At 25.8% G+C, this 115,343-nt stretch carries 114 protein-coding genes, 1 tRNA gene and 1 pseudogene (1 of these 116 running past the window's edge); 53 read left to right on the forward strand and 63 right to left on the reverse strand.

The window, feature by feature from the left end; genetic code table 11:
- From glyA to CP965_RS12540, 12 genes and pseudogenes are all read left to right on the forward strand, one after another.
- Window positions 1–131 (forward strand): annotated as a pseudogene (gene glyA, locus CP965_RS12485) (serine hydroxymethyltransferase); the annotation flags it as partial.
- Window positions 132–162: 31 nt separating this feature from the next.
- Window positions 163–1,110, forward strand: coding sequence for an SPOR domain-containing protein (locus CP965_RS12490; protein ID WP_129062453.1), 948 nt, complete (start codon window positions 163–165; stop codon window positions 1,108–1,110).
- Between the two features lie 16 nt (window positions 1,111–1,126).
- Window positions 1,127–2,539 (forward strand): anthranilate synthase component I family protein, encoded by a 1,413-nt coding sequence (locus CP965_RS12495; protein ID WP_129062454.1) that lies wholly within the window; start codon window positions 1,127–1,129, stop codon window positions 2,537–2,539.
- Window positions 2,540–2,553: 14 nt separating this feature from the next.
- Window positions 2,554–3,330, forward strand: a complete 777-nt coding sequence (locus CP965_RS12500; protein WP_129062455.1) for a pyridoxine 5'-phosphate synthase — start codon at window positions 2,554–2,556, stop codon at window positions 3,328–3,330.
- Window positions 3,327–4,268 (forward strand): 4-hydroxythreonine-4-phosphate dehydrogenase, encoded by a 942-nt coding sequence (gene pdxA / locus CP965_RS12505; RefSeq protein ID WP_129062456.1) that lies wholly within the window; start codon window positions 3,327–3,329, stop codon window positions 4,266–4,268. The genes CP965_RS12500 and pdxA overlap by 4 nt, the downstream gene beginning before the upstream one ends.
- A complete protein-coding gene (locus CP965_RS12510; RefSeq protein ID WP_129062457.1) occupies window positions 4,265–5,332 on the forward strand; it encodes an AAA family ATPase in 1,068 nt (355 codons plus the stop codon). The genes pdxA and CP965_RS12510 overlap by 4 nt, the downstream gene beginning before the upstream one ends.
- A 59-nt stretch (window positions 5,333–5,391) precedes the next feature.
- Window positions 5,392–6,099 carry a UMP kinase gene (gene pyrH / locus CP965_RS12515; protein ID WP_129062458.1) on the forward strand — a complete coding sequence of 236 codons (708 nt, stop codon included), beginning with the start codon at window positions 5,392–5,394 and terminating at the stop codon, window positions 6,097–6,099.
- A gap of 9 nt (window positions 6,100–6,108) precedes the next feature.
- Window positions 6,109–6,324, forward strand: coding sequence for a DNA-directed RNA polymerase subunit omega (locus CP965_RS12520; protein WP_129062459.1), 216 nt, complete (start codon window positions 6,109–6,111; stop codon window positions 6,322–6,324).
- A 39-nt stretch (window positions 6,325–6,363) separates the two neighbouring features.
- A complete protein-coding gene (locus CP965_RS12525; protein WP_129062460.1) occupies window positions 6,364–8,502 on the forward strand; it encodes a RelA/SpoT family protein in 2,139 nt (712 codons plus the stop codon).
- An 18-nt stretch (window positions 8,503–8,520) separates the two neighbouring features.
- Window positions 8,521–9,729: a tyrosine--tRNA ligase gene (gene tyrS, locus CP965_RS12530; RefSeq protein ID WP_129062461.1), complete on the forward strand. Its 1,209-nt coding sequence runs from the start codon at window positions 8,521–8,523 to the stop codon at window positions 9,727–9,729.
- A 13-nt stretch (window positions 9,730–9,742) separates the two neighbouring features.
- Window positions 9,743–10,816 (forward strand): nitronate monooxygenase, encoded by a 1,074-nt coding sequence (locus tag CP965_RS12535; protein ID WP_129062462.1) that lies wholly within the window; start codon window positions 9,743–9,745, stop codon window positions 10,814–10,816.
- Between the two features lie 101 nt (window positions 10,817–10,917).
- Complete coding sequence (locus CP965_RS12540; RefSeq protein WP_129062463.1) at window positions 10,918–12,195, forward strand: N-acetylmuramoyl-L-alanine amidase family protein; 1,278 nt, start codon at window positions 10,918–10,920, stop codon at window positions 12,193–12,195.
- Here the strand turns inward: CP965_RS12540 and CP965_RS12545 are convergent.
- From CP965_RS12545 to CP965_RS12565, 5 genes are all read right to left on the reverse strand, one after another.
- Window positions 12,158–12,601: an NUDIX domain-containing protein gene (locus tag CP965_RS12545; protein ID WP_129062464.1), complete on the reverse strand. Its 444-nt coding sequence runs from the start codon at window positions 12,599–12,601 to the stop codon at window positions 12,158–12,160. The two genes, CP965_RS12540 and CP965_RS12545, sit on opposite strands and share 38 nt — an antisense overlap.
- Window positions 12,594–13,664 (reverse strand): LptF/LptG family permease, encoded by a 1,071-nt coding sequence (locus CP965_RS12550; RefSeq protein ID WP_129062465.1) that lies wholly within the window; start codon window positions 13,662–13,664, stop codon window positions 12,594–12,596. The genes CP965_RS12545 and CP965_RS12550 overlap by 8 nt, the downstream gene beginning before the upstream one ends.
- A gap of 4 nt (window positions 13,665–13,668) precedes the next feature.
- Window positions 13,669–14,220, reverse strand: coding sequence for an aminoacyl-tRNA hydrolase (gene pth / locus CP965_RS12555; RefSeq protein ID WP_129062466.1), 552 nt, complete (start codon window positions 14,218–14,220; stop codon window positions 13,669–13,671).
- A 12-nt stretch (window positions 14,221–14,232) separates the two neighbouring features.
- A complete protein-coding gene (locus tag CP965_RS12560) occupies window positions 14,233–14,769 on the reverse strand; it encodes a 50S ribosomal protein L25/general stress protein Ctc (RefSeq protein ID WP_129062467.1) in 537 nt (178 codons plus the stop codon).
- Between the two features lie 65 nt (window positions 14,770–14,834).
- Entirely contained in the window at window positions 14,835–15,146 is a 312-nt protein-coding gene (locus tag CP965_RS12565) for a c-type cytochrome (RefSeq protein WP_129062468.1), read from the reverse strand.
- A gap of 136 nt (window positions 15,147–15,282) precedes the next feature.
- Between CP965_RS12565 and folD the strand changes: the two genes are divergently transcribed.
- From folD to rpiB, 3 genes are read left to right on the forward strand one after another with little or no spacing between them, the layout of a single operon-like run.
- Window positions 15,283–16,143, forward strand: a complete 861-nt coding sequence (folD, locus tag CP965_RS12570; RefSeq protein ID WP_129062469.1) for a bifunctional methylenetetrahydrofolate dehydrogenase/methenyltetrahydrofolate cyclohydrolase FolD — start codon at window positions 15,283–15,285, stop codon at window positions 16,141–16,143.
- Window positions 16,143–16,928, forward strand: coding sequence for a signal peptidase I (gene lepB / locus CP965_RS12575; protein WP_129062470.1), 786 nt, complete (start codon window positions 16,143–16,145; stop codon window positions 16,926–16,928). The genes folD and lepB overlap by 1 nt, the downstream gene beginning before the upstream one ends.
- Window positions 16,928–17,377: a ribose 5-phosphate isomerase B gene (rpiB, locus tag CP965_RS12580; protein WP_129062471.1), complete on the forward strand. Its 450-nt coding sequence runs from the start codon at window positions 16,928–16,930 to the stop codon at window positions 17,375–17,377. Before lepB ends, rpiB begins: the two co-directional genes overlap by 1 nt.
- A 10-nt stretch (window positions 17,378–17,387) precedes the next feature.
- Here the strand turns inward: rpiB and CP965_RS12585 are convergent, their stop codons facing one another.
- Together CP965_RS12585 and CP965_RS12590 are read right to left on the reverse strand one after the other, a co-directional pair.
- Entirely contained in the window at window positions 17,388–17,810 is a 423-nt protein-coding gene (locus CP965_RS12585; RefSeq protein WP_129062472.1) for a GNAT family N-acetyltransferase, read from the reverse strand.
- On the reverse strand, window positions 17,807–18,787 hold the full coding sequence (locus CP965_RS12590; protein WP_129062473.1) for a DUF2156 domain-containing protein: 981 nt from the start codon (window positions 18,785–18,787) through the stop codon (window positions 17,807–17,809). Before CP965_RS12590 ends, CP965_RS12585 begins: the two co-directional genes overlap by 4 nt.
- Window positions 18,788–19,036: 249 nt before the next feature.
- Between CP965_RS12590 and CP965_RS12595 the strand changes: the two genes are divergently transcribed.
- Together CP965_RS12595 and CP965_RS12600 are read left to right on the forward strand one after the other, a co-directional pair.
- A complete protein-coding gene (locus CP965_RS12595; RefSeq protein WP_129062474.1) occupies window positions 19,037–20,263 on the forward strand; it encodes an HD domain-containing protein in 1,227 nt (408 codons plus the stop codon).
- Window positions 20,264–20,285: 22 nt separating this feature from the next.
- Window positions 20,286–22,193, forward strand: a complete 1,908-nt coding sequence (locus tag CP965_RS12600) for a sensor domain-containing diguanylate cyclase (protein ID WP_129062475.1) — start codon at window positions 20,286–20,288, stop codon at window positions 22,191–22,193.
- Here the strand turns inward: CP965_RS12600 and CP965_RS12605 are convergent.
- Window positions 22,183–22,893: a glutamine amidotransferase gene (locus CP965_RS12605; RefSeq protein WP_129062476.1), complete on the reverse strand. Its 711-nt coding sequence runs from the start codon at window positions 22,891–22,893 to the stop codon at window positions 22,183–22,185. The two genes, CP965_RS12600 and CP965_RS12605, sit on opposite strands and share 11 nt — an antisense overlap.
- 134 nt (window positions 22,894–23,027) lie before the next feature.
- Window positions 23,028–24,965, reverse strand: coding sequence for a TonB-dependent receptor (locus CP965_RS12610; protein WP_129062477.1), 1,938 nt, complete (start codon window positions 24,963–24,965; stop codon window positions 23,028–23,030).
- Window positions 24,966–25,094: 129 nt separating this feature from the next.
- On the opposite strand from CP965_RS12610, the gene CP965_RS12615 reads away from it, so the two are divergent.
- From CP965_RS12615 to CP965_RS12625, 3 genes are all read left to right on the forward strand, one after another.
- Window positions 25,095–25,316, forward strand: a complete 222-nt coding sequence (locus CP965_RS12615; protein WP_129062478.1) for a hypothetical protein — start codon at window positions 25,095–25,097, stop codon at window positions 25,314–25,316.
- Window positions 25,317–25,404: 88 nt separating this feature from the next.
- On the forward strand, window positions 25,405–25,728 hold the full coding sequence (locus tag CP965_RS12620; protein WP_164971027.1) for a hypothetical protein: 324 nt from the start codon (window positions 25,405–25,407) through the stop codon (window positions 25,726–25,728).
- Window positions 25,729–25,732: 4 nt separating this feature from the next.
- Window positions 25,733–26,704, forward strand: a complete 972-nt coding sequence (locus CP965_RS12625) for a hypothetical protein (RefSeq protein WP_129062480.1) — start codon at window positions 25,733–25,735, stop codon at window positions 26,702–26,704.
- Between the two features lie 4 nt (window positions 26,705–26,708).
- Here CP965_RS12625 and CP965_RS12630 read toward each other — a convergent pair whose 3' ends face one another.
- From CP965_RS12630 to greA, 12 genes are all read right to left on the reverse strand, one after another.
- Complete coding sequence (locus tag CP965_RS12630; RefSeq protein WP_129062481.1) at window positions 26,709–26,987, reverse strand: hypothetical protein; 279 nt, start codon at window positions 26,985–26,987, stop codon at window positions 26,709–26,711.
- A 94-nt stretch (window positions 26,988–27,081) separates the two neighbouring features.
- On the reverse strand, window positions 27,082–27,735 hold the full coding sequence (nth, locus tag CP965_RS12635) for an endonuclease III (RefSeq protein ID WP_129062482.1): 654 nt from the start codon (window positions 27,733–27,735) through the stop codon (window positions 27,082–27,084).
- 12 nt (window positions 27,736–27,747) lie between these two features.
- Entirely contained in the window at window positions 27,748–29,019 is a 1,272-nt protein-coding gene (locus tag CP965_RS12640; protein ID WP_129062483.1) for a Fic family protein, read from the reverse strand.
- A 31-nt stretch (window positions 29,020–29,050) separates the two neighbouring features.
- The gene (gene uvrB / locus CP965_RS12645; RefSeq protein ID WP_129062484.1) at window positions 29,051–31,024 is read right to left on the reverse strand and encodes an excinuclease ABC subunit UvrB; all 1,974 of its coding nucleotides are present in this window, start codon (window positions 31,022–31,024) and stop codon (window positions 29,051–29,053) included.
- 66 nt (window positions 31,025–31,090) lie between these two features.
- A complete protein-coding gene (locus CP965_RS12650) occupies window positions 31,091–32,635 on the reverse strand; it encodes a methyl-accepting chemotaxis protein (protein WP_129062485.1) in 1,545 nt (514 codons plus the stop codon).
- Between the two features lie 79 nt (window positions 32,636–32,714).
- Window positions 32,715–33,608: a polyphosphate kinase 2 gene (gene ppk2, locus CP965_RS12655; protein WP_129062486.1), complete on the reverse strand. Its 894-nt coding sequence runs from the start codon at window positions 33,606–33,608 to the stop codon at window positions 32,715–32,717.
- A 41-nt stretch (window positions 33,609–33,649) separates the two neighbouring features.
- Window positions 33,650–34,108 (reverse strand): hypothetical protein, encoded by a 459-nt coding sequence (locus CP965_RS12660; RefSeq protein WP_129062487.1) that lies wholly within the window; start codon window positions 34,106–34,108, stop codon window positions 33,650–33,652.
- Window positions 34,105–34,347: a hypothetical protein gene (locus CP965_RS12665; RefSeq protein ID WP_129062488.1), complete on the reverse strand. Its 243-nt coding sequence runs from the start codon at window positions 34,345–34,347 to the stop codon at window positions 34,105–34,107. The genes CP965_RS12660 and CP965_RS12665 overlap by 4 nt, the downstream gene beginning before the upstream one ends.
- A gap of 9 nt (window positions 34,348–34,356) precedes the next feature.
- A complete protein-coding gene (locus CP965_RS12670; RefSeq protein ID WP_129062489.1) occupies window positions 34,357–35,505 on the reverse strand; it encodes a Na/Pi symporter in 1,149 nt (382 codons plus the stop codon).
- Between the two features lie 85 nt (window positions 35,506–35,590).
- Window positions 35,591–36,157: a hypothetical protein gene (locus CP965_RS12675; protein ID WP_129062490.1), complete on the reverse strand. Its 567-nt coding sequence runs from the start codon at window positions 36,155–36,157 to the stop codon at window positions 35,591–35,593.
- A complete protein-coding gene (locus tag CP965_RS12680) occupies window positions 36,154–36,852 on the reverse strand; it encodes a UDP-2,3-diacylglucosamine diphosphatase (RefSeq protein ID WP_129062491.1) in 699 nt (232 codons plus the stop codon). Before CP965_RS12680 ends, CP965_RS12675 begins: the two co-directional genes overlap by 4 nt.
- Window positions 36,853–36,889: 37 nt before the next feature.
- Window positions 36,890–37,375, reverse strand: a complete 486-nt coding sequence (gene greA / locus CP965_RS12685; RefSeq protein ID WP_129062492.1) for a transcription elongation factor GreA — start codon at window positions 37,373–37,375, stop codon at window positions 36,890–36,892.
- 80 nt (window positions 37,376–37,455) lie between these two features.
- Here greA and CP965_RS12690 point away from each other — a divergent pair, with 80 nt between their 5' ends.
- Entirely contained in the window at window positions 37,456–38,106 is a 651-nt protein-coding gene (locus tag CP965_RS12690; protein ID WP_129062493.1) for a tRNA threonylcarbamoyladenosine dehydratase, read from the forward strand.
- Between the two features lie 83 nt (window positions 38,107–38,189).
- Complete coding sequence (locus tag CP965_RS12695) at window positions 38,190–39,092, forward strand: chemotaxis protein CheV (RefSeq protein ID WP_129062494.1); 903 nt, start codon at window positions 38,190–38,192, stop codon at window positions 39,090–39,092.
- A gap of 29 nt (window positions 39,093–39,121) precedes the next feature.
- On the opposite strand, the gene argH is transcribed toward CP965_RS12695, so the two are convergent.
- Window positions 39,122–40,513, reverse strand: a complete 1,392-nt coding sequence (argH, locus tag CP965_RS12700; protein ID WP_129062495.1) for an argininosuccinate lyase — start codon at window positions 40,511–40,513, stop codon at window positions 39,122–39,124.
- Between the two features lie 74 nt (window positions 40,514–40,587).
- Between argH and CP965_RS12705 the strand changes: the two genes are divergently transcribed.
- Complete coding sequence (locus CP965_RS12705) at window positions 40,588–40,863, forward strand: hypothetical protein (protein ID WP_129062496.1); 276 nt, start codon at window positions 40,588–40,590, stop codon at window positions 40,861–40,863.
- Window positions 40,864–40,880: 17 nt separating this feature from the next.
- Here the strand turns inward: CP965_RS12705 and CP965_RS12710 are convergent, their stop codons facing one another.
- On the reverse strand, window positions 40,881–41,861 hold the full coding sequence (locus CP965_RS12710) for an iron-sulfur cluster assembly scaffold protein (protein WP_129062497.1): 981 nt from the start codon (window positions 41,859–41,861) through the stop codon (window positions 40,881–40,883).
- Window positions 41,862–41,879: 18 nt separating this feature from the next.
- Window positions 41,880–43,076 carry a NifS family cysteine desulfurase gene (locus CP965_RS12715; RefSeq protein WP_129062498.1) on the reverse strand — a complete coding sequence of 399 codons (1,197 nt, stop codon included), beginning with the start codon at window positions 43,074–43,076 and terminating at the stop codon, window positions 41,880–41,882.
- A gap of 194 nt (window positions 43,077–43,270) precedes the next feature.
- Here CP965_RS12715 and CP965_RS12720 point away from each other — a divergent pair, with 194 nt between their 5' ends.
- Window positions 43,271–44,080 (forward strand): transporter substrate-binding domain-containing protein, encoded by an 810-nt coding sequence (locus tag CP965_RS12720; protein ID WP_129062499.1) that lies wholly within the window; start codon window positions 43,271–43,273, stop codon window positions 44,078–44,080.
- Window positions 44,081–44,212: 132 nt separating this feature from the next.
- Window positions 44,213–44,881 (forward strand): amino acid ABC transporter permease, encoded by a 669-nt coding sequence (locus CP965_RS12725; RefSeq protein WP_228712729.1) that lies wholly within the window; start codon window positions 44,213–44,215, stop codon window positions 44,879–44,881.
- On the opposite strand, the gene CP965_RS12730 is transcribed toward CP965_RS12725, so the two are convergent.
- The gene (locus tag CP965_RS12730; RefSeq protein ID WP_129062501.1) at window positions 44,871–45,389 is read right to left on the reverse strand and encodes a GNAT family N-acetyltransferase; all 519 of its coding nucleotides are present in this window, start codon (window positions 45,387–45,389) and stop codon (window positions 44,871–44,873) included. The two genes, CP965_RS12725 and CP965_RS12730, sit on opposite strands and share 11 nt — an antisense overlap.
- Before the next feature lie 180 nt (window positions 45,390–45,569).
- On the opposite strand from CP965_RS12730, the gene sufB reads away from it, so the two are divergent.
- From sufB to CP965_RS12760, 6 genes are read left to right on the forward strand one after another with little or no spacing between them, the layout of a single operon-like run.
- Window positions 45,570–47,006: a Fe-S cluster assembly protein SufB gene (sufB, locus tag CP965_RS12735; RefSeq protein WP_129062502.1), complete on the forward strand. Its 1,437-nt coding sequence runs from the start codon at window positions 45,570–45,572 to the stop codon at window positions 47,004–47,006.
- Between the two features lie 34 nt (window positions 47,007–47,040).
- Window positions 47,041–47,781 (forward strand): Fe-S cluster assembly ATPase SufC, encoded by a 741-nt coding sequence (gene sufC / locus CP965_RS12740; RefSeq protein ID WP_129062503.1) that lies wholly within the window; start codon window positions 47,041–47,043, stop codon window positions 47,779–47,781.
- Window positions 47,782–47,783: 2 nt separating this feature from the next.
- A complete protein-coding gene (locus CP965_RS12745) occupies window positions 47,784–48,815 on the forward strand; it encodes a SufD family Fe-S cluster assembly protein (protein ID WP_129062504.1) in 1,032 nt (343 codons plus the stop codon).
- Window positions 48,808–49,989 (forward strand): aminotransferase class V-fold PLP-dependent enzyme, encoded by a 1,182-nt coding sequence (locus CP965_RS12750; protein ID WP_129062505.1) that lies wholly within the window; start codon window positions 48,808–48,810, stop codon window positions 49,987–49,989. The genes CP965_RS12745 and CP965_RS12750 overlap by 8 nt, the downstream gene beginning before the upstream one ends.
- An 8-nt stretch (window positions 49,990–49,997) precedes the next feature.
- Entirely contained in the window at window positions 49,998–50,408 is a 411-nt protein-coding gene (locus CP965_RS12755; protein WP_129062506.1) for a SufE family protein, read from the forward strand.
- An 11-nt stretch (window positions 50,409–50,419) separates the two neighbouring features.
- On the forward strand, window positions 50,420–50,764 hold the full coding sequence (locus CP965_RS12760; RefSeq protein WP_129062507.1) for a metal-sulfur cluster assembly factor: 345 nt from the start codon (window positions 50,420–50,422) through the stop codon (window positions 50,762–50,764).
- Window positions 50,765–50,766: 2 nt separating this feature from the next.
- Here CP965_RS12760 and CP965_RS12765 read toward each other — a convergent pair whose 3' ends face one another.
- Complete coding sequence (locus CP965_RS12765; RefSeq protein WP_129062508.1) at window positions 50,767–53,034, reverse strand: EAL domain-containing protein; 2,268 nt, start codon at window positions 53,032–53,034, stop codon at window positions 50,767–50,769.
- A gap of 132 nt (window positions 53,035–53,166) precedes the next feature.
- Between CP965_RS12765 and CP965_RS12770 the strand changes: the two genes are divergently transcribed.
- Together CP965_RS12770 and CP965_RS14160 are read left to right on the forward strand one after the other, a co-directional pair.
- A complete protein-coding gene (locus tag CP965_RS12770; RefSeq protein WP_129062509.1) occupies window positions 53,167–53,469 on the forward strand; it encodes a hypothetical protein in 303 nt (100 codons plus the stop codon).
- An 8-nt stretch (window positions 53,470–53,477) separates the two neighbouring features.
- The gene (locus CP965_RS14160) at window positions 53,478–53,642 is read left to right on the forward strand and encodes a hypothetical protein (RefSeq protein WP_164971028.1); all 165 of its coding nucleotides are present in this window, start codon (window positions 53,478–53,480) and stop codon (window positions 53,640–53,642) included.
- Between the two features lie 8 nt (window positions 53,643–53,650).
- On the opposite strand, the gene CP965_RS12775 is transcribed toward CP965_RS14160, so the two are convergent.
- Genes CP965_RS12775 through CP965_RS12795 form a run of 5 tightly spaced genes read right to left on the reverse strand, consistent with a single transcriptional unit; the run spans window position 53,651 to window position 59,914 of the window.
- Window positions 53,651–54,895, reverse strand: coding sequence for a TolC family protein (locus CP965_RS12775; RefSeq protein ID WP_129062510.1), 1,245 nt, complete (start codon window positions 54,893–54,895; stop codon window positions 53,651–53,653).
- A 9-nt stretch (window positions 54,896–54,904) separates the two neighbouring features.
- The gene (locus tag CP965_RS12780; protein ID WP_129062511.1) at window positions 54,905–58,036 is read right to left on the reverse strand and encodes an efflux RND transporter permease subunit; all 3,132 of its coding nucleotides are present in this window, start codon (window positions 58,034–58,036) and stop codon (window positions 54,905–54,907) included.
- 9 nt (window positions 58,037–58,045) lie between these two features.
- Complete coding sequence (locus tag CP965_RS12785; RefSeq protein ID WP_129062512.1) at window positions 58,046–59,086, reverse strand: efflux RND transporter periplasmic adaptor subunit; 1,041 nt, start codon at window positions 59,084–59,086, stop codon at window positions 58,046–58,048.
- Entirely contained in the window at window positions 59,086–59,319 is a 234-nt protein-coding gene (locus CP965_RS12790) for a DUF2798 domain-containing protein (protein ID WP_129062513.1), read from the reverse strand. Before CP965_RS12790 ends, CP965_RS12785 begins: the two co-directional genes overlap by 1 nt.
- Window positions 59,312–59,914 carry a TetR/AcrR family transcriptional regulator gene (locus CP965_RS12795; protein ID WP_129062514.1) on the reverse strand — a complete coding sequence of 201 codons (603 nt, stop codon included), beginning with the start codon at window positions 59,912–59,914 and terminating at the stop codon, window positions 59,312–59,314. The genes CP965_RS12790 and CP965_RS12795 overlap by 8 nt, the downstream gene beginning before the upstream one ends.
- Before the next feature lie 220 nt (window positions 59,915–60,134).
- Between CP965_RS12795 and CP965_RS12800 the strand changes: the two genes are divergently transcribed.
- The gene (locus CP965_RS12800; RefSeq protein ID WP_129062515.1) at window positions 60,135–60,431 is read left to right on the forward strand and encodes a YtxH domain-containing protein; all 297 of its coding nucleotides are present in this window, start codon (window positions 60,135–60,137) and stop codon (window positions 60,429–60,431) included.
- 11 nt (window positions 60,432–60,442) lie between these two features.
- Here CP965_RS12800 and CP965_RS12805 read toward each other — a convergent pair whose 3' ends face one another.
- The gene (locus CP965_RS12805; RefSeq protein WP_129062516.1) at window positions 60,443–61,894 is read right to left on the reverse strand and encodes a protein adenylyltransferase SelO; all 1,452 of its coding nucleotides are present in this window, start codon (window positions 61,892–61,894) and stop codon (window positions 60,443–60,445) included.
- A gap of 200 nt (window positions 61,895–62,094) precedes the next feature.
- Between CP965_RS12805 and CP965_RS12810 the strand changes: the two genes are divergently transcribed.
- The 3 genes from CP965_RS12810 to CP965_RS12820 all read left to right on the forward strand — a co-directional run bounded on the left by CP965_RS12810 (window position 62,095) and on the right by CP965_RS12820 (window position 66,665).
- Complete coding sequence (locus tag CP965_RS12810; protein WP_129062517.1) at window positions 62,095–63,249, forward strand: trans-sulfuration enzyme family protein; 1,155 nt, start codon at window positions 62,095–62,097, stop codon at window positions 63,247–63,249.
- Complete coding sequence (locus CP965_RS12815) at window positions 63,250–64,743, forward strand: PLP-dependent transferase (protein WP_129062518.1); 1,494 nt, start codon at window positions 63,250–63,252, stop codon at window positions 64,741–64,743.
- 95 nt (window positions 64,744–64,838) lie between these two features.
- Entirely contained in the window at window positions 64,839–66,665 is a 1,827-nt protein-coding gene (locus CP965_RS12820; protein ID WP_129062519.1) for a methyl-accepting chemotaxis protein, read from the forward strand.
- Window positions 66,666–66,675: 10 nt separating this feature from the next.
- Here CP965_RS12820 and CP965_RS12825 read toward each other — a convergent pair whose 3' ends face one another.
- Window positions 66,676–68,154 carry a HoxN/HupN/NixA family nickel/cobalt transporter gene (locus tag CP965_RS12825; protein WP_129062520.1) on the reverse strand — a complete coding sequence of 493 codons (1,479 nt, stop codon included), beginning with the start codon at window positions 68,152–68,154 and terminating at the stop codon, window positions 66,676–66,678.
- Between the two features lie 139 nt (window positions 68,155–68,293).
- Between CP965_RS12825 and CP965_RS12830 the strand changes: the two genes are divergently transcribed.
- From CP965_RS12830 to CP965_RS12855, 6 genes are all read left to right on the forward strand, one after another.
- Window positions 68,294–68,668 carry a Fur family transcriptional regulator gene (locus CP965_RS12830; protein ID WP_129062521.1) on the forward strand — a complete coding sequence of 125 codons (375 nt, stop codon included), beginning with the start codon at window positions 68,294–68,296 and terminating at the stop codon, window positions 68,666–68,668.
- 3 nt (window positions 68,669–68,671) lie between these two features.
- Window positions 68,672–69,958, forward strand: a complete 1,287-nt coding sequence (nhaA, locus tag CP965_RS12835; RefSeq protein WP_129062522.1) for a Na+/H+ antiporter NhaA — start codon at window positions 68,672–68,674, stop codon at window positions 69,956–69,958.
- 40 nt (window positions 69,959–69,998) lie between these two features.
- Window positions 69,999–70,457 (forward strand): copper chaperone PCu(A)C, encoded by a 459-nt coding sequence (locus CP965_RS12840; RefSeq protein ID WP_129062523.1) that lies wholly within the window; start codon window positions 69,999–70,001, stop codon window positions 70,455–70,457.
- Between the two features lie 2 nt (window positions 70,458–70,459).
- Window positions 70,460–70,948, forward strand: coding sequence for a hypothetical protein (locus CP965_RS12845; RefSeq protein WP_129062524.1), 489 nt, complete (start codon window positions 70,460–70,462; stop codon window positions 70,946–70,948).
- Window positions 70,949–70,950: 2 nt separating this feature from the next.
- The gene (locus CP965_RS12850; RefSeq protein ID WP_129062525.1) at window positions 70,951–71,523 is read left to right on the forward strand and encodes an SCO family protein; all 573 of its coding nucleotides are present in this window, start codon (window positions 70,951–70,953) and stop codon (window positions 71,521–71,523) included.
- 122 nt (window positions 71,524–71,645) lie between these two features.
- Window positions 71,646–72,536, forward strand: coding sequence for a DMT family transporter (locus tag CP965_RS12855; RefSeq protein ID WP_129062526.1), 891 nt, complete (start codon window positions 71,646–71,648; stop codon window positions 72,534–72,536).
- Between the two features lie 2 nt (window positions 72,537–72,538).
- Here CP965_RS12855 and CP965_RS12860 read toward each other — a convergent pair whose 3' ends face one another.
- The 5 genes from CP965_RS12860 to CP965_RS12880 are packed head-to-tail and all read right to left on the reverse strand — an operon-like array spanning window position 72,539 to window position 80,388.
- Window positions 72,539–73,855 (reverse strand): patatin-like phospholipase family protein, encoded by a 1,317-nt coding sequence (locus CP965_RS12860; RefSeq protein WP_164971029.1) that lies wholly within the window; start codon window positions 73,853–73,855, stop codon window positions 72,539–72,541.
- 1 nt (window position 73,856) lies between these two features.
- Window positions 73,857–76,907 carry an efflux RND transporter permease subunit gene (locus CP965_RS12865; protein WP_164971030.1) on the reverse strand — a complete coding sequence of 1,017 codons (3,051 nt, stop codon included), beginning with the start codon at window positions 76,905–76,907 and terminating at the stop codon, window positions 73,857–73,859.
- Window position 76,908: 1 nt separating this feature from the next.
- Window positions 76,909–78,012: an efflux RND transporter periplasmic adaptor subunit gene (locus CP965_RS12870; RefSeq protein WP_129062529.1), complete on the reverse strand. Its 1,104-nt coding sequence runs from the start codon at window positions 78,010–78,012 to the stop codon at window positions 76,909–76,911.
- On the reverse strand, window positions 78,002–79,756 hold the full coding sequence (locus CP965_RS12875) for a TolC family protein (RefSeq protein ID WP_129062530.1): 1,755 nt from the start codon (window positions 79,754–79,756) through the stop codon (window positions 78,002–78,004). The genes CP965_RS12870 and CP965_RS12875 overlap by 11 nt, the downstream gene beginning before the upstream one ends.
- Entirely contained in the window at window positions 79,753–80,388 is a 636-nt protein-coding gene (locus CP965_RS12880; protein ID WP_129062531.1) for a TetR/AcrR family transcriptional regulator, read from the reverse strand. Before CP965_RS12880 ends, CP965_RS12875 begins: the two co-directional genes overlap by 4 nt.
- A gap of 132 nt (window positions 80,389–80,520) precedes the next feature.
- On the opposite strand from CP965_RS12880, the gene CP965_RS12885 reads away from it, so the two are divergent.
- Window positions 80,521–81,225 carry a rhodanese-like domain-containing protein gene (locus CP965_RS12885; protein ID WP_129062532.1) on the forward strand — a complete coding sequence of 235 codons (705 nt, stop codon included), beginning with the start codon at window positions 80,521–80,523 and terminating at the stop codon, window positions 81,223–81,225.
- Between the two features lie 2 nt (window positions 81,226–81,227).
- Here the strand turns inward: CP965_RS12885 and CP965_RS12890 are convergent, their stop codons facing one another.
- On the reverse strand, window positions 81,228–81,923 hold the full coding sequence (locus CP965_RS12890) for an SDR family oxidoreductase (protein ID WP_228712730.1): 696 nt from the start codon (window positions 81,921–81,923) through the stop codon (window positions 81,228–81,230).
- A gap of 13 nt (window positions 81,924–81,936) precedes the next feature.
- A complete protein-coding gene (locus CP965_RS12895) occupies window positions 81,937–84,054 on the reverse strand; it encodes a translocation/assembly module TamB domain-containing protein (protein ID WP_129062533.1) in 2,118 nt (705 codons plus the stop codon).
- A gap of 213 nt (window positions 84,055–84,267) precedes the next feature.
- Between CP965_RS12895 and CP965_RS12900 the strand changes: the two genes are divergently transcribed.
- Window positions 84,268–84,582 carry a F0F1 ATP synthase subunit C gene (locus CP965_RS12900; protein WP_129062534.1) on the forward strand — a complete coding sequence of 105 codons (315 nt, stop codon included), beginning with the start codon at window positions 84,268–84,270 and terminating at the stop codon, window positions 84,580–84,582.
- A 71-nt stretch (window positions 84,583–84,653) separates the two neighbouring features.
- Here CP965_RS12900 and CP965_RS12905 read toward each other — a convergent pair whose 3' ends face one another.
- The 4 genes from CP965_RS12905 to CP965_RS12920 all read right to left on the reverse strand — a co-directional run bounded on the left by CP965_RS12905 (window position 84,654) and on the right by CP965_RS12920 (window position 86,914).
- Complete coding sequence (locus CP965_RS12905) at window positions 84,654–84,998, reverse strand: nitrous oxide-stimulated promoter family protein (protein ID WP_129062535.1); 345 nt, start codon at window positions 84,996–84,998, stop codon at window positions 84,654–84,656.
- Window positions 84,985–85,587 carry an FmdE family protein gene (locus CP965_RS12910; RefSeq protein ID WP_129062536.1) on the reverse strand — a complete coding sequence of 201 codons (603 nt, stop codon included), beginning with the start codon at window positions 85,585–85,587 and terminating at the stop codon, window positions 84,985–84,987. The genes CP965_RS12905 and CP965_RS12910 overlap by 14 nt, the downstream gene beginning before the upstream one ends.
- A 180-nt stretch (window positions 85,588–85,767) precedes the next feature.
- Complete coding sequence (locus tag CP965_RS12915; RefSeq protein ID WP_129062537.1) at window positions 85,768–86,475, reverse strand: SDR family NAD(P)-dependent oxidoreductase; 708 nt, start codon at window positions 86,473–86,475, stop codon at window positions 85,768–85,770.
- Window positions 86,468–86,914, reverse strand: coding sequence for a MarR family winged helix-turn-helix transcriptional regulator (locus tag CP965_RS12920; RefSeq protein WP_129062538.1), 447 nt, complete (start codon window positions 86,912–86,914; stop codon window positions 86,468–86,470). Before CP965_RS12920 ends, CP965_RS12915 begins: the two co-directional genes overlap by 8 nt.
- Before the next feature lie 230 nt (window positions 86,915–87,144).
- Here CP965_RS12920 and CP965_RS12925 point away from each other — a divergent pair.
- Window positions 87,145–87,230 (forward strand) — tRNA-Leu (locus CP965_RS12925).
- A gap of 263 nt (window positions 87,231–87,493) precedes the next feature.
- Here the strand turns inward: CP965_RS12925 and CP965_RS12930 are convergent.
- From CP965_RS12930 to CP965_RS12990, 14 genes are all read right to left on the reverse strand, one after another.
- A complete protein-coding gene (locus CP965_RS12930; protein WP_118897362.1) occupies window positions 87,494–88,927 on the reverse strand; it encodes a ligand-binding sensor domain-containing protein in 1,434 nt (477 codons plus the stop codon).
- 15 nt (window positions 88,928–88,942) lie between these two features.
- Complete coding sequence (locus CP965_RS12935; RefSeq protein WP_206732305.1) at window positions 88,943–90,691, reverse strand: hypothetical protein; 1,749 nt, start codon at window positions 90,689–90,691, stop codon at window positions 88,943–88,945.
- Entirely contained in the window at window positions 90,691–91,305 is a 615-nt protein-coding gene (locus CP965_RS12940) for a hypothetical protein (protein ID WP_099312694.1), read from the reverse strand. The genes CP965_RS12935 and CP965_RS12940 overlap by 1 nt, the downstream gene beginning before the upstream one ends.
- Window positions 91,306–91,364: 59 nt before the next feature.
- Window positions 91,365–92,852 (reverse strand): DNA cytosine methyltransferase, encoded by a 1,488-nt coding sequence (locus CP965_RS12945; protein WP_099312692.1) that lies wholly within the window; start codon window positions 92,850–92,852, stop codon window positions 91,365–91,367.
- 3 nt (window positions 92,853–92,855) lie between these two features.
- Window positions 92,856–94,034, reverse strand: coding sequence for a DNA cytosine methyltransferase (locus CP965_RS12950; RefSeq protein WP_099312690.1), 1,179 nt, complete (start codon window positions 94,032–94,034; stop codon window positions 92,856–92,858).
- 55 nt (window positions 94,035–94,089) lie between these two features.
- On the reverse strand, window positions 94,090–95,580 hold the full coding sequence (locus CP965_RS12955) for a hypothetical protein (RefSeq protein ID WP_099312688.1): 1,491 nt from the start codon (window positions 95,578–95,580) through the stop codon (window positions 94,090–94,092).
- Window positions 95,581–95,772 (reverse strand): hypothetical protein, encoded by a 192-nt coding sequence (locus tag CP965_RS12960; RefSeq protein WP_129062540.1) that lies wholly within the window; start codon window positions 95,770–95,772, stop codon window positions 95,581–95,583.
- Entirely contained in the window at window positions 95,759–95,962 is a 204-nt protein-coding gene (locus tag CP965_RS12965; RefSeq protein ID WP_129062541.1) for a hypothetical protein, read from the reverse strand. The genes CP965_RS12960 and CP965_RS12965 overlap by 14 nt, the downstream gene beginning before the upstream one ends.
- Entirely contained in the window at window positions 95,963–96,130 is a 168-nt protein-coding gene (locus CP965_RS14165; protein WP_164971031.1) for a hypothetical protein, read from the reverse strand.
- Window positions 96,131–96,165: 35 nt separating this feature from the next.
- Window positions 96,166–96,726, reverse strand: a complete 561-nt coding sequence (locus tag CP965_RS12970) for a hypothetical protein (protein WP_129062542.1) — start codon at window positions 96,724–96,726, stop codon at window positions 96,166–96,168.
- Window positions 96,727–96,888: 162 nt separating this feature from the next.
- Window positions 96,889–97,779, reverse strand: coding sequence for a hypothetical protein (locus tag CP965_RS12975; protein WP_129062543.1), 891 nt, complete (start codon window positions 97,777–97,779; stop codon window positions 96,889–96,891).
- Between the two features lie 19 nt (window positions 97,780–97,798).
- Window positions 97,799–98,050 carry a hypothetical protein gene (locus CP965_RS12980; protein WP_129062544.1) on the reverse strand — a complete coding sequence of 84 codons (252 nt, stop codon included), beginning with the start codon at window positions 98,048–98,050 and terminating at the stop codon, window positions 97,799–97,801.
- Window positions 98,050–98,580, reverse strand: coding sequence for a hypothetical protein (locus tag CP965_RS12985; protein WP_129062545.1), 531 nt, complete (start codon window positions 98,578–98,580; stop codon window positions 98,050–98,052). The genes CP965_RS12980 and CP965_RS12985 overlap by 1 nt, the downstream gene beginning before the upstream one ends.
- Before the next feature lie 65 nt (window positions 98,581–98,645).
- On the reverse strand, window positions 98,646–99,080 hold the full coding sequence (locus CP965_RS12990; RefSeq protein ID WP_129062546.1) for a hypothetical protein: 435 nt from the start codon (window positions 99,078–99,080) through the stop codon (window positions 98,646–98,648).
- Window positions 99,081–99,210: 130 nt separating this feature from the next.
- Between CP965_RS12990 and CP965_RS12995 the strand changes: the two genes are divergently transcribed.
- Entirely contained in the window at window positions 99,211–99,474 is a 264-nt protein-coding gene (locus CP965_RS12995; protein ID WP_128998709.1) for a helix-turn-helix domain-containing protein, read from the forward strand.
- Here CP965_RS12995 and CP965_RS13000 read toward each other — a convergent pair.
- Together CP965_RS13000 and CP965_RS13005 are read right to left on the reverse strand one after the other, a co-directional pair.
- Window positions 99,467–100,870 (reverse strand): hypothetical protein, encoded by a 1,404-nt coding sequence (locus tag CP965_RS13000; RefSeq protein WP_129062547.1) that lies wholly within the window; start codon window positions 100,868–100,870, stop codon window positions 99,467–99,469. The genes CP965_RS12995 and CP965_RS13000 overlap by 8 nt on opposite strands.
- 348 nt (window positions 100,871–101,218) lie before the next feature.
- Window positions 101,219–102,622 (reverse strand): WYL domain-containing protein, encoded by a 1,404-nt coding sequence (locus CP965_RS13005; protein ID WP_129062548.1) that lies wholly within the window; start codon window positions 102,620–102,622, stop codon window positions 101,219–101,221.
- 297 nt (window positions 102,623–102,919) lie between these two features.
- Here CP965_RS13005 and CP965_RS13010 point away from each other — a divergent pair, with 297 nt between their 5' ends.
- From CP965_RS13010 to CP965_RS13030, 5 genes are all read left to right on the forward strand, one after another.
- Window positions 102,920–104,146 carry a hypothetical protein gene (locus tag CP965_RS13010; protein WP_129062549.1) on the forward strand — a complete coding sequence of 409 codons (1,227 nt, stop codon included), beginning with the start codon at window positions 102,920–102,922 and terminating at the stop codon, window positions 104,144–104,146.
- Between the two features lie 18 nt (window positions 104,147–104,164).
- On the forward strand, window positions 104,165–105,856 hold the full coding sequence (locus CP965_RS13015; protein WP_129062550.1) for a DNA methyltransferase: 1,692 nt from the start codon (window positions 104,165–104,167) through the stop codon (window positions 105,854–105,856).
- A 63-nt stretch (window positions 105,857–105,919) separates the two neighbouring features.
- Window positions 105,920–106,177, forward strand: a complete 258-nt coding sequence (locus CP965_RS13020; RefSeq protein WP_099312706.1) for a hypothetical protein — start codon at window positions 105,920–105,922, stop codon at window positions 106,175–106,177.
- Window positions 106,174–107,343: a tyrosine-type recombinase/integrase gene (locus CP965_RS13025; protein WP_129062551.1), complete on the forward strand. Its 1,170-nt coding sequence runs from the start codon at window positions 106,174–106,176 to the stop codon at window positions 107,341–107,343. The genes CP965_RS13020 and CP965_RS13025 overlap by 4 nt, the downstream gene beginning before the upstream one ends.
- Before the next feature lie 239 nt (window positions 107,344–107,582).
- Entirely contained in the window at window positions 107,583–110,717 is a 3,135-nt protein-coding gene (locus CP965_RS13030; protein WP_129062552.1) for an ABC transporter substrate-binding protein, read from the forward strand.
- Between the two features lie 2 nt (window positions 110,718–110,719).
- Here the strand turns inward: CP965_RS13030 and CP965_RS13035 are convergent, their stop codons facing one another.
- The 3 genes from CP965_RS13035 to CP965_RS13045 are packed head-to-tail and all read right to left on the reverse strand — an operon-like array spanning window position 110,720 to window position 114,251.
- Window positions 110,720–111,877 (reverse strand): GGDEF domain-containing protein, encoded by a 1,158-nt coding sequence (locus CP965_RS13035; protein WP_129062553.1) that lies wholly within the window; start codon window positions 111,875–111,877, stop codon window positions 110,720–110,722.
- Window positions 111,878–111,879: 2 nt separating this feature from the next.
- Window positions 111,880–112,341 (reverse strand): hypothetical protein, encoded by a 462-nt coding sequence (locus tag CP965_RS13040; RefSeq protein WP_164971032.1) that lies wholly within the window; start codon window positions 112,339–112,341, stop codon window positions 111,880–111,882.
- Window positions 112,338–114,251 (reverse strand): TonB-dependent receptor plug domain-containing protein, encoded by a 1,914-nt coding sequence (locus CP965_RS13045; RefSeq protein WP_129062555.1) that lies wholly within the window; start codon window positions 114,249–114,251, stop codon window positions 112,338–112,340. Before CP965_RS13045 ends, CP965_RS13040 begins: the two co-directional genes overlap by 4 nt.
- Window positions 114,252–114,415: 164 nt before the next feature.
- On the opposite strand from CP965_RS13045, the gene CP965_RS13050 reads away from it, so the two are divergent.
- Window positions 114,416–115,343, forward strand: the 5' portion of a protein-coding gene (locus CP965_RS13050) for a GGDEF domain-containing protein (RefSeq protein ID WP_129062556.1). Its footprint extends 86 nt past the window's final position; only the first 928 of its 1,014 coding nucleotides appear in the window; its start codon is at window positions 114,416–114,418; the stop codon falls past the right edge of the window.

Below are 115,343 nucleotides of genomic sequence, written 5' to 3' on the forward strand. Positions count from 1 at the left end.
TTGAGTTTATTGCTAATAAGATTGCTGATATTTTAGATGATATTAACAACACAGAGCTTCAAGAACAAATTAAGCTAGAGCTTAAAGATTTAGCTTCTAACTTTGTTATTTACAACCAATCGACTTACTAAAGGTTTAAACCAAGATTAATAAAGGTTAATTATGGAAATAAAAGGCGAAGATTTTATAAAAAAAGTTCAATTAAAACAAGAAGAAAATGAAATTGAACAAAGATTAAATGAAATTAAAAATGCACAGGCAGTTTATGAAGGTCAAGAAGAAGAACCCATAGAAGAGCAACCAAGAAGAAATGTTGCCCCTGACTTAGATAGAGAACTTCAAATGCAAGAAGAGCAAGAATATAGTGATATAATGCTAGGGAAAACACCTAATAATTCTTCTTCAAATGAAAACAATAAAAAGAAATATCTAGTTTTAGGTCTTGTTTTAGTTATTCTATTTTTATTAACTATAATTATCATTCGTCTTTTAACTAATGATTCAGATGAAGATGAGTCTTTTTCAAAAACACAAAATAGTGAAAATAAACAAACTATTTTAGAAAATGAAAATATTGAAGAGCAATATCAAAAAATCATCAATGAAAAATTGAAAAATATAAAAGAAGAAAATACGCAGAACACTGTTTCTAATGAAAATTCAGAATTAAATTTAGAAGAAATTGAAGAAAAAGAAAAAGTTATAGAAAAACCAATTCAAAATATGAAACCTGATGTTTTTAATGTAAAAAAAGTAGCACAAGAAGAACCTAAAATAGAAAAGAAAGTTGAACCTAAACCAAAACCTGTTGTTAAAAAAGAAACACCAAAACCTATTGTTAAGAAAAGTTCTTCAAATAATAATATTACAAAGAAGCCACAAGGTACTTTTGTACAAATTGGAGCATTTTCAAAAATGCCAAATGATAAATATTTAACATCTATTACTCAAAAAGGTTTTAAATATAAAATATATAAAGTTTCTATAAACAATAAAATGTTTCATAAAGTACTTATTGGCCCATATAATTCAAGAGGTCAAGCTAAATTAGCAATTGATAATATTAAAAAACAACTTAATATATCAGGAGCATTTATATTAACATTTTAATTAAGGTAACCAGTTAATGCAATTTTATTCAAAAGAACTTTTTCTAGATCAATTTACACCAGTATCGATCTATGAAAAAGTTAAAGAACTATACAAAGATGAACTTACTTTTCTTTTTGAAAGTACAATCAATTCAAGTAATGGAAATTACTCATTTATTTTTATTGGTCAAAGAGAAAGAATTTGGCATGAAAATAATAAAACTTATTTCAAAAATGAAAAAAAAGAGACTATTGAAGTAGACTCAAACCCTTTAAAGTTTTTACAAAAATATTATAAACAATTTGATAAATCTATTTATAAAGAAAAAGCTAGAGAACTAGGTATTGGTTTAATTGATGGCTTTATTGGAAATGTTGGTTATGATATAGGAAAAGAGTTTGAACCAAAACTTAAAAAATCTATGGATAACTTAGTTGACCAATTAAATATTCCTGATTTGGATTTAGTAAGACCAAAGATTATTTTAGCATTTTCTCATAAAACATCAAAACTTATAATGGTAACTTCTTTAGAAGAAAAAAAAGAAGATTTAAAAAAAATAGAAAAAGAACTCTATACCTCATATATGTATCAACCCTTAAAAAAAGCTACATTTTTAGACGAAGGTAAATTTAACTATTCAAAAAAAGAGTTTTTTAATATGGTAGCAGAAGCAAAAAAAATGATTAAATCAGGAGATGTTTTTCAAATTTTAATGTCAAATAGATTTATTCAAAAAGCTAAAGTAGACCATCTAAGTTTTTATCGAGTATTAAGAAGTAAAAATCCTAGTCCCTATGCTTTCTTTTTAGAATACGAAAATTTTTCAATAGCTGGTAGTTCACCTGAAGTAATGGTAAGACTTGTGGATGGTCATATCTTATTAAGACCTATTGCAGGAACGAGAAAAAGAGGTAAAACTATAGATAGAGATTTCGAACTTGAAGAAGAAATGCTTAAAGATGAAAAAGAAAAAGCAGAACATATTATGTTAGTTGACTTAGGTAGAAATGATGTGGGAAGAGTTGCAAAAAGAGGTACCGTAAAAGTAACTGATTTAATGAGAGTTGAAAGATACTCTCATGTAATGCATATGGTATCTGATGTTGAAGCACTTATTGATGAAAATAAATATGATATGTTTGATTTATTTGCTGCAACTTTTACAGCAGGGACAATGACAGGAGCACCTAAAATTAGGGCTATGGAACTAATAGCACAATTTGAAGGAATAAAAAGAAACTTCTATTCAGGTTCAATAGCTTACTTTGGATTTGATGGAAATATGGACTCTGCCATTACTATTAGAACAACTATGCTTACAGATGATAAAGTAATTTTTCAAGCTGGTGCAGGAGTAGTTGCTGATAGTATTCCTGAATTAGAATATTTAGAAGTTCAAAATAAACTTGCTGCAAATATTTCTACACTAAAAGATTTATCATAAATAAGGATTATAAGATGTTACTTGGAGTAAATATTGACCACATTGCAGTTCTACGAGAAGCAAGAAAAATAAATGACCCAAATCCATTAGATGCTTTAGGAATTTGTAAACTTGCAGGAGCTGATCAAATAACTATTCATTTAAGAGAAGATAGAAGACATATTCATGATGAAGATGTAAAAGCAATTATTAAACAAAGTTCACTACCTGTAAATCTTGAATGTGCAATTGATGAAGAAATTATTGATATTGTTTGTAAACTTAAACCTTCTAGAGCAACTTTAGTTCCTGAAAAAAGAGAAGAGGTAACTACAGAAGGAGGATTAAACTTAAGTACAAATTTTGCTAGAATAAAAAAAGTAATTAAAAAACTTCATGATAATGAAATAGAAGTCTCTTTATTTATTGACCCTACTAGGGAAATGGTAGAATTAAGTTCTAAATTAAAAGTTGAGTGGGTAGAATTACATACTGGAACTTTTGCCAATATTTATGCAATGTTAAATACAAATTTAAGTCAAACACATCATAGTATAAAAGAGCTAGAATTACCAAAAAGAGTATTAAAAGATCTTCTTCAAAAAAGTAGAAAAGAAATAAAGAAAACTGCTTCTTTAGCACAAGAGTTTAAAATAAAAGTTGCTGCAGGTCATGGATTAAATTATCAAAATGTAGAATTAATTTCTTCTATAAAAACAATTGAAGAATTAAATATAGGACAAAGTATTATAGCAAGATCTATATTTACAGGACTTGAAAGAGCAATAATGGATATGAAAGAATTAATATGAGTAAAGAAAAAAAAATTAAAGTTGCAATTTCAGTAGGAGATTTAAATGGTATTGGAATTGAATTAGCTTTAATTGCTCATGAAAAAATCACTCAATACTGTACTCCCCTTTACTGTATAAATAAAACTATGTTACAAAAAGCTTCTAAAGAATTAAATATTGATATTCCAAAAAACTTCAAAACCTTTAATATAAAAGGTGACTTTGAAATAAAACCAGGGCAAGTGACTAAAAAAAGTGGAAAATATTCTTTCGATTCTTTTTATCAAGCAATTGATTTAGCTAGAAAAGATGAAGTTAAAGCTATAGTTACTCTACCTATAAATAAAGAAGCATGGAATAAGGCTGAAATAAAATATAAAGGGCATACTGAAGTTCTAAGAGATTTTTTTGGAGAGAATGCAATTATGATGTTAGGTTGTAAAAAGATGTTTGTTTCTTTATTTACTGAACACTGTGCATTAAAAAAAGTTCCAAAAAAAATTGAAGAAAAAACTCTAACTAAATTTCTCCTAGATTTTTATAAAAGTATAAATAGTGATAATATTGCAGTACTAGGATTAAACCCACATGCTAGTGATAATGGAGTATTAGGAGATGAAGAAGTAGAAATTTTTAAAGCAATTAAAAATGCTAATGAAAAATTAAACAAAAATATTTTTAAAGGCCCTTTAGTTCCAGATACAGCTTTTTCTCCAATGTCTAGAAAGAATTATAAATATTTTGTAGCTATGTACCACGACCAAGGATTAGCTCCACTTAAAGCTTTATATTTTGACCAAAGTATAAATGTAAGTCTAAATCTTCCTATAATAAGAACTTCTGTTGACCATGGAACAGCTTTTGATATAGCTTATAAAAAAGATATAAAAATAAATACAAAAAGTTATATAAATGCAGTAAAAGAAGCTGTAAATCTTCATAAAAAAAGAGTATGAATACCTTAGAATATTGTCATGAATTTGATTTCTCGAAAATCAATTTTATTGAGCGAAAAATAAGGATAACTCATCCTAGAACAATTATATCAGGACCACCTAGAGTAGGAAAAACTTTTTTAATTTATGACTATTTAGCAAAGTTTAAAGTTGAAGATTATTTGTATATTGACTTTAAAGACATTAGGAATTCAAAAAAAGTTATTGAAAAAAACTTAGAAGAGTATATCTATAGAAATAAAATAAAGGTCTTAGTACTAGAAGACTTCCAATTTGATATAAAAATCCCTTTTTGTGAAAGTATTATAATTTCTACACAAAAAGAACATTATCTAAAAGCTTACAAAAATATATTCTTAAATCCTTTAGATTTTGAAGAATATTTATTACATGAAAATAAAAATCAAAATATCACACAAAGTTTTAATACTTTTTTAAAACATGGGAATCTCCCTGAATCAGTCAATAAACCAGAATATATCATATATAAAGATTTACAAAATATTATCAAACTTTATACTAATGATTTAATTAGTCAACAAATTTTAAAAATTCTTTTAGATAATATTGATGAAAAGAAATCCTTAAACCAATTATATTTAACTTTAAAAGAAGATTATAAAGTTTCAAAAGATAAATTTTATGAAAAATGTAAAGAGTTTGAAGAAAAAAGAATTATATATTTTATCAAAAAATATAATCAAGATAGAGCAACAAAAAAGATCTATTCATATAACTCTGCTTTTTTTAATGCAATAAATTATAAAAAGAAATTCAAAAATGAATTAACAAATATTGTTTTTCAAGAACTACTTAATAAATTTAAAGAAATTTATTTTTTAGATTATATTGATTTTTTTATTCCAAAAGAAAAAATAGCTATTTGTCCTATTGCTTTTTTTAATTCATCATTAATGAGCCCTACTTTAAAAAGAATTTTAAAAGTAGCAAAAGAAAATAAAGTAGAAAATCTATACATAATTACAGTTTCAAATAATGAAACTTTTACTATCGATAATATTGAAATTAATGTTTTACCCTTTTATGAATGGGCATTAACTTAAATATTAACTTTTTTTTTAGATAAATTTAGATAAAATCACGCAATTATTAAAGGAACAAAATGAATAAAAGAGTACTTGTAAAGTTTTCAGGTGAAGCACTAGCTGGTGCTGATGGATATGGTATTGACACTCAAATTTTGGACTACATAGCAAATGAAATCAAAGAGCTAGTTAATAACAATATTGAAGTTGGAATTGTAATTGGTGGTGGTAATATTATCAGAGGTGTTACAGCTGCTGCTGATGGTGTTATCAAAAGAACAAGTGCTGATTATATGGGTATGCTAGCAACTGTTATAAATGGAATTGCTATGCAAGAAGCTTTAGAACATAAAGGCTTAAATGCAAGACTTCAAACTGCAATTAAAATGGAACAATTAGCTGAACCATTTATTGTAAGAAAAGCACAAAGACATCTTGAAAAAGGTAGAGTTGTTATATTTAGTGCAGGAACAGGAAATCCTTATTTTACAACAGATACTGCTGCTACATTAAGAGCTACAGAAATTGATGCATGTATGCTTATTAAAGCAACAAAAGTTGATGGTGTTTATGATAAAGATCCAATGAAATATGAAAATGCTGTAAAATTAGATACAATTACTTATGATAAGGCATTAGAAGACCATATAAGAGTTATGGATGATACGGCAATTGCATTAGCCAAAGATAATCAACTACCAATAGTTGTTGCAAATATGAATGAAAAAGGAAATTTACTAAAAATAGTTAATGGTGACTATAGTAAATGTTCAATTGTAAAATAAAGGGAAAATATGAGACTAGAAGAAAGAATGGCAAAAGCTTTAGAAAGAGTAAATAATGATAGATACATTTTAGCTATCGCAGTTGGTCAAAGAGCTGATGAATTAAGTAAAGGTGCTAAACCTTTATTAGATAAAAATACTCAAAATATGAAATATACTGATATTGCAATTGATGAAATTGCAGATGGTCTTTTAAAAATTGAAGGTTTAGTAGAAAAAAGTTAATTATAAAAGCTAAGCTTTTATAATTAATTTAGGTTACTTATGGATCCATTTATTGAAAAAATAGAGAGTATTAAAACTCTTGATGATGCTATAAATCTTCTTCAAACTGAAACAAAAATCACTCCAAAACTACAAGAATTAATTGATTTTGTAATTGAAGCCCATAAAGAGCAACAAAGAAAAAGTGGAGAACCATATTCTATTCATCCTTTATTAGTTGCTTCTATTGCTTCTCATTTTTCAAAAGATGAAGATGTAATAGCAACTGCTTTGCTTCATGATGTTGTAGAAGACACTCAATTTGATATTAGTTTTGTTAGAGAAAAATGGGGAGATGATGTTGCTCATATGGTTGATGGGCTTACAAAAATAGATGAAATAAGAGAACATGAATTAATATCATCTGATTCAGATAAAAAACTAATTACTTCTGCACTTACATTTAGAAAGATGTTAATTGCATCAATTAATGATGTTAGAGTATTAGTCGTGAAATTATGTGATAGACTTCATAATATGCTTACACTTGATGCCCTACCCCATAAAAAACAATTAAGAATTGCTGAAGAAACTTTAGTTGTTTATGTTCCTATTGCACACAGACTAGGTATTTCAACTATAAAAAATACTTTAGAAGATTTAGCTTTTTTTTATATCTATCCAAAAGAATATAAAAAAATTGATAACTTTATAAAAGAGCATCAACATGCAATACAGTTAACTTTTAATAAATTTACTGCTTCAACACAAAAATTATTAGAAAAAAATGGTTATGACTTAAGTACAATCAAAATATCAAGTAGAATAAAACATTATTACTCAATTTACCTAAAAATGCAAAGAAAAGGTGTAAGTATTGATGAAGTTTTAGATTTACTTGCTATTAGAATTTTAGTTCCTGAAGATATTGATTGTTATAAAGTTTTAGGTTTTTTACATTTAGAATATAAACCTCTTATTTCAAGATTTAAAGATTATGTATCAACACCTAAAGAAAACGGTTATCAAACCATTCATACAACAGTATTTTATAACTCTAAGATATATGAAGTTCAGATTCGAACTTTTGAAATGAATAAAGTAGCAGAATATGGTATTGCAGCCCATTGGAAATACAAAATTGGAGCAAAACAACAACCTAATTTAAATTGGTTAAAGTCTTTAGAATATTCAAATGAAAATATTGAAGAATTCTATCAAGATACAAAAGATGATTTGTACTCAGAAGATATTGTTGTTTATTCACCACAAGGTGATACTTTTAGTTTACCAAGAGGTTCAACAGCACTTGATTATGCTTATGCAGTGCATACAGATATAGGAAGAAATGCAATTGAATGTTATATAAATAAAGTTAAAAAGCCTTTACTAAGTGAATTAAAAAGTTCTGACATTATTTCAGTAAAAACAGTGGATTATGCCATTCCAAGATGCTCATGGACTGATTTAGTAAAAACAAATCGAGCAAAAAAGCAAATAAAGTTTTTATGCTCTCAAAGATTAAGAGAAATTGATGAATTAACAGGTAAAAATATTATAAATACTCTCTTTTCAAAATATTATGAAAATGTAAGTAATTTATTAAAGAACCAACCTTTACAAAAAGTTCCTCACAATCTTGATTACTTTAAGCATATTAAACATGAAATAGAAAAAAAAGTTAGTGATAAACAAGGTTTTGTAACCAGATTTAAAATGTATACTAGTAAAATAAAAAGATTTAAATTTGACAATATAATTATATATTCGAATTTTAGTATTAATTCTGTATCATTCGACCACTGTTGTCATCCTAAATTTGCTGATGAGATTGTAGCCTTTAGAGAAGGTAACAAAGCAATTATTCATCATAAAATGTGTGATAAAGCATACAAAAAGATTATGAGTAATGAACCTATGTTATTTTGTAAATGGACAAAAGACACTTTATACCATTATAAAATGGTAGTAAGTCTACCAAATACAAAAGGTGAATTAGCAAGATTACTTTCATATATGAGTCAATATGAAGGATATATTCTTGCCGTTGATTATGGAAGAGAAAAGCACTCATATCGACAATATTGTGATATTGAATTTGAAATAAATAAATCAAACATCGATGAAGTAAGAAAAATTATAGAAAAAAAAGTAAAAGTTATAGAATTTTTTTCAAAAAAAGATGCCTATACTAAATAAGTTTAAAAAAGAGGATTTATGGAAGAACAAATAAAAGAAGCATTAGCAGAAATACAAAGAGGAACTGCTGAAATTATTGATATTGAAAGAATTGAAAAACTTATAAGAAATTATTTTGAAAAAGGTGAAAACTTTTATGTAAAAGTAGGATTTGATCCAACTGCTCCTGATTTACATTTAGGACATACTGTACTTATTCAAAAAATGGCAACCTTTCAGAAGTTTGGAGGAATTGTCCAATTTCTAATTGGAGATTTTACTGCAACAATTGGAGATCCAACAGGAAAAAGTGAAACAAGAAAAGTATTAAGTGCTGAACAAGTTTTGGAAAATGCAGAAACATATAAAGAACAAGTTTTTAAGATATTAGATCCTGAAAAAACTGAAGTAAAATTTAATTCACAATGGTTAAATGAACTAGGAACAGCAGGACTAATTAATTTAGCATCAAACTTAACAGTTGCAAGAATGTTAGAAAGAGATGATTTTTCAAAAAGATATGCAAGTAATACACCTATAGCTGTAAGTGAATTTACTTATCCTTTATTACAAGGATATGATTCTGTTGCAATGAATACGGATATTGAAATGGGAGGAACTGATCAAAAGTTTAATTTACTAATGGGAAGAACCTTACAAAAAGCATATAACTGTAAAAAACAACAAGCAGTTTTAATGATGCCTATATTAGAAGGCTTAGATGGTATTCAAAAAATGTCTAAATCTTTAGGTAATTATATAGGTGTTACAGATGAAGCTAATGATATGTTTGGTAAAGTATTGTCAATTTCAGATGAATTGATGTGGAGATATTTTGAATTACTTTCTTCTAAGTCTTTAAAAGAAATAGAAGATTTTAAAGATGCCGTTAAAAATAATACTCTTCATCCTAAAAAAGTAAAAGAAGATTTAGCTATAGAAATAGTAGATAGATACCATGGTAAAGGTGCAGGAATAAAAGCAAAAGAAGAATTTGAAAAAGTATTTGCACAAAAAGATATTCCTACAGATATAAAAGAGTTTGAATTAGAAAATGGAATTTGGCTTTGTCAAGCTTTAGTAGATACTGGGTTAGTTAAATCAACTTCTCAAGCAAGAAGAGATATAAAAGCAAATGCAGTTTCTTTAAATCAAGAAAAAGTTCAAGATGAAAAATTAAATTTAGAAGTGGGGGAATATATTTTACAAAAAGGTAAAAAAAGTTTCGCTAAGATAATAATAAAATAAAAGAAGGCACAATTTGAAAATAGGAAAATATGAAATAAAACATCCAATAATCCAAGGGGGAATGGGTGTTGGAATTAGCTGGGATAAATTAGCTGGTACTGTAAGTAAAGAAGGTGCGCTTGGTGTTATCTCAGGAGTAGGTACAGGATATTATCAAAGTGATGAATATCAAATAAAAACTAGAAAAGATAAACCTGTTGATGTATTAAATTTTTACTCAAAAGATGCTTTAACAACAATCATTAAAAATGCAAGAAAAATTTGTGGAAATGCACCACTTGCATGCAATATTCTTTATGCATGTAATGATTATGGAAGAATTGTAAAAGACGCTTGTGAAGCTGGAATAAATATGATTATCACTGGTGCTGGTATTCCTACAAATATGCCTGAATTTACAAAAAACTTTCCAGATGTTGCATTAATTCCTATAGTTTCAAGTGCAAGAGCCTTAAAACTAATTTGTAAAAAATGGAAAAGATATAATAGACTACCAGATGCAGTTATTGTTGAAGGACCAAAATCTGGTGGACATCAAGGTTTTTCTTATGATGATTGTTTTAAAGAAGAATTCCAATTAGAAAATATAGTTCCTCCTGTTATAGAAGAAGCTAAAAATTGGGGAAATCCTCCTATCATAGCAGCTGGAGGAATTTGGGATAAAAAGGATATAGATAAATTTATGGATATGGGTTGCTCAGGTGTTCAAATGGCAACAAGATTTATTGGTACCTTTGAATGTGATGCAGATCCAAGCTTTAAAAAAGTTTTAATTGATGCTAAAGAAGATGATATAAAACTAATGAAATCTCCAGTAGGTTTACCTGCAAGAGGTGTTCAAACAAATCTACAAAGATCTATGAAAGAAGGAACTGCACCAAAAGTTGTTTGTATTTCAAACTGTGTAGCTCCTTGCCATAGAGGAGTTGAAGCAAAAGCTGTTGGATACTGTATTGCAGATAGATTAGGTGCTGCATATCAAGGGGATTTAGATACAGGACTATTCTTTACAGGTTCAAATGGATATAAAATTGATAAAGTAATTTCTGTTCATGAACTCATAGAGAAACTAACCAAAGGAGAATAAAAATTTATAAAAATTTTTCTTTTTTAATTTTTTTATTATCATTTTTATTTATAAATACTTCTATTTTTGCTAGTACTCTTGATGAGTACAATAAAGCAAGAATGGAATATCTAAAAGCAGTATTAAATAGTGATAAAAATAAAGAAATAACTAATCTAAAAAAGTTAATTCAAACAGGAAAAAAATTAAATAAAAATATAAAAAAATATGAGATAGAATTAAATAAATATAATAAAGAAAAAGCAACTACTCCTATAAAAATTATTAAAAGAAAAACAAAAACTAACACTATAAAAAAAGTTTCTAAAAATAAAATAACATCTTCTTCTAAATATACTATCGAATCTGTAGAATCTAGAAATAATATGGTGATTATTGACTTCAAAACAAAAATATCTAAATCTTACGTAAAATTTATGGAAAAAAAAGTAAATAATGCTTATCAAGATATATATGATATAAAAGGTAATTTTAAAGATGCCTACCCTACTAAGTTAAAAATAAATGGTGTAAAACAAATAGTTATAAAACAAGAAGATAAAAATACTCTAAGAATATTATTTGAAGACAACTATAATTTGAAAACTATCTATTTTCTAGTAAATGATAAACGACTAATATTAAAAGTTCTAGATATAAAAAACTCTAACTCAAAAAGCACAAGTACAAAAAATACAAAAGTAACATATAGACCAGGATTAAATAAGGTTGTTGTTTTAGATGCTGGACATGGAGGTAAAGATCCTGGAGGGATTGGACCAAGAAAAAGATATGAAAAAATTGTAGTTTTTAAAGTTACCAAATATCTAGAATCTTATCTAAAGAAAAGAGGATATAAAGTTTATTTAACTAGAAATAAAGATAAATTTATAAAAGTTAGAAATAGAACAGTTTTAGCAAATAAAAAGAAAGCTGATATTTTTATTTCTATTCATGCAAATGCTATAGGAAAAGCGAAAGCTCATAAACTAAAAGGAATTGAAACTTTTTTCTTAAGCCCTGCAAGAAGTGAAAGAGCAAAAAGAGTTGCTGCAAAAGAAAATGGTTCAGATGTAAGAGAAATGAGTAGCTCTACAAAAAGAGCATTTTTAGAATCCCTTAATAGACCTAGAATTACTGCTTCTCATAAGTTATCAATAGATATACAAAGAAATATGCTTTTTAATGCAAGAAAGCTATATAAAGATACTGTAGATGGAGGAGTAAGAGAAGGACCATTTTGGGTTTTAGTTGGTGCACAAATGCCTTCTGTCTTAATAGAACTTGGATATATTACGCATCCTGAAGAATCAAGAAGACTTTATACTAAAAAATATCAAAAAGCATTGGCTGAAGGAATAGCTAATGGGATAGACTCTTATTTTCTAAAGAATCCTTAATTTGTTTTATTAGGTTATTTTGTTTTCTTTTTATTTTAGGTAAATCTTTAATATCAAAAAATTTAACTTTAGAATTTTCCCAAGATAAAAAAGTTTCATATAACTTATCCTTAAAAAAATAAGTATCTAAATCTTTAATTTTTTTTGCATTCACTAACCAAATACCAATATCTTTTTCATTGTTTTCTTGAAAGAAATATTCTTCAAAAAGATATGTTTCAATAATAATTCCACACTCTTCTTTGAACTCTCTTTTTGCACACTCTTTAGGAGTTTCATTTTTAAGCATAACTCCCTTTAAACAACCCCATTTATCTAAACTTTTTACCGATTTACAAAGTAAAAGCTTTATACTATTTTTTTCTACTTTATATAAAGCAATACCATAAGCTTTTATTTTATGCATATCTTTTTCTCTTTTTGTAAATTAAATACGAACCTAAGAACCAAATAAAAAGTGGTAAAAGCAAAGAAAATTCTGGTTTTAAAACTCCACTATTTGAAAACTTATACAACATAAAGAAAAAGCCCCAAACAACTAAGGTTCCAAATATAGATAAAGAAGTAAAAGATCCCATATTAAAAAATCTCCTATTTAAAGAAGTAAAGATAAAAATAATCATAATTAAGGGTAAAATGAAAAAAGGAATAAATAATTCATAGTATATTGCAGCACGAATTTTATCAGTATTAACTCCTTGCTTACTCAATAATTCTAATGCTGAAAGAGCATCAGAAATAGAAAAATTTGACTTTTCTTCATATACATTATCCAAAATTTTTGGTTTAAACCCTTCTAAAGTATTTAAAAACTTTTCATATCTCACTTCTAGTTTAGAGTTTTCAAAGTTCATATCTTTTGGTTTCTTTACAATTTTTGCATCAACAATATACCATTTATCATTCTGAAAATATGCTTTCTTTGCAATTATTGTTTCTTCTAAATCATCATTATTTATTTTATAAATATGTATACCTTCAGCTTCTTTTCTTAGAGGGTATAAATTTTTGAAGTATACAAAATTATCATTATATTTTAAAAAAATATCTGATTTAATATTTGAAAAATAGTCTCCATCTAGTATTTTCTTCTTTTGTTCATAAGAGTAAGCTAAGGGTGTTGTTTGAATAAATATCATTACTAATAAAAGAAAAAATGAAACTAACACTACAGGTAAATAAATATCAATTCTTTTGGCACCTAAAGATGTAAAAGCAACTAATTCATTATTTTTTACAAATATTACTAGCGTTACTATCCATGCAAAAACTAAAGATAGTGGTAAAGTTAAAGTAAGAGTAAAAAAACTATTATACATAATATATAATAATTGTAAATTAGCTGAATCTGGTAAATCTTTTGAGTTTTGTAAAAAATCCATTCCTACAAAAAAAAGTTGTAATGAAATTAGTACGATTAAAAAGTGTATTAAGTATTTTTGTAAAATATATTTAGTAATTATGCCCATATTATTATTTCAATGTAAATTTTGTTTTTACTTCATCAATTGATTCACTTTGTAATGCTTCAATTGCTTTAATAGTATGAGAGATTATACCTTCTAATTTATTTAATTCTTCTTTCGAAAAGTTTGATAAGACATAATTTACAACTTCATTTTTATCTTGAGGTTTGCCTATACCTATTCTAACCCTTATATACTCTTTTCCAATACAAGAATCAATAGATTTTAAACCATTATGCCCCCCATGTCCTCCACCAATTTTAAACTTTACAGTCCCAAATGGTAAATCTAAGTCATCATGGATTACTATTATATTTTCAATATCAATTTTATAATAATCTTTTATAGCAACAACAGCTTGTCCTGAATTATTCATATAAGTATTAGGTTTTACAAAAAGGTTATTAGAAGTTTTTGAAACTTCTGCTTTGAAGTTTGATTTATTTATATTTGTAGTTTGTAAGTTTTTAGTTATTTCATCAATAACTAAAAAACCTACATTATGTCTAGTTAATTGGTACTTTTCACCAATATTTCCAAGACCTATTATTAAATACATTAAAAGCCTAAATTACTTAGCTTTAATTACACCTACAACAGGAACTCTTGGATCTAAGAAACATTGAACACCTTCTGGTAATTCTAAATTTCTTACTAAAACATTATCACCAGTATCTAAATCAGAAATTTCTAAATTAAATGATTCTGGTAAGTTTTCAATTGTACATTTAACTGGAACTCTTTTCTTATGGAAAACAAAAAGACCTTTGTTTTTTAAACCTTTTGGAGTTCCCTCAACAGTTACAGGAACTTTATAAGTAGTTCTTACACCTGGTTGAGCAACCATTAAATCTACATGTACTAAATCAGAAGTAACAGGATCTTTTTGATACTCTTGAACTACTACTTTAGTTACATTTCCACCAACATTTACATCAAATGCAATAGTTGATTTATTTCTTAAAAACTTAATGAATTCATTCTTTTTAAATGCTGCATTAATATTTTCTAAACCTTTTCCATAGATATTTGCAATTAAGTAACCATCTTTTCTTAAAGATTTAGTTTCTTGTTTTGTCATACTATCTCTTACGATACCCTCTAACATAAACTTTCCTTTTTTTAAATTTGAAGGCGTATTTTACTTAAAAAAAGTTTAAGATTACTTGAAACTTATTTAATATTCTTAATATAGTAATATAAAGACTTCATTTCTTCTGTAGTTAAAAAATATGTTGGCATTACTTTAGACTCTGTTTTATCTGATTTTAATTTATCAACAAAATCTTTAAAACTTACATTACTTATAGCTGGTGCAATAATTTTTTTTTCCACTAATTTTTTAGTTTTTTTATCTTTTTCTTTATATCTTGCTATTACTACAGCTTTATTTCCCTTTCCATGACATTTAATACACCCTACTCCTCTAGGGTTTTCATATAACATTGCCCCATATTCAAATTTAGTAATAAAAGAATTATCCATTATATTTCCAAAAAGAATTGTACTAAAAACTATAATAAAACCTATGAACTTCAATATAAGCCTTTATGTAATACTAGATTAAAAAAATTTTAGCTATTATACTACCTTAAAATTAAATAAATATGAGGCAAAAGCAATGACATTACTTGATGGAAAAGCATTATCAAATAAAATAAAAGAAGAAGTTAAAGTTGAAGTTTCAAAACTTAAGGAAGAAAAAAATATTATTCCTGGACTAGCAGTTATTTTAGTTGGAGATGATGCGGCAAGTGCAACATATGTAAATAGTAAACATAAATCATGTGAAGCAGCAGGTATATATTCTGAAGTTCATACAAAAGAGTCTTCTATTTCTCAAAAAGAATTACTAAGTTTAATTGAAGATATGAACAATAATCCAAAACTTGATGGTATTTTAGTTCAATTACCATTACCTAAACATATTGATACAACTACTGTTTTAGAAGCAATAAACCCTTTAAAAGATGTTGATGGATTTCATCCATATAATGTTGGAAGAATGGTATCAAACCTTGACTCTTTTTTACCAGCAACACCATTTGGTGTAATGAGAATGTTTGAAGAGTATGGTATTGAATTATCTGGGAAAAATGCTGTTGTAATTGGTTCATCTGATATTGTTGGAAAACCAATGGCATCACTTTTAATCAATGCAAAAGCAACGGTAACTGTTTGTAACTCTAGAACAAAAGATTTAAGTGCTCATACAAAAGCAGCAGATATTGTAATTATTGCAGTAGGTGTTCCTCATTTACTAAAAGCAAATATGTTAAAAGAAGGAGCTGTTGTTATTGATGTAGGAATCAATAGACTTGATACTGGTAAACTAACTGGAGATGCAGACTTTGAAGATTGTAAAGATAAATGTTCATATATAACTCCTGTTCCAGGTGGAGTTGGACCAATGACAATAGGAATGTTATTAAAAAATACTCTAAAAGCTGCAAACCTTAGAGAAAAAAGAGAAAACAACTAATGCTTAGAAAAGTTTACAACTGGTCTTCTTCATGGACAGGTACAATTGTTATTGTACTTACAATTATATTTTTTATTGCACAAGCCTTTGTTATTCCAAGTGGAAGTATGAAAAACACCTTATTAATAGGAGATATGCTTTTTGTAAAGAAATTCTCATATGGTATTCCAGTTCCTAGAATTCCTTGGATTGAAGTTCAAGTATTACCTGATTTTAAAGGAAATGGTCATCTACTTGAAGGAGACAGACCCAAAAGAGGTGATATTGTTGTATTTAGATATCCAAACAACGATAATATTCACTATGTAAAAAGAGCTGTTGCTATTGGTGGAGATATAGTTGCTTTAAAAGATAAACATTTATTTTTACATCCCAAAGAAGGTAATGAATATATTAAAGAGAATTATCCAAAAGAAAAAATAATCGAATCAAATGGTAGACTTTGGGTTATGGACCCATATAAAGAGAAACATCCAGGGATTCATAATGATCCAAGTGTAAAAAGAGATGGATTACAGCCATATCAATTATTTGATATGATGCCTATTAAAATACCAGAAGATGAAACATTTATGATGGGAGATAATAGAGACCATTCAAATGACTCAAGATTTTGGGGTACAGTTCCATATAAATTTATTGTAGGTAAACCTTGGTTTATATATTTTTCTTGGAATGAAAATAAAGAAATTAGATGGAATAGAGTATTTAGAACTGTTGACTCTTTAGAAAAAGATATGCAAGGAAAAGAGTTAGAAATAAATCATAAAGAAGGAATTTACTAATGAAATATTTTATTGGTGCAGACCATGCTGGTATTGATATAAAAGCATATGTAAAAGAACTATTTGAAGCTAGAGGTCATGAAGTCATTGACTTAGGTCCAAATACTAAAGATAGAGTTGATTATCCTGATTTTGCTGCAAAAGTATGCAAAGAAGTACTTGCAAATGAAGGAACAAAAGGAATATTAATTTGTGGCTCTGGAATTGGGATGTCTATGGCTGCTAATAAATTTGATGGGATTAGAGCTGCTTTATGTCATAATGAATACTCTGCAAAAATGGCAAGAGAACATAATGATGCAAATGTAATTTGCTTAGGAGAAAGAGTTTCTGGCTATGGTATGGTTGAAGCTATAATTGAAGCTTGGGATAAAGCTTCTTTTGAAGGTGGAAGACATGAAGGAAGAGTTGAAAAAATAAATAACTTATTTGGAAGTTGTAGAGCATAAGTTGGAAAGTTTATCTTTCCAACTTCATTAAAACTGCATTTTCATTATTATAATAATTTTCTAAAATTTTTACTTTTTTAAAATTAAATTTTTCATAAAGATTTATAGCTTTAGTATTAGATTCTCTAACTTCTAGCTGTAGACTTTTACTTTCTAGGTTTTTTAAACTATACTTTAAAAGACTGCTTGCTATATTAAGTTTTCTATAATCTTCTAAAATTGCTAAAGAATAAAGTCTATAAAACTTTTTTCTCTTTAACCATAAAATATATCCAACTATTTTTTTATTAACTTCAACTTTATAAAAAAAGCTTTTTTCTACATGATAATAAAAACTACTAAGACTCATTGCCATGATATCATTTTCAAAAACTTTTTGTTCAATTTCAAAAAGTTTTTTTATATCACTTTTTAAAGCTTTGCTAATTTTCATTTTTGATAAATTGTATATTTAGGAATTAATTTATTTGGTCTATATGACATTTTTACTTTTTTCAAGTTTTCAAAACCCATATCATCACCAACATTTATATATTCAATATTATATTTATCTTTTAAGATTTTTGTAAATTCTCTAAAGATAAATTGAGCACATCCTAAAACCTCAAAATCAGTTTTTTCTATAATTACACTAGCCGTATTTTCATTTATTTTTTCTCCTACTGTAAAACCTTTTATCTCTCCATCAATATAAATTACTAAACCTATAATATCAAGATTCTCATAATCATTAATTAATCGTTTTATTGCAAATCTTTCAAAATAAATTCCATCTAAAAAAATTTCAACTTCTTCTTTAGGCATATATGTAGTTCTATCTTTTACCCACTTATTAAAAAGATTTAAAACATCATTTCCATGTTTAGTTTTATTTAAAATTTCAAGACTAAACTCTGGATAAATTTTTTTGAATTTATTTATTTCATTTCTTTTTGATTTATATGAATCCCCTTTTAACGATATTAAATCATCAACTTTATATATATAATCAACTAATTTTTTTTCAATAATAAAATCTTTTAGCATTTCATAAATCAAAGTTCCTTCTTCTAAATAGTCAACAAACCCTTCTAATATATTTTCATGAACATATTCGATTTTTGAATAGTTTTTATTACTATTATGCTTATTCATTATTTCAAAACATTCTAATATAGCTTTATATGTATTATTCTTTTTCCCTAGTGGAGGTAATAACATTGTTAATTCACCAGAGTTTAAAATAAATAAACAAAAAGTATCATTGACAATTGTATAAAAACCAGTTGCTGTTGAAAGCCAAATATAGTTTCCTGCAAAAGTATAATCACTTAAATCTACACTAATTAATTTTAAATATTTATCCATAAGTTCTTTTGCATTTAAATCAAAATGCTTCAATTTATAAGTGCCAATAGTTAATGTTGACATTGAAAAGTTTTCCTTCTTTTTATATTTTCAGAATTATACATCTTATTTTAAATTTTGCATCAAATTTTATTAATTTTTTTCATAAGCACCTATTTATCAATATTATGGGATAATCAATTAAAACTAAAGAGAGTTTATGAAAGAAGATTGGGTAGCATATTTAATAGTTCTTGTAGTAGTTGCATTAATGATGCTTGGGAAAAAAATGATTTTTTTTACTGATGATTCAAAAAACAAAAAGGATGATAAGTGATTAATCCCAAAATTATAGATTATATTTTTTCTTCAGCATCTATTCAAAGATGGAATGATTATCCTAGAATGGTAGAACTTGTTGAATTAGATAAACAAGCTCATAAATTTATTATTGCTTACTTTATTGCAAAATTTGAAAAAGATGTAAATTTTACACATTTAATTGAAGCAGGAATCTTTGAATTTTTAAGAAGAGTTGTAGTAACTGATATTCGTCCTGATGTATTTAGAAATGCTTTACAAAAAAGAGCAAAAGAGATAAACTCTTGGGTTATTGCAAATTTAAAAGACTCTTTAGAAGAAATAGATAATGGAATTTTTCTTCAAAAATTTGAAGATTACTTAAATAATCCTAATATGTACAAAAAAGAAAGATTTATTTTAAAAGCAGCCTCATACCTTTCCACTAAATGGGAGTTTTCAATTGTTTATCAAACTTCTGCATTTCTTTCAGATATTGAAGATGTAAAAAAAAGTGTAGAAGAAGAACTTGAAGATTATTATGAATTAATAGGTGTAAGAAAAATTGCCTTAAATAAAAAATTAGCCAAAATTGTAGACTTAAGTGGAAGATTAAGATTTCAAAAGCGATGGGCACAAACCCCAAGAATCCCTGAAACTTCTGTTTTAGGACACATGTTAACAGTTGCAATTTTCTCTTACTTTTTTTCATTAAAAGTAAATGCTTGTGAAAAAAGACTAGAAAATAATTTCTTTGTTTCTTTATTTCATGATTTACCTGAAGCCTTAACAAGAGATATTATTACTCCAGTAAAATATTCTGTTGATGATTTATCAGATATTATTGCTGAATATGAAATAAAAAAAATCAATGATGAAATACTTCCAAATATTCCAGAAAATATCCATGATGAATTTTGTTATCTTTTAGGAATGTTTAAAGAACATAAAGATGAATTTGAAAATAGAATCTATGAAAAAGAAATACAAATAGTTGAAGATACTTCAAAGTATAATATGAATAAATACAATACAATTGATGGTATTGCACTTAAACAATGTGATAAATTATCAGCATTTGTAGAGGCAAGTTTATCTATATCTCACGGGATTAAATCAAAAGAGCTTATAAATGGTAAAAAACAAATTATGAAAAGCTTTAGAGATGTGCAAGGAGTAGATTTTCTTAAAATTGCAAAAAAAATTGATGAAGAGTTTTGTACTACAGGTCAAACTCAAGTAAGAATGGATTTTGACTGATTCTTTCAACTGAGTATTCCCTATGAAAAACAAAATCATAATACTTTTCTTCTGTATTTGTGTAATATTTAGTACAATTTCACTAAGTTTTTATATTAAATATAATAAAGATAAAGAGATAAATTCAAACAATAATAAGTCAATTAAAATGATAAAAGTGGCTTATAATTCAATTTTTAATGCTCATAAAATAACAGCAAAAGTACAATATTATGAAATACTTGAAAATACAAAAGTTTTAAACAAGCTAAAAGACTTTAAACATGCTAAAAATGAATTAGAAAAAAACCTCATAAGAAATAAACTTTATAATCTTTTAATAAAAAAATATACAAAATTAAAACAATTAGGTATTATTCAATTTCATTTCCATACAAATGATGGGAAAAGTCTTTTAAGGTTTCATAAACCTATAAAATATGGTGATAATATAATAAGTATAAGAAAATCAATTGAAAGTGCTAATAAAAAATTCAAACCTTATTTTGGTTTTGAAAGCGGAAGAGCGTTTTCTGGGTTTAGATATGTTTTTCCTATAATTTATGAAAAAGAACATTTAGGAAGTGTTGAATTTTCTATCCCATTTGAAGTTATAGAAAGAGAACTTCAAGCTGTTTTACCAAAAATAAAATACCAACTACATTTAAATAAAGCTATCTCATATGAAAAAATATTTGATAGTTACAAAGAAGAAATAAAAGAGTCAAATATTCTTAATAATTATTATATTCAAGCAAATAGTATAGAAAATAAAAATAAAATAGAACATATAAATATTATAGAAAAAAGACTTCCAAGTCTAATTAAAAAAGAACAAGTATTAAAAGAAGAAGATTTTACAATAAACTTTATAGAAAAAAATATCCCTTATAGAATAAACTTTTTATCAATTAAAAATGCAAATAATATCCATGAAGCATATTTAACTTGTTATTGTAACTTTGAAGAACTCTTAGAAATAAATAAACGATACTTTATTTTCCAATTTCTACTTATTGCTGTTTCTTTTATTGTTTTATTTTTAACATCTTTATTATTAAAACAAATAAATCATATTATGAAAAAAAATAAAAATATTCAACAGCTTTTAGATACACAAAACAACATTGTAATTTTAACTGATGGAGAAAACCTTCATTTTGTTAATACAAAGTTCTTCGATTTCTTTAACTTTAAAAGTCTAAAAGACTTTAAAAAATACCATAAATGTATTTGTGAACTATTTTGTGAAAATGATAAATTCTTTCATTTAGGAAAAGTTAAAGAAAATGAGAATTGGCTTGATAGAATACAAGAACTTCCCCATTCAGAACGAATTGTATCTATGTTAGCAAAAGATTTTTCTTTACATGCTTTTTCAGTAACAATTAATAAATTTGATGATGATTTTATGATTTTAACTTTTACAGATATTTCTCAGACTATCCTAAATTATATAGAATTAGAAGAAAAAACTATAAGAGATAAACTAACAGGTGCATTTAATAGAGAATACTTTGAACAAAACTATAAAAACCTTTTAAGTGAGTTTAATAAAGATGATTTTCATTTTGCTTTAGCAATTTTAGATATTGATCATTTTAAACTAATAAATGACACCTATGGTCATGATATTGGAGATGAAGTTTTAATACAATTTGTTAAGACGGTAGAAAAATACTCAAGAAAAGATGATATTTTTATAAGATGGGGAGGAGAAGAGTTTTTACTTTTATTAAAAGTTCATTCTAAAAAAGATTTACAAAAAGCACTTGAACATATTAGAAAAGTAATAGAACTTCAAGAATTTTCTAAAGTGGGTCATAAAACTTGTTGCTTAGGAGGAACAATGTATAAAGAAAAAGAAAATATAAAAGAAACTATAAAAAGAGCAGACCAAGCAGTTTATAAGGCAAAAGAAAGAGGAAGAAATAAAGTAGTTATTTATTAGAATAATTTTTTATAAATTCTATAAAGAACTCTATAATTTTATTTGATTGGCTAGCTTCTTTTACTTGAGATAAAATTTTTTCTTCTTCTAGTTTCTTAGTTTTTGAAACCTCTTTTATATAAGCTTTCATAATTTTTTCATCATACTCTGGATGAAACTGTACACCCCAAATGCATGGTTCTATTTTAAAAGTATGATTAGCTTCAAAATCATTAAAAGCAAGTACTTTTGAATTATGAGGAAGTTTTAATACACTTTGAGAGTGTACCACGTGAGCATAAAAATCTTTTCCAAAATTTTTAAAAAGAAAATCTTTTTTTGCATCATCCTTTAAAGTTATCTTTACAGTTCCTAGTTCCATTCCTTTTGGATTAAAAATAACTTCACCACCTAAACTTTTTGCAATAAGTTGATGACCATAACATATTCCAAGTAGAGGAATCTGTTCTTTTGCAAGGCTTTTAATAAAGGTTTCTACTTCTAAACTCCATAAATGTTCTTCTGTAACCATACTATGTGAGCCTGTTATTATAACCCCTTTACAATTTTCCATAAGTGGTAGTTTTTCATCTTTTAAAACATCAATAATTTCAGTATCAATTTCATTTATATATTTTAAAATCCAATCTTCAAAATCTCCATACTTTTTTTTAATATTTAAAAAAGTATTTCCTGTTTTTATAATATAAACTTTTTTCATTACTATCCTAAAATACATTTGATTATTATGAAAAAAATTATAGCTTATAAAAGATATTTAAATTAAAAAAGATTGTTTGAATTTTATACAGAAAAGAAGAAAGATAAACTAAAGAAGAAAATCTTCTTTAGTTATTAAAATGTATATTTTAAATTAACATAAATATATCTACCTGGATCATTTAATAATACTCTTTCTCCAATATCAATATATGTTACATCTTGATAGGTATTTGTTGAAGCATAGTTTTTATCAAATAAATTGTCTATTCCAAAAGTTAAACCTAAATTCTTATTAAATTGATTATTGTATTTTACATTTACTACTGCATAACCAGATAATTCTTGTTCTTTTGCACTACTATCATATGTATCCCAAGAGTCTACAGCAACAAGTTCTGCTCTATATGTAGAACTATCTTGTTTATAATTTAAAGCTAGGTTTGCTTTTAATGGTGGAATTTCTGCTAAATCTTTGTCAGCATAATCTCCATCTTTTTTACCTCTTTGATAAGCTACTCCATAATCAAAAGAAAATTTATCACTTGCTTTATATGTTCCAGAAATATCCGCTCCATAAATTTTTGCATCAATATTTGAGAAGATTCCTGTATTATAAATATAATCTTCTAACTTAGAATAGAAAATCTTTGTTCTTACATTTAGATTTCCAATATCTTTTTCAAAACCTAGATCTACTTCATAATTTTTTGTATCTTCTAAGTCATAATTAGTATTGAATTCTCTAGCATCAGGAACTCTTGAAGACTTACCAAAACCTGCAAATATTTTTGTATCTTTATCAAGATTATAAATACCAAAAACATTTCCACTTAATGCAATATACTTTTTATCTACAGTTGAATTTTCGATATCACTATTATCATATCTAAAACCCATTTGTAAATCAAAATCACCAAATGTTTTTTCTACTTGAGTAAATAAAGCTTTATTTGTAGTATCCGTTGAATCTAAACTTACCGCACCAAGTGTACTGATTCCTGTTGCAACATTTGTTGAACTTCTTTGTCCTCTCCAGTTTCTAACACTCGTATCAACACCAAAAGTTACTAAATAATCTGAAATATCAAAAGAGTTTTTTAGTTTTGTTCCCCAAATATAAGATTTCATATGATTTGTCATATACATCATTTGACCACCATCTCTTAGTGCCGTATCCATTGGATGGTCAACTTTTGAATAATAATACTCTAAATTTAATTCTTTTGAAAAAGAACCTAAATTTCTTTTTGTATACTCTAAAGTATAAATATCCGAATCATCATACTTTGCATCCATTGGAGTATTTGGATATAAAACATTATCACTTCTATTAGCAGTATAAGATAAAGCCAATTCTGAACTATCATCAATATTTACAATTACTTTAGAGAATATTGTTTCTTTTTCATAAGCTTTCATTCCTCTATTTGATAAAGAGTATTCTCTATTTGTATTATCAGCTATTCCATTTTTTAATTGTTGTCCATAGAAATCATCGCCATTTCCATCTTCATATTGGTCAGATTCTTCTTTTGAAGCTGAAAATAAAACTTTTACAAAATCATTTCCACCACTTACACTAAAAGAACCTTTTTTATATCCAAAACTTCCTACACCTAAATTTACTTCACCATTTAGTCCAGCTTCAGGTTCTTTAGTATTAACTTTTACTAATCCACTTAGAGTTCCAAAATTTTCAACATCATAAGGACCTTCAATTATCTCTACACTTTCAATATTGTTTGTCAAAATATGAGAAGTTGGAGGATCCATTCTATTTGGACAAGCACCATAAATTTTACTATTATCAATTAAAATATTGATATTATCTTTTTTTTGCCCTCGTAAGATAATATCATTTGCAATTCCACTTCTTCTTACTAAGCTTATAGAAGGTACATTTTTTACTAATGCTTCGGCTAAATCTGCTGATTTAACTTGTTCTTCACTAACATTTTTTACAATTTTTGTATTTACTTGAGAAATAACATCTATACTAGGTAATTGAATATTTTCATTTGAATAAAGTAATGAAGCAGAAACAAGAGATAGATAAAGTCCTTTTTTCATAATTTTTCCTTTTGTTTACATTTTAAAGTATTTTATAAAGCTTTTGTTAATTATCTGTTAATTATTTAAATTGCTATTTAATAAAAAAGATTTATTTTTATTTATGATATACTTCCACAAAGGATTTTTATGGCTAAAGTTACTCTAGATGTAGAAGAAAAAAATTTAAAAATAGTTTTAAATATATTAGATAATTTAAAAGATGGACTTATTAAAAATATTTCAACAAATAAGCAATATCAAAAGGCAAAACCTGTTTCAAGCTCACTTGATAAAACAGTAAAAAAAGCCCCATCGAGCAGTAAATACTTAAGTCCTGAAGAATTTAAAAATAGAATAAAAGGAAATTAATATGCAAATAATGCTTATCGCTATATTTTTTATATTTTTAATCGCTTATATTATTTATAAGGTTAATAATAAATTTGAAATAAAGGAATTGACTATTTTATTTTTTATTATTGTTCTACTGTCTATACTTAGTTACATGTTTCTTGAAGATAAAAAACACGAAGTTCCTGAATTATTTAAAGAAAAATACGAAAAAGTTAATAATGTAAAAATTGAAAAGTTTTCTTTTGAAAGACTCAATAATAAAATGGTTTCATCAAAAACAAACTTCATTTACAATTTTGATTATATTGTAAAAAAAGAGAACAAAGAATATATTTGCAATGTAAAAAATGTAAAAATAAAAAAAATTGAAGATGAGTTTATTTTTGAAAACTTCAATTCTCTTAATGAAAAGTGTATTCAAAAGTAAGTAGATGAATAAACAAAAAAATTTTATTAAAAATATTAGAAAAACCATAAAAGAACTTGAAGGTTTTTCTTTATATAAAATTGATTATGATAGAAAATTATTAAAAAAAGCTTTTAATATTGCATACAAAAATGGTTTATATGATTTTCACAAATATCCAACAATTCAAACAGATTCTTTAAAATTCAAACTTTTTAGAAAAATAACACCCTACTCAGGTGCTTTAGCTTTTTTGTCTATTCAAATTCTTGCAGCAAATGCAATAATGAATAAAAACAATTTTAAAAGAAAAGAACATTTTTTCAAAAAAAAGTGTGGCATTGCTATAAATCATTTAAGGTCTAATGAGACAATAGTTGAAGCAAAAAAATGTAAAAATGGATACAAACTTAATGGACAATTATCTTGGGCTAGTGGTTATAAAATCTTTGATAGATTACTTATTGGTTTTCATTTTGAAAATAAAGAGTATGAAGTATTGACAAAATTTAAAAAACAAAAAGGTTTTAAAATTATAGATACTCCTAAAACTTTTGTAGGATACTCTTTAAATACTGTAAATATTGAACTCAAAGACTTTTTTGTAGAAGAAAAAAATATAGTTTCTTCAAATGACAAAGGAAATTATAATAAAAACAAATCTTTGTCTAAGACTGTTCATTATGCACTTTATGGTATTGGTATTGCAGCAATTCCAAATATAGAAAATAAAAAATTAAAAAAAGAATCACAAAAAAGAATCAATAAATTAAAAAATAGTTTTTTACAATCAAAAGATAAAGACCATCTTGATTTCTTGCGTATAGAATTATTTAATTGTGTTTTAAATACAATTTCTACTGCAATGATTTTAAATGGAGGAAAATCAATTCTTTTAGAAAAAAATTTACAAAGATTTTATAGAGAACTTATTATGTTTAATTCAAATGGATTAAATTCTCATTTAAAAAATCTTTTTTTAAAAAAGTTTCTCTAAAAAACTATTGTCCACCACCTACTCCAGCAGCTAATTCCTTATGTAAATCAGATAAGCTTGTTGTTTGAGTATCTTTTATTTTTTGTAAACTATCTATCAAAGTTGATAAATTTTCATAAGGAAACTCTATACTAGAAAAAACTTCTTGTTTTTCTAAAAGTTCTATTTTTATAATAGAATCACTATATTCTCCATAAGGTTTTTCTATATGAAAAATATCAATGAAACTTTTTTCAAAAGGATGAACTAAACTAATTGAATCTATTTTATTGACTGTTTTCATAATTAATCATCTCCTTTTTTGTTAAATTAATCAATCATAACAAGTATAATAAAAATAAAAAATAAAATTTTTCAATTAGTTTTCTACAATTTTACTATTGTGGTTTAAATGATTTTGTTGTCTTACATACATGAGGAAATAAACAATTATCACAATCTGGGTTTAATGCCTTACAGGTATATCTTCCAAATAATACCATCGCTTGATGAAAAATATGTAAATCATCTTTTAGTTTTTTTACTAAATCTGCTTCTGTTTTCTCAACTGTTTTTTCATATGAAAGTCCAAGTCTATGGGAAACTCTAAATACATGAGTATCAACTGCCATTAGGTTTGCACCTTCAAACTCAATCATAAATACATTTGCAGTTTTATTTCCAACACCTGCAAGTTTTATCAACTCTTTTTGATTGTGAGGAATTTCTCCATCATAGTTTGCAATAACACTTTGTGCCATTTTAATAATATTTTTTGCTTTATTATTAAAAAATGAACAGCTTTTAAGTAGTTCTTTTACATCTTCTAAAGAAGCATCTGCAAGTTCAAAAACATCAGGATACTTTTCAAATAAAGCTGGAGTAATAATATTTACCCTTTTATCTGTACATTGAGCAGAAAGGATAATTGCAATTAATAACTCATAATCATTTTTATACTCTAACTCTGTAACAGCACCTGAATATTTTTCTTGGAATGCTTCTTTAATAATCTGAATCTCTTCTTTACTTGCTTTTTTAAGTCTTGGCACTATAACTTCCTTCTATAAATCGACATTTATTCTAAAATAATTTTGTTTTTTATTTTTTGGAGCTTTTACTCTTTCTACTAAACCAAAATCGACTAATAATTTTAAATCTCTTTGAGTAGTTCTTTGTGATACTTGAAGTCTTTGTGATAATTCTTTAGTTGTTATAATAAAAGTATTATTTTTATTTGACAATATCTTTATAATTTTTCTTTGTCTCGGTGTTAAATCAATATTATTTTCTTTTGCAACATTTTTAATAATATCTTCTCTTAAATGAGTATTAATTCTATGTTTTAATATTGATAATCCTTCAACCATCACTTCAGATAAATAATAAAAAAAATAAGTCATATCAAAACTATTTACATCTTGAATATTACTTCTTTCAACATCAATAAATGATTGATAATAGTCTTTTGCTTTTTTTCTATTAATTATTTCAGATAATGATATATAATAAAACATGTCATATCCATAATACTTGAGTAAATAACTAAAAAGTATTCTCACTGTTCTACCATTTCCATCATCAAAAGGATGTATATATGCAAATAAAAAATGAAATGCTATTGCTTTATATATTTTTTCTAAAGGCTTAGAAAACTCATCATCTTTTAAAAACTTTAGTAATTCGTTTAACATCACATTCATTTTTTGAATATCAGATATTGGACTAAAAATAACTTTACCACTTTGATTAATTATTTCATTTGGTTCAGTTCTATACTTTCCAATGTTATAATCTTCTTCTAATGTATTTTCAACAGTAATTTCATGAATTTTAAATATTAATTCATTTGTTATTTCTTCTTTTTGTCCTTCTAGTTCAATTAATGCCTTAAAGTTATTATAAACCATAAATTCACTTTTGTCTTTTGGTTGAGACTTTCCATTAGCTAAGGTCTTTGCTCTTTTAATAGTACTATGTGCTCCTTCTATTGTTGAAGAGTAATAACCTTCTTCAATTAATGTTTCTTTTAAAAGCTCTAATGAAAACTTACTTTGAAAGTTATACTCCAAACTTTTCCAAAATTCTTTTATTGTTTCAATATTTTTAGTTAGTCTGAATGTATCAGTAATGAAAAACCTTTTTTCTTGAAAAACAAATATTTCTAATTTGTTCTTAGCTCTATATTCTTTTATATCATTAACAATCGAATCAAAATTACATCCAGTTTCAATTATTATATTTTTTCTATGTTCAATTTGAAATGAAGTGAAATAATTATCAATAGTAAGATATTTTAGCCATTCACGTTCAGTAGAAGGATAATCTTTTTTCATATTTGTTCTTTCTCATTTTTAATAAATTATATTATAATTTTTTTAATTTCTCAATCTCATCACGTAGTCTAATTGCTTCTTCAAAGTTTAAATCTTTTGCAGCTTTTTGCATTTTTTTATTTAGCTCAACTAAAATTTTCTTTCTTTCTGCTGCTGGCATTTTTTGTAACTTCTCTTTTTTCCAAGCTACATCATCATACTCTTCAAGCTTTAGATTTTCATCTATTGATCTTTTTGTTGTTGTTGGAGTTATTCCATGTTTCTTATTGAACTCTTCTTGTATAGCTCTTCTTTCATTTGTTAAATCAATTGCATACTTCATAGAATCAGTAATTTTTTTTGCAAAAAGAATTACTTTACCATTTTGATTTCTTGCTGCCCTTCCCATAGTTTGAACAAGAGAAGTTCTACTTCTTAAAAAACCTTCCTTATCGGCATCTAAAATAGCTACAAGTGATGTTTCTGGAATATCAAGTCCCTCTCTAAGTAAGTTAATTCCTACAAGAACATCAAATTCCCCTACTCTAAGCTCTCTAATAATTTGATTTCTCTCAATTGCATCAATATCAGAGTGCATATATTTAACTTTCATTCCTAAATCAGAATAATAAGAAGTTAATTCTTCTGCCATTTTTTTAGTTAATACTGTTACTAAAACTCTTTCATTTTTTGAAACTACTTTTTTGATTTCATCATGTAGTTTTTCTACTTGATATTCACTATCTTCTATTTGAATAATTGGATCTAAAAGCCCTGTTGGTCTAATAATCTGTTTTGCTACAACTGCACTTTTTTCAATTTCAAGTTCAGCTGGTGTTGCAGATACAAAAAGATACGAAGGTGCTTTATTTATAAACTCATCAAATTTTAAAGGTCTATTATCTAAAGCACTAGGCAGTCTAAATCCATAATCCACAAGTACTTCTTTTCTACTTCTATCTGCTGCATGCATTCCTCTAAACTGAGGTAAAGAAACATGAGACTCATCTACTATAAGTAAAAAGTCTTTTCCTATTTGTTCAAAATAGTCCATCATAGAATAAGGAGTTTCTCCAGGTTTTAGTCCCGTTAAGTGACGTGCATAGTTTTCAATCCCTTTACACATTCCTGTACCTTCAATCATCTCTAAATCAAACTCTACTCTTTGCTTTAATCTTTGATACTCTACTAACTTATCTTCTTTTGTAAAGTAATCAAGTCTTTCATCTAATTCTTCTTCTATTTGCTTTACAGCTCGTCCTAAATTTTCACTTGTTACAACAAAAGGATTAACTGAGTAAATAATAGCTTCTTCTAGCTCTTTTGTTTTTTCATTTGTTAAATACTCATGTTTTGTGATAGATTCAACCTCATCACCAAAGAACTCAACTCTAATATACTCATCTTCATAATAAGCAGGAAAGATATCTATTACATCTCCATTTACTCTAAAATCTGCTCTATCAAAAAAAGCATCATTTCTTTTATAACCCATTTCTACAAGTTTAAGTAAAAATTCTCTTTGTGAATATTCAAAACCAACTTCAATTCTTTGAACCATTGCTTTATATTCATTTGGATTACCTAAACCATAGTTTGCAGATACAGATGCAATAACAATTACATCATCAAAGCTAAGTAAGGAAGCTGTAGCACTAAGTCTTAATCTTTCAAGTTCACTATTAATTGATGAATCTTTTTCAATAAAAAGATCAGTTCTTGGAATATATGCTTCTGGTTGATAATAATCATAATAAGAAATAAAATACTCCACATGATTGTTTGGGAAAAACTGTTTAAACTCTGAATAAAGCTGTGCAGCTAATGTCTTATTATGAGTCATAATAAGAGTTGGTCTTTGAGTTTTTTCAATAACTTTAGCCATCGTATAGGTTTTACCAGAACCTGTAACACCTTCTAATGTTGTATATTTATTTCCATCTAAAATTGATTTACTTATTTTATCTATTGCAACAGGCTGATCACCTGCTGGTTTATATTCACTGTTTACTTTAAATTTTGTCATAAAAAATTATATCTAAGATTAAGTTATGATGTCTTTTATATTACAAATTGAAATAAAATTATATTTTTATTTAAGTGTTTTTAATATTGATATTAATTCATTTGAGACATTAATTAACTCTTTTGAAGCAGCTAGCGTTTCTTCTGACTCTTGTTTCGTTTTTTGTGAACTCTGTGATACATCATTCATAGTATTTGAAATTTCTCCAATATCACTACTCGTTTTAGAAGTAATATGAGAAACATCATTTGATACACTTTCTTGCTTTTTTATTGAATCTGAAATATAAGTTGACATTGAAGTTATTTCTTCAATAGTTTTATCAATCTTTGTAATAGATTCTAAAGAACTTTTAACTAATGATTGAATAAGCTCTACTGCTTGAGTTATTTCTTTTGCCGCTTCATCTGATCTTGAAGCCAAACTTCTTACTTCCCCTGCAACAACAGCAAACCCCTTCCCTGCTTCTCCTGCTGTAGCAGCTTCTACAGCTGCATTTAATGATAATATATTTGTCTGAAAAGCAATTTGAGTAATTATATTAATTACTTCTCCAATTTTATCAGACTCTTCATCAAGTTTAACAATTGCTGCACTTGTACTTTTTGACTGTTCTTGTGCTTCAAGAGCAATCGTTTTCCCTTTTGAAGAAGATTCAGAAATACTTTTTATTGAAGATAACATATCTTCAACTTTTTGATGAATATTAACAATAGAATTATTCACTTCCGAAATAGAAGACGAAACTTCTTTTGAACCATTCATCGTAACTTTTGCCCCTTGACTCATTGAAGAAGAAGTATTTGATAAATGAGTTAAAGAGTCTGACAATTTTTCAACATTATGTTCTATTTCAAACATTTTATTTTTTCGACTTGTAATATCTGTTGCATATTTAACAACCTTAAATGGTTTTTTATCAAAATCCATAATAGGATTATAAGTTGCTTGAATCCAAACTTTTTTACCATTTTTACCTATTCTTAAAAATTCCCCTGCTTCAAACTCTGCATTATTTAATTTTCTCCAAAACTGTTGATATTCTACAGACTCTTTATAACTATCTTCACAAAATATACTATGATGTTTACCTACAATTTCATTTAAAGTATAACCTACTACATCTAGAAAGTTTTTATTTGCATAAAGTATTATTCCACTCATATCAAATTCAATTACAGCTTGAGATTTACTTATAGCCTCTAATTGACCTTCATGGTCTAAATTCTGTAGTTTTTTTTCTGTAATATCTTGTGCAAATTTAATAACTTTATAAACTTCACCTTTTTTATTTTTTACAGGAATGTATGAAGCTTGAATAAAAGTTGATTCTTTATTTTTCTTTACTCTTTTAAATTCTGATATTTGAGAGTTTCCTTTATTTAAGTCAATCCAAAAATCTTGATATTCTTTAGTTTTTATATAAGTCTCATCACAAAATATTTTATGGTTTTTCCCCACTATTTCAGATAAGGAAAAACCTAAAAGATTTAAAAAGTTATTATTTGCATGAAGTATTGTACCATCTGGTTTAAATGAAATTACTGCATAATTTTCATTTATAGCTTTTAATTGTGAAGATTCTTCTTTACCAAGTGAGAATAGTGTCATATTAATGACCTTTTTATTTAAAAATTTAGACGAAATTGTAACATCTTTTTATTTAAATAAAAAAGAAAAAACTAACTAATTATTTATTTATATTAATTTTTGAACTTTTAGCCATAATTTCTAACTCTTTTTCCGCTGTAATAACAATTTCAGGATCAACAGAAAAATCAATTCTTGAATCTCTTCTTTGATAATCAACTTTATTTAATATAGTCTTTATAGCATTATATCTTGCTACAAACTTATCATCACTTCTAATTATTGTCCAAGGAGATTTTTCTGTATTAGTTTCCTTTAACATTCTATATTTCTTTTCTGTAAACTCATTCCATCTTTCTTGCATTTGTAAATCTATTTCACTTAATTTCCACTGTTTTAAAGGATTTTCTTCTCTTTCTTTAAATCTATTTGATTGTTCTTCCTTTGAAACTGAAAAATATATTTTAAGAAAATGTATCCCATGCTCAATTAAATCTTCTTCAAAACTTGTTACTGTGTTCATAAATGTTTCATACTGCTTATCAGTGCAAAAACCAAAAACTGGTTCTACCATAGACCTATTGTACCAAGACCTATCAAAAATAACTATTTCACCTGCTTTAGGGAATTGTTGTACATATCTTTGGAAATACCACTGACTTCTTTCTACATCAGAAGGTTTTCCTAAAGCTACAACACGATAATGTTTTTCATTCATATATCTTGTTATTCTTCTAATTGCTCCACCTTTTCCTGAAGCATCTCTTCCTTCAACTAAAATAATCATCTTTTCATTATGTTTTTCAAGATGATCCTGAAGCTTTATTAACTCTACTTGTAGAGTTCTTAAAGCTTCTTCTTGTGATCTATATTGATATTTTCTATGCACTTCTTTTAAAAAGTTCTCATCAGGATTTTCTTTTAATACTTTTATAAAATCTTCATATTCTAAAATATCTGATATCTCTTTGTCATATAACTTTTCTATTTTCATCGCAACCTCAATTTATAAATTATTTATATTTTATCATTATTTTATTTATCACCTTCTTTGATTTTCCTTCCATCTGCTGAGACTTCTAAATCTATTTTTCTATTATTATGTGTTCCTTCAAATTCATATTGTATTACTTTCATACTTTTTGAATGACTTGCTTCTATATAAGTGGGTATAAATCCTTTATATCTTTTTTCAATTGCAATAAGAACTGCTTTAGGAACCATATATTCTGGGAACTCTATTTCAATTTCTTCTATTTTCCCATTATCAAAAATATCAACCTCTACACTTCTATCATCTGAAAATCTACCTTGAATTTCATAAAGTGTAGAATTTTCTTCTTTCTCTAAGTTTGCTGAAATAATAGTTGCTTTAGGGATTGTCTTTTGTACTTCTTTCATAATATTACTAGGAACTTCTTTTAAACTAATCTTTATTTCTTCTCCTGCAAAAGAATAAATAAAAAATAAAGAAAATAATAAAATCAATCTCATTTTTTATCCTTCTCATTACTTGCAAACATTTCATTAAGTTCTTCTTTTAGAAGTTGCCAAAACCCTTGTAAATTTGCAAATCTATTATTTATAGTACTAAAATAGTTTTCTAATAAATCAATTTGATGATGTTGTTCTTCTTCTTCAACTTTTCTTAACTGTTCTTTTAATTTTTCTAATGACTCTTCTAAATCCTCAATTTGTTGTTCTAATAAAGTTTTTCTAGTTAATTTTGCCATCATATACTCCTATGTAAATGCAATTAATAATGCAGGAAGAATAAAAAATACAGTAAGAACATAAAGTACAATATATATTTTTCTTTTTACTGCTAAAGAAGCTAAAGCTTCAGCTAATTTAATTGGTATTTCTCTTAAAAAAGGAATCCCATATATAAATACAACACCTAAAAGATTGTAAATAAAATGAATTAACGCAATTTGTAAAGCAAAAATGGCAAGAGGACCGCCTACTGCAGTTGCTGCTAAAATTGCAGTAATTGTTGTTCCTATATTTGCACCTAAAGTAAAAGGGTAAATTTGTCGTAAAGAAAAAACTCCACTACCAGCTAAAGGAACAATTAAACTTGTTGTTGTAGAAGAAGATTGAACTAATACGGTTATTGCAGTTCCTGAAGTAATTCCAGAGATAGGACCTCTTCCTACAGCTTTATGTAAAATATCTTTTGCCTTACCAACCATAAGAACCTTTAATAATTTTCCAATATATGTAATTACCAAAAAAATTAATGCAATTCCAAAAATTATCATTAAAACTCCAACAGTAGTACTTCCAAAACCTATACTTTGAAATATGTTTTCTATAGTTGAAGTTGCTGGTTTTACAATTGGTTTAATAAAATTAAAACCTTTTATACTCATAGAGTCTCCACCAACTAAAAGTGAAGAAAAATATGCTCCTAGTTTTTCTAAAAAACCAAACATAATTTCTAAAGGTAAAAATATAATTACACTTAAGAGATTAAAAAAATCATGAATTGTTGCAGCAGAAAAAGCTCTTTTAAATTCATCACTAGCTTTAACCATACCAATACTAACAATTGTATTAGTTATTGTTGTCCCTATATTTGCTCCCATTACCATAGGAATTGCCATTTCAACAGGTAATCCTCCTGCTACAAGTCCAACAATTATTGAAGTTACCGTACTTGATGATTGAATAAGTGCTGTAGCAACAACTCCAATAACTAATGCTGTTATAGGATTACTTGCAAAGGCAAATAACTCTTTTGCCTGTTCACCTGCTGCTAGTTTAAATCCACTTCCTATTGTACTAACAGCAACTAATAAACCATAAATTAATATAGCTATAAGTATCCAATGTAACCAATTTTGTGATAAGGCTACACTATTGTTTTTTTGTAATGTTGATTCCAAATCCGTCCTTTATTCTAAAATAAAGTAGGATTTTAAGTTAAGTCAATTACATTTTGATAACAGTATTGATTTTTTAATTATATTTTTAGTAGTTTTTATAATTTGCTAGAAAATAAAAAAGTATAGAAATATCTTTATTTGACCAAATATAATTTTTACAAAGAAAATCTTTACTTTCAGTTATATCAACATAATTTTCATACTTTTTAAAAATTCCCCTAACTAAACTTTTTATATCATTATCAGAAGAGTTCAATAAAAAAAAGTGAAAAACCTCATTTTGATTAGGAATAAAAAATTCCTCTTCATGTTTATATAACATCAATAAAAAAGAGATTTGCCAAGAGTGCCATTCTTTCTTATCAAGTTCAAAAGTATTCATTTTTTTATAATCAAATATTTTATAAGAATCAAAAACTTTTTTTGTAATATTTAATACTTCCCGTTTACTCATTTTTTCAATATTAGAAGGTACTGATATTTTTAGAGTATCTGGCATTTTTACATACATAGAACTAGAAGTTGTAGCATACCTTTTAGAAGATTTAGAACTTTCTTTTTTATTTAACATCATTATTATTACTAGTAATAAAATTATGATTATAGCAGCAACAATACCTAATATTATTATAATAATATTTTCATTTATCACAGTTTCTTCCCTTTAAACTCTCCATCAAAAATCATATACTCTTTATTACAACATAAAGATGGAATATTTACATAAAGTTTGTTGTTTTTGGAAAATTGTTTTCCTTGGTGAAAATGTCCTTCAATAACAATATCTGCATTTTTATAACAATTTAATCTTTTTCTAGCAAAACTATTAAAGTCTTTCATTTCATTACAAATAGTCTTCTTTAATAAACTATTTTCAATAGCTTTGGAAATAAAACTAAAAAAATCAATTGAATTTAGAAATAGTAAAAGTGGCTTATTTCTAATTATTTTACAATATAAATTATAATGCCATGGAGTGAAGATATCTCCATGTGACATTGCAATTTTATTATTTTTATATTGTAAATAAATAGGTTGTTGTTCTCTTTTAACAACTAAAACTCTAGGGAAAAGAGTTTTTAAGTTATAATCATGGTTACCTTCTAAATAAATAACTTCAATGTTTTTTGATAATTCATTAATTAGATTTATTATTTTTATATTTTTTTTAATAAAATATTTACTTTCTTCAGATATAAAATCAAAAATATCTCCCATTAAAAAAAGTTGAGAAGGCTTAATCTTATTTTCAACTATCAAATTTAAAAAAGATAAAAGTTCAGGATTTTTATCATTAAAATGAGAATCAGCAACAAATATTGAATTTTCTTTTATTTTTAAAAACATAAGTTACTTTAATATAAAGTTCTATCTAAACTTTTCATTATAAATTAAGTTCTCTATATCCAACACTTAAAATTTCAAATGCTGTTTCTCCTCCTGGAAGACTTGCAGTTAACTCATCACCTTCTTCTTTTCCTAAAAGTTGCTTAGCTAAAGGAGAATTAAAAGAAATAAAACCTTTTTCTGCATTTGATTCTACACCACCAACTATAGCGTAAGTAAACTCCTCATCTGTATTTACATCTACTAAGTGAACTGTTGAACCAAAACTTACTCTATCGTGAGGTAAATTTTCTGGGTCAATAATAACAGCTTTTGAAATAACTGAGCCAAGCTCTGCAATTTGAGCATCAATTAAAGCTAGTTTATCTTTTGCTGCATGATATTCAGCATTTTCTTTTAAATCACCTAATTGTCTAGCTTCATCTAAGGCTACTACAGTTTCTGGTCTTTCTTTATTTTTTAAAAATTCTAATTCACCTGTTATTTTTTCATAACCTACTCTTGTCATTGGCTCTTTATCCATTTGCAAGACTCCTATAATATTTTATTTTTCTTACGTATTAATTTGCTATAATAGCAAAATTTTAATAAAAGAGTACAGATATGCAACAATATGATAGATCAATAAAACTTTTTGGTGAAGAGAACTTTAAAAAAATACAAAAAGCTAAAATAATACTTCTTGGGGTAGGAGGAGTTGGAAGTTTTGCTTTAGATTCTTTATATAATACAGGACTAACAAATATAACTATAGTAGATTTTGATACTTATGAAGAATCAAATATGAATAGACAGTTAGGAAGTCATGGAAATATTGGAAAAATAAAAGTTGATGCTTTAAAAGAAAAGTACCCAAAAGTACAAGCAATTCATGTAAAAATAACACCCGAATGGATTGATAATTTTGACTTTTCATCATATGATTATATTTTAGATGCAATTGATGATATAAAACCAAAAGTACATTTAATTCAAAAACATTTTACAAAAATTATTAGTACTAGTGGAGGTGCCAAAAGATTTGACCCAAGTAAAATTGAGTATAAATCAATATGGGAAACATATAATGATCCATTTATTAGAAAAGTTAGAACAGAATTAAAAAAAAGAGGTTTTAAAAAGAAGTTTAAAGTTATTTTCTCTGGAGAAAGCCCAAATTGTATTGAAAAAGGAAGTTTTGAAGCAGTTACTGGTTCATTTGGATTTATGATGGCTGCTGTTACTATAAATAAGTTACTAAAAAGAAAGCACTAAAGTAATCTTTTAGTAATATTCTAAAGTTTATTGTAAGAAAAAAGTTAATATAATCTTAGTATATTAGTATAAAGGGTATACAAATGAGTGGTATTAATAGTGTTGAGCAAATGACACAAGGACATTTAAGAAATGTACAGCAACTTGCTGTATTTTATACTGGTCATAATAATATTTATGCAATTAATATTGCAAAAGTTAAAGCATTTGTTATTGCAGAAGAAGTAACAATAAATGATACTCCTTCAAATAGTGATGTTGTTGCAGGAATTGCAACTATTAGAGGAGAACCTGTTACATTAATAAACCTTGATGCTTGGCTTGGTATACCAAAATTAGATATAAAAGAGTATAAGCTTATTATTTATTGTGAATTTAATCACAAAAAAGTAGGTTTTTTAATAAGAGATATGCTTGATATTGTAGAAAAAACTACAGATGAATTAAGACATACAGAAGAAACAAATTCTAAAGTTACTTATACTACTTATGTAAAAGTACATGATAAAGATGAGTTATGTACAGTATTTAATGCAGAACAACTTCTTCAAGACTTAGGTTGGGTTGATGATGGAGAAGAAACACTAAATAAATATGTAGAGTCTAAATTTCAAACAGAAAAACTTGTTTTAGCAGCAGAAGACTCTGGAGTTGCAAGAGAAGTTTTAACTAGATTCTTTAAAAAAGCAGGTATTCATTATGAAATTTATAATAATGGTGCACTATTATTAGAAAGAATTGAAGAGATGGATCCAGAAGATATTGCATTAATCATTACAGATATAGAAATGCCTGAAACTGATGGTTTTCAAGTGGCTTCATTTATAAAACAAAATAGTAAATATGACCATATTCCTGTAATTGTAAACTCATCAATGACTACAGATGCAGTAAAAAATAAAATGAATAATATTGGAGTTGATGGCTTTATTGGAAAAACAGATATCCAAGCCTTATATGAAACTGCAAGAAAATATTTATCTTAATAAAAAAGACTAATTCTAGTCTTTTTTATTTAATTATCTTTTAACCACTTTTTAAAATTTTCAATTTGTTTTTGGGTTTGTTTTGTTGATGTTCCACCAAGAGAAGTTCTTGCATTCATTGAGTTTCTTAAATCTAAATACATAACAATATCTTCACTTACATTTTTCAAATCTTCATTTGCTTCTTTTATTTCATCAATTGTAAGTTCACTAATATCTTTATTTAAAGAGTTTGCATGTGATACAACATCTTTTGTAATATAATAAGCTGTTCTAAAAGGCATATTTTGATTTTGCACTAGAAAGTCTGCTAAATCAGTAGCACTTAAATGTCCTACTTTACAAGCTGCCTGCATTTTATCTTTATTAACAATCATTGTTTTAATTACTTCATTTAAAATAGATAAAGAAATTTCAATAGTCTTAACTGAATCAAAAACACCCTCTTTATCTTCTTGTGTATCTTTATTATAAGCTAAAGGTAAACCTTTCATCACTGTTAAAAGCGAAATTAAGTTTCCATAAACACGTCCAGTTTTTCCCCTTAATAATTCAGGTACATCAGGATTTTTCTTTTGAGGCATGATAGAACTTGTTGTAGCATATTCATCAGACATTCTAACAAATTGGAACTCATAAGAAGACCAAGTAATTAACTCTTCAGAAATTCTTGAAATATGCATCATTGAAGTAGAAATATTAAATAATATTTCTAAAGCAAAATCTCTATCAGACACAGTATCCATTGCATGATTCGTAGGCTCATAAAAACCTAACTTATCACTAGTTGATTTTCTATTTATATTATGAGGTGTTCCAGCTAATGCTGCACTTCCTAAAGGAGAGTAATTGTTTCTTTCATAAGAACTTTCAAATCTTTCAAAATCTCTTTTAAACATATTTGCATAAGCAAGCATATGATAACCAAAATTTAATGGTTGAGCATGTTGTAAATGTGTCATTCCAGGAATTAGAGTTTCAGTATGTTTACTTGCAACATTTACAAAAGTTTCTATTAACTCTTTTAGTTGAGCTTTAATAGATAAAGATTTTTCTTGAACATAAAGTCTAAAGTCAGTTGCAACTTGGTCATTTCTACTTCTTGCAGTATGAAGTTTTTTCCCAGGTTCACCTATAATCTCAGTAAGCCTTGACTCAACAGCCATATGAATATCTTCAGTAGCAAGTGTAAACTTGAAATCTCCAGATTCTATTTCTTCTTTTACTTGTAATAAACCTTTTTCAATAGCTTCTTGTTCTTCTTTTGTTAAAATTCCTTGTTCACAAAGCATTTGTGAATGAGCAATACTACCTCTAATATCTTGAGAATATAACTCCTTATCAAACATAATTGAAGCATTAAACTCATCTAAAATTTGTGCATTTGTATTTTTAAGTATTTGATTATTTTGATTTGACATATATATAATTCCTATTTTGAACTAATTAAATTTGATTATATCAAAATTAGGATATATTTGGCTAAAGGACTATATTGAATACACTTGAATTAATAAAAAAATTATCAGTTTGGGAATATAACTTAAAAGAGTATAAAGAATGTTTCGAAAAAAACAAAGATTTAGAAAATAGTAAAGAAGTTGAGAAGTTTTTAAATACAATAGATGAATTTATTTCTTATTATGAAATAAATAAAAATGACGATACAAAATATAATTATGCCTTACAATATTGGATTAAAAGTAATGAAAAATATTTACAATTACTTAAAAACCTTTATATAGCCTACAAAAAAAGCCCTTTAAAATAAAGGCTTTTTTGTTTTAATTAGATTGGTAATACTCTAATATTTTCATCAACTTTTTGCTTAAGTACAGATTCAATAGCATATAAAGTTCCTGTATCACCTGATGCACAACCATTACAAGCACCTAAGTATCTAATATATAAATCATAGAAAGGAATATTTTCTTTAATATCAATGATTTCCATATTTCCACCATCCATCATTAACATTGGTCTAATTTCACTATCTAATACTTCATCTATTACTTTAATTCTTTGAACTATAGTCATTTTATCAAAAGTTGATTGACCCGCTGCACTTGCATCAGCAGCTTCTTTTAATTTTTCTTGTTCCATTTCTGCCCTTACATCATTTAATATATCAACTAGGTAGATGTCTTTTTCTTCATGACCACCTGGCTTGATACATGACTTACAGAATGCTCCTGCTTTTGTATAATCAGTGATTTCTTCAACAGATTTTAAATCATTTAATTTAATTACTTCTTGAATAGTTCCTAAAGTTACCCTTGCACACTCACAAATAATTACTTCTGTTTCAAAAGACTCCATATCTACACCTTTATATGTAGCAGCAGCTTTTTTAATAACATCATAAGCCATTACAGAACAGTGCATTTTTTGAGGAGGAACAGCTGGAGTATTAGGGTCATCTCTTAAAGCTTTTTCAACATCAATATTTGTAATTTTAACAGCCTCATCAACTGTTTTACCTTCACATAATTCAGCCATAGCATCAGAAGAAGCAATTGCAGTACCGCAACCAAAAGATTTAAATTTTGATTCTAAAATCTTATTTGTACCTTCTTCAATACACCAATAAAGTCTTACTGCATCACCACATGATTCTGCACCAAAGTCAGCAATAATTAGTTTTCCACCTAACTCTTTTGCTCTTTCTTCAGTAATCTCACCTTGATGAGTTGGGTCATCCATTCTTCTAATAACTTGATTTGAGTATTCATCCCAAATTGAACCGCTTATTAAATCATTTTTTGCCATTTTTATATTTCCTTGTTTTTATAGTTCTGATACGTGATTTTTTGGAGTATATGCATATGAGCTAGAAATACTTCTTAATCTAGCAATTGCACCTTTTATAACATCAATTGCATAATCAATTTCTGCTTCCGTATTAAATCTACTTAAAGAGAATCTTACACCTGTATGTGCTAATTCACTATCACTTCCAAAAGCATTCATTACAGGGTTTGCTTCTAAATCTTCACTAGCACATGCTGAACCAGTTGAAGCACCTATTGTTTTTTGATTCATATCCCAAAGCATTGATTCACCTTCAACACCTCTAATAGAAATTAATGTTGTATTTGGTGTTCTATTTTCTTTACCACCAATTACAATAGTTTCTGGGATTTCTAATATTGCATTTTCTAACTTATCTCTAAGTTTTCTTACATGGTTGTTTTCATAAGCTAATGCCATTTCTGAAGTTGCTAATTTCATTGCAACTCCCATTCCAATCATAGAAGCAACATCTACAGTCCCTGCTCTATGTCCACCCATTTGTTCACCACCATGTAATAATGGAGTTACTTCAAAACCTTTTTGAATGTATAATCCACCAACACCTTTTGGTCCATGGAATTTATGGGCTGAAAAAGACAAATAATTTACATTACAGGCTTGAACATCTACTGGTACTTTTCCTATTGCTTGTGTTGCATCTGTATGAAAAGGAACTCCAGCATCTTTACAGATTTGTCCAATTTCTTTTATTGGAAATAGCTTACCAGTTTCATTATTTGCCCACATAATTGTTACTAATGCTGTATCTTCTTTAATATAATCTGCAACTTGTTGTGCTTCTAAAATACCTTCTTCATTTACAGGTAAATATGTAACACTAACACCTTGAGTCTCTAAAAATTTACATACGGCTGTAATAGATGGGTGTTCTACTTCACTTGTAATGATATGGTTTTTATTTCCATTTAAAATTTTATCTACCCATATTCCTTTAATAACAGTATTATTACTTTCTGTTGCATTACCTGTTATTACAATATCATCTTCATCAGCAGCATTAATTCCAGAATAAAGATAATCTAAAGCCTCTACCATTTTTTTATGAGTACCTGCTCCAAACTTGTGTAAAGAGTTAGGGTTTCCATAAATATCACAGAAAAAAGGTTCCATCGCTTTAAATACTTCAGGATCAACCTTAGTAGTGGCATTATTGTCTAAATATACTTCCATTCTTCTTCCTATTTTTTACATTTTAACACTTTATTATTACATATTTTAGTGTTGTTCCTAATTAAATCGCGTAATTATATTTTAAATAGGATAAAAAGAGTCTTAATTAAAAAATCTAGCTATTTTTAATTAATTCTAATAAAAAAATAAGCTTCTTATGAGATAATATAAAAAAATTTTAAAGGTTATTACTTATGTTAAGAAAAGTTTTAATGACATTATTTGTACCATTTATCTTGGTTTTATTGTCAGGTTGTAATGAGGATTCTTCAAAAAAACAAGAAGAAAAAGAAGTATTAAAAGTTGGAATGGAGTTAGCATATCCACCATTTGAAATGAGTGATAAAGATGGAACTCCATCTGGTGTTTCTGTTGACTTTGCTAAAGCTTTAGGAGACTATTTAGGACGAAAAGTAGTTATTGAAAATATTGCATGGGATGGTCTTATTCCATCACTTAAAACTGGTAAAATTGATTTAATTATTTCTTCAATGACAATAACTGAAGAGAGAAAAAAGTCTATTGATTTTTCTACTCCATACGCAAGAACATCACTTGCAATTTTAGCAAATAAAAATTCTGAAGTAAAATCAATTGAAGATTTAGATAAAGAAGGGAAAAAAATAGCTGTAAAAAAAGGTTCTACAGGTCATGTATATGCAAAAGACAATCTAAAAAATGCTGAAATTTTAGTATTTGATAAAGAAGCAGCTTGTGTTTTAGAGGTTGTACAAGGAAAAGCTGATGGTTTTTTATATGATCAATTAACTATTTATAGAAATTATGCTCAGCATAAGGATACAACAGTTGCTCTTTTAAAACCTTTCCAAAAGGATTCTGAACATTGGGGTGTTGCTCTAAGACAAAATGATCCAATAAAAAAACAAGTTGATGAATTTATAAAAAAAGCAAAAGAGGATGGAACTTTTGATTCATTTGCAAAAAAACATTTAACTCAAGCAAAAAAAACATTTGATGAGTTAGGTGTTCCATTTTTCTTTTAGGACTAAATTATAAAATTAAAAAATTTATTTATTCAAGAAATTAATGTAAAAAAAGGTAAAAAACTTTCGCGAGTTTCTTACCTTTTTAATTTAGTTCTTCTTTTCTTAATTGTTGGATTAAGCATATATTTTATGTTTAAGAATATTACATATACTTTTAACTGGCAAAGTGTCTATGAATATAAACAAAAATTTATAGATGGCTTTATTATGACAATTATCATATCTTTTTTTGCGCTTATTTTAAGCTTTTTAATTGGCTTATTTTTTGCTTATGGACAAAATTCAAAGTTTATTTTACTTAGATTTTTTTCAAGATTTTATATAGAAATAATTAGAGGAACACCTCTTTTAGTTCAAATTCTAATTTTCTTTTATGTATTTGCAAATAACTTAGGTTTTGAAAATCGATATATTGTAGGAACATTTATTTTAGCAATCTTTGCAGGAGCCTATGTAAGTGAAATAATTAGAGCGGCAATTGAATCTATTGATTATGAACAATATGAAACAGCTTTAAGTTTAGGTATGACTAACTATCAAATGTATAGATACGTAGTTTTCCCACAAGCTTTTAAAAGAATGTTACCTGCTTTAACTGGACAATTTGCAACAATAATAAAAGATTCTTCTTTATTATCAATTATTTCAATTAGTGAGTTTACAATGAATGCACAAGAAGTTAACGCTTATACTTATTCTACTTTAGAAAGTTATATTCCTCTTGCAATTGGATACTTATTATTAACCTACCCTATTTCTTATTATACAAATAGTTTAGAGAAGAAAATCAAAAAATAAGAGTTTTTTGCATTTGCTCATATAAAAACTTGTACTCTTCTTCTTTAAGTCTATTTTGATAAGTCATTAAAAGTAGTTCTAGTTTTTCATCTTCTTTTCTAAATGGTATTTGATAATGTGTATATTCATTTAAAACAAAGCCAAATCTCTCATAAAATTTTAATCTTCTTTGTGAAGTTTCATCTTTTATTGGTTCTATTTCTAAAACAATATTATCATTAGTTTTTATAAATTCATTTAAAACTTTTGAACCATAAGACTTACCTCTTAATTGATTATCTACTGCAAAATGTTCTAAAAAAGTATAACCTTTAATATTCCAATAAAAAACTATAGCAACTAACTTATTTCCATCAAGGTAACAACTAGCTTTATAAGCATTATTTCTTAAAATTTTTTTGTGTTCTTCTAAAGTTCTTCTTTCTTCCTTAGGAAAAGAGTTTAAATAAATCTCCCAGGCTTTATCAAAATAATTATCTTTAGTTTCATTTAGATATATTAATTGCATTTTTTTCCTTTTTTTATAAAAAGAATCTACTCTAAAGTGCCTTATAAGTCCATTTTAGTAAAATTGAAACTAAATTTAAAGTAATATATTAATTAAACACTTATACATTTTTTTAATGAACATATGATAAATTTAAACAAATAGGACAATTTTAGTCCTAATTAAAAAGAAGGCTTTAAAATGAGTGATAACAAACATTTAAAAGAGATACTTAAACAAGATTATAAACTTGGATTTGAAACACTTGTAGAAAGTGATACTTTTCCACCAGGTTTAAATGAAGATGTTATTAAAGCAATCTCTAAAAAGAAAAATGAACCTGAATGGTTACTTGAATTTAGACTAAAAGCTTATAAAGCATGGCTAAAGATGGAAGAACCAAATTGGGCACATTTAAAATACCCAAAAATAGACTATCAAGATATCGCATATTATAGTGCTCCTAAAAAAGCTTTAGACTCTTTAGATGAAGTTGATCCAGAAATCCTAAAAACCTATGAAAAATTAGGAATTCCTCTAGAAGAGCAAAAAATGCTTGCGGGTGTTGCTGTTGATGCAGTTTTTGATTCTGTTTCAGTAAAAACTACTTATCAAGAAGAGTTAGAAAAGTTAGGTATTATTTTCTGTTCAATTTCTGAAGCAGCACATTCTCATCCTGAAATTTTAAAAAAATATCTAGCTTCAGTTGTAAGTAGAAATGACAACTATTTTGCTGCTTTAAATAGTGCTGTATTTACAGATGGAAGTTTTGTTTATATTCCACCAAATACTAGATGCCCAATGGAGCTTTCAACTTATTTTAGAATAAATGCCTTAAATACAGGACAATTTGAAAGAACTTTAATAATCTGTGATGAAAACTCTTATGTTTCATATAATGAAGGCTGTTCTGCACCAATGAGAGATGAAAGACAACTTCACGCAGCAGTTGTTGAACTTGTAGCACTAGATAATGCACAAATAAAATACTCTACAATACAAAACTGGTATCCAGGGGATGAAGAAGGTAAAGGTGGTATTTTAAACTTTGTTACAAAAAGAGGTTTATGTAAAGGAGAAAACTCTAAAATATCATGGACTCAAGTTGAAACGGGTTCTAGTTTAACATGGAAATATCCTTCATGTATCTTAAAAGGTAATAACTCTGTGGGAGAATTTTATTCTGTAGCAATTTCTAGCCGAGCCCAACAAGCTGATACTGGAAGTAAAATGGTACATTTAGGAGAAAATACGAAATCAACTATTATCTCAAAAGGTATTTCTGCTATGACAGGAGTAAATGCCTATAGAGGGTTAGTAAGTGTAGGTAAAAATGCAAAAAATGCAAGAAATATTTCAGAATGTGACTCACTTTTAATAGGACATAAATGTAAAGCTCATACCTACCCATACCATGAAATTAAGAACTCAAGTGCACACATTGAACATGAAGCAACTACTTCAAAGATTTCAGAAGAACAACTTTTTTATCTTAATCAAAGAGGTATTGACGAAGAAGATGCTATTGCAATGATTGTAAATGGATTCTGTAAAGAAGTTTTAAAAGAGTTACCAATGGAATTTGCCGCTGAAGCTAAAGAGTTATTAAATATCTCTTTAGAAGGAAGTGTGGGATAAACAAAACTAAAAGATTATAAAAAGGTAAAAAAATATGTTAGATATTAAAGATTTAAAAGTAACTATAGATAATAAAGAAATTTTAAAAGGTCTAAACTTAAATATAAAACCAGGTGAAATCCATGTACTAATGGGACAAAATGGTGCAGGGAAATCAACTTTAGTAAAAACAATAAGTGATCACTATGACTGTGAGGTAACAAATGGTTCTATTACTTATAAAAATAAGGATTTATTAGAGCTTGATGTATCACAAAGGGCAAAGGAAGGTATTTTCTTGAGTTTTCAAAATCCAGTTGAAGTGCCAGGGGTTAATAATAGTTATTTTTTAAAAACTATTGTAAATGAAAAAAGAAAATATGAAAATCAAGAAGAATTAGATGCAATGGGCTTTTTAAAATATACTAAAGAAGAACTTGCTAAATTTGATATTGACAAGTCACTTTTACAAAGAGATTTAAATGATGGTTTTTCAGGTGGAGAGAAAAAAAGAAATGAATTAATTCAATTATTACTTTTAAAACCTGATTTAATTATGCTTGATGAAATTGATTCTGGACTTGATGTGGATGCAATAAAAACTGTTGCTAAAGTAATTAATAATTTACTTGAGGATAAAAGTAAGTCTTTATTAATGATTACGCACTATGATAAATTATTAAATCTTGTAAAACCAGATTATGTACATATTTTAAAAGATGGAAAAATAGTAAAAACAGGAGACTATACTTTAGCTCAACAACTTGATAGTGTTGGGTTTCAAGGATTGGAGTAATTATGAAATTAATAGATTTAAAAGATATAAAATTTCCAACAAAAAAAGATGAAGACTTTAGAAAAATAAATTTGAGCCCTATTTTAAAAAAGGAGTTTGAATATTCAAAAGAGTATAAATTAGATTTAGAATTACAAGAGAGTAAATCTATTTCAAGTAGAACAAATGAATTATTAAAAATAAATGAGAGATTAAATACAAAAAACTATGAATTAAATATTCAAGAAGATAGCAATGAGCCAATTATCATTGTACATAATTTAGAAAATGAAAATAGTATAAATACAAATTCATTAAAAATAAATGTTGCAGAAAATATAAAAGCTTCTATAATAGAAATATTTGTTAATAAAAAAGAAAAAAATATTTACACAGTAAATAGAGAATTAAATTTAGCAAAGAATTCTAAATTAGAGTATTTAAAAATACAAGACTTTTCAGAAGACACTTCTTTTTTAATTAATTATCTTAATCATTTAGATGATAATTCAAAATTAAATCATACAAACTTTGAAATAGGAAAAGGTTTTTCTCTTTCAATATATGATACAAATTTAGAAAAAGAAAATGCAGCTTTTAATATAAATGGTCTTGTAAAACTTTATGAAAGTGCAGATTCTTCATCAATATTTAATACAAATCATGAAAACAAAAAAAATACTAGTGATATAAAATATAAACACATTTTAAATGATAATTCAAAAGCTGTTTTTGAAGCTATATCAAGAGTTGATGAAAAAGCATTTTTTTCTCAAGTACATCAAAACTCAGATACTATTTTATTAAGTGATGAAGCTGCAATATTTGCAAAACCCCATTTAGAAATAAATATTGATGAACTAGAAGCTAGTCATGGTGCTACAACTGGTTCTTTAAATAAAGACCAACTTCTTTATTTACAATCAAGAGGTATAGATGAAAAACTTGCAAAACAAATTTTATTAAAAGCTGTAGAAAATGAGATTATTGAGACTATCTTAGATGAAAAAGTAAAAGAGTTTATAAAAGAGTATAAAAGGGATAATTATGTTTAAAGAAGATTTTCCTTATTTTAAAAATAGTGAAATTACATATTTAGATAATGCTGCAACAACACAAAAACCCAAAAGTGTTATAAATGCAGAAATGGATTATTATGAAAACTATTGTGCTAATACTCATAGAAGTTCTTTTGGAGATGCAAACAAAGCAACTCTAAATTATGAAAATGCAAGAGTAAGCTTACAAAAATTTATTAATGCACCTAAAAAAGAAGAAATAATCTTTACAAAAGGTGTTACAGAATCTATAAATTTTATTGCTAATTCTTTTGCAAAAAAGTTTGAAAAAGTGATAATTTCATCGTTAGAACATCATTCAAATATTACCCCTTGGCATATGCAAGGACGTTCTTTAAGTAAAGGACTTGAAGTTGTATCTTGTAATGAAAATTTAGATTTTGATTTTAGAGATTATGAAAATATTTTAAAAGAAAATCCAAACTCTTTCGTAAGTATTACTCATATTTCAAATGCTTTTGGAAAAATCCATGATATAAAAGCAATTATCCAACTTGCACATAAATACAATAGTGTAGTTATGATTGATGCTGCCCAAAGTTTAGCCCATATGAGCGTTGATGTTCAAGATTTAGATGTTGATTTTTTTGCAATGTCAGGACATAAAACTTTTGGGCCAACGGGTGTTGGGGCAATTTATATAAAAGAAATTTTTCTAAAAGAAGTTGATACCTATCAAACAGGTGGAGCAACAATAAATGAAGTTGATTTTGATTCTTCAACTTTACTTGATTCTCCTTATAAATTTGAAGCAGGAACTCAAAATATTGCAGGAGTTATTGGTTTTGCAAAAGCTTTAGATTATCTTTCAAATATTGGTTATGAAAAAATAGAGAAACAAGAACTTATTTTATATGAATATTTAGATGAACAATTAAGTAAATTACCAAATATAAAGTTTTATAATACTATTGAAAACTCTATAGGTAGTAGAAGTTTTAACTTTAAAAATATTAGTCACGATGATATTGGAATTTTAGTAGATAAAATGAAAGTAGCTTTAAGAGTAGGACATCATTGTGCTCAACCTATAATGAAACAATTAAATATAAAAGGAACAATAAGAGTTTCTCTTGCCTTTTATAATACAAAAGAAGATATAGACAAGCTTATTAAAGCTCTTAAAAAAGCTTTAAAAATGTTAGCATAAGGAATAAAATGACAAGTATTGAAAAAAGAGTTCAAGATATAAAAGAAGATTTAGACTTTTTTGAAGATGAATTACAAAAATATGAATATATTATTGATTTAGGTAAAAAACTTGAAGATCTAGAAGAAAAATACAAAACACCTGAAAATATTGTTCATGGTTGTACATCTCAAGTTTGGTTAGTTTGTGAAAAGAAAGATAATAAACTTTTTTTCAAAGGAACTTCTGATGCTGTTATTGTAAAAGGTTTAGTTTATATTATTTTAAATATTTTTTCAAACTCAAGTATTGAAGAGTTAAAAGAAGTTAATATGGATATAGTTTATGAACTAGGTCTTAGTGAAGTAATTACTCCAAATAGACAAAGTGGAGTAATTGGAATGATTAAAAAGATTAAAGAGTATGCTTTAAAAGCATAAAAGGATTTTAAATGTCACTTTTAGAAAAAAAAGATGAAATAGAAGAAGAAGTAATAAAAAGATTAAAATCAGTATATGATCCAGAAATTCCAGTAAATATTTATGATTTAGGATTAATATATAAAATTGATTTTGAAGAAAAAAATAACTATTTATTTGCAACAATAGAAATGACACTAACCTCTCCAGCTTGTCCTGTTGCAGAGAGTTTAGTAGAACAAGTAAAATATGTAACACAAACAGTTGATGAAATAGATGAAGCTTATGTTCATCTAGTTTTTAACCCTCCATGGGAACCTTCTATGATAAGTGAAGATGGGAAAGATATAATGGCTGCATCAGGAGCACATATTTAAATTTATTCAAAAACCTTTATTAACTTACTTACAGTTGATTTAGGTTTTCCTATATAATATCCTTGAGAATAATCTATTCCCATAGATTTTATATAATCAAAAATTTCTTTATTTTCTATATACTCAGCAATTGTTTTTATACCTAAATTGTCACATAAGAACTTTAATGTTCCAAGTAAAAGTTGAGTTTTTCTATTTTTATGAATATCTTTTATTAAACTTCCATCAATTTTCAAATAATCTATATAGTCATTTAAACTAATAATATAATTATAGTTTGAGTATCCACTACCAAAGTCATCAATTGCTATTTTACAACCAAAAGTTTTTGCTTCTTTTATAAAACTTACAAACTCTTCAAAATTGTCTATAGCTTCTGATTCAACTATTTCAATAACAAGTTTACTTCCTATCTCATATTCTTTAATTTTATCAAAAAGATAAAATTGAATTTCTTTTGAAGAGATATCTTCAAGACTTAGATTTATTGAAAACTCTGTATTTTTGTCTTTAAAATACTCAAAAGATTTAGAAATTACAATTTTGGTTAACTTTTTATATTTTTTTATATCTTTAGCTATTTGTAAAAAGCTATCTGGATATATTATTTCTCCTTCTGATTTTAAACGAATCAAAGTTTCGTATTTAGTAACTTTATTATAAAAATTTGAATAAATAGGTTGAAAATGAATTATAACATCATCATTTTCAATTGCTTTTTTTATTTTACTAACCATTCTAATATTATCTTTATGTAGTTCTATATTTTTATCTTTTTTATCATAAATTTTTATATCTTCTTTTTTAGATAAAGCAATATCCAATGCTATTTCAGCCTCTTGTAGTTTTGTCTCATTTCTTGAAGAGTTTGTACTTATTCCAATTGTTGAATCAATTAATACTTTAAAATCATCTCTTATTATAAAATCTTTATTTTCAATATTCTTTTGTAATTTTCTTGTTTGTTCTAGTAAAAGTTTTTCATCTTTATATTCATACAAAAAAGCAAAAGAGCTTTTCCCTACTTTAAATAAAGTTTTAAATCTATCTTGTTTTTCATAAGACTCTAAATAATGAGCAAAAACTTTTTCTAGTCTATTAATAACTCTATAACCATAGGCATTTCTTATTTTTGATAAATTATCAATATTTATAATGATTACAATATTTTCTTTATTTTCTTTTTTATTTAAACAACTTAACAAATGTTCTCTATTTGGAAGGTTTGTTAAGCTATCTGTTATCATTTGATGTTTTATTCGTTTTTTTAAAGTATCAGGAACTTTTGAAAAATATATAATGATAGGAAATAAAAGAACTAATAATATAAATAACAACATATAAACAAAAACTTCTCTTTCATTTTTTTTTGCACTTAAGTGTTCAAATTTTGAACTTAATATCAATCTTAAATCTTGTCCAGTATTAAAGTTATCTATTTTTTTACTATAGAAAAATTTTGAATAATATTCATTATTAGATAATATTTTATTAGCAGTTGAAAAAGTATATAAATCTTTTAATAAAAATGTTTTGAAACTTTCTCTTATCATTCCATATTTAGAGTTTGTACTAAGAATTATACGTCCAAAATTATCAACAATCATTACATTATATAAAGAAGTATCAATAAAAAACTTGAAAAAATCTGTTAAAGAAACATTTATAACTAAAATACCTGCTTTTTTACCATCTTTATCAAAAACAAGTTTTCCTAATCTTATTGTCTCTTTTTTAGGTATTATAATTTTTCCAAAATCTCTTTCTAAATCAATTTTAGAAAAACCTATTTCTTCTTTTTTTAAATTTTTAAATCTATGAAAATAGTATCTATTTGATTTATCTTGAAGAACCTCTTCTTTTACTACTTCAACTTTTCTTTTTTCATTATAGTCGTGACTTGCCACACCATTAATTCTAATTTTTTCAAAACCATTCATATCTAAAAGTCTTATTTGAATTGCACTAGGAAGTGTTTTTTCTAAGGTTATAAATATTTCTTCAAGCTCTTTTTTACTTTTTCCATTATTTAAATATTCATATAAAAATTTATTTTGACTTAAAGCATATAAAGCTTGTTTATAATCTTCTAAAAAATCTTTTAAAAAAGCTTCTCTCTCCATTGCTTTTTCTTTTATTCTTTGAATAGAAATCTCTTCTATATTATTAGAACTAGAACTATTCGATATATAAATTATTATTGAAAATATTGAAATAATTGATAATAAGAAAATTATTAAAAATGAAATTTTATAATTGATTTTTTCCATATATTTATCTCCTATATATGAAATAATACTATTTAATAATATCACAATAGTATTATTATAAAAATCTATGGTATTATTAGAGTAATATTTTAACAATCAAGATTTAATAATTTTTATGTAATAATCTAAATTATGGCAAAAGAATATAAAATACAAAAGAAAAAAACACCTTTACAAACCTTAGGGCAATATATTTTTAGAGGCTTAATTGTAGTAGCAGTACTTATCTTTGCATATATTATATATGATAAAATGGATTTTGGTTCTGGTTCCCTTGATTTCGATAATGTAAAGAGAAGTAAAACAGATAATTCTACCCCTTCTGAACTTAATTGGTTTAATGATTTTAAAGGAGTTGAAAATGTTCCAACTAAAAAACAGCTCGAAGATGAAAATGAAAAATCAGGTAACTTTTTAGGATTTGGTTCTAAATAGGAAAATTTATGGAAATAATTTTTGTAATATTTTCTATTTTTTTATTTATCTTTACTATTTTTATACTTTTTCAAAGTTATAAATACTTTAAAAATATGAAAAAGTATAAAAAAAGAAAAGAAGAAGGTGCTTCAAAAAAAGAACTTGAAAAAGAATTCAAGTTCTTTGATTAATAAAGTATCTATTTTTCAAATATTCTATATAAAGAAGCTTTAGCTAAAAATCTATCATAATATGCACTATCAAAACTTTGTTTTGCTTGACTTAATAAAAAGTTGGCATTGATTAAATCTGTAGTTGTTGAGATTCCTTCTTTAAATCTATTATTTACTATTTTATAGTTTTCTTCTGATTGTTCCAAAGACACCACAGCAGTTTCATAATTTAATTTTGAAACCTCATACTCTTCAAGTGCTTTTTCATATTGAAGTTTAATATCAAGTTTTAAACTTTCTAAATCTTCTTTTGCTTGTGAAATCTTTTTTTGTAAGATTATTGTTTCTGATTTATCTTTTCCACCATTATAAAGATTCCATTTAAAATTTACAGTTGCAGTTGACTGATTTTCAATTTCAGATTCATTTACATTTAAAGAAGCATCTTCTCCTAATTTTGTATATTTTAAATCTAAAGAAACCTTAGGTAAATTTGAACCATAAGTATTTGCATCTTTTTGATTTCCTAAAGCTTCTATACTCTTTTTTAAAGATTTTACTTCACTTCTTAAATATAATTCTTCTTCATTAAAAATTGACTCAAAAGTATTTATTCTTTCTAAATCTTCAATTTTTTCTTCTTTACTTAAAGTTCCACCTAAAATATTTTTTAAGTCATACCAAGCTATTTTAGAGTCAGCCTTTGCTCTAGCTAAATTTTGTTTTGCTTGTAACATTTGAGCATTTACTTGAAGTAAATCATTCTTTGCTAATAAACCTTGTTCAAATTTATTTAAAGAGTCTTCATATTGCTTTTGTAAAAGTTTATAAGCATTATTTAATGTTTCAATATTTTTAATACTTTTTAAATAAGAAATATATCTTGCTTTAATATTATAAACTAAATCATGTTTCGTTGCTTCTAAAGTATATTTTGAAGATTTTTCAGAATCCTTTGAAGCTTCTAAATTATACTTATCTTGCAAACCATTAAATAGACTATAAGAGATTATTGCACTTGCATTTGCATTATCTTTACCATCTCCTAAATCTTCTTTATTTGCATTATAAGTATATGATAAATCTAATGTAGGCAAAAAGTTTCCTCTACTTTTTACTACATTTTCTTTAGCTTCATCATAAATATATTGTTGCTTTTTATAACTATTATTATTTTCTAGACCAAGCTTTATTGCTTCATCTAGATTAAGTGCATATATATTTACAGTAAAAAAAGCTAAAGGCAATAATTTTATTATATTTTTTTTCATCTTTTTTCCTTATGATTTACTAACATCTACAGGTTCTTTAGTACCTTTTTTCTTTACTCTTTGCTCTAATTTAATAAAAAACATAAGTAAAGCAGGTGTTACAAAAATTGTAAATATAGTTGAGAAAGCTAGACCTCCAGTTATTACTGAACCTAAACCTCTATAAAACTCACTTCCTGGACCTGGTACTAAAACAAGAGGTAACATACCAAAAACAGAAGTCATTGAAGACATATAAATAGGTCTAATTCTTGTTTTTGTTGCAGCTACAACTGCTTTTTTATGTTCCATACCTTCATTTCTAATATAATTTAAACTTTGATGTACTATTAAAATTGCATTATTAACAACAATTCCAACTAAAATAATAAATCCTAACATTGTTAAGATATCTAAAGTTTGAGGAGCAATAAAAGTATTAGTTAAAGCTAAACCTATAAAACCTCCTGCAGTTGCTAAGGGAACTGTAAACATAATAACTATTGGATACAAGAAATTTCCAAATAAAGAAGACATAAGTAAATAAACTATAACTAATGCCAAAATAAAATTTCCAAGTAATAATCCAATTGTTTCTGTAAGTTTATCTGCTGTTCCAGACATTCCTACTTCTACACTAGAAGGTATCATTCCTTTTGCTTTCATTCCTTCAAGCATTCCACCAATAGTTTGCATAGCTTCATCAAGGGTCATTCCCATTGGAGGTGTAACTCTTAAGGTAATAGTTCTTTTACCATCTAAGTGCCGTATTTCACTAATTCCTGTAGTAAACTCTGTACTAGCTAAAGAAGAAACAGGAACTAAAGAAGAGTTTGGCAAAGCAATTTGAGAAGCTAAGATATCTTCAGGAGATTTTATCAACTTATCATCGGCTTTTAATACTAAATCGATTTTCTTTTTACCCTCTTGTTCAAAATCACCTATTTTTCTACCATCCATTAAGACATCAACACTTATTCCTAAATCTCGTGAACTCATTCCTAAGGCTCTTAAGGCATCTTGATTTGGTTTTAGTCTAACTTCTGGATACAATAACTCAACTGAAGGTACTGGTCTTACTTGACTTCCTTTTAAAGTTTGTGTTGTTACACCAAAAAGTTGTGCTCCTACACTTGCTATATCTTCTATTTTTTCACCTGAAATGTCAATATTTATACTATTCCCTTCACCGATACCATCTTCAAAAACTCCTTCTTGAATAGATACTCCAAAAATTGAAGGTAATGAATTTACAAGTGATGATAACATTGGAATTAAATCTCTTGCTCTATCTTCATGAATAGAAGTAGCTCCAAGAAGATTGAAATCTCCAAAAGAAACAAAAAAAGCTTTATTTATTCCAGGAGTGTCACCAATATCTTTATTTATATAAGGTTCTATTCCTTTCATTAAATAAGCACCCATTTCATATCTCTCTTCATAAGATAAACCAGGAGGTGCAATTAATATATTAAAAATCATATTCTTATTCCCCTGTGGTAAATAGTCTAACTTTGGAAAAAGGATATAGATTATTAATACAGAAAAAGTTCCCAAAGATAAAATTGTTATAAGTTTAGACATAGTACTTTTTAAAGAAAGATTAACAATAGACATAATTAAATCTACCATTTTATGCCCAAAATTAGCTATTGCGCCTGCATCCCTTGGTTCTTTTTTAGAAAAAGATGCAAACTTCTTCCAAAGCATTGGAATAACAGCAATAGAAACAAATAAAGAAAAAGATACAGCTGATGTTACAGCAATTGCAATATCTTTAAATAATTGACCAGCTTCATCTTCTAAGAAAATAATAGGTAAAAATACTGCTATTGTAGTTAAAGCAGAAGCAATTAAAGCTCCCCAAACTTCTGTTGCACCTTTATATGCTGCTTCAAAAATTGGGTCACCTGATTTTCTATGTCTGTCAATATTTTCTAAAACAACAATTGCTGAATCAACTAACATACCAACAGCAAAAGAGATTCCTGCTAATGAAATAGTATTTAAACTTCTTCCCATAGCACTCAAAATAATAAAAGTACCAATAATTGAAATAGGAATAGCAACTGAAACAACGGCAGTAGGAGAAATACTTCTTAAAAAGAGTATTAAAATAAAGATTGCTAAAACTCCACCTATCATGATATTTTTCTGAACTAAATCTACAGAACCAACGATATAAGGTCTATCATCATTTAACCATTGAATTTCTAATTGTTCCTTTGATAAAACTCCAGCATTTAACTCATTTACAACTTTTTCAACATCATTTGTTAGTTTTACAACATTAACTTCAGAACTAGGTTGAACTCCTAAAAAAATACCATCTTGACCTAAAAACATAGCAACTGAACTTGGTGTTTCATAACCAAAATTTATTTTTGCAAGGTCTTTTACTCGTACTCTTTGTTCTCTATTTGAAATTAAAATAACATCTTCAATATCTTTTATAGTTTTAAACTTATGTACTGTTCTAATTCTATATGAACGTCTTTCTAAATTTTGTAAACCAGCTGATACATCTACATTTTCATTTTGTAAAATATTTATTACTTGAGGAATAGTTAAACCATAAGATGCTAACTTATTTGTATCAAACTCAATTTGCATCTCTTGTTCTCTTCCTCCACCTCCCATTGTTCCCGAAACACCTTCAACTCTTCTAATTACTGGTTTTATTTCATCTTCAAAAAAAGTTTTATATTCATCAATATGTCTTTTGTTTTCAGGTTTAGTTTGAAGCATCATCCAAATTACAGGACTTGCTGTTGCAGTTTCTATAACAGGTTCTTCCACATCATCAGGATAGGAGCTAACTTCATTTAACTTATTTGAAACATCTTGTAAAGCTGCTCTTAAATCTGTTCCCAATTTAAAAGTTAAAGTAATTTCACCTGAATCATCCATAGAGCTAGATTCATATTCAATTAAATTATTTAAACTTTTTAGGGCATCTTCTTGCTCTTCAATTATCTCCCTTTCAACCTCATAAGGAGTAGCACCTGGCCAAACAGTTGTTACTTTTATTTCTGGTTTTGTTACAGAAGGAGTTAATTGATAAGGAAGTTTTGATAAAGATAAAAAACCAAATAATACAACTATAAGAACTGAAACTATAATTGTAACTGGGTTTTTTATGGAAAACTTGATTAAATCCATTTATTTTTCCTATTTTTTATTTAATACTTGTACAGGAGAATCTGGGAATACCCTTTCATTTCCTTTACTAACTACATCCATGCCAACTGATAGACCTTCTCCTTGAATTGCTACTTTTTTTCCTAAATAACCAATCACTTGTACAGGTATCATTTTAGCTATCATTTTGTCTGTAACTATAAAGACAACATTTTGACCAAATCGTTTAATTACAGAATCTCTTGGTACAACTAATGCTTCTGTTTTTGCATTCTTTGATAATGAAACCTTTGCTTCTTGTCCATCAAAAATAAAACCATTATTTACATCTGCTTTAAACTTTACAGGAAAAGTTCTTGTTAATATATCCCCATTAGGAATTGCTGCAAGTAATTTTGCTTTTATAATTTCATTTCCAAGATAAATATCATAAATTTCATTTTTTCTAAGTCCATCAACAACAGATAAAGGAATGTTAAAAGTAATTTCTATTTTTGAAGTATCCACTACAGTTGCAACTTTACTTCCTGCATTTACCCACTCCCCTAAATCAACATATCTTTCAACAACAATTGCATTATAAGGTGCTTTTATTTTTTTCTTCTGGCTTTGTATTTGTAACTCTTTTAATGTAGCTTCTAAGGCTTGTACATTACTTAAACTAGAATCCTTTTTTAATAAAGCATCATCGTACTCTTTTTGAGTTATTGATTTCGTCTCTAAAAGTTTTTTATACCTCTTATAATCTTTAGATGAATTTTTATTTTCATCTTTTGCTGCTTTTAAATTAGCTTTTGCTGCTTTTATTTGAGCATTCAAAATATCAGCATCAATGTGAACTAAAGTTTTTCCTTTTTTTACCTTATCACCTAACTCAAAATTTATTGTTTTTACTACCCCTGAGTTTTGTGCTGCAAGTACTGACTTTTGATCAAACTTTACAGTTCCAACAAACTCTTGTAAAGGATTAACTTCCTCTTTTACTATTTTCGATACTTCCACTAAAGATGCCCCTTGTGCACTTATAAGAAGTAAAAAGAAAATAGATAAACTAAATATTTTCTTTGACATTATAAATTTTCCTCTTTTATTAATTTATTCGTAATTCTTTGAACAGCAGGAGCTACAAAAAATACAATTGGGAAAGCACAAACATAAGCTTTAAAAAATGCTTCCATCCACCTAATAACAAAATCATCTACAAACCCCAAATTTATAAAAGTAATTACCATACTCATAATGAAACTCATAAACAAAGACATAAAAAAAGCAAAAATAACTCTTCTATATTTCATATCAAACATTTTTTATCTCCAATAATTTAAAAAAAGAATTTAAAAAATCTTCACATACTTTTCTTGCATCAAAATTTTCTTGTGCCATTTTTCTAAGAACAACACCCTTTTCAAAACAAATTATTCCCTCTACAAAATCTGCTGCTTGAGGAATAAGTTCACCTGATTTTATACCATCATCTAAAATCTGTTTTATTTGAGAAGTAAAAAACTCATTACAACTACAATTAAAAGTTTTCATTTCTTTATTATCATCTGATAAAACTACAGATAAATAGTCTTGATAACCTTTAAAATGTTCTCTCATTTCTTCACTATCGTCCATCACAAATCTGAAAAAAATCTTTAACTTTTCTTTTGCCGATTTTGTATTTTGTATAACTTTTACAAACTCTTTATGATAATCTTCAATATGTAAATTCATAATTTCAAAAATAATATCTTCTTTGTTTGAAAAATATTCGTAAATAGTTCCCTTACCTATTCCAGCATTTTTTGCCACCTGCTCTACTGTAATATTTCTAATTCCTTTATGTATTAAAGGTTCAGATGCAAGAGCTATTTCTCTTCTTCTTTGATTTTTATCAATTCTTCTTGGACTCAATAATACCTCCTAAGTATCATTATTTTATATTTTCTGACTAATGGTCAGTTATAAAAATAGAAGTATAGAAAAAGATTACTTAAATAGATTTTAACTAATTGACCAGTAGTCAGATATAATTTTATATTAAACTTAATATAGGAATTTATAATAATTTTAAAGATTCTTTATATATAAAATAAGTATACTTGCAAACATTTAAATATATAAAAGGGGTATTATGAAAAAATTATTATTAGCTTTAAGTTTTTTAGTTTTAATATTACAAGGATGTACAGAAAGTAAAAAAGATGAAAGTACAACAAATGAAGTTAAAGAAATCGTTAAAGATAAAGCTGAGGATGTTGCAGACAAAACTGAAGATGCTGTTGATGAGGCAGAAGACGTTGTTGATAATAATGAAGATGAAGTTGAAGATAGTATGAATGAAGCTAAAGATAAAGCAGAAGAAATTATCAACAATGTAGAAAATGAAGCTAAAGAAACTTTAAAAACTATAAAAGAGAGTGTAGAATAACACTTACTCTTTTAAGAAGAACATGAAAGCTGTATATTTGCATATTTAATAGGTGTTGGCTTAGCATATTGTTCAAATTCTTTATGTTCATCAAAAGGAGTTTGAGCAATATTTAGTAAATCATTTACTAAAGTAAAATTTCCCTCTTGAGCTTTTTCTATAGCCTCTTGCAACATATAATTTTTAATCACAAATTTTGGATTTGTTTTTTTCATAAGTTTTTTCATCTCATTGAAATCTTGTTTTTGAGTACTTATTACTTTTTTATATTTTATAAACCAATCTTCTAAAGCTTCTCTTATAGGTACAATATCTAAAATTGAAGAAAAATCTTCAAATGAGTCCAATTTTGTAAGTTCCCAGAAAAAACAATTGTAATCACACTTTGACACCTCTAAATCTTCTAATAAATCTATTATTAAATCTACATTTGAATCACCACTTAAAGATTCATCAAGTCCTAATCTTTTATTCATTAGCTCTAAGTAATATTTTTGATTTGTACTCATAAAAGTTTGTAAATACTCCAATAATTTATCTATATTACAAACATCTTTTAAACTATAGGCTAAAACTTCCAAATTCCATTTTGCTATATGGGGTTGATTATTATAAGAGTATCTTCCTTCCACATCAGTATGATTACAAATACACATCATTTCAAAGTTATCCATAAAAGCATAAGGACCATAATCGATTGTAAGTCCATCTACACTCATATTATCTGTATTCATAACCCCATGCATGAACCCGTAAGCCATCCATTGTGCCATAAGTTTTGCTGTTTTATCAACTAATTCAAAATAGAATTCTTCATATCTATTCTTATTGTTCTTTAAATGACTATATGAATTCGTAATAACATACTCTAATAACTTTATTAAATGATCTTTCCTTTTTTTTGAAAAATATTCAAAAGTCCCTATTCTTACCCATGATGGAGATATTCTTAAAACTATTGCAGCACTTTCAGGCTCACTATATGGTCTATACACTGGATGTTTAGAACCAATTAAAGCTAAAGCTCTTGTAGTAGGAATTCCTAAATGATACATTGCTTCACTCATAATAAATTCTCTAATACTTGACCTTAAAACTGCTCTACCGTCTCCTTGTCTAGAATATTTTGTAAGACCTGCTCCTTTTGTTTGTAAATGCCAGTTATTGATGCTACCAAAGTTAATAGCTCTACCATCTCCTAATTGAGGAACATAATAACCAAACTGATGACCAGAATAAGCCATAGAATAAGGAATAGAACCTTTTAAAAGCTTTTCTCCATTTACAAACTGCACAAACTCTTCTTTTTTGCATTCATCATAATCTAAATTTATTAAATCACAAGCAGCTTTTGAAAAACTTATTAAATATGGAGTACTTAAAGCTTGTGGTTTAACTTTTTGATAAAATATTTCATCAAAGTCAAAATAATCACATTTAAATTCTAATTCATTTAATTTCATAAAAAACCTTATACTATTTTGCAAATTATAAAACAAGATATTTTCTGTCATATTTAATCATCAATATACTTTATAAAATTAAGCTATATTACAATGTTACCTTATATATAAGTTTTTATAATAATAATTTTTTTTTAATTCTTAAACTTTTTAACTCTTATGAAAAATTCGTTATAATCCACCTAAAAAATTGGATATGCATGAAAAAAATTAAAATAGAAACAGCTCTTAGCCATATAGCTAAGTATGCACCTTTTGAGGATAAAGCAGGTGCTTCACATTTCCCCATTTATAACACAGGAACTTTTGATTTAAAAAAACAAGAGGGAGATAAAATATATGATTATACAAGAAGTGATAATCCAACAAGAGAGATGTTAGAAAATCTTTTTACTGATGTAGAAAATGCTGCTGGTTGTGTATGTACTCATACAGGAATAGCTTCAGTAGCCTTACTTTTTGAAACTGTTTTAAAAGCAAATTCTCATATTTTAGTGGAAGCTGATTGTTATGGTGGTACATTTAGATTATTAAAAGTATTCAAAGAAAAGTATAATATTACAGTTCATTTTGCAGACTTTTTAGAAGAAGATAAACTAGAAGATATTTTAAAAAATAATACAATAGATTTAGTACTTTGTGAGTCTCCTACAAATCCTGGTCTTAAAATTATAGATTTACAGAAGATTGCAACTTTAACACATAAATATAAAGCCTTATTTGCAGTTGATAATTCACTTGCTACTTTTATATCTCAAAGACCTTTAGACTTAGGAGCTGATTTTTCTTTATTTTCAACTACTAAATATATTTCAGGTCATGGGGCTGTTGTTGCTGGGGCAATTGCAGCAAAGACAAAAGAATTAGCCCAAGAACTTCACTATTATGCAAACGCACAAGGAAGAAGTCAAAACCCAATGGATGTTTATCTTATTTCTTTAGGAATTCCTACTTTAAAAGTAAGAATGAAAGAACATCAAGAAAGCTCTATAAAAATTGCAAAGTTTTTAGAGAAACAAAGTTACATTACTAAAGTAACTCACCCTGCTTTGGAATCTCACCCTCAATATGAACTTGCAAAAAAACAAATGGAATATATTCCTGGTGTATTTTGTGCAGATTTCCAAACACTTGAACTTGCGGAAAAGTTTATTGAAAATACAAAAATATTTGGTGAGAAATGCTCTTTTGGAAGCCCTGATTCAAGAGCTGAAATCCCTGCAAAGATTTCCCATGCTTCTTTCTCAAAAGAAGAATTAAAAGCAATAGGAATTAGTGATGGAACAGTTAGATTTTCTATTGGTTTAGAAAATTTTGAAGATTTAATAGAAGATATAAAACAAGCAGTAAAATAGATGAAAAATAGTTTTTTTAAAGCCATTCCAAGTGGAGAAACCTTACCTATAAATAATATCCATGCAGTCTCAGTTTCTATGCCAACACTTAAAGATGTAATAGGTTATGAAGAACAAGATGAAAAGACTTTAAAAGTTATTAAAAGTGGTTATCCAAGGTTTATCTTACATCCTTATTTAAAAAAACTTAGTGAATATATAAAAAAGAAATATGATGTTTGTGATGAATATGAAGTTGTTGTTTTAAGTTCTCAAAAAGCTGCAAAACTTATAAGTGATAAATACTATATTTACAATAAAATAGAAATAGATGAACCTTTTGGAGTGATTCTTGTACAAAATGGAACAAGCCAACTACAAAAGGTACTTACTTATATCCAACATGTAGGCTGTAATCTTTCTTCAAGATTAGCAGAAGAGTATCTTTACAAAGTTAAAGAAATAGATACTTTACATAAAGAAGAATTAGAAAAAGAAGAAAAAGCTAAAGATATAGTAATAAATACATTAGCAAATGCCTATAAACAACCCTATGAAAATGTTTGCTTAACACCTTCTGGAATGAATGCAATTTATTCTGTAATTAGAGGTATAAACTCTATTCAAAGTCATAATGGAAGAACTGTCTTAGTTCAATTTGGTTGGTTATATCTTGATACAATGAATATAGTAAATCATCATTATCAAAGACAAAAAATTTTTAAAGATATTAAAAGATTAGATTTATTAGAAAATTATTTGAAACAAAAAGGTCTAAAAGTTGCTGCAATAATAACTGAAATTCCTACAAACCCCCAATTAAAAACTGTAGATATAAAAGCATTGCGTAAACTTTGTGATAAATATAATATTCCTCTTATCATAGATACAACTTTTGCAACACCATATAATCTTGATTTAACTTCATATGCTGATATCTTCGTAGAATCATTGACAAAATTTGCTTGTGGAAATGCTGATGTTCTAATGGGAGCTATAATCTTAAATAAAAAACACAATCTTTCTCATATGAATGAAGAATTCTTTCAACACTGTGAACCAATTTTTATAAAAGATATCCAAAGATTAGCTGTAGAAATAAAAGATTATAAAAAAAGAGTAAAACAAATAAGTAAAAATACTATAGCTTTAGTAAACTATCTAAAAACCTGTCCATATATTAAGAACTTATACTACTGTATGGATGAACAAAACAAAGATAACTATTGCCAAACAATAATTGATGATAATAGTTATGTAGGTATAGTTTCTGTAACTTTTAATAAACCCTTTGAAGAAGTTTATGATAAATTAAATTTTGCAAAAGGTCCGAGTTTAGGAACTGAATTTACACTTCTTATGCCTTATACTTATTTAGCTCATTATGATTTAATAAAAAGTGAAAAAGGTCATAAAGAATTAGAAGAAATCGATTTACCTATAAACCTACTTAGAATCTCTGTAGGAATAGAACCTATTGAAGAGATTATAAATGAGTTTAAAAGAATTGAATAAGTTTTAAGCAAAGCAAAAGACCTATTATTAAAAGTGCTTATTAAGAATAGTTTTAATATTATTTATCATTATAGTTTTATACAAGGAAATACGTTATGTTAGATAACTTCTCTATTCTTTTTAAGTTGAAAATAAATAGTTTTCTTATTATTTTAGGTTTATGTATATCAGCTTTGATTACTTATAATACTTTAAACTCTTTATCCAAAGAATACAGTTACTCTTTAGATATTGCAAAACAAAGTGAAACTTTAAATGCAATTTATATAAATGGTCTTTTATATAACTCTTCATCAGGTGTAGTTTTTCAAAACCCAAGTTCAGCAAAGGCTAAAAACACAATGACTACAGCAATAAATGCTGTACAAAAAGCTGCAAAAGAGTTTGAGGGTTTAGATAAAAATTTATACTCAAAATTTGAACCAAAAGTAACAAACTTTTTAAATATCGTTAAACCTTTATATAAAAAAGTAGAAGATGGAAACTTACTAGAAAAAAAAGATATGAGTAGTTCTCTTCAAGCGTGGAGAGATTTAAAATTTACTATTACTGATATTTTAAAAATCATTCAAGCAAACTCACAAGTAGCACAAAAAAACTTTCATACTATGATTGAAGACTCAATTATAACTATAGTAATTCTTATGTTAGTTATAATATTGGTTATTTTAGCTTTTAATGTTCTTCTATCAAGAAGTATTATTTCTCCTTTAGAAAGCTTAGAAAAAGCTATGGCTAACTTAACAAACTCTTCAGATATTAATAAAAAAATAGAAATAAAAACAAAAGATGAAACAGCAAAAATTGCAAAAAACTTTAATGAATATATAAATAAAATAGAAAAAGCTCAAAGTGAAGATACTCTAGTTATAAAAGATGTACAAAATGTAGTAAATGAAATAAAAAGTGGTAAGCTAAATACAAGAGTTAAAACAAAAACTTCAAATAGTTCTATCATGGAGTTAGTAACTGCTTTAAATAGTATGCTTGATACTTTACACAATATTATTGACCATGCTTTAAATACTTTAGATAAATATCAACATGAAGATTTTAAAATGAAAACCTCTATTAACTCACAAGGAGAAATTGCTGCTTTACTTAAAGGAATTGATTCTTTAGGAGATGCTATTTCAAAAATGTTGGTACAAAGTACAAAAAGAGGTTTAGAGCTTAGAACAAGTTCTGCTACTTTACTAAAAAATGTAGACACCTTAAATATAAGTTCAAGTGAAGCAGCCTCAAATCTAGAAGAAACTGCTGCTGCTTTAGAGCAAATCACTTCAAATGTTACAAGTAGTACTCAAAAAATGAATAAAATGTCACAAGTAGCAAACAAAGTTACAAGTGCCACAAAAGAAGGTCAAGATTTAGCTCATAAAACAGGTGCTTCAATGGATGAAATTGATGAACAAGTTAATCTAATAAATGATGCAATTACAATAATTGACCAAATCGCTTTTCAAACAAATATTCTTTCACTAAATGCAGCAGTTGAGGCAGCTACAGCAGGAGAAGCAGGTAAAGGTTTTACTGTAGTTGCAGGAGAAGTTAGAAATCTAGCAACAAAATCTGCTGAAGCAGCAAAAGAGATAAAAGAGTTAGTAGAACATGCTACAGTTAAAGCAAAAGAAGGAAAAGATATCTCAGATAGTATGATAAAAGGGTATTCAAGTTTAAATGAAAACATTGACCAGACTTTAAAGATTATAAAAGAAGTTTCTATTTCAAGTAATGAGCAACAAAAAGGAATAGTTCAAATAAATGATGCAATAAGTGGACTAGACCAAAAGACTCAAGAAAATGCGCATATTGCTTCTCAAGTACAAGAAATAGCATTTTCAACAGAGAAACTTGCAGAACAAATTGTAGAAGGTAATAGTACAAAAGAGTTTTTAGGAAAAGATGAATTAAATTTTTAATTCATCTTTTTTAAATTAAATTAGCATTTAAATAAAGGAAAACTCCTAAAATAAACATAAAAATAGGAGCTATTATTTCTAAAGCATAAGTTATTTTATGAGACTTTTCTCCAAGTTTATTAACACTTGTTCCTAAGAAAGAACTTGCAAAAATAACAACACCCATTCCTAAACTAATAGCAATAGAAGCAAGAAATACTGCAAAATATGTTTTTAAAACAAAAGCATATATAAATAAAACTACAGTTCCAGGACAAGGAATCAAGCCTGAAGTTATTACAAAATATAAATCTTGCTTCATAAAATTTGGTTTTAGACTTGTTGTATTTTTAGGTTTTTGAGTACTCCATACAGAAGTTGCTTCACTCTTTTTTTCTATAGGAGCATGGGAACTGCAACAAGAACTACAAGAGCAACTTTTGTTTCTTAATTTATTTGATAGAATATAAACTGCTAAAACCATAATTAAAACGGAAGAAACTTTTGTTAATATTTCAACAGAATCATTTACAAAGTTGTTTAAAATAGATTCTAAAATAAAAATAGAAACAACAACTAAAATTAAAGCACCTATAATATGTACAAAAGCACTAGCTTGGGAAATAAAAAAAGCTTTTGTATAGGAACTTTTATTTGCCATAAAATAAGAAAAAGCTAAAGATTTTCCATGACCAGGACCTAAAGCATGAACCATTCCATAAATAAAAGAAACTACTAAAAGCATTAAAAGAGCAAGATTATCTCCATTTTCAATTTTTACAAGATAATGTTTTACTTTTTTTACAAAATAATTTAAAAGTGATTCATCTTTTATTTTTTCTTCCTTATATAAAGACTCTTCTAGTTCACTATCTTCTAACTTTTCTTCCATAACTTTACTTTGTTCTTCTTCTTTTACCTTTGAAGAAACTTGAGCATTTGCCAAAGAAAAACTAAATAATAAATCTTTTTTAGTACCTATTTTATTTACTTTTACTTCTTCAAGACCAGTTATTTTTGATAACTTATCAAAATGAATTAAAATAAAATAGTTTTCTTCATCAAAAACACTAAAATATAAAAGATTTTCATTTTTTATATCATAATTTAAATCTATAGTATAAGAAAAATGCAAAATTGAATTTTTTATATATACTTCTTTTTTAAATACCTTTACTTTTTCACTCTTTTCTTTATCTATGGTTTTACCATAAGAGAAATGAACTAAGTAATTTCTTGGAATAACATAATCATAAATAGCTTGAGCGATAAGATCTAACTCTTCTTTTTCAAAAAAATTATTTGTATTTGTATCATAAACTTCTTTTAAAGTATTTGTAAAATCTTTTGTTAAAACCCAAGTTATCTTAGCTGAGTTAATCTTTTTATCATTTGTATCTACTTCAATAAAATATTTTGTTTCAGGAGAATATATGGTACAAATAGCACAGGCAAAAACACTATTACTTAAAAATAATATTAAAATTAGAGTTCTAGTAAAAAGAGACAAAGTATATAACCTTTTCTTATATTTAAGATAATCAAAATAGCTTGTAATAGTAGTACAGAAAAACTTTTACGCAACTTAGTTGTAAATTTTATACATTAAAATATACTAAATTTAAAACTAATAAGTTATAATTTAAACTATGAATTTAGAAGCAATAAAAAAGAAGTCAAATATAAAGTTTACAACAGCTAGAAAAGCTATCTTAGAAGTGTTTATAAAACATAATTGTCCTGTTTCTTATGAGGACATAAAAGATGAGTTATCAATGGATAAGGCTACTTTTTATAGAAATATTACTATTTTTGAAGATGAAAAACTAATCAGTTCTTTTGAATCTAATGACAGAAAAAGATATTATGAAGTACAAAAAAATGCTCATTCTCACTTTATCTGTACTGCCTGTTCAAAGATTGAATGTATTCATGAAAAACCTCAATTTAACCTTGAAGGTCATCAAATAGATAATATTATTATAAAGGGTATCTGCCCAAATTGCTTACATAAAGGAAATTAACATATGATTCAACGATTGATTACTTTAGAAAAGTTTATCAATAAAGAAGCTCTAAGTGGTATTTTATTATTTGTAGCTACAGTTGCGGCTGTAATAGTTGCTAATTCAAGTTTAGGACAAGCCTACTATGACTTATGGCACTTACCTCTTGGACTAAATATAGGTGAAACTGAAGTTTCAATGTCTCTTACTTATTGGATTGATGATGGTTTAATGGCATTATTCTTTTTAATGGTAGGACTAGAAATAAAAAGAGAAATGCTTATAGGAGAACTATCTTCAGTAAGTAAAGCTTCCTTTCCTATAGTTGCAGCTGTTGGGGGTATGGCTATTCCTGCATTAATTTATGTGGCATTAAATCCTGATAATCCTCTAGGTTTTGGTGTTCCAATGGCAACTGATATTGCTTTTGCTCTTGGTATTCTTATGCTTTTAGGAAATAAAGTAAATCCAGCCTTAAAACTATTTTTAGTTGCTTTAGCAGTAGTTGATGATTTAGGTGCTGTTTTAGTTGTAGCAACTGTGTACACAAGTGAAATTCAAAGTCAATATTTTATACATGCAGGTATTATCTATGCTTTAATTTGGATATTAAATAAAAGAGGAGTTACAAACCTTTTACCATATTTACTTTTAGGTATTGCTCTTTGGGTATATATTCATGCTATTGGTATTCATGCAACTATTGCTGGTGTTTTATTAGCATTTGCTATTCCTATTGGTTCAAAAATAGATGAAAAGAAATTTATAAAAGATACAAAAGGTGCAATTGATGATTTTGAAAGAAATATAGATGATGTACCAATTTTGAATCATCATCAAATTGATTCTTTAGAAACTATAGGATATGGGTATGATAAAGTACAAAATCCTCTTGTAAGATTAGAACACAATTTACATGGTCTTTCTGCATTTTTTATTATGCCTTTATTTGCTTTTTCAAATGCGGGAGTTTTAATTGACTTTTCTACTGTACATGCAAACTTAGCAATTGTTTTAGGAGTTGTTTTAGGATTAGTTCTTGGAAAACCTATTGGTATTTTAGGATTTACTTATCTTGCACATAAACTAAAAATTGTTAAAAAACCAGATACTATTTCTTGGAGTGAGATTTTAGCTGTTGGATTTATTGCAGGTATTGGTTTTACAATGTCAATTTTTATTACTCATTTAGCATTTTTAGATGAAGATGTTATATCAGCAGTAAAACTAGGTGTATTTGCAGCTTCTTTTGTTGCAGCTATAATTGGGGTATTTTTACTTTTAACAGTGAAAAAATTTAACAAATAATTAACACTTCAATAATAAAATAAAAGAAAAAAGGTTTATTATGAAAAAAGTTTTTTTAAGCTTATTTATTGGAACAATGGCACTTTTTGCTTCTAGTATAGAAGTAAAAGACTCTTATGTAAGAGCTACACCTCCAGGTTTACCTAATTCTGCTGCATTTATGACATTAGTAAATACTACAGATAAAGATTTAGCTGTAGTAAAAGCAAGTTCTGCTGTTTCAAAAGTTGTAGAACTTCATACTCATACAATGAAAGATGGAGTTATGAAAATGTTTCAAATTCCAAAAATTGATGTTCCTGCAAATGGTGAAACAGTTTTAAAACCAGGTGGTTTACATATTATGTTAATTGGTTTATACAATCCTTTAAAAGTAGGAGAAAAAGTTGATTTAACTTTAGAATTCTCAAATGGTGAAACAAAAACAATCACAGCTGAGATTAAAACTGTTATGGGTGGAATGAAACATCATGGTAATCACAAGGGAATGAAACACTAAAAATGAGTGAAAAAAAACAAAATAATATTAAAAGTACAATCCTTCAATTAGGACTTGTACTTCTAATTGTTTTAGGCTATTTTTTAATAGATTTTAATGGTATTTACCAATCTTTAAAAGGTGAAGTTAAATATATTACACAAAATGAACAATGTGATTTACATGATAGTTATTGCTCAATAAGAATTCAAGATGGAACAATATTTACTTTAAGTATTGAACCAAAATCGATTCCTTTAATGAAACCCCTTACTTTTTCAATCAAAAGTAATAAAGATAATTTAGAAAATTTAACTTTAAATATATATTCAACAAATATGTTTATGGGTGAATTTTATTTACCTATTAAAAATTTAGGTAATGGAAATTATCAAGCAATAGGTACACTTCCAACTTGTCCAGTAGGTGGAATGCATTGGAATGCAGATATAAAAATAGAAAAAGCCACGGAAAATATTGGTGCAAGATTTCAATTTAAAACGGATATATAATAATGAAAAACTTTCTTAGACTCGGTATAATTTTTTTAGTTGCAGTTATTTTAATTTCACTGATAAAACCTTTTATTGAAAATTATCAAGAAAAACAAAAATATGCTTTTACAGTTGATACAATTGATGGTAAGATTTCTAAAGAGGATTTTAAAGGAAAAGCTTTAGCTGTTTATTTTGGATACACTTATTGTCCTGATGTATGCCCTACTTCATTAAGCTCATTATCTCAAGCTTTAAATAGTTTTACAGAAGAAGAAACAAAAGACTTTGTTGGTCTTTTTATAAGTGTTGACCCTGATAGAGATACTCTTCAAAACCTTAAAGAATATACTCACTACTTCCACAAAAATTTTATTGGAGGGACATCATCTAAAGAAAATATTGATGATATTACTAAAAGATATGAGTCTTATTATAAAAAAATTCCTTTAGAAAACTCTGCAATGGGTTACTCGGTTTCACATACTTCTTATATTTATTTATTTGATAAAGAAGGTAAGTTTATAGCAAAAGTTGACCACTTCTCTGACCCAAGTAAGATAAAAGAGAACTTAGCAGCTATTTTAAAATAATTACTCTTTTTTTAAAACTCTAATAGTTGTGATATAATCACTTTTCAAAACTATTAGAGTACTTACTTTTTTTAAGATTACTTTTCTTGACTAAATAGTACAATCATCAAAAAGATTAAATAATGACAGACTCAAATAAAAATATATTTTATATCCTAATGTTCTTTGCCATGATTGGATGGGGAGGTTCATGGGTAAATGTAAAAGTTTTAAGTAATTATATCAATGAATATGATGTTATGTTTTTTAGATATATTATTACTGCTATTACTATGATTCCTATAATAGTAGTTCTTAGAAAATCTTTTAAAATTGATACAAAAAGTTTTCTTATAGTTATTGTAGCTTCTATTATTCTTGTTGTTTATATGAAGTATTTTTATTTAGGAACAAAACTTGGAACAGCCAGTTTAGGTGGTGCTTTTGTAACAACGCTTATTCCAATAAACACTTTTTTAATACTTGCTATTTTTGGAAGTAAAAAGATATTCAAAAAAGATTATTTTGCTTTATTTCTTGGAGCTATAGGTGTTTTAACTATGTTAAATGTTTGGGGAACAGACTCTGATGAAATATTTGTTATTCATAATTTATATTTTATTTTAGCTTCAATTCTCTGGGCACTTTTAACAATTACTAGTTCAAAAGCTACAAAAATATCCCCAATAGTATTTACCTTTTATATGTATCTTGTATGTAGTTTCATATCTATATTTTTTATGGATTTTTCTACTATTGCATATGATAAATTTGATTCAATATTTTATATAAACTTATTTGCAATTACAATTTTTGCTTCTACTTTTGCTAATACAATTTTCTTTTTAGGAATAGAAAAACTAGGAGCTGCGAATGTAAGTAGTTTTATCTTTTTAGTACCTTTTTCTGCAATTACACTTAGTGCAATATTTTTAAAAGAAGAGATTACCTTTTCAATTATTATTGGGACAATTATGACTATCATTGCTGTAAAAATTTTAAATAATATCAAAATAAAAAAGAAGAAGAAATAGTTTTATTTCTTCATATCTTCTAAAAGAATTTTAAACTCTTTTGACTCTTTTAATAAATCTTGCCCAGCTTTTATAATCTCATCAACTCTCTTAGCTGGCAACTCTAAAGAAGTTTGTGTAAGTAAAAACTTTCTTGCTTGTTTCTTAGGAAGTTGATTAAAGTTTAACTCTATCAAGTAAAATTTTATTTCTTCTAGACAGTCTTTTTTATCTTTACATCTAGCTTCTTTTACTTGTTTTTCCCAAATATCAAAATAAAACTCTATTAAATCTAAAGTGTCAGTATTATATCTTTTTAATTGAATTGTACTTACAGCACCCATAGTTGTCTGAATATCAGGAGGTGTTTTACTTAATGCAATATTTGGATCTAGGCTATCTGCTGCATTTACTATTAAAAGAACAACTTTTTTACTATTTGGGATACCAAATTTTTCTAAGACTTTCATAATATCATTATCATTTTCTGTAACTATATGAAGTAAAGAACGAATACCCAAATTATCAGCAATTCCTCCATCAACTAAATGTAAGTATTGATAATGTTTTTTATCATGATACTTTTCCATTTCAAGATATTGTTCATCATTGTATTTAAGAAAACTATTTAAAAGTTCACTATTTCTTTCTAAGTCACATCCAGAATAATTTTTAAGAGTAATAGGAGAAAATAGTACTGGTATAGCAGAAGAAGCTGTTACAGCTCTTCCTATAGGATAGGACTCCCAATCTGAACAAATTCGCCTAAAATTTTCAGGACTAAAAGTAAAAGGGTTTCCAGTAGAAACATCAGTTGCATTTATTATAATCTTAGGGGAATCCTCTCTTAAATCAGCAAAAGTTTTTTTACCAAATACCTCTTCTTCATAATATTCAGAAACATAATCACTTCTTCCTGCAAACGATAGATAAAACCAATTAAAAGGATTTAAAAAAGTATCAATCAAAGTAGTTTGAATTGGTTTTTTTAAAAACTTCTCCTCAAAGTCCTCAAATATTTTTTCTCCATAAAGACCATAATAAGCAGAAGTAAAACTCCCACCGGATACAGAAGAGATAACATCAATCTCATCTAATAAACCTTGATTTCTTAACTCTTTTAATACACCATATGATAAAGAAGCAGCTCTAGTTCCACCACCAGAAAAGGTAAGAATTAAAGATAAATCATCTTTATTATTAAGTATTTTATTTACTTTTAGTTTTTCAAAAGCCTCTTTTGTAATTGGTTTATTAAGAATAGGTTCTTTTGTAGCACAAGCAGTGAAAAATATACCAAATAAACACACACAAAAAATATTAATTAAATTTTTAAACACCTTAATCCTTTTTTACTTTATAAAATATAGCATATAAACTTGGAACAAATAATAAAGTAAATAATGTAGAAACCATTAGACCAAAAATAATTGAGATAGCCATTGGTTCCCACATAATACCTCCACTATACCATAAAGGGACAAGCCCAAATACAGTTGTCAAAGTTGTTAGAAGTATAGGCCTAAATCTATTTAAACAAGCTTCAATGATTGCTTCATAGTGACTAAAATTATTTTCCTCTTGTTCTAATTTAATCCTTTCTAAAAGAACAATTGCATTATTAATAACAATTCCACTTAAAGATATTATTCCAAGTAAAGTCATAAATCCAAAATATGAACCTGTAATAAATAAACCAAGGCTAACTCCAATAATTCCTAAAGGTATTGTTGTTAAAATAATTATTGGTTTTCTTAAAGAGTTAAATTGTGTTACCATTAAAAGTAAGATTGCCATAAAGGCAAGGGGAAGATTAACTACAATAGAATCATTTGCTTTTCCTGAAGCCTCATATTCTCCTCCAAACTCATAATAATATCCAAGTTCAAAACTTTTTGCTAACTCTTCCATAAAAGGTGCTATTTCTTCAAATTTTTCTAAAGCATTAAATCCTGTTTGTACATCAGCACCAATAATAATTGTTTTTAATCTATCTCTTCTTAATATAACTGATTCTTCATAAGCTACCTCAATAGTTGCTATTTGAGATAAAGGTATATTTTTACCACTTGTTTGAGAAAAAACACTTATTGTTCTAAGCCTATTTATATCATCTTTTGTAGTTTCATTTGAACGTAAAATAAGAGGTACTAAAGTGTCTTCTTTTCTAAAAGTTGTTACTTGATAACCACTTAAAGAAGTTTGTAAAGATAAAGCCACATCTAAATTACTAATTCCTTCTTGTAAGGCTTTATCTTCATCAATATTTATAAGTAGTTTTTTTGTTCTTAATCCCCAATCATCAACTATATTTTTAATTCCTTCTATTTTAGAAAGTTCTTGTTTTATTTGTGAACTTATATCAAAAAGTTTTTCTGTATCTTTTCCACTAATTCTAATTTCAATTGGTTTTTTAACAGGAGGTCCCATAGATAAAGACTTTGTACTAATTTGCATATCAGGAAAATTTTCTTTTACAAAATATTCTATTTCTTTTCTTATTTTAGCCATTTGTTCAAACTCTTGTACGTTTATTAAAATTGTACTATATTCGGCACTTGCTAGTTTTTGGTCATAAGATAACCAAAATCTTGGAGCACTCTCTCCTATAAATGATACGAAATTAACAACTTCTTTTTTGCTATTTTCTGATATGTATTTTTCTTTAATAAACTTTTCTATTTTACTTACTTGTTTTGTTGTAGTTTCAATTGCTGTACCTACAGGAAGATTTATTTCAACTGTAAAAGAGCTTTCACTTGATGGTGGGAAAAACATTTTAGGTACTAAATCTAATAGTTTTATTGAAGCAATAAAAATTACAAAAGCTATAAAAACAACACTTTTTTTATACTTCAAGGCTAAAACAATTAAAGATTTATAAACTTTAAAAAACTTACTTCTTTTTGTTTCTTTAGGTTCTTTTTTCATAAAATATTTACTTAAAACAGGTGTTAATGTAAGAGCTAAAAACCAAGAACATAAAAGAGTGATAGTTACTACTTTAAAAATAGAGTTTGTATATTCTCCCGTTGAAGATTTTGCTAAAAAAATTGGTAAAAAAGCAGCTGATGTTGTCAAAGCAGAAGTTAAAAGGGGAACTTTTAACTCCTTTGCACTTTGTAAAGAGGCTTCTACTATTGTTTTACCATTTTGCCGTAAAACCATTATTGATTCACTCATAACAATAGCACTATCAACAAGTAAACCCAAAGAAATAATTAATGCTGCTAAGGAAACTTGATCTAACCAAATATCAAAAACTGACATAATAATAAAAGAAGCCAAAATTGACATAGGAATTAATACAGCAACAATAAAGCCTGTCCTAAGTCCTAAAGTAAAAAGCATAATTAAAATTACCAATGCAATTGCTTGTAAAAGATTTGAAACAAAATTATCAATGATTCCTTGTACTATTTTAGGCTCATTAAATAATCTATCAAGCTGGACGCCTAAAGGAAGCTTACTTTGAACCTCTTGCATTTTATTTGTAATTTCTTCACCCATTCTTATAATATCTCCATCATCTTTCATGGAAATAGATAAAAGCACAGCTGGTTCTGAGTCTTTTTGCGTAATAAAAGAACTAGGTGTTTTATAACTCTTTTTTACCCTTGCAATATCTTTTAAATATACTCTTTCTCCTGTTGGTAAAGCAATTATTGTATTTCGTATTTGTTTTATATTTTCATAATTTCCAGAAGGCTCTATTGATAATCTATTTGAATCAATTTTGATATTTCCCCCTGACAAAACAATATTTTTATCTTCTAAAATATTTTTTACATAACTTGCACTAATATTTAAATTTGCTAATTTAGCATTATCATACTCTATATAAACAACTTCTTCTTGCTCCCCTAAAATATCTACTTTAGCGACATCATCTAATCTTAAAAAAATATCTTTTGCATCATCTGCTATATCTTTTAACTCTTCATAAGTTAGTCCATCACTAGTTATAGAGATCATTGTTCCATAAACATCTCCAAACTCATCATTTACAATTGGAGTTGTAATTCCTTGGGGTAAAGACCTTGTTCCAACTTCAACTTTTCTTCGTAAATCATCCCAAATAGGTCTCATTTTTTTATATTTTTCTAAAATATTTACAAAAATAATAGAAACTCCATTTTTTGAAGTTGAACTTATAAAGTCTATCTCAGCCATTTGCTGAATCTCTTTTTCTAGTTTATCTGTAACTAACTGTTCTACTCTTTTTGCACTAGCTCCAGGGAAGTATGTAACTACAGTAGCTGTTCGAATGATAAAACCAGGATCTTTTGCTCTTGGCAAATCCAAAAAAGAAATAATTCCATAAAAAAAGATTAAAAGAGAAAATACTATAGTTACTTTGTCATTTTTTAAAGCAAAACTTGTAATATTCATTTTATTCATCCAGTTTTTTAATATTGCCTATTTTTACAGACATATCTTCAAAAACTTCACTCATTCCAGCTTTTAAAACTAATTCATTTCCTTTTATACCTGATAAGACTTCATAACCTTCACTTGTAAGTTGCCCTACTTTGATTACATTCTTTCGAACTTTATAAATATCATTTTCTTTTTGTAAAACATAAACAAAGTAGTCTTTTTTATCATTTAAAACTGAGCTATGAGGAAGTAAAAAAATATTTTTATGAAGATTTTCAAAATTAAAAAAGACTTCAGCAGACATTCCTACTTTTATTAAAGGTGAGCTCTCTTTTAGTTTTACTATTACTAAATAAGTTTTTTCATTAGATGAAGCTGTTTTTGATATTTCTGAGATAAAACCATTAAATTTCTTTGAAGGAAGAGAATCAAAAGAAACTTGAACTTTTTGTTCTTTACTTAATCTATTTATTATAGATTCTGGCATATTTATATAAACTTCATTTACAATTTTATCACTTAATAAAACAATTGGTGTTCCAGCTGAAACATTTTCACTTTCATTAACATACTTTGAAGAAATAAAACCTGAAATAGGTGCGTAAAGTTTGGTATACGATAATTGAAGTTTTGCATAATCCAATTGTTTATTAATATTTTTTACCTTTGCTTTTGCTGCATCATATGAAGCTTTTGCATTATCTATATCACTCGCACTTGCATTTTGATTTATATAAAGTTTTTTTGTTCTTTCATAAGTACTTTTTGCATATTTTAAACTAGCTTTTGCTTCTTTTAAAGCATACTGTATTTGTGAAACTTGAATAAGATATGGTTCTTTATCTAAACTTGCAAGAAGTTGATTTTTCCTTACTTCATCTCCAATATCTAATTTAAATACTTCCAAGTTTCCTTGAACTTTAAAACTTAATTTCATTTGTTCATTTGCTTTTGCAATAGCATCAAAAACTCTAAACTCATCTAAATCTTTTGCTTTTGGTTTTGTTGCAAAAACTATTTTTAAATCTTCTTTGTCTTTATTTTCATTCTCTTTGTTAGAACAAGCACTAAATAAAACTATTAGTGCAAAAAATAGTACTGATAATTTAATTTTCATTTATAACCTTTAATAATTTTTCTTCTAAACTTCTTTTTTCTTCACTATTTACTAAAACTTGGATATTTCCACTAAAGAAATAAATAGAACTTAAATCCTCTAAATAATCTATTTCAGAAATAGTTTTATTGATTTTTGAGATAAAGTATGAATTTTGAGCATCTAAAAGAGTAATAATATTCTCTTTCCCTACTTTATATCTATCTAAAATTGATTGATAGTTCTTCTTTGAATAGTTTTGAGAGTCTTTTGCATAAAATATTTTTTCATAAGATTTATTTAAAGAATCACTATTTTGTTTTATATTTTTTCTAATAAGATTCTTAGCATTTTCATACTCTAATTTTAAATTTATTAACTCAATTTGATTTTTTTGAATCTGTACACTTTTTTTACCACCTTCATAAAAAGGAAAAGAAAAATTAAGAACAGCTTGATACTCCTTATCATCCCAATACCTTGCATAATCTTTAGCTTCCCCATATCTTTCAACTATTTTTTTACCTTGAGCTTCTAAAGCAATATTAGGAAGATACCTTGATTTTTCATTCATACTTTTTTCTTGCTCTTTAGCTTCAATAAGTTTATTTATTTGGATTAAGTTTGGATGAGTAAGAATAATTTCTTCTAAAAATAGTTTTTGAACCTTTTCATTTTCTACTACTTTTTTAGCATAGGTATTAAGAAGTTTAAACCTTTTTGCTTCAAAATCATAATCTTTTAATTTATACTCTTTTTGTATTAAACTTATGTTTGCTAGTTCTATTTTTAAAGAGTTTAAATCTTTTACTGCATTTGCTAACTGAATATTCACATTTGCAAGTTCACTTTCCCATCTATAAACATCTGTTTTATCTTTAACTCCAACTTCAAATCTTTGTTTTGCAAAATTTAAATTCTGAGTAATAAAGTTTTGTTTTATTTTTATAATCTCTTTATATTTTTGAGCTTTTAAAACATTTAAATATGTAACAATTGTTTTATAAATAATTTCATCATTTTTAGACTTTATATTACTTATATTAGATTTATCTAATAACTTTTTTATTTTTATATTTTCAAGTACTTTATTAGAAAAAACCACTTGTGATAATTTTGCTCCAATTTCAACTGTTCCTTCAGAATATTGACCATTGCTATATTTAGCCCTATCACTATCTATTTGAATTACATTTGAAAAAACTTCAAGTTGCGGTTTATATAAAGTTTTTGCTTCATTAATATCCAAGGAGCTTAATATAGTTTCATTATTATTTTTTCTAAACTCAAAATTATTTGAAACTACTTTTTTATAAATATCATCTAAATCAAAGATTGTATTTATTCTTTTTTCTTTTAAAATAATTTCTTTTATACTATTTTTTATATACTTTGAAGCTGTTTTATTATTTTCTTTTAAATACTCAAATATAGCTAAAGCAACTGCTCTTGAAACTCTTTTTTTGTCAATTGCATTTGAAATATGATTAAAAGTAATAAAATAAGACTCTTTTTGTTCCTTTTCTTTTATATCTTTATTTAAAAGATATACTCCTTTTACTTTTATTTTTTCACAAGAATCAGAACATCTTTGAAGTTTATAGTTTATATTATCATCTATATCAAAAAGTGTTTTTGTATCTGCTTTTATACTATCAAAAAGAAAAAAAGAGTTTTCATCTAAAACTAAATTTATTTTATACTCTTTTGCCCACATAAATTCAAATAAAAAGACACAAAGAAAAACCACTATTTTATATTTCATATTATACTTCCTAAAAAATTTTCTATATCTTTTATATCGTCATTTTCAAAACTCTTTTGAGTCAAATATGGCTTAACTAAAAAGTAGATATTCAAAGCAGCCTTTTTTGAATTTTCTATAAAATCTTCACTTAAAAGATTCCAATAAGAAGCATTCTGAGTTGCAATAATCCAAGAGTTTGAAACAAAAATATCAAGCTCCAATTCAGACATAGAAGTTATATACCCATACTTTATTTGATGTCTTACCAGACCTTTTATTGTTTCTAACTCAAAATGCAAATGTTGCTCCATAATCTTTTTAAAAGCAGGAAAATTCATCACAAGAAGATTTAACTCTAAATGCAAAAACCTATATTTGATGTCTGCTTCTATGCTATCAGCAAGAAACTGCTTTAATAAAAATATCTCATCTTTTTCATAATCAAGCTCTTTTATCTTTTTAAAAACCACTTCTATATATTCATTAAATATTTCAATTAAAATTGACTCTTTATTTTTAAAGTGATAATAAAGATTTCCTATACTAATTCCTAATTTTTCAGCAATATGCCTAGTTGAAGTGTTTAGACAGCCTTTTTCATTAAAAAGTTCAAGGGCAATTTCTAATATTCTTTCTTTTGTTGTTCTCAAATTCTTAGCCTTTATTAGAACATTTGTTCAATTTTAGAACAAGTGTTCTAAATATACTCTTAATATTTTATATTTTTATATGTTTTCATAATAAAAAAAATAATATACTAATATTTACACAAAGGAGTACATATGAAAATCTTATTATTATTTTCTTTTCTATTAGTATCTTTATTTGCAGTTAACCCAATAATTCTTCCAATGAAAGGGGTTAAAGTTGAACATACTTATTCAAATGGAAAAAAAGAAACAATAACTATTGAAAGAGAAAGTGCAAAAGAGTGTTTAAATATAGGAATAAATGTAGAAAACTTTCAAAATGAAAATTTAGCTTCATCTAAAATTAATGATAAATGTAAAAAAACATTTATTACAGTCAAAGGTATTATTCAACCTTTACAATTGGAAAAAGGAGTAAAAACTGTGGCTGAGTTAGAAGTACTTGAATTCATTGAAAATAAATTAATTCAAAATCCTAATAAATACATTTTAGTAGATAGTAGAACACAAGATTGGTTCAATAAAGGAACAATCCCATCTGCAAAAAGTATTCCCTATGATGAGTTTGAATACGATGAAGATTTTGAAAAAGAGTACTATGAAGCATATAAAAAGCTAAATGTAAAAGTTACAAACAAAAATGAATATGATTTTTCAAAAGCAAAAACAGCTATGTTTTTTTGTAATGGTTCATGGTGCGCCCAATCTCCAAGAGCTATTAAACATCTTATAAAAATAGGATACCCAAAAGAAAAAATCCTTTGGTATCGTGGAGGAATAGCTTCTTGGGCAGGAGTTTCTTTATCTTTAACAAAAGATATGAAACTTGTAAAATAAGGTTATCTTACATAAGAAGCATTATTAAAATCTACGGTTGTTCCATTTACATACTCAGGACAAGAAGTTGCTAACCAAAAAATCACCTCAGCAGCTTCTTCAGGTTCAGCAAATCTTCCACAAGGAACAGCTTTTTTAAACTCTTCTTTTCTTTCTTCTGAATTATCCTTTTGCATATCTGTCTCCACAGGACTTGGAGCAATACAATTTACTACAATATTATAGCTTCCTAATAACTTTGCAAATATCTTTGTTGCATTTATTAATCCTGCTTTTGCAATTCCATACCAAATATCAGGATGTCCTATTTGTCCTGCTATTGAAGCTGTGTTTACAATTCTTCCATATGATTTTTTCTTCATTCCTTCACTAAATAAAGTCATTAATTCAACTGGCGTATGTAAATCTACATTTAAAATATGTTCCTTTGCTTCTAAAGGATAATTATCATAAGAATATTTTGGTTGCATATATCCTGCATTGTTTATTAGAATATCTATATCACCTATTTCTTTTGCTAAATCTTTTAAACCTAAAACATTTGATAAATCATACTCAATAGTTTGAACTTTATCTTTGTAAGGAAATGATGAAAAGTCCCTTGCTACAACTATAATTTCATAATCAAATTCTAAAAACTTTTCAACTACTTTAAGCCCAATTCCTTTATTTCCACCTGTTATAAGAACTCTTTTCACTATATACTCCTTTTTATCCAAAAATTTCTCTAAATGCTTTTGCTATTTCTGCATCTGTTGCAGGTTTTTTTATTTCATTTTTTGGAGCTTTATTTAATAAATTATCAAGTAAAGAACCATCAATTTTGTCTTTTAGTTTATCTTTAAGCTTTTCTTTAACTTTATTTTTTATTTTATCTTTAACAAAAGAACTTGTATCAACTTTTACTTTTGGATTTGATAAGTTTCCAGTTACTGTAGTATCAAACTCATACTTTTTGATTTTTGTTTGAATCAAAGCATTTATAGTATTTTTTTCAGTATTTAAAGTACTACTTGGAACAGTAATTTTTGTAAGAGAACTTTCCATATCTACAAAAGTATTGATTATTTGATTGTCTATATCACTTTTTATTTGTACTTTTTCATAAATCTCTTTTGTAAGATCAAACTTAGCAAAGGTATTAATTATCGTTGAAAACTCATTTTTAATAAACTGACCTTTTAATAAATCACCTGAAAGAGTACCTTTTTTATTTGCAAGATTATAAGCAACATCAATATTTGATTTTGAAGTGAAAATTTCTGGATAATATAACATATGAGTTAAATCTTTTATTTCTACATTATCAATTTTTGCATTAAAATCATCATTTAACAAGTTAAAATTTATATTTCCTCCAAATAACTCACTTTTACCATCTACTGCAAGTTTATCTTTTCCTTGAGAAATATTACCATCTACTTGAATATTTCCTCTCATTTTCATTTGGCTTACATCATATAGTTTTTTAAGGTCTGCTACATTTAATGTATAATCACTATCAAAACTTAAATTCTCAATATCATAAACAGCTTTTTTCATATCAATAGTTGCAAGACTTGTATCTACATCTACAAGAGAACTTGCAAGAAAGTTGTTTAATTTTGTATTTATATCAGCTTGAAAAGTTAACTTATCTTTTAATTTTTGATTATAAGTTTTATTTACTACATTATTGTTTACAAGTCCATCTTTTAGTTTTGTTATTACAGTACCTTCTAAGTTGCCAATTTGTGCATTTGAGATATTTGCATCAATATTTAATAAACCTTCTGCTAACAAGGGTTGGTTTACAAAATTTAATAAAGAAGAAATTTGAGCATCTGAAATATTTACTTTTACTGTTTTTGGTTTTGAATTTTCAACTAAAAAATCATATGAAGTTTTTGATTTAAAAATATCACTTTTACCATTTATATTTAAATTATTATTCACAAAAGAGATATTACCATTTGTAGAAAAAGAACCATTTAACTTTTGATTTAATATAGGCTCTAACTGAGCTAAACTTTTAACAAATAAATTATAATCACTGTTAAGACTTGTCTCTTTTATATTAAAATCTGCTTTTTTAATATCTAAGTTTGCAATAGAACTATTAAAATCTACACTACTTGAAGCAACATTTGAAAATAGTTTTGTAACGGTTTGAAAGTTAAAAACAATTGGAGTTGTTGATTTTTGTTCAATTTTTGGATTTATTGAATTAAGATTTAAAACACCATTTGAAACAGAAGTTTTTATAGCCCCATCTAAAGCATTTACATTGGCATCTTTAATCACGGCATCAATATTTAAAATACCATTTGCATAAATTGGCTGATTTACTAAAAAAAGTAGTTCTTCAATTTTTGCGTTTTTAATATTTAAAACTGCACTTTTTGGATTGAAATCAACTAAATTTATATCATAAGCTGTTTCACTTGAAGCAACAGAACTTGAACCTTTTATTTTAGCAAGTTTAGAATCACCTTTTATATTACCTTTTGTAGAGAAGGAACCATTTAATTTTTGATTTGTAATATTTTGAAGTTTTGATAAATCTTTGATATTTATATTATAATCTACATCAATACTTTTTGCAAAAATGTTTAAGTTACCTTGAATATCAATTACCGAATTGTCATCAATAGTTGCTTTAAAAGCAATAGTATTTGTTGTAAGCTTAAAATTATTTACTTTTAAATTAACATCTTTTTGACCTTCATTTACCTTACTTTCTATCAAAGAAGCAACAAACGAGTTTCCAATAGCTGTAAATAATACAGTATAAATAGAACCAATAATGAGGATAATAAAAATAGTCAAACCAAAAAATAATTTTTTCATAGTAAACCTTTGCATTTAATAAGACATTATTATACTGCAAATAAATTGAAGTTTTAATTACCTGTTACTTAAAGTAAATTTTTTAAGATTTAATGATTAATCTAATAAAGTTTTAATTTTTTTTAGAATATACTATTGCCTACAAAGTGATAAGTAGGGATACGCAAGCCGAACAGACTTTGTAATTATTAAATTTTATATAAGGATTCTAGAATGAAAAAAATCGTTCTTTTAATGCTAGCTATTGCTGGTGCTGCTTTCGCTGCTGATGGAGCAGTTGCAAACGAAACTTTAAAAGCTTACTCTGTAGTTGCTGCAGGTATTGGTCTTGGTCTTGCTGCACTTGGTGGTGCTATCGGTATGGGTAACACTGCTGCTGCAACAATCGCTGGTACTGCTAGAAACCCAGGTTTAGGTGGAAAATTATTAACTACTATGTTCATTGCATTAGCGATGATCGAAGCACAAGTTATTTATGCATTAGTTATTGCGATGATCGCATTATATGCAAACCCATTCTTAGGGTAATTTATAAAACTACAGATTTTATAAATACTTTAAAAAAGGTTAGAAGTTTTTCTTCTAACCTTTTTTTATGCCTATTTTTTTAGAGAAAATACTTTTTTCAACTTTTTTAATCCAAGCTTTATAGCACTATATTTCATAATCTTTGCTAAACTTTTCCACTGAGTTCTTTCATAACAAGGATTAGGGCATTTTCGACATCTTGGTTTTATTTCATGGGGACAATTTTGTAGTCTTTCAAAAGAATATGAAATAAGCTCATGGCAATCTTCACATAAATTAAGTTCAAAAGAGAAAGTTTCATCTTTATATTCTAAATTATAAATTTTCTTTTTTTGGTTTTCATGTTTATCTTCACAATAACTTGTAAAAAAAGTTTTTAAAGTTGAAACTTCTTGTTGGAACTTATCTTTTGTCATTATAGTTTATTACCTTATCTATATTTTTAAAAATATTTCTAACTCTCTCTTGCCATAAGTATTTAAACTCTTTTTTTTCATCTTCATTTGCCTCACTTTTCATAATCTTTTGCATAAGGTTAGGAATCTTTGGATTAAATTCTACAGAACTAGAATCATAAGAAATATCGATAAACTGTCCATCATCAACTCTTTGAAATCTAAGGTCAGAAGAAATATCTGAACTAAACTCAAGCAAATCATATCTTTTGAATTTGCCATTAATACCCTTGAAACCATAAGAATCAGTAGCACCCGTAACTTGAGAAATAACATTAGCAATAACCCCCGTAACACCTTCTACATAGTTATCTTTAAAAAAAACTTTTATTTCTCCTCTTTTTGGTATATCATTTTTATATAAATATTTTAAAGCCTCTAAAGTCATAATATATGCACCTGCAACAGTAGGACAACTATGCCCAGCTGCTTTTACAATATCTAAATATGTAAACTCTATAATTCCATCATCAACTGCACCTAAAAATAAAGATAAGTCATCTTTTAATTTTATACTTTCAATTTCATCAAAAAAACTTGGATAATTCATATTTTCTCACTTTAATTATTTTTTTATAAGTTTATAGAATTTTATAAGATTTAACATTGATAGAAATCAAGAGTGAGTAGTAAGAAAGGAAAGATTAAAAATAAAGATTAAAAACACTATGTCAATCTGATAAAGTTATATCAAAGATTGACAAGAGAAGAATAAGTTAGTTTTTGATTTTTACTGGACAGATAAGGCAAATTCTCTTTCAAGATTTTCTTTATCTACAGCTAATCTTTCTTTTATCATTTTTGAAAAATCATCAGGATAAATCTCAATTTGATTTTGGCTTAAAGATTCAAAAATATTTTTTACTACATCCTTTGGTGATGTTTTTGGCATTTCTTGACCTTTTGTCATATTTGTATCTATAGGTCCTGGTAAGACTTCTATCACTGAAATATTTTCTTTAGTCAATTCTGCTCTTAATGCTTGTGTTAAAGAATGTAAAGCACTTTTTGAAGCACAATATAAAGCCATTATTGGAAGATTGATTAAAGCTAAAACAGAAGTGATATTTATTATTAATCCATTTTTATTCAACTTTTTAGGCAAAACTTGGCAAGAATTTAATGTCCCTATAAGATTTACATTGAAATCAATTTTTGTTTCATCAAAAATTCTTTTTCCACTATTTACACCCGCATTATTTATTAAAATATCAATATTATCAATCTTTAAAGAAAGTTCTTTTATTTGTTCTTCCTTTGTAATATCTAAAGAATAAACTTCTATTTTTTCTGATAGTAATTTAATATCTTCAAGACTATTTACATCTCGTGCTGTACAATAAAGTTTTTTTATATTTTTTGTTAATAGCTCACTAATAAAAGCTTTTGCTAAACCACCATTAGCTCCTGTAATTAGTATTGTTTTATTTTCAAACATTATGTTTTTCCTTATTTTCAATATTTTTATAAACCTTATTTAATAATAAGGTTAAAAGATTCTGCTCTTCGTCATTAAGACCATTTAATAATAATTGATTATGTTTTTCTGAAATAGGTATTATTTTCTCAACAATTTCTTCAGCCTTCTTAGTAGGAAAAATATTAATTGTTCTTTTATCAATTTTATTATATTTTCTTGTCAAAAAAGACTTCTTTTCAAGCCTATCTATACTTCTAGTAATATTAGATTGGTCTTTATATGTAGTATCAGATAACATCTTTTGACTAAGTCCTGGATTTTCAACAACCCTAAAAATAATAGACCATTGTTCAGGCGATATATCAAATTCTTTTAATTTATTATTAAAACAACTCTTAGAAGCAATTGCAGTTTTATTTAAAATAAACCCTAAAGATAAATTCATATTAAAATACATTTCGCCCCTTCTAAATAAAAATATAATTATATATATTTTGTATTTACTTGTCAAGACAAGTATTTATGATTTATTAAAATTTTGTAATGATAGAAATATGATTAAATATTAAGCAAATTTATAAATCTAAAAAGATATAATTTCAGTCCAAAAATAATGCGACCGTGGTGGAATTGGTAGACACGCTATCTTGAGGGGACTTTTGAGATTGTAGTGTTGAATTTAAATATGCGAATGTGGTGGAACGGTAGACACGTTAGCTTGAGGGGCTAATGCCAGTACTGGTGTGAGGGTTCAAATCCCTCCATTCGCACCATTTTATGGTATATATTTAAACTAAACTATTTCTTCTTATATATAAGGAGTTGTAATTACTGCCAGTGATTTTATATAGAAAACTTCTAACAATTTAAAATAAAATCTAAATTTCCAATTGTCATAATGTATTGATTTCGTTAACTTTATTGCACACTTTACTGCACAGTTTTAAAAAGTTTCACTAAGTTTGTAATTTTTTACTGCACACTCATTTAACTAAAATTTATAACAAACCTTATAAAACGTCAAATTGTCATATATCTATTTTAAAACTTCTATAGGAGATATAATTACTTCAGTATTAAATAAATTTTCTTTATAACTAAAACTATCAAGGAGATTATCGATATCAATTCTTTCAATATTAATTACTAAATCATTGAAATTATTAATGTTTATATTAGACTTTTGAACATAAAGAATTATTTTTTTGATTTTTTGCATATCTTCATTTTTTGCAAAAAACATATCTTTATTAAATAGCAAAGAATATACTAAGACTTGTCTAATATCATCAGATTTTTTTAATACGTTTTCTTTAAACTTATATTTTGCATCAATAATATGAAAATGATTCTCTTCCTTAATCATAAAATCAGGATATTGATTAATTAATTTTGTTTTACCTTCTTCTAATAAAAAATTACTATTATTAATATTTTTATCTATGCTTCCATCTGACTTTACTATTTTTTGTTCACTTTCATTTCCAATATATAATAACTTATCATAATGTGATAATTTCTTTTCTAGAACTTTCTCAAAGACTTTTGTTAGGTCAACACTCAAAAACAATTGTACATCTTTCTTTAACTCTGTAAAGAATATTGAGTGTACTAAATTAAAAACTTTTTTATTTTTCTTAATTTCAATGTTATTTTTATATTTTCTAAAAAACTTATCTAAAGTTTTTTTCGAAATATTATCACTTGAAATATTCTTATGTGTTGATATCTTTATTAATAGATTATTGATTTTATTTAATATTTTCAATATTTCTTTATATTCATCTCGTGCATTTTCTTCAAATATATCTAGTCTTTTTTTCTTTAAAAATTTTAAGCTTGAATATATAAATTTAATTAGATCTTTTTGAAATGGGGCTTTAATAAATTGATAGTTTTTCAAAGGATTTTCTTCAATTATATTAAGTTCAAATATTTCTTCACCAATAATTTTATCACTACATATAATTTGGTTCTTATAGTTTCTTTTATAATTTAACAATGTCCCATATATTTTATTTAATTTTTTTACATAAAATTCTGCTTCTAATTGTAAAAAACTATTTCCTTTGAAATTTTCAAATAAATCAATAACTTTTTGATTTGATGAATAACTAGAATATAGTTTAAAAAGCTTAATTAAAAGTTCTTCTATTTTTTTAATTCTTTCTTCTTTATCAGTTATTCCATTAAAATCTATATCTATATCTTTTGGAATAATAAATAAATAGAAATAGTAAACTTCATCTTTATAGTTAATATCATCAATATATGTAGATATGCTGTCTATATAGTTAGTCTGTCTTTCTAATATATTTCTACTAAATAAATTATTATCTAAAATTTTTCGTATTGAAGATGCCGCATTTTGAGGAAATTTCTCTAGTTCATCATAAATATGTTCTATCTTATCTTCAAAATTTTGAAATACTAAATATAATTTATTTTCACTAGCATGAGATATAATCATTTAATTTCTTAATAATTATAGATCATCTTCATAAATATTAAATTTATGAAGAAGTCTAAAGTTTTTCTCACTAGAATCAATATCTGACAACTCTTTAAGGTTTTCTTTAATCCAAGTGTTATTTTTTACTCTACACATTAAATCCCATCCTAACCTATTGATTTCACTATTTTTATTATTAAATTTTAAAGAATTTTTAATCATTCCAAAAAAGAATTTTATTGTTTCTTTCTGTTCTCTTAAATTATCAATTATATCTCCATTACTGTTAACAATTTTCCATTGTCCAAAGCAATATTTTTCATAGTCAAAAATTTTATTTTCTTCCAAAATATCTTTAAAATGTTGATTTAGTTCTTTACAACAAATAGCAAAATCATTTCCCTCAATATTCTTATCAAATGTATCTATTGGATCTTTATAAGCTATATTGGCTCTATCTTCCCAATCTGCAAATATATTTAAACTGTATTCATTAAAATTTGCAGCACCTAATAAATAAAAATTCTTTGGATACACTAACTTCAATGAATTTCCTGAAATTCTATTCGTAATTGGAACAATAGGTATATCTTTGCAATGTTCATCCATAAAAGTATTCCATTCTTTTATGAAGTCATTTGCACTGTCAAAGTATTCAGTAAAAATCTCATTTCCTTCATCTACTTCTTTTACAACTCTTTTTTGTTGAGATTTAAATAAAGGTGTATATTCTGAAAGTAATGATGAAATATCTTGATTGTGAAAGTCATCAAGAAAAACAACGTGATCAATTTTTGGATTTACAATAGCAGACATTAGAAATTGAAGAAATTCTCCAAATTTAATTTCTTTTTTTATACTATCAATAGTAATTGCCAAGTCAGTATTTTGTAATCCTTTATATTCATTTCCAATACCACCTGAAACTGGAACTTTTAAATATTTATAATCAATATGATTTGTTCCAGTTTTGAAAATTTGTTTTTCCTCAAATTTGTAACTTTTACCAGTATTAGGTTGTCCAATTATAAATTCAATATTATTGATTTTACTATCTACTTTAACTTCTTCTTTTGGATTAATTTTATTTAAAAATGATTTAAATTTATTTCCATGACCACTTAAATTTTCTTGATTAGATTCTTCCTCTACAGAAGTATTTTCTACTGATTTATCATCTAAAAAATTAATGTACATATTTAAAGTTTGTAAAATCTCACCTGAGTAACTGCCTTTTCTATCCCATTCATAATATCTACCTCCAGATGAAAGTTCTGTTCTAATATTATCAAGAACATTTAGATCGCTAATTTCAAAAATACTAATAGGATTATCTTCATCAATCTTAATAGGCAATATTTCATCTAAGTACTTTATTCTTGTAGAAATTTTTTTAGTTCCAAGAGTTAAAGACTCAATATACATGCCAAATCGTTCTCTAATATCCTTTTTATCATTTTCAGAAACTTCTTCACCAAAAACCATTTTTAATTGTTCTTCACTTATAAGGGCTACTTCATTAGCTTTTTTTGTTTTATAATATAAAGTATAAGGAATATCTATAGTTTTATTCAAGTCTTCTTTCTCATCTAATTTAATTGACTTGCCATTATTAGTAATTAAAAATTTAAATCTAATATTGAATAACTCATCAGAATTGTCATCAGTATAAACATATAATATATCTTTATCTTCTATACTATGATTCTTATATAACTCTTTTTGTAACTCTTCAATTAAAATTTCTTCTTCTTTTCTATTTTTTACTAACCATGTATTCATTATAATATTTCCTCTAATTCATTAAACTCTTCAACTTTATCAATATGAAACGGAATGCCTAAATATTTTCCACCATTTCCATTATATTCCCAAACAGTAAAATCTTTAACTTCATTACTAAACTTTAATTCAGAATCACTTTTATATACATCAAATTTATATAAAAAGTTTTCTGTGTTATTAGTAATACTTTCAGATGTATTTTTATTTGGATTTTCTATCAATAACCTATATTTATTAATTTCAGTATTGTGTCTTTCAAGTAAATATTTAAAATACCTATCACTTTTTATAAAAAAAGAATAATTATTTGAGCCATCAATTAAAATTGTCAAAGTAACGATATCCCCTGGCTGCATATTTGTTCTTATTATATATTTTCCCAAATTTTTTAACCAAAATTCAGGTTGCTTATGTTGTTGTTTTAAATCTACTTCAAAACTTCCCAAAATATAATCGACTATCTCTATTTTAACAGTATCATAAGAGTGAGTTTTCTTTAAATCATAAAATTCTTTAAAAATAGGGAATCTATAAACATTGATATATTTGTCTTTCCCAGCATATCCAGTAAGTTGTCTTGTAGCAATTATTTTATATTCATATTTTTTCATTATTAAGCACCAAGTTATTTGGTGCTTATTTTAGCAAAAATTATTATAAAAACAAGTAATTAAATATATTTTTTATAAACTTTTGCAAAAACTTGTCCCATTAGAGGTGGGACAGCATTACCTATTTGCATATAAGTTTTTAAGTAAGCTCCTAAAAATAAATAGTTATCAGGAAAAGATTGAACTCTTGCAGCTTCTCTTGGAGTTAAACTTCTTACTTGAGTAGGATGAATATGAGAATGACAATCCATCTTCATATGTGCAGTAATCGTACGTGAAGGTTCATTTTCAATTAACTTAAAATATTTATCTTTAAATAAATGGTTTCTATGACTATAAGGCATTATATCTTTTATTGATTCACAAGTTGAGTCTGCACCTTGTTGTAATGTTTTATAAATTAGAATATTGTTCTGATTTTGATATCTGGCTTTATGATTAAATGTATAATCAAATTCTTCATCATTATTTATTAATTTTATATAATCATTAGATTTATTTTTATATTCATTAATGTCTATCTTTTTACCCGATATTTCACAATCAATTTCTGTTGTATTTTTAACAGTTGGACACTCTAAATTTTTAATATTTTCAAGAGCATCTTTTAAGACATATTTTGTTTTGTTTTTTATTTCTAATTCAATTTCATTCATTAAAATATCAGGTGTAATATTCTTAGAACTCATATATTCCTTACTCACACCAACATAAATTAATCTAATTCTTTTTTGAGGTACAGAAAAATCACTTGAATCATATAATTTATATTTTACTTCATAGTCAATCTTTTTAAAATCTTCTACAACTTCATCAGCAACTTTTAACATACCTCTAACATTTTCCATTAGTATGAACTTAGGTCTTATTTTTTCTACAGCTTTAACATAATATTTATATAAAACATTTCTTGGGTCATCAATTATTCTTTGCTGATTTGCACTACTAAAAGATTGACAAGGAGGTCCTCCAATTATTACATCTACATCAGACACTACATGCTTTTCAATATTATCTACAATTTCTTTTATATCAGCACTCAAAATTTTTTCTGAATTTAAATCTGGGTGATTATACTTATAAGTTTCAATAGCACAAGGTTCTATATCATTTGCTAATTCTATTTGATAACCCTCTTTTACAAACCCCCAACTAAAACCACCTGCACCACAAAATAAATCTATTATTTTTGGTTTATTACTTTCAACTCTTTTATCTTGTAGTTCTTTTCGATATGAGTTATAAAATTTATTTAATATATAATTTGTTTTCTTTTTATTTTTTATATAGAAACTTAATACTTTTAATAAATCTCCATATTCACTTTTTAAAATCTTTTTCAATAATGGTAAATCATCTTCAATTTTTAATATTCCAATTAAAGCTAATTCTTTTAAAACACCTTTTTTATCTATTTCTTGTTTATCTAAATCTATTTTATTTTTTTTACAAAACTTTATTATCAGTTGATTTATAATATTCACTTTTTCAATAAAAAACTTTTTATCATTTGAATCTACTAAATCATTTATATTTCTAAATATCATATTCTAATTTTTCTCACTTAAAAATTTTTTCAATACTTTTGCAATTTGTTTAGCAAATAAAGGTGGGACAGCATTACCAATCTGTTTATATTGTTGTGTTTTAGAACAAGGGAAAACAAAATTATCTGGGAAAGATTGAAGTCTTGCAGCTTCTCTTGGTGTTAATGTTCTTTCTTGAGAATGATCTGGGTGAATAAATTGATTACCATCTTTATACAAATGTGCAATAATAGTTTTTGATGGTTTATCAAAAAATTGAACAACATAACTATTGTTAAATAATCTTTTTTTAGGATGAATTAAATGCGCTTTATTTTCATATAATTCTTCTAAAGTCCATTTATTTTTACTCATATGTTTGTAACGTTCTTTATCTAAACTATTATGGTTTCTTGCCACATGATGATGTAAATAATCATAATTCTCAGGTCTAATTTGTTCCAAATACTTTGATACTTTTTTAGGTCTAAATTTCACTAAATCTTTACCCTCTCCTGGTAATAAACTAGGTAAATCAGAAATTGCTTCTTCTACTGTTACTTTCTCTATTTTCTTTGAAACTTCATTCAATTCATTATATACATCATTTACATCAATATTTAAATCTCTTCTAACACCAATTAATATAACTCTTTTCCTTTCTTGAGGAACACCAAAGTCAACTGCATTTAAAAGAATTTTATCTTTGTCCTCTATTATTTTATAATTCTTTTTCATATCTTCATAAATTTTATGAATTATCAATTCACCATTTACTTTAGTGGATAATATTCCACTGACATTTTCAAAAACGAAAAATTTTGGTTTATAGTGATTTAATACTTTAATATAATTCTCATATAAATAGTTTCTTGGGTCTTTTTTCATTCCATGGGGGTCTCTAGCTTTACCTTGCGATGAGAAAGATTGACAAGGAGGTCCACCAATTATTACATCAACATCATTGTCTTGAACACAATCATCAATTATTTTTAATATATTTTCACTAGTAATATCTGTAGGTTTAACTTTTTCAATTTCATTTTCATTATATTTATAAAATCTCATTCTCTCTTTTAAAGTATCACAAGCATATTTATCAAACTCTACGTGAGATAGAGCTTTATATCCCTCTTGATAAAATCCTTCAGCAAAACCTCCAGCACCTGCAAATAAATCTATAAATGTATATTTCTTTTTCATATAACCAATCAATTTTTTATTGGAATTATATCGCAAAGTTTCTGGAAACACAATTTCATTGCAAATTGTAATTCTTATTTTTTAAATAATCTTCCTTACTAAAAACACCCTCCTCAAAAGGATAATCCTTAACAGTCTCCTCAATATACTTTTTCATATCATTTTCAAACTTTTCATTTTTCTTTTTTGAATTGATTTTTATATCTTTTATAAAGTTATCAGGAACATATAAAGTTCTTACATTATAGTATTCACTTTCATTTTTTATTATCATTTCACCAACTCCAAATTCTTTTACATTTATCCCCATTTCTTCCAATGGCTCTTTATCAATAACCGAATGAATACCCTCATCACTTTCTGTTTTATGCAAAATCCTAAAAATAGTATTATTTTTAATTGAGTTAGTTATTCCACTACCAACAGAAGTGAAAATCTGTGTCGCATAAAACAATTTAAACCCACTACTTCTTGAAGTTCTAAACAAACTTTCAATAATTTCTTTTATTTTATCTTGTATAAACTTTTCTTCTTTTGTATTTGCTTTATAATCTAATATTTCAGCAATTTCATCAAAGAAGACATAAATATAATAATTAGTAAATTTCTTCTTATTATGGGCTTTTAAGAACTTCTGTCTTGCTTTATTCATTATGTCTAATCTAACTAATTTTTTATAGAGTTCTTTTCTATTATCTGTATAGGTAAAGATTTTATTAGTTTTAAATCTCTTTTCTAAATTTTCGTAAGGTTGGCTTTCAACTCCACCCTTAAAGTCTATAAAATTCAATTCATAAACAGTATCAAAGTTATAAAAAATAGAAAATAATACATGATTTAGGGTATTTGATTTACCACCTCCCGAAGTTCCAAGTAGTGCAAAAGAGTGAGGGAGAGAAGAAAGACTTATATATTTAGCAACTCTTTTTTCTTTAAATCCACCTTCAAATCCTAAAAATAGATAACCTTTTTTCATATAGTCTTTTGGAGATAATCCTTTAATCTCTTCAATACTAGGAGTAGGATTTTTAAATCTAACCATAACCCCTAATTTGTTATATCTCTTAATCTCACAACTACCCATTTTATTTCTTTGTGTCATATTCTCAAATTGTTTTAAAAACTTGTCATATTCCATTGTTTCCCCTGCAACAACTTCATATATATACCCATCTTTTAGTTTTTTCTTTAAATAGTAATTCTCTAATCCAAAGTTTGCTAATTTTCTTTGCTCTATCTTTTTTGAAATAATTGTTTTAATATATAGAAAAGTAAAAATAAACCCTAAACTAATATGTAAGATATAGGTTTTAACTACTTCTATAAATCCACTAACTTTTGAAATAAAATATATATTTTTAATCTCACTAATTATTGAAGAAAATAAGATTTTAAAATTTAGTTCTTGTAAATAATAGATTTTAAAAATAGCAAGGGAAAAAATAAAAGAAGAGATTAAAATAAATAAAATAACTCCTACAACATAGGCACCGTTTAAGTTGCCAAATTTATCATAAGAGCCAAATTCATATTTTACTTTTGTCATTTAATTTTCTTCTATTAAAATTTTTGGTTCTTTTAACATCTCTTCTTTAATCTCTTTATGCTTTTTTATCTCTTCATTTACATTTATAGATACATTATTTGTATTATTAAAAATCATATTTAAAAGAAGTAAAACAATAACAAGTAATCTATAAGGTATCTTTTCAGTAATTAAAAATTTAAAATAATTCATATTCTTCCTTTAATAATTCAATCTCTTCAAATTGAAGTTTTATATACTCTTCATTTGTAAAGAGTTCAGTTTTATTTTTATGACAATTTGTCGCAAGTTTTGATTTTTTATTATGAAGTTCTTCTAATTTAAAATAAGTAGCCACATCCATATTATTTATTGTTGTATCAATTGAAGTATCTATAATCATTTAAAACACCTCTAACAATTTTTTATCAAGTAATAGTAATAACTCTTTATAGTTGTTATTTAAAACCTCTAATTGTTGTTTTAATATTAAGTAATCTTCAACACTTTCAATATATTCTAATCTCTCACAGAATATTAAATTCAATTCTTGTATGTAATGTTCAATCATTTCAAACCCTTTAAAGCTAAAAGAAAAATTTTCTTTTAGGCTTTTGGTTGATTTAATAAAATAGGTTTTTCAACACTTGAATAGAATGTTCCAAAATCTGTTGTTGCTACATTTACACCTCTAACAACTACTTCTTTCCCTTTAAGATTATCAAGTTCAATTTTTTTAGTGTTTTTAATCTTGATATTAAATAAATCTGTTCTTGTTCCATTTGAGATAATACTTTGAATTGTTGAGTGAGTAAGTTTTTTATTTGTATTTTTATCTATTGAAGTGCTTTCAATAATATTATCAACTTTTAAAGTGATTTCTCTATTTATTTTAAAATCTTCATCTATATCAACTTTTTTAATATCACTACCAGCATAAAAAACTTTAATTCCATTTTTATATTCTTTTGGCTCTTCAACTTTTACAGTTTTACCAATCAAAGCTTTTAAACTATCTTCTTTATATAGTTTATGTATCTTAACAGTATGTTTTAACAATTTACCATTGTCAAAAGAGATGTTTTGAATTTGAAAAGTTCCCTCTTCTTCATTGATTTCATAACCACTAATTTTTACAAATAAATCTACTTTTAAAAAATTTTTCATTGTCTTTTTTCCTTATAATTTTTATATTTTGAAACTTCTTTTTATGTTTCTATTTTTATTATAAGAAGTAATTTTAATTTTTTTAAAGATGAAGTTAGAAATTTTGAAATTTGTTAAAAAAGAAGATTTTAAACCCAAACTAAAAAAAGTTTAGGTTTAGAATTATAGATTTTTTGTATAAAGTATTTTGATATTTTTATCGTCATAATCTTTATACATATCATAAGTTTTAGCAGTTTTTACTAATAATTCAATTCTAATAAGTTTTATATCAGTGATAGTTTTAAGTTGCTGATAACTTAGATTAGTTTTTTTACCATTAGAAGAGTTTCCTATTATAGGTTTAGTAGTGTTATAATTTATAAAATCTTTTGAATAACTTGAATCTCCAGGCACTCCAATTTTACTATCTACAACTTTATAAACAAACCTAAGATAATATCCATTAGGATATTTATATTTTGAGATATGTTCTTTTGCTTTATCCTTTTTTATTGGGAAATTAAAATATTTATAAATAGCTTTTTTATCACTTTCATCAATAAGATTTAAATATGTTTCATAAAATTCATTATCTAATCTATGAAAGTAATATTTATCATTCATAATATATTTACTAACAAAAAAGGGGAAATATTCTTCATTAAAATTATATTTATCCCGTTTAACCTCTTTTATTAAAAAGAACTCTTTATTTTTAATATTATCTTCTGCTTTTGCCATTTTGTCTAACATAAAGTTTTTATTTTTAGCTAATACTTCATTTGCTTCAAATTCATTGTTTATATCTTCCCAAAACTTTTTACTTTGTTTATCAATTAAGAGTTTTTCTTTTCTATCAAGATTATTGTATTTTCCTTGAGCTTCATATAATTTAAATTTTGCTTTTGCCATATAAGCTAAAAAGGCTTCACTATTTGTATCAAAGCTTTTACTTTTTTCAAGGTTATAAAGAAAAAAATCTAAACTTTCATTAGATGTTGTTTCTAAATTTATTGGACTTGAAAATAGTATATTAAAGCATAAGCCTAAAAGTAAAACTATTTTTTTCATTTATTCTCTCCTTTTAGAACTATTCAGACTTTTGAGGAATAGGTTTCTTAGCAAACATAATCCCAACAATTAAAAGAACAACTCCAACAGCTGTAATTACTCCATATTTTATCCATAAAGAAGTCATTGAAGTTCCAGACATTTGAAGTCCCATCTCTATCATTTTATTTCCTTGTGCTCCTATTAAGTCCAATACATTTATTAAACCAACAAAGCCAACTAATAAACCTGCTATGATTAAAATTATTCCACCTATTTGTTTTCCAGTCATTACAATACTCCGTCTATGATTTTCCATTCTTTATTTATTTTTTCAAGTTTTACAGTATGTTGTTTTGATTTTCCTTGACTATTTGTTTCTTCAAATTTTACTGTTGCTTCATTTCCACTTGAACTAACTTCTGAATTTAAGATTTTCATTTTTGTGTCTTTTTGTTTTTCCATTACTTCTGTCATTATTTCTTTAAAACAAAAACTTACTGTTTTATTTTGGATTTCACTTGAAAAACTTTGATACCCATTACTTGTTCTATCTAAGACTTTTGAATCAATATTTTCTTTATTTAACAAAGGAATTACTTTATCTTTAAACTTTTTATTTGTTCCACAACTAAAAATTATATTTCTTGAAAATTCATCTTTAATATCTGAACTTACTGTTTTTGATACTTGATTAAAATCTGCATTTTTTAAACCACTTATATAATTTTCAACAACATTTTCTGGACTACTTTCCATACAACCACTTAAAACAAGTGTACTAACAACTCCAACTATTCCTATTTTTATTTTATTTTTCATATTTCTCCTTTTTTTATTTGTTTTAATTTTTTTAAAATTTAAAGTTTTAATTTAACTCCTCCTTTTTAATATGATTTATCTATATATTTTCTTTCTTCTCTACATAATTTAAAAACATCATTTTTATTATAAAATCCTGCATTTATTTTGATTGGTTTTAATTGATAACAAACCATTCCATTTAAATATTCTTTTTTAGGATTTAACTTATAGATATATTTGTTATATTTGATTTTTTCTTGATACATTGTTCCAAAGGTAAAGGTATTATTTTTAAGTTCTACACCCATACTTTTTAGATATCCACTTGAAGAACTTACTTTTTTATTGTCTAAGAAGTTTATATTTATCTCTTTACCTATTAGATTTAAAAAGCTAATCTTTTTATTTTTATCATAGTGACTAACTATCCAGCTACCTCTTAACTCTTCAAACTTATCAAATGAAAAAAGATTTGTTGTTAGTAGTAAAATACACATTAGTAAATTTTTTTTATACATTGTTTTCCTTTCACTCTGTTATAACAGATTAGATTATATTGCATTAAAACTTAAATTTAGTCTGTAATTACAGATTGAAAAGATTTTTTATTTAAATTAATATCACTCTGTAATAAAAGAGGATAAATTTATGGAACAATTTAATGATTTTGAAGACTTTTCAGAAGAGCAAAAAGAACAATTTTTTAAAAATGTTGGTAAGAATGTATCAAGAATAAGAAAAAAACATAAATTATCCCAGTTAAAACTTAGCCAACTAATAGGACATAAATCAACTTCTTTGGTAAGTGGAGCAGAAATTTATTATAATAAACAACATTTTTCATTAGAACATTTAGCTTTAATTGCTTTTGTATTAAATGAAGATATAACTGAATTTTTCAAATCTATATAAACTGATACTTATTAAAATATCCCTCTTCTATCTTTTCAATAGAAAAAGGATTTATTTTTAACTTCTCAAATTCATAATTATATATTGGTATTTGTTCATTATGTTTTTTATTATAAATAAGCCATTTTTTGAAATATACTTTTTGAATAGCTTTTGAGTTATACTCTTTTATATAATTATCAATATTTTTTAAAATATTTCTTTTGAAAGAATTTATATTTTTTTTATTCTTTAGCTTTTCAAACTCTTCTTTTATTGCTTGAAAATTTATTGATATTCTTTTAACTTTCTCTTCTTCAAATCTGAAATAACCTTTTAATATAATTTTCTCTATTTGGTAATAAATTGGAATATTACCTCTTTTAAAATATTTTATTATCTTTGGTTTATATTGATTTAAAAACTTATAAACTATCTCTATTTTTTCTTGATTAGTATGTCTAAAATTAGAGCTTGTGAAAAATCTTGTTTTTGAAAAATATCTTTTATATTGATTATAAAAAAGATTCTCAGATTTTGTTGTTTTTAAAAGATATTTATTTAAATAAGTTGAAGCTTTTGCATTTTTTAATATTTCATATGTTGTCTCTTTTAATTTAAAATTATCTATTGTCATAGAATAAACCTCTTCTACTATATTTAAAAAGGTTTTATCTATATAAAATAATGAATGAAGATGTCCATCTAAACTCTTATGAGGTTCTAGGATTTTTATAAAATCAATGTTTATTACTTCTTTATTAGTTATGTTATTGCTTTTACAATATCTTCTAATTTTATATTTTAATGTGTGATAGAAATATCTATGAATTTCATTTAATAGTTTTAAACCCTTTTCAACATTTTCTTCAAATTTATCCTTTGAATTATAGGTATTTGTTTCAAAACCATTTTTATTATATTTATGAAATTGCTTGTTTGGCAGAGTAAAGGTTATAAATACTTTTTCTTTTTGTTTATTTACATAATCTAAATACATAACCTTAGCTATCTTTTTATAGCTATATAATTTATCTTTATTTGATAGAAAATCTCCTTTTTTATACTCTTTAAATTTTAATTCTACTTCATTTATATCGTTTGATTTAACATCATAATAAAAGTCATTAGCATATTTAAACATACCATTTTGAAGACTATAATCTTTAACTTTATTAGTTTTAATATTTTTTGATTTTAGATTATTTTTTACAAAGTATTCAAGTAATTTTGAAGATTTTACAATATAAGAGTATTCAAGTTTATTTTTTAATTCTTTAATAGTATCAGCATAAGAAAGATTTTTAATACCTAAATTATTTAGATTATATTGTAAGCTATTTAATTGTTTATCACTTAAATTATATCTTGAAAAATTCAATAAACTAACATCTACTTTTGAAAAATTTACACTCAATAATTTAACCTTTTTTTCTAATATACTTATATTATAAGATGTAATTATTGATTTTTTTTAGACTATCTATGAAATTTATAATATTTCTTATATTGCTCACAGTTTATTAAAAGTTAGTCAAGGCAACTTTTAAGAATTTGAAAATTATATATTTTATATGCTTTCTTGGTAGGAGGTGGGGAAGTGAAAAACTTTTGCTATTTTTCACTTTTCCCCAAAAGGGATTAAACTATCTATTTTATATTATAAAAATAGATTGAATAGTTTAAAAATGAAATTTTAGAGTTTATCATTTAAGATTATTAAAAAACTATTACTTTTTAATTTACTTATTTAAAATTTTGAATATTAAAAATTGAATTTTATCTCACTATCATTATTTTTTATATCTTCCATTTTACCACTTTTATCAATTACAATATCTTTATTATTCTCTTTTATTTCATTAGTTTCTTCTTTAATAGAAGTTAAATCTGATGGTTCAATTGGTTTCTTAGGTGGTGTATCTTCTTTACATAAATCTATATTATTCTTTTTAGCAAATATTTTCATTCGCTCAACTATATCTTCATTTAATTCTGTTGGCTCCAATATTTTTACATATTCAATAGTATGAAAAATAGTTGATATTATATATTCTTTATCATCTTCTGCAAAAATATAGCATTTATTAGGTAATGTATCTAAACCGTACTCTTTTGAAAAGTCTTGCTTTTCTTCTTCTGTAACGTATAACTTCATATTTGATAATGGTTTAACTTGGAAATATTCAACTATATTTGTATCAATTTCTAATAACACTGTTTTAGATGGTTGATTCTTTTTATATGATTCAACAGAAAGCATTGAGTAACTAGGATTAAATAAATATTTTTGATTAGTGGAAGATTCTTCTACTTCATAATTACTATAAGTTTTATCTTTTAATGTAATTCTTTCAATTTTATCAAAGTCAATTTCATGCTTTAAATCATCTTCATCTACTTCATATCTTAAAACTTTATATTGATTATGTCCCTCTTTCTTATATATAATCTGCATTGGATAAATTGAAAATTCTTCATCCTTATTATATATTTTTATTGTTAAATCATCTAATTCATTTATCGCATCAATAATTGTAGCTTCTATAAAATTTAGTTTATTATGATAGATTGAAGGTTTTATTATATATTTAATAACTTCATCAATATTCTCAAAATATTTAGATACAGTAGAATCATAATGTTTTCCAAGATATCCTAATAAAGAAGGGGTCAGAAATTTCAATACATTGTTATCTATAATCTCATATCTACTATCTTTAAACCAGTTTTTTGAAAACAATGCATAATTTGGCTGTTTATGGTTTAATAGTCTCAAGCATTTTAAAAGACGTAAAGCTTCTTTTGAGGTCGAGTCATTCTTATTTTCTTTTATTTTAAAAAACAGTTTTTCAACTAATTCCTCTTGAGAAACTTCATTATAATATTGATGAATTTTGAATTTAGAAGAATCTACAAATACATTTAAATCATTATTTATACACATAGCTTCAAGTATTGCGTTAGCTAAAATATAAGACTTATTAGTCTCCTTTGGTTTGTATTTAAAGCAGGTTTTTTCTAAAGACTCTATATATTCTTCAACTTTCTGTCTTAATTTTTCTTCTTGAAGTTCAGATAAATTAAATTTATCACTTAATCTTTCAATTTCATCTTCAACTTCATTGAAGTCAATACTTCTTATTTCTTTTTCTAGTTCTTTTTTCATAATAAATTATACAAACTTAATTCTTAGAGGGAGATTTCCCACACCACTTTGCAAAAATTCCATTATCCATTAAATGACTCTTTAAATAAACAATTTAAAAGTCATTGATGTGTTATTTTAAAATCTATTGTTAAAAAGTTTAAATTTTACATTCTCAATGATTTTAATTTCAGTGTAGACGACAATTTGTCGGAATTTGAATAGGTCAGTCTATTTAAATCACTAGATTAAAATTATGACCTATTCATACCTATTCACTTATTTTTTGTAAGTGAAATATTCATTAAGGAAAAGGCTATGAATAAAACAATTGAAATATTATTCAATGATTTGGTATTTGAGTTTTCAGACTCAAATGAGAATTATAATGTTGTTTATAAACTAATTTCTCAATATCACATAAGTGATTCTATTTGGAAAAACAAAATCACTAAGAGCATAAAAAAAGCTTTAAAACTTGATTGTAAAAAAACTGCTTTGAGAGAATTAAAAATTCTTTTGAATAAATGTTTAGAAAAGAATTTTGAAACAAAAGCGATTTCTGCATTTCCTTACCCTGGTGGTAAGAATAAAATGAAGAAAGAACTAAACTATGCCCTTGAGGTTTTAAATGAAGATAAAACTGAAATAGGTGAAAAATTTGAAATATATGCCGATATATTTTTTGGTGCAGGTGGCTCTTTAATCTCAATGTCTGACAAATTGTCGGAAATTGGAATTAAAAAAGTGATAGTTAATGAATTAAATAAGACGATAATAAATATTCATAAACTAATTAAAGAGAAACCAAATCAACTAATAGATGCATTTTCTAATTTGATAAAAACTAAAGTTGTTTCCAAATTTGGAAGAATTTTTCTTGAAAAAGAGGAATATGAAATATTGGCTTCTGAATTGAAAGAAGAAGTTCATAATTTAGAAAAAAATAATGAAAGAGGTGTTGAAACTGCTATTAGATTCATTCTATTACAATGTATTCAATATTCAAGTAATTACACTCCTAAAGTAACTTTTGAAGTTTCAAACTTTAGTAATAAAATTTATTCTTCAGAAAAAATTGTTGAAGTAATCTCTTCGTTCTCAAATAGAATAAAAAAAATACATTCTATTTACAATAAGTTCGACATTGAATTCAAATGTGAAGATGCATGGGAAGTATTACAACAATATAAAAAAAATAAAAATATCTTATTTAACATTGATATTATTTATGTTGTTGAAGATAACACTCCTATTGAAAACTTTTCTTCTAATTATTTTGAAGAACTACAATCTAAAGATATTCCATTAGCAAGAACAAATTATGGTGTTAAAAAATTTGACTCTATTAAATACATTAAAGAGTTGAAATATATTAACTGTATTTATAACAATAATGCACACCCTGCTATTGAATATTATAGGAGAAAATTTGGTTTAGAAAAACTTATTTTCACACGTGTCGAAACTTCTTCTTCGATTGAAAAAGGAGCATATAGACATACGGCAAACGAATACATTGTATTTGGTTTAAAAAATAACTAATAATTGAAAGGAATTATTATGAATAACATTAAGACAATAAAAATTGAACAAGTAAAAATTGGTGAGAGAGTAACTTCTTTAGATACAAAAACTGTGGAACTAATAAAAAAATCTATTAATGAAAATGGACAATATAATCCTATTTCATTAAATTTGATTGATGGTGAATATGTCCTTATTTCTGGTTATCATAGATTGATAGCTCATAAAGAATTAGGTCTTACAGAAATTGAAGCTTCTGTTTATACAGATTTATCAAAAGAAAAAGTTGAGATAATTGAACTAGAAGAAAATATTATCAGAAAACATTTTGATCACTTTGAATTAGGAAAACTAATTGAAAAGTATGATAAGTTATGTTCAAACACTTCAAAAACAAAAAAGGCAAAAGCTAAAAATGAAGAGATTAAAGACAAAACTGGTGTACAACCAAGAGAAATTCAAAGGTCAAGAAAACTTTGGAATGAGTTATCTAAAAATAAATCTTTAATTGAACATTTAGAAACAAAAACAGAACCTTTAGTTAATGAGGATTTGAAAAAGCTTGCTTCTTTTTCAAAAGAAAATCAAGAGATAATTATAAATCTAACCAAAGATTTACTTAATAAAAAAACTTTAAAAAATGCAATTCTTAAAGTAGAACATACAATTGAAGAGAAGATTGAACAGTCAAGGAAACAAAATCTAAGAAAACTTACTTCTAACGTATGTTTTAAGGGTGATTCACTTGAAATCTTAAAGTCAATTCCTAAAAATCACTTTTCACATTGTATTACTGACATTCCTTATGGTATTTCAGTAAAAAAAGAAATGGGGAAAAATACAACTTCTTGTAAAAGTGAAGAATGGGATAAAGATATACCTCCTTTAGAGTTATTTAATGAGATATACAGAACACTAAAGCCTGGTGGTTTTTTTGTAACTACATTTTCTCCAAGAAGCGATTTAATTTTAAATCTTCATGACAAACTTAAAGAAGTAGGTTTTAATATTAAGTTTAATCAACTTTATTGGGTTCATGATCCAAATCTTCCAAGAAGTTATTGGATGGAAGATAAACAAAAAAGTAAAGTTAAAGAAGATGAAGATAATGTTGATAAATCTTCTAACTTTAAAGGTGAAAAGACACCTCATATAGCATCATCAGTTGAGCCAATTATTATTGTACAAAAACCTTTTGAAGATTTAATTTATGAGCATGCTACAAAAGCTCTTAATGATGACACTTTATCAAAAGGGACAATTAATATAGAGGAAACTAAGGTTAATAACAAACAAGTTCAACAACTCATTTCTATTGAAGAAATAAATGAGTTTATTGGAAAAAGGTTTTCAATTAAAAATTGGAGCCAACAAATATTTGGTAATATGATTTTTACTTCTAAACCTAACGAAGAAAAAAATTATAATTACAAGGGTGAAGAAATTAAATCAAAGAATGTAAATTCTAAAAAGGCAAATGACCATGCAAGTGTAAAGCCAGTTGCACTATTTGCGTATTTACTAAAACTTTTTAACACAGATAAGGATGGAATAATATTAGAACCTTTTGCTGGTTCAGGTACAACTCTTATTTCATCAAAACTTCTCAAAATGAATTATTTTGGGATAGAACAAGATGATGGATATTATGAAATCATTAAACAGAGACTTATTCAAGATAAATCATATACAAATGATGATTTAAAATCTAACTTTTTTAACAACTAGTTTAGTAGTGGGATATTTCCCACTACTACTTATTATCATTCTCTATATAAAGGAGATATTACAATGGAAGATAATTTTAAACAATCAGAATATCTAGCTTTAAAATCATTGGTATTAGAACTAAAAGAGATGATTAGTCTTATGATACCTCAAAAAGCAAGTGTTAGTTACTTATCTGAAACTACTGGAAAAAGTAGACAATCAATAAGACAATTTCTTATAAATAATTTTGAACCTGAAGTTGATTATTGGGTTGATGGTGGTAAAATGTTTGCATCACAAAAGGCAGTAATTACTATTTTGAATAGGAGTTCAAAATGAGTAATATTAGAATAAAAGGTGATGGGGTCTTTAAAATTAGAAAAAATGTTATCTATGTTCATGGTTCTATAAATGGCAAATTTCATAGAAAATCTACAGGTAAAAAATTAACTCCTGCAACTAAACAATGGATGAAAAAAGCAAATCCATTAGATGTGTTATCAAAGTTATTAGATACAGATAGAAATGAAGTCACTACAAATAACTTTGAAAAATTTGGATATATGATACTAGAAGTCACAAGTTCGAGAAGACAACAAGCTAGTCAAAATGAACTTGAAGGACTTTTTAAAAATAGAGTTCTACCAAGTTTTAAAGGTTTAAAAATAGAGGACATAAAGCCTCTTGATATTGTTAATTTACTTGAGAAACAAAAAAAAGAAGTTTGTAACGATAGAGTTAAAAGAATAAAGAATCTTTTAAACATAATTTTTGATTATGCCTATGATAATGAGTTAATCGAAAGAAATCCAGTACAAACTAGAAGTGTCAAAGCTGTTGATTTATCTTATAATCCTAAAAAAACTGAGGCATACTCTACTGAAGAAATAAGAGTTATACTAAAAAATGCAAAAGGTTGGTTCAAAATATTTTTAGAACTATCTTTCAAGTTAGGATTAAGAACGGGGGAATGTATGGCTTTAAAATGGAATGATATAAATTTTGAAACTGAAAAATTATCACTTCAAAGAAGTATTACAAGAGGTGTTATTACAGAACAGAATGAAAATTCAACAAGTAATAAAAACCATTTTAGAACTATTCAACTATTGCCAGATTTAGTAAAGTTATTAAAAATTTACTATGAAGTTAGACCGTCAAATGAATGGCTATTTATCAATAAAGATGGTAGATATTACAGAGAATCAAAAACTATAGTTGATTATCATTTAAAACCGTTACTAAAAAGCATAGGAGTGAAATATAAAACTCTATATGCAACAAGAAGGTCATATGCATCTGTAATGAGTTTTGGAGGTGAAAACCTTGAAGATATCCAAAAAATTATGGGACATTCAAAAGGTTCAAGGATAACAGAAAAACATTATATCGACCCTAGAATACTAAAACTAGAACACGATAAATTAAATGCACAAAAACAACAAGAAATATTTAATATGATGGTTGAAGTTGAGGATAAAGTTTCTCAATCAAAACCAGCATAGTCTACTGCACACATATTGCACAGTAGTTGGTTGAGTTCCTATTTTAAGGGAAATACCTCCACCTTGAGGGGGTAGTGCTTTCGGGTGTATGGGTTCAAATCCCATCGGTCGCACCATAATTTTATATTTCTTTATTTTAATCTTAATTCTCATCATTTAATTATTAATAAAACACCCTATTTGCTTATAAGTAAAAATAAGATATTCTAGTATTATATTATCTAAGTCTGGGGAGAATTATGAAATATAGTAATATTTTTATAAAGTATATTTTTGTCTTTATTTTATTTGTCTCTTCACTATTTGCCACAAAGCTTGAAAATATGAGTCTTAGACTCCAATGGAAACATCAATTTGAGTTTGCAGGTTTTTATGCTGCAAAAGAGCTTGGATATTATAAAGAAGCTGGTATAAATCTTGATATTTTAGAGTATGATTCAAATATTGATATCTTTGAAGAAATAGTTAACAACAAAGTAGACTTTGCTATTTGGGGTAGTGGTGTTATTGAAAAAGCTATGAATGGCGAATCTATAGTCTTACTTGCAAACTATTTTAAAAGATCTCCCCTTGCAATAATTACAAATCCAGACATCAGATTTCCCTCAGAACTAAAAGGCAAAAGTCTGATGATTGCAAAAAAAGACCATGAAAGTGCAAACTATCATCAAATGTTTAAATTCTTTGATATGAACATGAATGATATGAAGTTAATACCTTCTAGTTTTAATATTCAAGATTTTATTGATAAAAAAATAGATGCTTACTCTTCATTTTTAACAAATGAAATTTATCTTCTTCAAGAAAAAGGTATCCAATATAATATTTTAGACCCAAGTAATTATGGGGTTGAACTTTATGATGTAAATCTTTTCACTTCAAAAAAAGTTTTAAAAGAAAATCCTGAACTAGTAAAAAAATTTATTGAAGCTACAAATAAAGGTTGGGATTATGCTTTAAAAAATAAAGAAGAATTAGTAAATCTAATCTTAGAAAAATATAATACTCAAAATAAAACAAAAAATCATCTTCTATATGAAGCAAAAGAAACAACTCGAATGATGCTTCCAAAAACTTATCCTATAGGAAGTATTGATTTAAAAAAAGTTGAAAGAATTGGTTCTGTATTTGTGGAAATGGGGATGAGTGAACCTTTTCATAACTATAAATCTATTGTGTATATTGAAAATAAACCACAAATAAATCTTACAAAACAAGAACTAAACTATATTAAAAACAATAAGTCTATTCCTATTTCTGTTATGAAAGATTTTTATCCTTTCTCTGCAAAGTTAGATGGGAAATACCTTGGTTTTGTTAATGACTTAATTGATTTACTAAGTAAAAAAACAGGTTTAAAATTTGAGAAAAAAACAGGAGAATGGGTAGAAAACCTTAATAAATTTAGGAATAAAGAATCTTTTGTAATAGCTGATATTTCATATAAAAAAGAAAGGGAACCTTTTACTTTATTTACTGAACCTTATTATCAAATTCCTACTTTGATTTTTGTAAGAAATGATTTTAAAAACTACAAAGGAATAGAGAGTTTAAAAGGTAAAAAAATAGGAATTCAAAAAGATATTTTTTATGCAAAAGAGATGTCAGAACTTGAAGAAGTGGAACTTTTTATAAATGAAAGTATAGAAGAGATGGCAAAAGCTTTAAGTTATGGTCAAATTGATGCAGCAATTATGAATCTACTTACAATGAATCACTACATTATAAAAAATAGTTTAATTAATATAAAAGCCATAGATGAATTAACACTTCCTACTGTAAATAAGGAGGATTTACGATTTGGAGTAAATCCTGATAAACCTATACTTTTCAGTATTATTCAAAAAGGCTTAGCTTCAATTTCCCATAAAGAATGGAATAAAATTACACATAACTGGATTGGTATTCAACAAATATATCAAAACTCTAATATGTCTTTATTAGAAGAAAAAACTGTAAAAGAACCCTCAATAACTAAGCAAAAAGAGTTAACTAATAAAGAATTAATAAACCTTACAAAAAAAGAAGAAAATTATCTAAAAAACAAAACATTGAAAATGTGTGTTGCTCCAAACTGGATGCCCTTTGGAGCTCTTGATGAAAATAATAATTTTGAAGGTTTTGGAGCTGATATTAATAAGATAATTGCAAAAAAACTTAATAAAGAGATAATTATTACAAATAGTAAAAGTTGGCAAGAATCTTTAGAAAAAGCAAAAAATAAAGAGTGTGATATTTTATCTCTAGTAAAAAATACAAAAGATAGAAGAAAGTATTTAAAATTTACGCAAGAATTAATTTTTTTACCTTATGTTGTCGTATCAAAAAAAGAAAACTTATTTATAGATGATTTCAATGAAATAAAAAATAAAAAATTTGCTATTGTAAAAGGCTATTCAGCAGAAAATGATTTAAAACAATTATATCCAGAAGCTAAAATATTAATAGTAAAAAGTGCTAAAGAAGCCTTAGAGAAAGTTCAAAAAGGGGAAGTATTTGGATATATAGATGCAACTGCTGCCATAGGATACGCTATGGAAAAATATGGTTTTTATGATTTAAAAATTATTTCAAAGCTTCCTATAGGATATAATCTTTCTTTTGGTGTAAATAAAGATGATACTGTTTTATTTAATATTTTTAAAAAAGTTGTAACTGATATAGATAAAAAGAAAGTTGCTCAAATATATAAAAAATGGGTAGCATTAAAACAAGAAAAAGTTGTAGACTACTCTTTGATTTGGAAGATTATTGGTATTACACTATTTATTATCCTTATTATTAGTTACTGGAATACAAAACTTATTTTTGCAAAAAAAGAGATAGAAAAAAGTAATAAACTTCTGGAGAAAGCAAAACTAGATATTGAAAAAAAGAATAAAGAACTTGAACAATTAGCAACAACAGATAAACTAACAGGAATTTATAATAGAGCTAAGCTTGATGAACTTTTGCAAAATGAAATAAATAGAAGTGAAAGATTCAATCATAATTTTGGTCTATGTATTTTAGATATAGATTTTTTCAAAAAAGTAAATGATACTTTTGGACATCAAGTTGGAGATAAGGTCTTAATAGAGTTTTCTAATATTTTAAAAAATCATACAAGAAAAACAGATATTATAGGCAGATGGGGAGGAGAAGAATTTATACTTATAATTCCAGAAGCTAAACAAGAAGGGATAAGCAAATTAATTGAACACTTAAAAAGTATAATAGAAAATACTCACTTTTGTAAAGTAGGTAAAAAAACTGCAAGTTTTGGTTTAACTTTTTATATAAAAAATGATACAAGTGAGTCTATGTTAAAACGTGCTGATGACGCTTTATATCAAGCTAAGAATAAAGGAAGAAATAGAATAGTTCAAATATAAGATTATTCATGAATAACAATTCTATCTCTACCATCTTGTTTTGCTTGATATAAAGCATCATCAGCTAGTCTAAAAGCTTCTTTAAAACTTTTTGATTTATGAGGTTCCAAATTAATACCCATGGATACGGTAACTTTTATTTTTTTATTTTTTAAAACATTAAAAGTATTATTTCTTACTTTATTAAATATTCTATTTATTGCACTTAAGTTATTATCTTCATCTGTATATTGTTTTTTAGATAAAATTATAAACTCTTCCCCACCATATCTTATAATAATATCATCTTTTAATCGTATAGATTCTAACATTATTGACCCAACTTCTTTTAAAATTAAATCTCCAACTTGATGTCCAAAAGTATCATTGATTTTTTTAAAATAATCAATATCCAAAACAGCTAAAGTATAGTCTTCTAGATTAATTTTATTTTCATTTCTTTGTAGATAATTACGATTATATACATTTGTTAATGAATCAACATAAGCTATTTTATTAATTGAATAATATTTAATTGTTTGTATTATTAAAATAAGAATGAAAAAGATAATCCCTATATTTATGGCAATAATTATATCTTTAACTAAAATAATAACCTCATTAATATCTTTAGCTTTATCTATAGAAAAGTCTAAAACAAGTAATAATTCTACTTCATTATTATTTAAAATTGGTTCAATAAAAGTAACAGATAATTGATGAAGTAATGGTTGCTTAATCAAAACTGTTTTTTTACTAATGTAAACATCATCCCATTTTGAACTTTCCACATCAAACTTCTGATTTATAAATGCTTTTTCACCTTTTTTTGCACCATCTGCTAAAAATCTATATATGCCTTTTTCATCTTTATAAAGTAAATATACATATTTGATATTATTAGTTATTAAAAGAGAGATTTCATCTTCAATATCTTTTTGTAAAGAAGTTGATTTTTTTATTTTATTAATATAATTAGAAGAGTCATTTAGTTTACTAGCAATTGATTTTGATGTATTTTTAACTATCTGAATAATATCTACTGTAGCAATTTCAAAAACTTTTTTTTCAAAATTATTCTCAAATTTATTAACTGAAGAAAGAATAAAAAAAAGTAATATTGAGATAAATGAAAAAATAAATATTAAAAAAAATCTATTAGAGAAAATACTTTTAAACATCACTATAAGTCCTCAATATATCGTTCATATTCTCTAGGTAAATAAATATTTTTTTGAGATAACCTACTTTTTACTAAAACTATATTAGGTCTACTTTTACTCCAAAAAAAAGCACCTAGAAAGGTTTTGTCAGATAGTAGCTTTTTATAATTATTTGTCAAGATATAAGAATTTTTACCTTTTTTCTGACATTTATGCGATTTTGAATACTTAACAAATACAAAGTTTGCTTCAGAACAAAGCTTTGTAACTTTGACAAAAGAAGAGTAAACTTTATAATCTAAAGATTTCATCCCTGGTATATATAATATTACTGGTTTGTTAACTAAAATATCTTTTGCTATCTTTACAACAATTTTTGCCTCTAATTCTGTTTCTTTTTGATATTTATCTAAAAGATAAGTATAATTATCTGCTTTTATGAAACAAACCATAAAGCTTATTATCAATAAATACCTAATCAAAACAGCCACCTAATACCAAAAATGAATTTTCTATTATAATCATTTATAGAAATATTATCACCACCAATTCCATTGTTAAATAAAGAACTTGTAGGTTTATTTAGCAGATTTTGACCTTTTAAATTAATACTTAAATTTTTAGTATAGTTATAAGTAAAACCCATATTTAGATTATAACTATTTGCTACATCTAAATCTAAAAACTTATAAGCACTTTTATATATTAAAGAAGTAAAGTAACTGAACCTTTCATATTTAGTACTATATTTAAGATATCCACCTTCATAAGAGTTTGTAGAATTTCTATTTAAATTATTTTTATAATAGTTTAGTTTTATTTTACTTTTTTTATCAATTTTGTATTCATATTCTAAAATCACTCCATTTGTTTTAACAGCATCTTCAATATTTATAAATCCAATTGGAGAATTATAAGCAAAATCATCTATTTTAACCCTATAATAATCAATATTAAATTTAGAATTGCCAAAGGCTAAAACACTTTCAAAATTAAAATACTTATACTTTTGAGTCTTAAAAGTATTCTCACTTTTTTCTTTAAAGTCTATATTAAAAAAATTTGGAGCTAAATAACTTCTTGTATAAAAAGTTTTAAAGCCTAAATACTCTGTAGGAAGATATATTCCCCCAAATCTATATAAATATTCTACATCATTTTCAAGAGTAGAACCTTTTCTTTCGTATTTACTAATTTTATAGTTAGCAATTAAATGTAAATTTTCTTTTAATTTAAAATCTTCTTCAATCATAAAAGAATAAATATTTTCTTTATTATAATCTGTATAATCACTAATATTTGATTTTTGATTTAAGAAGTTAATACTTTCTCTATTATTTACTTTATATTTTTTAGTTGCAACATTTAACGCAGAATAAATTTTATGCCTATCAAGAAAAAACTTTTTTGAAAGAGAGGCTTCTACTTTTGTAAACTTCAAGTCTTCATTATAATACTTAGGCATAGTTTCATTTATATTTTTTAAATCAATAATAGGAACTAAAAATAAACCTTCTTTATTAGATTCTTCATATTTGTAATTATTAACATCATAAGAAATTGTCGATTTAAACGTTTTATCTTCTGATAAATAATTAGTTAAATGTAGAAAGAAATTCTTTGATTCTAAAAGTCCATCATCAGGCATAAAATCTGAGGAATATCCTGTATAAACATCTTTTTGAAGATTTGTATATCCCATATCAAAATTAATATACTCTGAATTTAGATTGAAAAAAAGATATTGTGAATTTTTATCATTTTTTAAATTGTTTTTATCAAAACTATTTTTTGGAAAATCATTATTATTAGTTAAATGAAATAGATAAGTCCAACCATTTTCTAAAATACTAGAGTGTGTAATACTTTGAGAGTTAGAACTCTTATTTGATTGAGAGAGATATAATTCATTACCATTTTCTTTCTTTGCACTTTTTGTATAAACTCTTATAAACTGAACACCCGTTGCATTTCCTAAATTAAAAGAACCTTCCCCATAGTAAATTTCAATATGGTCAATTAAAGAAATAGGCATTTCTGACCAAGATAAAGAAGGAGATTGATTATAAATAGAACTAACTTCGTGATCATTTATATAAAGTCTAAAAAAACCCGTAACATCAGTTTTTGTTCCTGGTAATGAAATTGTATTTAATCCCATTTTATTTATATTCAAATTATTTGCAGGTAATTCTTTTAATACATCACTAAGATTTTCATACTGCATTAATTCTAATTCTTCTTTTGTATAAACAATTACATAACCCATTTTTTCATCAATTGTTTCAAGAGAATTTTTAGAAGATTTTTCATACTCTTTTAATAAATTACTTAAAGTAGATGCATTTAGTACAGAGAAAAAAGAGATAAGTAAAAAAACAAATATTTTCATAAATTACCTAATTAGTATTTAATTATATAATATTATAGTATCAATCAGTTGGTAATTAGCTAAAGTGCACTTCATTCTATTTTACAATTAAATCATTTTTTATGAGAATTTCATATATTCTCTGATATTATTTATAACATAATATCATATTAAGAGAGTAACAGATGAACATCAAAAGTTTAGATGAAGGAAAATTAAATTTATTTAATCATTATTGGGAAAATTCAGCAGATAATATGTTCTTAGCAACACTAGATGAAGATACTGGGGATTTTATAGTTGAAGAAATAAACCCTTCTCAACAAAAAGATTTAGGAATAGAAGAAAATATAAAGCACAAAAAGATAAAAGACTTAATTGGAGATGAAAAAGCTAAAGATTTAAAAGAAAAATACTTAAAATGTTTAGAAAAAAAATCTCCTATGATGGAAGATGAAACTATTGAAATTAATGGAGAAAAAAGGTTTTATAATACTATGATTATTCCTGTAAATGATCAAGCAACAGGACAAAAACACATTATTGGTATTTCAAGAGATTTAACAGATGTAATTAATACAAAAGAAAAACTACAAAAACTAAGTAAAGAAATTGATACTCTAACAAATGAAAAAAACAATAACTTCGAAGAAACTCAAAATAATATAAAGATGTTAGCATTTAATGACCCTTTAACAGGCATAGGGAATAGAAGATATTTAAATGACCATGCAATTAAAACTATCTCTTTAGCACATAGATATGATAGTTGCTTAACATTTATGGTTTTAGATATTGATAACTTAAATGAAATAAATAAAAAACATGGACATACTTTTGGAGATACAGTTATAAAAGAAATTGCAGAACTACTTAAAGCAAGTATTAGAGAATCTGATATTTTATCAAGGTATTCAGGTGAAGAATTTTTATTATTACTACCAATGACATCATTAGAAGCTGCTCAAATATTAGGAGAAAGACTATTAGATAAAGTTAGAGCTTTAGACTTTAGCACTTATGATAAATTTGAAGTTTCAATTACTGCAAGTATAGGTATCTCTGCATTAAATGAACCACAAGACAACTTAGATATTTTATTACAAAAAACAT

Source organism: Halarcobacter mediterraneus (genome assembly GCF_004116625.1).
Taxonomy (GTDB): domain Bacteria; phylum Campylobacterota; class Campylobacteria; order Campylobacterales; family Arcobacteraceae; genus Halarcobacter; species Halarcobacter mediterraneus.

Bases quoted from the DNA above. Each gene is read 5' to 3' on its own strand.
- CP965_RS12875 (WP_129062530.1), bottom strand. From the start codon at position 79,756: ATGAAATATAAAATAGTGGTTTTTCTTTGTGTCTTTTTATTTGAATTT.
- lepB (WP_129062470.1), top strand. From the start codon at position 16,143: ATGCTTAGAAAAGTTTACAACTGGTCTTCTTCATGGACAGGTACAATT.
- CP965_RS12600 (WP_129062475.1), top strand. From the start codon at position 20,286: ATGAAAAACAAAATCATAATACTTTTCTTCTGTATTTGTGTAATATTT.
- CP965_RS12790 (WP_129062513.1), bottom strand. From the start codon at position 59,319: ATGTTTGATATGAAATATAGAAGAGTTATTTTTGCTTTTTTTATGTCT.
- nhaA (WP_129062522.1), top strand. From the start codon at position 68,672: ATGATTCAACGATTGATTACTTTAGAAAAGTTTATCAATAAAGAAGCT.
- greA (WP_129062492.1), bottom strand. From the start codon at position 37,375: ATGGATAAAGAGCCAATGACAAGAGTAGGTTATGAAAAAATAACAGGT.
- CP965_RS12945 (WP_099312692.1), bottom strand. From the start codon at position 92,852: ATGATATTTAGAAATATAAATGATTTAGTAGATTCAAATGATAAAAAG.
- CP965_RS12885 (WP_129062532.1), top strand. From the start codon at position 80,521: ATGAAAATCTTATTATTATTTTCTTTTCTATTAGTATCTTTATTTGCA.
- CP965_RS12850 (WP_129062525.1), top strand. From the start codon at position 70,951: ATGAAAAACTTTCTTAGACTCGGTATAATTTTTTTAGTTGCAGTTATT.
- CP965_RS13015 (WP_129062550.1), top strand. From the start codon at position 104,165: ATGAATAACATTAAGACAATAAAAATTGAACAAGTAAAAATTGGTGAG.
- CP965_RS12815 (WP_129062518.1), top strand. From the start codon at position 63,250: ATGAAAAATAGTTTTTTTAAAGCCATTCCAAGTGGAGAAACCTTACCT.
- CP965_RS12940 (WP_099312694.1), bottom strand. From the start codon at position 91,305: ATGAAAAAATATGAATATAAAATAATTGCTACAAGACAACTTACTGGA.
- CP965_RS12550 (WP_129062465.1), bottom strand. From the start codon at position 13,664: ATGGGCATAATTACTAAATATATTTTACAAAAATACTTAATACACTTT.
- CP965_RS12870 (WP_129062529.1), bottom strand. From the start codon at position 78,012: ATGAAAATTAAATTATCAGTACTATTTTTTGCACTAATAGTTTTATTT.
- CP965_RS12640 (WP_129062483.1), bottom strand. From the start codon at position 29,019: ATGAAAAAAGATTATCCTTCTACTGAACGTGAATGGCTAAAATATCTT.
- CP965_RS12970 (WP_129062542.1), bottom strand. From the start codon at position 96,726: ATGAAAAATTTTTTAAAAGTAGATTTATTTGTAAAAATTAGTGGTTAT.
- CP965_RS12660 (WP_129062487.1), bottom strand. From the start codon at position 34,108: ATGAGATTGATTTTATTATTTTCTTTATTTTTTATTTATTCTTTTGCA.
- CP965_RS12500 (WP_129062455.1), top strand. From the start codon at position 2,554: ATGTTACTTGGAGTAAATATTGACCACATTGCAGTTCTACGAGAAGCA.
- CP965_RS12985 (WP_129062545.1), bottom strand. From the start codon at position 98,580: ATGAAAAATAAAATAAAAATAGGAATAGTTGGAGTTGTTAGTACACTT.
- CP965_RS12690 (WP_129062493.1), top strand. From the start codon at position 37,456: ATGCAACAATATGATAGATCAATAAAACTTTTTGGTGAAGAGAACTTT.
- CP965_RS12545 (WP_129062464.1), bottom strand. From the start codon at position 12,601: ATGCATAAAATAAAAGCTTATGGTATTGCTTTATATAAAGTAGAAAAA.
- CP965_RS13020 (WP_099312706.1), top strand. From the start codon at position 105,920: ATGGAAGATAATTTTAAACAATCAGAATATCTAGCTTTAAAATCATTG.
- CP965_RS12560 (WP_129062467.1), bottom strand. From the start codon at position 14,769: ATGTTAGAGGGTATCGTAAGAGATAGTATGACAAAACAAGAAACTAAA.
- CP965_RS13030 (WP_129062552.1), top strand. From the start codon at position 107,583: ATGAAATATAGTAATATTTTTATAAAGTATATTTTTGTCTTTATTTTA.
- CP965_RS12615 (WP_129062478.1), top strand. From the start codon at position 25,095: ATGGCTAAAGTTACTCTAGATGTAGAAGAAAAAAATTTAAAAATAGTT.
- CP965_RS13005 (WP_129062548.1), bottom strand. From the start codon at position 102,622: ATGAAAAAAGAACTAGAAAAAGAAATAAGAAGTATTGACTTCAATGAA.
- CP965_RS12540 (WP_129062463.1), top strand. From the start codon at position 10,918: ATGGAATATCTAAAAGCAGTATTAAATAGTGATAAAAATAAAGAAATA.
- CP965_RS12865 (WP_164971030.1), bottom strand. From the start codon at position 76,907: ATGAATATTACAAGTTTTGCTTTAAAAAATGACAAAGTAACTATAGTA.
- CP965_RS12590 (WP_129062473.1), bottom strand. From the start codon at position 18,787: ATGTCAACATTAACTATTGGCACTTATAAATTGAAGCATTTTGATTTA.
- CP965_RS12775 (WP_129062510.1), bottom strand. From the start codon at position 54,895: ATGAAAAAAAATATAATAAAATTATTGCCTTTAGCTTTTTTTACTGTA.
- sufC (WP_129062503.1), top strand. From the start codon at position 47,041: ATGTTAGATATTAAAGATTTAAAAGTAACTATAGATAATAAAGAAATT.
- CP965_RS12510 (WP_129062457.1), top strand. From the start codon at position 4,265: ATGAATACCTTAGAATATTGTCATGAATTTGATTTCTCGAAAATCAAT.
- CP965_RS12855 (WP_129062526.1), top strand. From the start codon at position 71,646: ATGACAGACTCAAATAAAAATATATTTTATATCCTAATGTTCTTTGCC.
- CP965_RS12900 (WP_129062534.1), top strand. From the start codon at position 84,268: ATGAAAAAAATCGTTCTTTTAATGCTAGCTATTGCTGGTGCTGCTTTC.
- CP965_RS13045 (WP_129062555.1), bottom strand. From the start codon at position 114,251: ATGAAAATATTTGTTTTTTTACTTATCTCTTTTTTCTCTGTACTAAAT.
- CP965_RS12930 (WP_118897362.1), bottom strand. From the start codon at position 88,927: ATGATTATATCTCATGCTAGTGAAAATAAATTATATTTAGTATTTCAA.
- pth (WP_129062466.1), bottom strand. From the start codon at position 14,220: ATGTATTTAATAATAGGTCTTGGAAATATTGGTGAAAAGTACCAATTA.
- ppk2 (WP_129062486.1), bottom strand. From the start codon at position 33,608: ATGAAAATAGAAAAGTTATATGACAAAGAGATATCAGATATTTTAGAA.
- CP965_RS12770 (WP_129062509.1), top strand. From the start codon at position 53,167: ATGGCAAAAGAATATAAAATACAAAAGAAAAAAACACCTTTACAAACC.
- CP965_RS12715 (WP_129062498.1), bottom strand. From the start codon at position 43,076: ATGGAAGTATATTTAGACAATAATGCCACTACTAAGGTTGATCCTGAA.
- CP965_RS12975 (WP_129062543.1), bottom strand. From the start codon at position 97,779: ATGAAAAAAATAGTTTTACTTTTAGGCTTATGCTTTAATATACTATTT.
- CP965_RS12980 (WP_129062544.1), bottom strand. From the start codon at position 98,050: ATGACTGGAAAACAAATAGGTGGAATAATTTTAATCATAGCAGGTTTA.
- CP965_RS12810 (WP_129062517.1), top strand. From the start codon at position 62,095: ATGAAAAAAATTAAAATAGAAACAGCTCTTAGCCATATAGCTAAGTAT.
- CP965_RS12585 (WP_129062472.1), bottom strand. From the start codon at position 17,810: ATGAAAATTAGCAAAGCTTTAAAAAGTGATATAAAAAAACTTTTTGAA.
- CP965_RS12995 (WP_128998709.1), top strand. From the start codon at position 99,211: ATGGAACAATTTAATGATTTTGAAGACTTTTCAGAAGAGCAAAAAGAA.
- CP965_RS12845 (WP_129062524.1), top strand. From the start codon at position 70,460: ATGAGTGAAAAAAAACAAAATAATATTAAAAGTACAATCCTTCAATTA.
- CP965_RS13025 (WP_129062551.1), top strand. From the start codon at position 106,174: ATGAGTAATATTAGAATAAAAGGTGATGGGGTCTTTAAAATTAGAAAA.
- sufB (WP_129062502.1), top strand. From the start codon at position 45,570: ATGAGTGATAACAAACATTTAAAAGAGATACTTAAACAAGATTATAAA.
- rpiB (WP_129062471.1), top strand. From the start codon at position 16,928: ATGAAATATTTTATTGGTGCAGACCATGCTGGTATTGATATAAAAGCA.
- CP965_RS12915 (WP_129062537.1), bottom strand. From the start codon at position 86,475: ATGTTTGAAAATAAAACAATACTAATTACAGGAGCTAATGGTGGTTTA.
- CP965_RS12720 (WP_129062499.1), top strand. From the start codon at position 43,271: ATGTTAAGAAAAGTTTTAATGACATTATTTGTACCATTTATCTTGGTT.
- CP965_RS13010 (WP_129062549.1), top strand. From the start codon at position 102,920: ATGAATAAAACAATTGAAATATTATTCAATGATTTGGTATTTGAGTTT.
- CP965_RS12935 (WP_206732305.1), bottom strand. From the start codon at position 90,691: ATGAATACATGGTTAGTAAAAAATAGAAAAGAAGAAGAAATTTTAATT.
- CP965_RS12750 (WP_129062505.1), top strand. From the start codon at position 48,808: ATGTTTAAAGAAGATTTTCCTTATTTTAAAAATAGTGAAATTACATAT.
- CP965_RS12805 (WP_129062516.1), bottom strand. From the start codon at position 61,894: ATGAAATTAAATGAATTAGAATTTAAATGTGATTATTTTGACTTTGAT.
- CP965_RS12695 (WP_129062494.1), top strand. From the start codon at position 38,190: ATGAGTGGTATTAATAGTGTTGAGCAAATGACACAAGGACATTTAAGA.
- CP965_RS12725 (WP_228712729.1), top strand. From the start codon at position 44,213: ATGTTTAAGAATATTACATATACTTTTAACTGGCAAAGTGTCTATGAA.
- CP965_RS14165 (WP_164971031.1), bottom strand. From the start codon at position 96,130: ATGATTGAACATTACATACAAGAATTGAATTTAATATTCTGTGAGAGA.
- CP965_RS12710 (WP_129062497.1), bottom strand. From the start codon at position 41,861: ATGGCAAAAAATGATTTAATAAGCGGTTCAATTTGGGATGAATACTCA.
- CP965_RS12495 (WP_129062454.1), top strand. From the start codon at position 1,127: ATGCAATTTTATTCAAAAGAACTTTTTCTAGATCAATTTACACCAGTA.
- CP965_RS12920 (WP_129062538.1), bottom strand. From the start codon at position 86,914: ATGTATTTTAATATGAATTTATCTTTAGGGTTTATTTTAAATAAAACT.
- CP965_RS12780 (WP_129062511.1), bottom strand. From the start codon at position 58,036: ATGGATTTAATCAAGTTTTCCATAAAAAACCCAGTTACAATTATAGTT.
- CP965_RS12525 (WP_129062460.1), top strand. From the start codon at position 6,364: ATGGATCCATTTATTGAAAAAATAGAGAGTATTAAAACTCTTGATGAT.
- CP965_RS12650 (WP_129062485.1), bottom strand. From the start codon at position 32,635: ATGACACTATTCTCACTTGGTAAAGAAGAATCTTCACAATTAAAAGCT.
- CP965_RS12955 (WP_099312688.1), bottom strand. From the start codon at position 95,580: ATGACAAAAGTAAAATATGAATTTGGCTCTTATGATAAATTTGGCAAC.
- tyrS (WP_129062461.1), top strand. From the start codon at position 8,521: ATGGAAGAACAAATAAAAGAAGCATTAGCAGAAATACAAAGAGGAACT.
- folD (WP_129062469.1), top strand. From the start codon at position 15,283: ATGACATTACTTGATGGAAAAGCATTATCAAATAAAATAAAAGAAGAA.
- CP965_RS12895 (WP_129062533.1), bottom strand. From the start codon at position 84,054: ATGAAAAAATTATTTTTTGGTTTGACTATTTTTATTATCCTCATTATT.
- CP965_RS12840 (WP_129062523.1), top strand. From the start codon at position 69,999: ATGAAAAAAGTTTTTTTAAGCTTATTTATTGGAACAATGGCACTTTTT.
- CP965_RS12730 (WP_129062501.1), bottom strand. From the start codon at position 45,389: ATGCAATTAATATATCTAAATGAAACTAAAGATAATTATTTTGATAAA.
- CP965_RS12605 (WP_129062476.1), bottom strand. From the start codon at position 22,893: ATGAAAAAAGTTTATATTATAAAAACAGGAAATACTTTTTTAAATATT.
- CP965_RS12755 (WP_129062506.1), top strand. From the start codon at position 49,998: ATGACAAGTATTGAAAAAAGAGTTCAAGATATAAAAGAAGATTTAGAC.
- CP965_RS12965 (WP_129062541.1), bottom strand. From the start codon at position 95,962: ATGATTATAGATACTTCAATTGATACAACAATAAATAATATGGATGTG.
- CP965_RS12820 (WP_129062519.1), top strand. From the start codon at position 64,839: ATGTTAGATAACTTCTCTATTCTTTTTAAGTTGAAAATAAATAGTTTT.
- CP965_RS12910 (WP_129062536.1), bottom strand. From the start codon at position 85,587: ATGAATTATCCAAGTTTTTTTGATGAAATTGAAAGTATAAAATTAAAA.
- CP965_RS12680 (WP_129062491.1), bottom strand. From the start codon at position 36,852: ATGTTTTTAAAAATAAAAGAAAATTCAATATTTGTTGCTGATTCTCAT.
- CP965_RS14160 (WP_164971028.1), top strand. From the start codon at position 53,478: ATGGAAATAATTTTTGTAATATTTTCTATTTTTTTATTTATCTTTACT.
- pdxA (WP_129062456.1), top strand. From the start codon at position 3,327: ATGAGTAAAGAAAAAAAAATTAAAGTTGCAATTTCAGTAGGAGATTTA.
- CP965_RS12960 (WP_129062540.1), bottom strand. From the start codon at position 95,772: ATGAATTATTTTAAATTTTTAATTACTGAAAAGATACCTTATAGATTA.
- CP965_RS12800 (WP_129062515.1), top strand. From the start codon at position 60,135: ATGAAAAAATTATTATTAGCTTTAAGTTTTTTAGTTTTAATATTACAA.
- CP965_RS13035 (WP_129062553.1), bottom strand. From the start codon at position 111,877: ATGTTTAAAAGTATTTTCTCTAATAGATTTTTTTTAATATTTATTTTT.
- CP965_RS12610 (WP_129062477.1), bottom strand. From the start codon at position 24,965: ATGAAAAAAGGACTTTATCTATCTCTTGTTTCTGCTTCATTACTTTAT.
- CP965_RS12745 (WP_129062504.1), top strand. From the start codon at position 47,784: ATGAAATTAATAGATTTAAAAGATATAAAATTTCCAACAAAAAAAGAT.
- CP965_RS12630 (WP_129062481.1), bottom strand. From the start codon at position 26,987: ATGAAAACAGTCAATAAAATAGATTCAATTAGTTTAGTTCATCCTTTT.
- CP965_RS12830 (WP_129062521.1), top strand. From the start codon at position 68,294: ATGAATTTAGAAGCAATAAAAAAGAAGTCAAATATAAAGTTTACAACA.
- CP965_RS12520 (WP_129062459.1), top strand. From the start codon at position 6,109: ATGAGACTAGAAGAAAGAATGGCAAAAGCTTTAGAAAGAGTAAATAAT.
- CP965_RS12785 (WP_129062512.1), bottom strand. From the start codon at position 59,086: ATGTCAAAGAAAATATTTAGTTTATCTATTTTCTTTTTACTTCTTATA.
- uvrB (WP_129062484.1), bottom strand. From the start codon at position 31,024: ATGACAAAATTTAAAGTAAACAGTGAATATAAACCAGCAGGTGATCAG.
- CP965_RS12665 (WP_129062488.1), bottom strand. From the start codon at position 34,347: ATGGCAAAATTAACTAGAAAAACTTTATTAGAACAACAAATTGAGGAT.
- CP965_RS12905 (WP_129062535.1), bottom strand. From the start codon at position 84,998: ATGACAAAAGATAAGTTCCAACAAGAAGTTTCAACTTTAAAAACTTTT.
- CP965_RS12625 (WP_129062480.1), top strand. From the start codon at position 25,733: ATGAATAAACAAAAAAATTTTATTAAAAATATTAGAAAAACCATAAAA.
- CP965_RS12565 (WP_129062468.1), bottom strand. From the start codon at position 15,146: ATGGATAATTCTTTTATTACTAAATTTGAATATGGGGCAATGTTATAT.
- CP965_RS12490 (WP_129062453.1), top strand. From the start codon at position 163: ATGGAAATAAAAGGCGAAGATTTTATAAAAAAAGTTCAATTAAAACAA.
- CP965_RS12990 (WP_129062546.1), bottom strand. From the start codon at position 99,080: ATGTATAAAAAAAATTTACTAATGTGTATTTTACTACTAACAACAAAT.
- CP965_RS12765 (WP_129062508.1), bottom strand. From the start codon at position 53,034: ATGGAAAAAATCAATTATAAAATTTCATTTTTAATAATTTTCTTATTA.
- argH (WP_129062495.1), bottom strand. From the start codon at position 40,513: ATGTCAAATCAAAATAATCAAATACTTAAAAATACAAATGCACAAATT.
- pyrH (WP_129062458.1), top strand. From the start codon at position 5,392: ATGAATAAAAGAGTACTTGTAAAGTTTTCAGGTGAAGCACTAGCTGGT.
- CP965_RS12950 (WP_099312690.1), bottom strand. From the start codon at position 94,034: ATGAAAAAGAAATATACATTTATAGATTTATTTGCAGGTGCTGGAGGT.
- CP965_RS12760 (WP_129062507.1), top strand. From the start codon at position 50,420: ATGTCACTTTTAGAAAAAAAAGATGAAATAGAAGAAGAAGTAATAAAA.